The 111312-nt window shown below is 70.9% G+C and carries 108 protein-coding genes and 1 tRNA gene (2 of these 109 cut by a window edge); 69 read left to right on the forward strand and 40 right to left on the reverse strand.

Annotated elements, in window-relative coordinates:
* The 8 genes from cobT to ABLE88_RS11815 form a co-directional block, all read right to left on the reverse strand.
* Positions 1-624: the 5' portion of a nicotinate-nucleotide--dimethylbenzimidazole phosphoribosyltransferase gene (gene cobT / locus ABLE88_RS11780; protein ID WP_348831878.1), read on the reverse strand. Its footprint begins 408 nt before the window's first position; only the first 624 of its 1032 coding nucleotides appear in the window; the start codon lies at positions 622-624; its stop codon lies beyond the left edge, outside the window.
* Positions 625-765: 141 nt separating this feature from the next.
* Positions 766-1662, reverse strand: coding sequence for an alpha/beta fold hydrolase (locus tag ABLE88_RS11785; protein ID WP_348831879.1), 897 nt, complete (start codon positions 1660-1662; stop codon positions 766-768).
* 171 nt (positions 1663-1833) lie between these two features.
* Positions 1834-2625: an alpha/beta fold hydrolase gene (locus tag ABLE88_RS11790; RefSeq protein WP_348831880.1), complete on the reverse strand. Its 792-nt coding sequence runs from the start codon at positions 2623-2625 to the stop codon at positions 1834-1836.
* Between the two features lie 34 nt (positions 2626-2659).
* Complete coding sequence (locus tag ABLE88_RS11795; RefSeq protein ID WP_348831881.1) at positions 2660-3127, reverse strand: cupin domain-containing protein; 468 nt, start codon at positions 3125-3127, stop codon at positions 2660-2662.
* A gap of 33 nt (positions 3128-3160) precedes the next feature.
* On the reverse strand, positions 3161-4249 hold the full coding sequence (locus ABLE88_RS11800) for an MBL fold metallo-hydrolase (RefSeq protein ID WP_348831882.1): 1089 nt from the start codon (positions 4247-4249) through the stop codon (positions 3161-3163).
* Positions 4246-4761: a (2Fe-2S)-binding protein gene (locus tag ABLE88_RS11805; RefSeq protein WP_348831883.1), complete on the reverse strand. Its 516-nt coding sequence runs from the start codon at positions 4759-4761 to the stop codon at positions 4246-4248. Before ABLE88_RS11805 ends, ABLE88_RS11800 begins: the two co-directional genes overlap by 4 nt.
* Positions 4749-5576, reverse strand: a complete 828-nt coding sequence (locus ABLE88_RS11810) for an FAD binding domain-containing protein (RefSeq protein WP_348831884.1) — start codon at positions 5574-5576, stop codon at positions 4749-4751. Before ABLE88_RS11810 ends, ABLE88_RS11805 begins: the two co-directional genes overlap by 13 nt.
* The gene (locus ABLE88_RS11815; RefSeq protein WP_348831885.1) at positions 5573-8611 is read right to left on the reverse strand and encodes a xanthine dehydrogenase family protein molybdopterin-binding subunit; all 3039 of its coding nucleotides are present in this window, start codon (positions 8609-8611) and stop codon (positions 5573-5575) included. Before ABLE88_RS11815 ends, ABLE88_RS11810 begins: the two co-directional genes overlap by 4 nt.
* Before the next feature lie 138 nt (positions 8612-8749).
* Here ABLE88_RS11815 and ABLE88_RS11820 point away from each other — a divergent pair, with 138 nt between their 5' ends.
* The 10 genes from ABLE88_RS11820 to ABLE88_RS11865 all read left to right on the forward strand — a co-directional run bounded on the left by ABLE88_RS11820 (position 8750) and on the right by ABLE88_RS11865 (position 18055).
* Positions 8750-9235: a GNAT family N-acetyltransferase gene (locus ABLE88_RS11820; protein ID WP_348831886.1), complete on the forward strand. Its 486-nt coding sequence runs from the start codon at positions 8750-8752 to the stop codon at positions 9233-9235.
* A gap of 3 nt (positions 9236-9238) precedes the next feature.
* The gene (locus tag ABLE88_RS11825) at positions 9239-9703 is read left to right on the forward strand and encodes an Rrf2 family transcriptional regulator (RefSeq protein ID WP_348831887.1); all 465 of its coding nucleotides are present in this window, start codon (positions 9239-9241) and stop codon (positions 9701-9703) included.
* Positions 9704-9854: 151 nt separating this feature from the next.
* A complete protein-coding gene (locus ABLE88_RS11830; protein WP_348831888.1) occupies positions 9855-10376 on the forward strand; it encodes an Rrf2 family transcriptional regulator in 522 nt (173 codons plus the stop codon).
* Positions 10377-10532: 156 nt separating this feature from the next.
* On the forward strand, positions 10533-11609 hold the full coding sequence (locus ABLE88_RS11835; protein WP_348831889.1) for an ABC transporter substrate-binding protein: 1077 nt from the start codon (positions 10533-10535) through the stop codon (positions 11607-11609).
* A gap of 29 nt (positions 11610-11638) precedes the next feature.
* Positions 11639-12469 (forward strand): ABC transporter ATP-binding protein, encoded by an 831-nt coding sequence (locus ABLE88_RS11840; RefSeq protein WP_348831890.1) that lies wholly within the window; start codon positions 11639-11641, stop codon positions 12467-12469.
* On the forward strand, positions 12466-13233 hold the full coding sequence (locus ABLE88_RS11845; RefSeq protein WP_348831891.1) for an ABC transporter permease: 768 nt from the start codon (positions 12466-12468) through the stop codon (positions 13231-13233). Before ABLE88_RS11840 ends, ABLE88_RS11845 begins: the two co-directional genes overlap by 4 nt.
* A gap of 98 nt (positions 13234-13331) precedes the next feature.
* Entirely contained in the window at positions 13332-14813 is a 1482-nt protein-coding gene (locus tag ABLE88_RS11850) for a UbiD family decarboxylase (protein ID WP_348831892.1), read from the forward strand.
* A gap of 220 nt (positions 14814-15033) precedes the next feature.
* On the forward strand, positions 15034-15642 hold the full coding sequence (locus ABLE88_RS11855) for a UbiX family flavin prenyltransferase (protein ID WP_348831893.1): 609 nt from the start codon (positions 15034-15036) through the stop codon (positions 15640-15642).
* A 67-nt stretch (positions 15643-15709) separates the two neighbouring features.
* Complete coding sequence (locus ABLE88_RS11860; RefSeq protein WP_348831894.1) at positions 15710-17341, forward strand: benzoate-CoA ligase family protein; 1632 nt, start codon at positions 15710-15712, stop codon at positions 17339-17341.
* 183 nt (positions 17342-17524) lie between these two features.
* A complete protein-coding gene (locus ABLE88_RS11865; RefSeq protein WP_348831895.1) occupies positions 17525-18055 on the forward strand; it encodes a TIGR02444 family protein in 531 nt (176 codons plus the stop codon).
* Positions 18056-18086: 31 nt separating this feature from the next.
* Here the strand turns inward: ABLE88_RS11865 and ABLE88_RS11870 are convergent, their stop codons facing one another.
* From ABLE88_RS11870 to rlmN, 6 genes are all read right to left on the reverse strand, one after another.
* Entirely contained in the window at positions 18087-19028 is a 942-nt protein-coding gene (locus ABLE88_RS11870) for a prephenate/arogenate dehydrogenase family protein (protein WP_348831896.1), read from the reverse strand.
* Positions 19025-20158: a histidinol-phosphate transaminase gene (gene hisC / locus ABLE88_RS11875; protein ID WP_348831897.1), complete on the reverse strand. Its 1134-nt coding sequence runs from the start codon at positions 20156-20158 to the stop codon at positions 19025-19027. Before hisC ends, ABLE88_RS11870 begins: the two co-directional genes overlap by 4 nt.
* 29 nt (positions 20159-20187) lie before the next feature.
* The gene (locus ABLE88_RS11880; protein ID WP_348831898.1) at positions 20188-21042 is read right to left on the reverse strand and encodes a chorismate mutase; all 855 of its coding nucleotides are present in this window, start codon (positions 21040-21042) and stop codon (positions 20188-20190) included.
* A gap of 115 nt (positions 21043-21157) precedes the next feature.
* A complete protein-coding gene (locus ABLE88_RS11885; RefSeq protein ID WP_348831899.1) occupies positions 21158-21691 on the reverse strand; it encodes a hypothetical protein in 534 nt (177 codons plus the stop codon).
* Between the two features lie 9 nt (positions 21692-21700).
* A complete protein-coding gene (locus ABLE88_RS11890) occupies positions 21701-22084 on the reverse strand; it encodes a VOC family protein (protein ID WP_348831900.1) in 384 nt (127 codons plus the stop codon).
* A gap of 107 nt (positions 22085-22191) precedes the next feature.
* A complete protein-coding gene (gene rlmN, locus ABLE88_RS11895; protein ID WP_348831901.1) occupies positions 22192-23409 on the reverse strand; it encodes a dual-specificity RNA methyltransferase RlmN in 1218 nt (405 codons plus the stop codon).
* Positions 23410-23543: 134 nt separating this feature from the next.
* Here rlmN and ABLE88_RS11900 point away from each other — a divergent pair, with 134 nt between their 5' ends.
* A complete protein-coding gene (locus ABLE88_RS11900) occupies positions 23544-24905 on the forward strand; it encodes a flavin monoamine oxidase family protein (RefSeq protein ID WP_348831902.1) in 1362 nt (453 codons plus the stop codon).
* Between the two features lie 39 nt (positions 24906-24944).
* On the opposite strand, the gene ABLE88_RS11905 is transcribed toward ABLE88_RS11900, so the two are convergent.
* Both ABLE88_RS11905 and trxA read right to left on the reverse strand, forming a co-directional pair.
* On the reverse strand, positions 24945-25619 hold the full coding sequence (locus ABLE88_RS11905) for an LON peptidase substrate-binding domain-containing protein (protein ID WP_348831903.1): 675 nt from the start codon (positions 25617-25619) through the stop codon (positions 24945-24947).
* 23 nt (positions 25620-25642) lie between these two features.
* A complete protein-coding gene (trxA, locus tag ABLE88_RS11910; protein ID WP_348831904.1) occupies positions 25643-26569 on the reverse strand; it encodes a thioredoxin in 927 nt (308 codons plus the stop codon).
* 328 nt (positions 26570-26897) lie between these two features.
* Between trxA and ABLE88_RS11915 the strand changes: the two genes are divergently transcribed.
* From ABLE88_RS11915 to ABLE88_RS11960, 10 genes are all read left to right on the forward strand, one after another.
* On the forward strand, positions 26898-30350 hold the full coding sequence (locus ABLE88_RS11915; RefSeq protein WP_348831905.1) for a chromosome segregation SMC family protein: 3453 nt from the start codon (positions 26898-26900) through the stop codon (positions 30348-30350).
* Between the two features lie 158 nt (positions 30351-30508).
* Positions 30509-30925: an AtpZ/AtpI family protein gene (locus tag ABLE88_RS11920; protein WP_348832181.1), complete on the forward strand. Its 417-nt coding sequence runs from the start codon at positions 30509-30511 to the stop codon at positions 30923-30925.
* A 159-nt stretch (positions 30926-31084) separates the two neighbouring features.
* Complete coding sequence (locus ABLE88_RS11925) at positions 31085-31837, forward strand: F0F1 ATP synthase subunit A (protein WP_348831906.1); 753 nt, start codon at positions 31085-31087, stop codon at positions 31835-31837.
* Positions 31838-31916: 79 nt separating this feature from the next.
* Positions 31917-32144, forward strand: a complete 228-nt coding sequence (locus ABLE88_RS11930) for a F0F1 ATP synthase subunit C (RefSeq protein WP_121624215.1) — start codon at positions 31917-31919, stop codon at positions 32142-32144.
* A gap of 198 nt (positions 32145-32342) precedes the next feature.
* On the forward strand, positions 32343-32960 hold the full coding sequence (locus ABLE88_RS11935) for a F0F1 ATP synthase subunit B (RefSeq protein ID WP_348831907.1): 618 nt from the start codon (positions 32343-32345) through the stop codon (positions 32958-32960).
* Between the two features lie 11 nt (positions 32961-32971).
* Positions 32972-33463, forward strand: coding sequence for a F0F1 ATP synthase subunit B family protein (locus ABLE88_RS11940; RefSeq protein ID WP_348831908.1), 492 nt, complete (start codon positions 32972-32974; stop codon positions 33461-33463).
* Between the two features lie 118 nt (positions 33464-33581).
* Entirely contained in the window at positions 33582-34736 is a 1155-nt protein-coding gene (locus tag ABLE88_RS11945) for an SGNH/GDSL hydrolase family protein (protein WP_348831909.1), read from the forward strand.
* Positions 34737-34853: 117 nt separating this feature from the next.
* Positions 34854-35732 (forward strand): HpcH/HpaI aldolase/citrate lyase family protein, encoded by an 879-nt coding sequence (locus ABLE88_RS11950; RefSeq protein ID WP_348831910.1) that lies wholly within the window; start codon positions 34854-34856, stop codon positions 35730-35732.
* Positions 35733-35777: 45 nt separating this feature from the next.
* Positions 35778-36482: a DJ-1/PfpI family protein gene (locus ABLE88_RS11955; RefSeq protein ID WP_348831911.1), complete on the forward strand. Its 705-nt coding sequence runs from the start codon at positions 35778-35780 to the stop codon at positions 36480-36482.
* Positions 36479-36682: a DUF1737 domain-containing protein gene (locus tag ABLE88_RS11960; RefSeq protein WP_348831912.1), complete on the forward strand. Its 204-nt coding sequence runs from the start codon at positions 36479-36481 to the stop codon at positions 36680-36682. The genes ABLE88_RS11955 and ABLE88_RS11960 overlap by 4 nt, the downstream gene beginning before the upstream one ends.
* A gap of 32 nt (positions 36683-36714) precedes the next feature.
* Here the strand turns inward: ABLE88_RS11960 and ABLE88_RS11965 are convergent, their stop codons facing one another.
* Complete coding sequence (locus ABLE88_RS11965; protein ID WP_348831913.1) at positions 36715-37629, reverse strand: cation diffusion facilitator family transporter; 915 nt, start codon at positions 37627-37629, stop codon at positions 36715-36717.
* A 127-nt stretch (positions 37630-37756) separates the two neighbouring features.
* On the opposite strand from ABLE88_RS11965, the gene ABLE88_RS11970 reads away from it, so the two are divergent.
* Positions 37757-38806 (forward strand): MaoC family dehydratase, encoded by a 1050-nt coding sequence (locus ABLE88_RS11970; protein WP_348831914.1) that lies wholly within the window; start codon positions 37757-37759, stop codon positions 38804-38806.
* A 45-nt stretch (positions 38807-38851) separates the two neighbouring features.
* Here ABLE88_RS11970 and ABLE88_RS11975 read toward each other — a convergent pair whose 3' ends face one another.
* Positions 38852-40072, reverse strand: coding sequence for a CE1 family esterase (locus ABLE88_RS11975; RefSeq protein ID WP_348831915.1), 1221 nt, complete (start codon positions 40070-40072; stop codon positions 38852-38854).
* 211 nt (positions 40073-40283) lie between these two features.
* Between ABLE88_RS11975 and ABLE88_RS11980 the strand changes: the two genes are divergently transcribed.
* From ABLE88_RS11980 to ABLE88_RS12005, 6 genes are all read left to right on the forward strand, one after another.
* The gene (locus tag ABLE88_RS11980) at positions 40284-40964 is read left to right on the forward strand and encodes an OmpW/AlkL family protein (RefSeq protein ID WP_348831916.1); all 681 of its coding nucleotides are present in this window, start codon (positions 40284-40286) and stop codon (positions 40962-40964) included.
* A 249-nt stretch (positions 40965-41213) separates the two neighbouring features.
* A complete protein-coding gene (gene sdhC / locus ABLE88_RS11985) occupies positions 41214-41615 on the forward strand; it encodes a succinate dehydrogenase, cytochrome b556 subunit (protein ID WP_348831917.1) in 402 nt (133 codons plus the stop codon).
* A gap of 10 nt (positions 41616-41625) precedes the next feature.
* On the forward strand, positions 41626-42024 hold the full coding sequence (gene sdhD / locus ABLE88_RS11990; protein WP_348831918.1) for a succinate dehydrogenase, hydrophobic membrane anchor protein: 399 nt from the start codon (positions 41626-41628) through the stop codon (positions 42022-42024).
* A gap of 2 nt (positions 42025-42026) precedes the next feature.
* The gene (gene sdhA, locus ABLE88_RS11995) at positions 42027-43862 is read left to right on the forward strand and encodes a succinate dehydrogenase flavoprotein subunit (RefSeq protein ID WP_348831919.1); all 1836 of its coding nucleotides are present in this window, start codon (positions 42027-42029) and stop codon (positions 43860-43862) included.
* A gap of 85 nt (positions 43863-43947) precedes the next feature.
* Complete coding sequence (locus ABLE88_RS12000) at positions 43948-44733, forward strand: succinate dehydrogenase iron-sulfur subunit (protein ID WP_348831920.1); 786 nt, start codon at positions 43948-43950, stop codon at positions 44731-44733.
* A 181-nt stretch (positions 44734-44914) separates the two neighbouring features.
* Positions 44915-45187 (forward strand): hypothetical protein, encoded by a 273-nt coding sequence (locus ABLE88_RS12005; RefSeq protein ID WP_348831921.1) that lies wholly within the window; start codon positions 44915-44917, stop codon positions 45185-45187.
* Positions 45188-45202: 15 nt separating this feature from the next.
* On the opposite strand, the gene ABLE88_RS12010 is transcribed toward ABLE88_RS12005, so the two are convergent.
* Complete coding sequence (locus ABLE88_RS12010; RefSeq protein ID WP_348831922.1) at positions 45203-45616, reverse strand: hypothetical protein; 414 nt, start codon at positions 45614-45616, stop codon at positions 45203-45205.
* Between the two features lie 190 nt (positions 45617-45806).
* Here ABLE88_RS12010 and ABLE88_RS12015 point away from each other — a divergent pair, with 190 nt between their 5' ends.
* From ABLE88_RS12015 to ABLE88_RS12040, 6 genes are all read left to right on the forward strand, one after another.
* Positions 45807-47105, forward strand: coding sequence for a lipopolysaccharide biosynthesis protein (locus ABLE88_RS12015; protein ID WP_348831923.1), 1299 nt, complete (start codon positions 45807-45809; stop codon positions 47103-47105).
* Between the two features lie 188 nt (positions 47106-47293).
* The gene (locus ABLE88_RS12020) at positions 47294-49432 is read left to right on the forward strand and encodes an exopolysaccharide transport family protein (protein WP_348831924.1); all 2139 of its coding nucleotides are present in this window, start codon (positions 47294-47296) and stop codon (positions 49430-49432) included.
* Between the two features lie 335 nt (positions 49433-49767).
* Complete coding sequence (locus ABLE88_RS12025) at positions 49768-50655, forward strand: polysaccharide biosynthesis/export family protein (protein ID WP_348831925.1); 888 nt, start codon at positions 49768-49770, stop codon at positions 50653-50655.
* Positions 50656-50724: 69 nt separating this feature from the next.
* Positions 50725-51561: a WecB/TagA/CpsF family glycosyltransferase gene (locus ABLE88_RS12030; RefSeq protein WP_348831926.1), complete on the forward strand. Its 837-nt coding sequence runs from the start codon at positions 50725-50727 to the stop codon at positions 51559-51561.
* Positions 51558-52874: a hypothetical protein gene (locus ABLE88_RS12035; protein ID WP_348831927.1), complete on the forward strand. Its 1317-nt coding sequence runs from the start codon at positions 51558-51560 to the stop codon at positions 52872-52874. Before ABLE88_RS12030 ends, ABLE88_RS12035 begins: the two co-directional genes overlap by 4 nt.
* A gap of 40 nt (positions 52875-52914) precedes the next feature.
* Positions 52915-53757: an FkbM family methyltransferase gene (locus tag ABLE88_RS12040; protein WP_348831928.1), complete on the forward strand. Its 843-nt coding sequence runs from the start codon at positions 52915-52917 to the stop codon at positions 53755-53757.
* A 147-nt stretch (positions 53758-53904) separates the two neighbouring features.
* Here ABLE88_RS12040 and ABLE88_RS12045 read toward each other — a convergent pair whose 3' ends face one another.
* The 3 genes from ABLE88_RS12045 to ABLE88_RS12055 form a co-directional block, all read right to left on the reverse strand.
* A complete protein-coding gene (locus ABLE88_RS12045) occupies positions 53905-54711 on the reverse strand; it encodes an FkbM family methyltransferase (RefSeq protein ID WP_348831929.1) in 807 nt (268 codons plus the stop codon).
* A gap of 154 nt (positions 54712-54865) precedes the next feature.
* Complete coding sequence (locus ABLE88_RS12050) at positions 54866-55918, reverse strand: glycoside hydrolase family 18 protein (protein ID WP_348831930.1); 1053 nt, start codon at positions 55916-55918, stop codon at positions 54866-54868.
* Positions 55852-57264 (reverse strand): exopolysaccharide biosynthesis polyprenyl glycosylphosphotransferase, encoded by a 1413-nt coding sequence (locus ABLE88_RS12055; protein ID WP_348831931.1) that lies wholly within the window; start codon positions 57262-57264, stop codon positions 55852-55854. Before ABLE88_RS12055 ends, ABLE88_RS12050 begins: the two co-directional genes overlap by 67 nt.
* A 211-nt stretch (positions 57265-57475) precedes the next feature.
* Between ABLE88_RS12055 and fabD the strand changes: the two genes are divergently transcribed.
* The 8 genes from fabD to ABLE88_RS12095 all read left to right on the forward strand — a co-directional run bounded on the left by fabD (position 57476) and on the right by ABLE88_RS12095 (position 64684).
* Positions 57476-58456 carry an ACP S-malonyltransferase gene (gene fabD, locus ABLE88_RS12060; RefSeq protein ID WP_348831932.1) on the forward strand — a complete coding sequence of 327 codons (981 nt, stop codon included), beginning with the start codon at positions 57476-57478 and terminating at the stop codon, positions 58454-58456.
* A gap of 225 nt (positions 58457-58681) precedes the next feature.
* A complete protein-coding gene (fabG, locus tag ABLE88_RS12065) occupies positions 58682-59422 on the forward strand; it encodes a 3-oxoacyl-[acyl-carrier-protein] reductase (protein ID WP_348831933.1) in 741 nt (246 codons plus the stop codon).
* 430 nt (positions 59423-59852) lie between these two features.
* Positions 59853-60089 (forward strand): acyl carrier protein, encoded by a 237-nt coding sequence (locus ABLE88_RS12070; protein ID WP_013165911.1) that lies wholly within the window; start codon positions 59853-59855, stop codon positions 60087-60089.
* A 118-nt stretch (positions 60090-60207) separates the two neighbouring features.
* Entirely contained in the window at positions 60208-61470 is a 1263-nt protein-coding gene (gene fabF / locus ABLE88_RS12075; RefSeq protein WP_348831934.1) for a beta-ketoacyl-ACP synthase II, read from the forward strand.
* Between the two features lie 132 nt (positions 61471-61602).
* Positions 61603-62670 (forward strand): endolytic transglycosylase MltG, encoded by a 1068-nt coding sequence (mltG, locus tag ABLE88_RS12080; protein ID WP_348831935.1) that lies wholly within the window; start codon positions 61603-61605, stop codon positions 62668-62670.
* 61 nt (positions 62671-62731) lie between these two features.
* Entirely contained in the window at positions 62732-63649 is a 918-nt protein-coding gene (locus ABLE88_RS12085) for a YicC/YloC family endoribonuclease (RefSeq protein WP_348831936.1), read from the forward strand.
* An 11-nt stretch (positions 63650-63660) separates the two neighbouring features.
* Positions 63661-64335 carry a guanylate kinase gene (gmk, locus tag ABLE88_RS12090; protein WP_348831937.1) on the forward strand — a complete coding sequence of 225 codons (675 nt, stop codon included), beginning with the start codon at positions 63661-63663 and terminating at the stop codon, positions 64333-64335.
* Between the two features lie 49 nt (positions 64336-64384).
* A complete protein-coding gene (locus ABLE88_RS12095; RefSeq protein WP_348831938.1) occupies positions 64385-64684 on the forward strand; it encodes a hypothetical protein in 300 nt (99 codons plus the stop codon).
* 42 nt (positions 64685-64726) lie between these two features.
* On the opposite strand, the gene ABLE88_RS12100 is transcribed toward ABLE88_RS12095, so the two are convergent.
* The gene (locus ABLE88_RS12100; RefSeq protein ID WP_348831939.1) at positions 64727-65197 is read right to left on the reverse strand and encodes a cupin domain-containing protein; all 471 of its coding nucleotides are present in this window, start codon (positions 65195-65197) and stop codon (positions 64727-64729) included.
* Between the two features lie 218 nt (positions 65198-65415).
* Between ABLE88_RS12100 and ABLE88_RS12105 the strand changes: the two genes are divergently transcribed.
* Complete coding sequence (locus ABLE88_RS12105) at positions 65416-65859, forward strand: ion channel (RefSeq protein WP_348831940.1); 444 nt, start codon at positions 65416-65418, stop codon at positions 65857-65859.
* 17 nt (positions 65860-65876) lie between these two features.
* On the opposite strand, the gene guaB is transcribed toward ABLE88_RS12105, so the two are convergent.
* Positions 65877-67403 (reverse strand): IMP dehydrogenase, encoded by a 1527-nt coding sequence (gene guaB / locus ABLE88_RS12110; RefSeq protein ID WP_348831941.1) that lies wholly within the window; start codon positions 67401-67403, stop codon positions 65877-65879.
* A 207-nt stretch (positions 67404-67610) separates the two neighbouring features.
* On the reverse strand, positions 67611-68078 hold the full coding sequence (locus tag ABLE88_RS12115) for a L,D-transpeptidase (protein ID WP_348831942.1): 468 nt from the start codon (positions 68076-68078) through the stop codon (positions 67611-67613).
* Between the two features lie 173 nt (positions 68079-68251).
* Between ABLE88_RS12115 and ABLE88_RS12120 the strand changes: the two genes are divergently transcribed.
* The 9 genes from ABLE88_RS12120 (at position 68252) to mepA (ending at position 76595) form a co-directional block, all read left to right on the forward strand.
* Positions 68252-68821 (forward strand): NnrU family protein, encoded by a 570-nt coding sequence (locus tag ABLE88_RS12120; RefSeq protein ID WP_348831943.1) that lies wholly within the window; start codon positions 68252-68254, stop codon positions 68819-68821.
* A 93-nt stretch (positions 68822-68914) separates the two neighbouring features.
* Entirely contained in the window at positions 68915-69757 is an 843-nt protein-coding gene (gene panB / locus ABLE88_RS12125) for a 3-methyl-2-oxobutanoate hydroxymethyltransferase (protein ID WP_348831944.1), read from the forward strand.
* A 52-nt stretch (positions 69758-69809) separates the two neighbouring features.
* A complete protein-coding gene (locus tag ABLE88_RS12130) occupies positions 69810-70613 on the forward strand; it encodes a penicillin-binding transpeptidase domain-containing protein (RefSeq protein ID WP_348831945.1) in 804 nt (267 codons plus the stop codon).
* A gap of 171 nt (positions 70614-70784) precedes the next feature.
* Positions 70785-71930: a benzoate/H(+) symporter BenE family transporter gene (locus ABLE88_RS12135; protein WP_348832182.1), complete on the forward strand. Its 1146-nt coding sequence runs from the start codon at positions 70785-70787 to the stop codon at positions 71928-71930.
* A 102-nt stretch (positions 71931-72032) separates the two neighbouring features.
* On the forward strand, positions 72033-72728 hold the full coding sequence (locus tag ABLE88_RS12140) for a tetratricopeptide repeat protein (RefSeq protein ID WP_348831946.1): 696 nt from the start codon (positions 72033-72035) through the stop codon (positions 72726-72728).
* A gap of 11 nt (positions 72729-72739) precedes the next feature.
* Positions 72740-73009 (forward strand): hypothetical protein, encoded by a 270-nt coding sequence (locus tag ABLE88_RS12145; RefSeq protein WP_348831947.1) that lies wholly within the window; start codon positions 72740-72742, stop codon positions 73007-73009.
* 138 nt (positions 73010-73147) lie between these two features.
* The gene (gene der, locus ABLE88_RS12150; RefSeq protein ID WP_348831948.1) at positions 73148-74518 is read left to right on the forward strand and encodes a ribosome biogenesis GTPase Der; all 1371 of its coding nucleotides are present in this window, start codon (positions 73148-73150) and stop codon (positions 74516-74518) included.
* A 116-nt stretch (positions 74519-74634) separates the two neighbouring features.
* Entirely contained in the window at positions 74635-75681 is a 1047-nt protein-coding gene (locus ABLE88_RS12155; RefSeq protein WP_348831949.1) for a L,D-transpeptidase, read from the forward strand.
* Entirely contained in the window at positions 75681-76595 is a 915-nt protein-coding gene (gene mepA, locus ABLE88_RS12160; protein ID WP_348831950.1) for a penicillin-insensitive murein endopeptidase, read from the forward strand. Before ABLE88_RS12155 ends, mepA begins: the two co-directional genes overlap by 1 nt.
* Positions 76596-76614: 19 nt before the next feature.
* On the opposite strand, the gene ABLE88_RS12165 is transcribed toward mepA, so the two are convergent.
* Positions 76615-77406, reverse strand: a complete 792-nt coding sequence (locus ABLE88_RS12165) for an SDR family NAD(P)-dependent oxidoreductase (RefSeq protein ID WP_348831951.1) — start codon at positions 77404-77406, stop codon at positions 76615-76617.
* Between the two features lie 219 nt (positions 77407-77625).
* Between ABLE88_RS12165 and ABLE88_RS12170 the strand changes: the two genes are divergently transcribed.
* From ABLE88_RS12170 to ABLE88_RS12180, 3 genes are all read left to right on the forward strand, one after another.
* The gene (locus tag ABLE88_RS12170) at positions 77626-78591 is read left to right on the forward strand and encodes a polysaccharide deacetylase family protein (RefSeq protein WP_348831952.1); all 966 of its coding nucleotides are present in this window, start codon (positions 77626-77628) and stop codon (positions 78589-78591) included.
* Between the two features lie 149 nt (positions 78592-78740).
* Entirely contained in the window at positions 78741-79994 is a 1254-nt protein-coding gene (locus ABLE88_RS12175; protein ID WP_348831953.1) for an amidase, read from the forward strand.
* Between the two features lie 482 nt (positions 79995-80476).
* On the forward strand, positions 80477-80710 hold the full coding sequence (locus tag ABLE88_RS12180; protein WP_348831954.1) for a hypothetical protein: 234 nt from the start codon (positions 80477-80479) through the stop codon (positions 80708-80710).
* A gap of 47 nt (positions 80711-80757) precedes the next feature.
* On the opposite strand, the gene ABLE88_RS12185 is transcribed toward ABLE88_RS12180, so the two are convergent.
* Together ABLE88_RS12185 and ABLE88_RS12190 are read right to left on the reverse strand one after the other, a co-directional pair.
* A complete protein-coding gene (locus ABLE88_RS12185; RefSeq protein ID WP_348831955.1) occupies positions 80758-81471 on the reverse strand; it encodes a nitroreductase family protein in 714 nt (237 codons plus the stop codon).
* Positions 81472-81482: 11 nt separating this feature from the next.
* A complete protein-coding gene (locus ABLE88_RS12190) occupies positions 81483-83177 on the reverse strand; it encodes a SulP family inorganic anion transporter (RefSeq protein ID WP_348831956.1) in 1695 nt (564 codons plus the stop codon).
* A gap of 529 nt (positions 83178-83706) precedes the next feature.
* Here ABLE88_RS12190 and ABLE88_RS12195 point away from each other — a divergent pair.
* Positions 83707-84219: a cold-shock protein gene (locus ABLE88_RS12195; RefSeq protein WP_348831957.1), complete on the forward strand. Its 513-nt coding sequence runs from the start codon at positions 83707-83709 to the stop codon at positions 84217-84219.
* A gap of 233 nt (positions 84220-84452) precedes the next feature.
* A complete protein-coding gene (locus tag ABLE88_RS12200) occupies positions 84453-84647 on the forward strand; it encodes a hypothetical protein (protein ID WP_348831958.1) in 195 nt (64 codons plus the stop codon).
* Between the two features lie 379 nt (positions 84648-85026).
* Here ABLE88_RS12200 and yihA read toward each other — a convergent pair whose 3' ends face one another.
* Positions 85027-85626, reverse strand: a complete 600-nt coding sequence (gene yihA / locus ABLE88_RS12205) for a ribosome biogenesis GTP-binding protein YihA/YsxC (RefSeq protein ID WP_348832183.1) — start codon at positions 85624-85626, stop codon at positions 85027-85029.
* Positions 85627-85831: 205 nt separating this feature from the next.
* Positions 85832-88075 carry a transglycosylase domain-containing protein gene (locus tag ABLE88_RS12210; protein WP_348831959.1) on the reverse strand — a complete coding sequence of 748 codons (2244 nt, stop codon included), beginning with the start codon at positions 88073-88075 and terminating at the stop codon, positions 85832-85834.
* A gap of 275 nt (positions 88076-88350) precedes the next feature.
* Between ABLE88_RS12210 and ABLE88_RS12215 the strand changes: the two genes are divergently transcribed.
* Together ABLE88_RS12215 and ABLE88_RS12220 are read left to right on the forward strand one after the other, a co-directional pair.
* Positions 88351-88704 carry a DUF1428 domain-containing protein gene (locus ABLE88_RS12215; RefSeq protein WP_348831960.1) on the forward strand — a complete coding sequence of 118 codons (354 nt, stop codon included), beginning with the start codon at positions 88351-88353 and terminating at the stop codon, positions 88702-88704.
* Positions 88705-89370: 666 nt separating this feature from the next.
* A complete protein-coding gene (locus ABLE88_RS12220) occupies positions 89371-90399 on the forward strand; it encodes a DUF2778 domain-containing protein (RefSeq protein ID WP_348831961.1) in 1029 nt (342 codons plus the stop codon).
* Between the two features lie 9 nt (positions 90400-90408).
* On the opposite strand, the gene ABLE88_RS12225 is transcribed toward ABLE88_RS12220, so the two are convergent.
* Positions 90409-90660 (reverse strand): hypothetical protein, encoded by a 252-nt coding sequence (locus ABLE88_RS12225; protein ID WP_348831962.1) that lies wholly within the window; start codon positions 90658-90660, stop codon positions 90409-90411.
* 19 nt (positions 90661-90679) lie between these two features.
* Here ABLE88_RS12225 and ABLE88_RS12230 point away from each other — a divergent pair, with 19 nt between their 5' ends.
* The 4 genes from ABLE88_RS12230 (at position 90680) to ABLE88_RS12245 (ending at position 96135) form a co-directional block, all read left to right on the forward strand.
* On the forward strand, positions 90680-93499 hold the full coding sequence (locus ABLE88_RS12230; RefSeq protein WP_348831963.1) for a [protein-PII] uridylyltransferase: 2820 nt from the start codon (positions 90680-90682) through the stop codon (positions 93497-93499).
* A gap of 588 nt (positions 93500-94087) precedes the next feature.
* Positions 94088-95260, forward strand: a complete 1173-nt coding sequence (mnmA, locus tag ABLE88_RS12235) for a tRNA 2-thiouridine(34) synthase MnmA (protein WP_348831964.1) — start codon at positions 94088-94090, stop codon at positions 95258-95260.
* Positions 95261-95271: 11 nt separating this feature from the next.
* Positions 95272-95916 (forward strand): class I SAM-dependent methyltransferase, encoded by a 645-nt coding sequence (locus tag ABLE88_RS12240; RefSeq protein WP_348831965.1) that lies wholly within the window; start codon positions 95272-95274, stop codon positions 95914-95916.
* Between the two features lie 142 nt (positions 95917-96058).
* A tRNA-Met gene (locus ABLE88_RS12245) sits at positions 96059-96135 on the forward strand.
* Here the strand turns inward: ABLE88_RS12245 and ABLE88_RS23820 are convergent.
* Positions 96092-97108, reverse strand: a complete 1017-nt coding sequence (locus ABLE88_RS23820) for an alpha/beta fold hydrolase (RefSeq protein WP_510182893.1) — start codon at positions 97106-97108, stop codon at positions 96092-96094. The two genes, ABLE88_RS12245 and ABLE88_RS23820, sit on opposite strands and share 44 nt — an antisense overlap.
* A 377-nt stretch (positions 97109-97485) precedes the next feature.
* On the opposite strand from ABLE88_RS23820, the gene ABLE88_RS12255 reads away from it, so the two are divergent.
* Entirely contained in the window at positions 97486-97878 is a 393-nt protein-coding gene (locus ABLE88_RS12255) for a DUF983 domain-containing protein (RefSeq protein WP_348831967.1), read from the forward strand.
* Positions 97879-97882: 4 nt separating this feature from the next.
* Here the strand turns inward: ABLE88_RS12255 and ABLE88_RS12260 are convergent, their stop codons facing one another.
* Positions 97883-99256: an aminotransferase-like domain-containing protein gene (locus ABLE88_RS12260; RefSeq protein ID WP_348831968.1), complete on the reverse strand. Its 1374-nt coding sequence runs from the start codon at positions 99254-99256 to the stop codon at positions 97883-97885.
* 277 nt (positions 99257-99533) lie between these two features.
* Between ABLE88_RS12260 and ABLE88_RS12265 the strand changes: the two genes are divergently transcribed.
* Positions 99534-99941 (forward strand): DUF805 domain-containing protein, encoded by a 408-nt coding sequence (locus ABLE88_RS12265; protein ID WP_348831969.1) that lies wholly within the window; start codon positions 99534-99536, stop codon positions 99939-99941.
* 82 nt (positions 99942-100023) lie between these two features.
* On the opposite strand, the gene mmsB is transcribed toward ABLE88_RS12265, so the two are convergent.
* The 5 genes from mmsB to ABLE88_RS12290 all read right to left on the reverse strand — a co-directional run bounded on the left by mmsB (position 100024) and on the right by ABLE88_RS12290 (position 104410).
* On the reverse strand, positions 100024-100920 hold the full coding sequence (mmsB, locus tag ABLE88_RS12270) for a 3-hydroxyisobutyrate dehydrogenase (RefSeq protein WP_348831970.1): 897 nt from the start codon (positions 100918-100920) through the stop codon (positions 100024-100026).
* Between the two features lie 119 nt (positions 100921-101039).
* A complete protein-coding gene (locus ABLE88_RS12275) occupies positions 101040-102182 on the reverse strand; it encodes an isobutyryl-CoA dehydrogenase (protein ID WP_348831971.1) in 1143 nt (380 codons plus the stop codon).
* Positions 102183-102184: 2 nt separating this feature from the next.
* Complete coding sequence (locus ABLE88_RS12280; RefSeq protein ID WP_348831972.1) at positions 102185-102613, reverse strand: type II toxin-antitoxin system VapC family toxin; 429 nt, start codon at positions 102611-102613, stop codon at positions 102185-102187.
* The gene (locus ABLE88_RS12285) at positions 102610-102837 is read right to left on the reverse strand and encodes a FitA-like ribbon-helix-helix domain-containing protein (protein WP_348831973.1); all 228 of its coding nucleotides are present in this window, start codon (positions 102835-102837) and stop codon (positions 102610-102612) included. Before ABLE88_RS12285 ends, ABLE88_RS12280 begins: the two co-directional genes overlap by 4 nt.
* 76 nt (positions 102838-102913) lie before the next feature.
* Complete coding sequence (locus tag ABLE88_RS12290) at positions 102914-104410, reverse strand: CoA-acylating methylmalonate-semialdehyde dehydrogenase (RefSeq protein WP_348831974.1); 1497 nt, start codon at positions 104408-104410, stop codon at positions 102914-102916.
* A gap of 154 nt (positions 104411-104564) precedes the next feature.
* Here ABLE88_RS12290 and ABLE88_RS12295 point away from each other — a divergent pair, with 154 nt between their 5' ends.
* From ABLE88_RS12295 to ABLE88_RS12305, 3 genes are all read left to right on the forward strand, one after another.
* Positions 104565-105485 carry a LysR family transcriptional regulator gene (locus tag ABLE88_RS12295; RefSeq protein ID WP_348832184.1) on the forward strand — a complete coding sequence of 307 codons (921 nt, stop codon included), beginning with the start codon at positions 104565-104567 and terminating at the stop codon, positions 105483-105485.
* Between the two features lie 443 nt (positions 105486-105928).
* On the forward strand, positions 105929-106222 hold the full coding sequence (gene rpmB / locus ABLE88_RS12300) for a 50S ribosomal protein L28 (protein ID WP_348831975.1): 294 nt from the start codon (positions 105929-105931) through the stop codon (positions 106220-106222).
* A gap of 9 nt (positions 106223-106231) precedes the next feature.
* Positions 106232-106795: a queuosine precursor transporter gene (locus tag ABLE88_RS12305; protein ID WP_348831976.1), complete on the forward strand. Its 564-nt coding sequence runs from the start codon at positions 106232-106234 to the stop codon at positions 106793-106795.
* Between the two features lie 3 nt (positions 106796-106798).
* Here ABLE88_RS12305 and ABLE88_RS12310 read toward each other — a convergent pair whose 3' ends face one another.
* Both ABLE88_RS12310 and dapE read right to left on the reverse strand, forming a co-directional pair.
* Positions 106799-107560 (reverse strand): alpha/beta hydrolase, encoded by a 762-nt coding sequence (locus ABLE88_RS12310; protein ID WP_348831977.1) that lies wholly within the window; start codon positions 107558-107560, stop codon positions 106799-106801.
* A 22-nt stretch (positions 107561-107582) separates the two neighbouring features.
* Complete coding sequence (gene dapE / locus ABLE88_RS12315) at positions 107583-108758, reverse strand: succinyl-diaminopimelate desuccinylase (protein WP_348832185.1); 1176 nt, start codon at positions 108756-108758, stop codon at positions 107583-107585.
* Between the two features lie 256 nt (positions 108759-109014).
* Between dapE and ABLE88_RS12320 the strand changes: the two genes are divergently transcribed.
* On the forward strand, positions 109015-111312 hold the 5' portion of the coding sequence (locus ABLE88_RS12320) for a DUF3772 domain-containing protein (protein WP_348831978.1). The gene runs 309 nt beyond the window's last position; 2298 of the gene's 2607 nt are visible here — the first part of the coding sequence; the start codon lies at positions 109015-109017; the stop codon falls past the right edge of the window.

Consider the following 111312-nt stretch of genomic DNA (forward strand, 5'->3'; position numbering starts at 1 on the left):
GATCTTGCGCGCCATCACGGCTTCATCCGCGCCGGTGCCGGCGCCCACCCAGTCCTCGGCCGTGCCGCCATAAAGCCCGTGGCAGACGGCGGCGGCCACCGTGGTGTTGCCGATGCCCATCTCGCCGAGGCACAGGAGGTCCGCGCCGCCGGAGATGGCCTGCATGCCGAAGGCGATGGTGCCTGCGCAGGTGCGCTCGTCGAAGGCCGGACCGGTGACGATGTCGGGGGTGGGATGGTCCACCGCCAGCTCGAACACCCTGAGGCCGGCCTCGAAGCTGGCGCAGATCTGGTTCACCGCCGCCTTGCCGGCGGTGAAGGTGTCCATCATCTGCCGGGTCACGGTCGAGGGATAAGGCGAGACGCCGCGCTCGGCGACGCCGTGGGTGCCGGCGAACACCACCACCACGGGCCGCAGCACCTGCGGCATGGCCTTGCCCTGCCAGGCGGCGAGGTGGGCGGCGATCTCCTCCAGGCGTCCCAGCGCGCCGGGCGGCTTCACGAGCTGCCCCTGGCGCTCCCAGGCGGCGGCGCGCGCCGCCGCGTCCGGTCCCGGCATGGTGGCGACCAGCGCGCGGATGTCGTCGAAGGGCAGGCCGGTGGCGCTGGGCGATAGGGTGGACATGAACAAGCGGGCTCCGATGGCCCAGGGGTTCTAGAGCGGGATCGGGCCCTAGGGAACCGCCGTGTCGTTGCTCCGGCCGCTCGATCGCCCTCCCGCGCGCTGAAATGAAGGGCGGATCGGCGCTGCGGCCGATCGCGGCGCTCAGCCGATGATGCCCTTCTCCTTCAGGAAGCCGAGCATGATGGCGCGGGAGGTCTCCGGCTGCTCGATCTGCAGCAGGTGGCCGCCGCCGGCGACGGGGGCCCAGTCGAAGCCGTTCTCGGTGCCGAGCGCGCGGTTGGAGAAGGCGGTGGGCGGCGTGCCCTTCATGTCCGGGTCGGCGGCGATCAGCTTGGTGGGGCCGCGGAATTCCGACGCTATCGGCCACAGGTCCAAGGTGAGCGCCTGCAGATAGATCGCCGCCTCCAGCTCGCGCGGCAGGACGGTTTCAAAGCCGCCTTTGCCGTCGGGCTTGAGCGTGGCGTGCGCCATGTCGATGCGGGCTTCGTCCACCCAGCGCGCCTGGGCGCGGCCCTCGCGGAAGCTGGCGATGAGTTCGTCCACGCTGGCGTATTTTTCCTGCCGCTCCATGGCCCACTGCACCAGCTTCACCTCGAACTGGCGCATGGGCTCGAACAGCGGATGGCCCACCGGCGGCACGCTCGGCGGGTCGAACAGCACCAAGGCGTCCCACACCCAGCCCTCTTCCACCGCGTGCTTCATGGCGGCGCGGGAGGAGAAGGAGTGGAACACGCCCACCGTGGTCTTCTGGCCGTAGCGGCGCACGATCTCGGCGCGGATCTCGCCCACGTCGCGCGCGAGGCGCTGGTAGTGGTGCGCCGAGCGCCGGCCCACCGGGCTCTTGCCGTGGTTGCGCATGTCGTAGAGGAACACGTCGAAATCGGCGAGCAGCGGCTCGAAGAACACGCGGTAGCCGTCGATGGCGAAGCCGTTGCCGTGGGTGATGAGCAGCCGCACGCCTTGCGGGTTGCCGACGCGGCGGCCCACCACCTCGGCCCCGTCGCTCATAATGAGGGTGAACGGCTCTGCGGTCGTCATCGGGCGTGTCCTTCGGGATGCGTGAAGTGCGGTTCCGGCCGGGCGCGGCTCCCCTCCCCCTTGCGGGGAGGGGTGAGGGGGCGGGGGTCGCGCCCCCTTTGGAGGCGTCGCGGAACCCCCACCCCTGCCCCTCCCCACAAGGGGGAGGGGTTTTCCTACGAGTACTCCGGCTCAATGCCGCGCCAGATAGTCCTTCAGCGTGGCGATGAAGGCGGGCGGGTTCTCCGCCGGGGTGATGTGGCCGGCATCGGGGATGATCGCGTGCTCGGCGCCGGGGATCTTGGCCGCCGCCTCGGCGAGGATCTCGGGCGGGGCGCCCTTGTCGCGGGCGCCGCCGAGGATCAGCACCGGGATGCGGATCTCGTGGAGGCGCGGGCCGTAGGACAGCGTCTTCAGCGCCTCGCAGCAGCCCGCATGGCCCACCGTGGTGGCCTTGCGGATCATGGCGCGCACCTTGTCGAGCTCGGGCGGGTTCTTGGCCCGGGTCTCGGGCGTGAACCAGCGCTCGATGGAGGGCTCCACCACCCCTTCCATGCCGCCCTCGGCGGCGAGGTCGATGCGGTGCTGGAAATAGGCCGCATAGTCCGGCGGCGCGTCCGGGCGCGAGTCGCAGGCCACCAGCGTGATGAGCCGGTCCGGATGGTTCATGGCAAGGCCATAGCCCATCATGCCGCCGATGGAGAGCCCCACCCAGTGGGTCTTGGCGATGCCGAGCGCGTCCAGCAGGCCGATGGCGTCGGCCTCCAGCTCGGGGAAGGTGTAGGGCCCGGGCACCGCCGGGCTCTCCCCGTGGCCGCGCTGGTCGTAGCGCAGCACCCGGTAGCGGTCCTTCAGCTTCTCCGCCGCGTCGTCCCACAGATGCAGGTTGTTGGCGAGCGCATGGGAGAACGTCACCCACGGCGCGCCCTCGGGGCCGTCGATCTCCACGTTGAGCTCGGTCCCGTTCCTGGTCTTCACAAGCATGTCGGCATTCCGTCCTTGCGTTCCGCGCCGGCGATCAGCTCTTGTCGCCCACATAGGTGAGGTCGTCCGAGATCTTCAGCTCGATCAGCACGTTCTCCGGCGCGCTCTCGGGCGCGAGCATGGAGCGGTGGGCGATGCCCTTGGGGATGAAGAGCATGTCGCCCTCCTTCATGATGCGGGTGCCCATCTCGGTCTCCCACTTCAGCGACCCCTTCACGCAGAAGATGATCTCGTGGGCGTCGATGTTGCGGTGCCAGAAGCCCATGTCTTCCTTCGACCGCTTGGAGAGGTCCACCTTCACCTTGTCGGAGGTGTAGAGGCGCAGCGGCGTGCCGTCCGCCTTGTTGCGGTTGGAGGGCTGGAAGTGCTCGGAGAAGATGTTGAACATGCGGAAGATGTCCGCATTCTCCAAGACCCCCTCATTGGCGATCGGGCTGTCCTTGTGGGCGAGCACCACGTTCTTGCCGAAGATGGTGACGACCTCGCGCTTGATGTCGCTCATGAAATTTCCTCCTGAAAGGGCGTTGCCCGCCGGTCAGCGGTCGAGAAGGTGGAACCGGGTGATGCCGTCATTGCCGACGCGGCGCTCGGCCTCGCCCAGCACGACGAGATGATTGAGGTGGGCGATCGCCTCGCCCATGGCGAAGCCGAGCTGGTGGCCATCCAGCGGCCGCGAGAACATCGCGGCAAGGCAGTCGCCGGCCGAGGCCGTGCCGCCGTGGGCGCGGATCGCCTCGCGCACCGTATCGAGCCGGGCATGGTGGTGCTCGCGCAGCACGGCGATGCGCTCGTTCGGCCCCTGGAACGGGTCGCCGTGGGAGGGCAGCACCAGGAAGTCGGCGCCGACCCGCTCTTCCATGCGCTCCAGCGAGGCCATGAACTCGCCCAGCGGGTCGGCCTCCGGCTCCACCTGCCAGACGCTGACATTGGTGGTGATCTTCGGCAGCAGCTGGTCGCCGGAGATGTAGACCTTGCGCTTGGGGCAATAGAGGCCGGCGAGGTCCGGCGAGTGGCCGCCGCCGGTGAGCACGTGCCAGGCCTCGCCGCCGATGGTCAGCGTGCCGCGGTCGGCGATGCGGCAGGCGGCTTCCGGCAGCGCCACGCCGTCGGAATAGGGCAGCACCTCGGCGTCGAACTGCGCCACCTTCTCCGGCGCCGCGCCGTTGCGGGCATAGAAGCGCGAGCGCGAGGCGATGTCGTCGGTGAACGAGTCCTTCACCGCGAGGTTGGCGCACATCCATTCGAGCTGGGTCATGTGCGGGCGCACGTTCCATCGCTCGGAAATGTAGCGGCAATTGCCCGAATGGTCGGGGTGGAAGTGGGTGACGATGAGGCGCGTCACCGGCTTGCCGCCGAGCACCGTGCGCCACGCCTCCTCCAGCGCCTCCTGCACCCGCGGCTCGCCATAGCCGCAATCCACCTGCGTCCAGCCCTCGCCGTCGCGGATCAGCCAGACATTGACCTGCCTGAGGCCGCGAAACGGCACCGGCGTGTCGAAGCGGATGATGCCGTCCGCCACCTCGGTGATGCGCGCGAACGGCCGGTCGATCTCCGCGAAGGCGGGGGAGGCGTGGGTCTGGGCGCTGGTGTGGGCGCTCGTCGGCGCGATGGTCGGGGCACTCATGCGGCGGTCTCCGTGGCGTCGCCGCGCAGGGTGCGGGCGGCCTCCATCACCGCGGCGACGATGGGCGCGTAGCCCGTGCAGCGGCAGATGTGGCCGGACAGGGTATCGCGAACCTGATCCTCGGTGGGGGCGGGATTGCGCGCCAGGAAGTCGGTGAACGACATGAGGATGCCGGGGGTGCAGAAGCCGCACTGCAAGGCGTGGTGCTTGCGGAAGGCGGCCTGGAGCGTGTTGAGCGCGCCGTCGCCGGGGGCGAGTCCCTCCACCGTGCCCACGGAGCGGCCGTGGGCCTGGACCGCCAGCGTCAGGCAGGAGCGCGAGGCGGCGCCGTCCAGCAGCACCGTGCAGCAGCCGCACACGCCGTGCTCGCAGCCCACATGGGTGCCGGTGGCGCCCGCCACCTGGCGCAGGAAGTCGCTGAGCAGCATGCGCGGCTCCACATGGCCGCTGACCGGGCGGCCGTCGAGCTCGAACTGAACGAGCGTGCGCTCGCCTGAGCCTACGCGGAACATGACAGGGCCTCATCGATCACGGGGCGGGCGAGCCGGCGCACCAGATCGCGCCGATAGCGCGCGGTGGCGTGGATGTCCTCGAAGCCGCCCAGATCGGCGGCCAGCGCGTCGACGATGTCGTCGAGCCGGGAGAGGTCGGCGCGGGCGATGGTGCGCACCGCCGGCCGGTCGGCGACGCCGCCGACGGCGAGGTCGATGGCATCGGCCCGGGCGCGGGCGGCGAGCGAGACGATGGCGAAGTCGCCGTGGCGCCGCGCCACCTCGCGGAAGCCCGTGCCCTCGCCCTTGGCGCCGAGCGGGAAGCGCACCGCGACCACCAGTTCGTCGTTCTCGCGGGCGGTGGAGAGCAGGCCGCGCTGGAAGTCGGCCGCCTTGAGCGTGCGGGTGCCGCGCGTCGAGCGCAGCACCACCTCGCCGCCGAGCAGCGCCAGCGTGAGCGGCAGCTCGGAGCTCGGGTCGGCATGGGCGATGGAGCCGCACACCGTGCCCTTGTTGCGGGTCTGGAAATGGCCGACCCAGGGCAGCGCCTTGGCGAGCAGCGGCACCTCCTGCGCCAGATCGGGGCGCGAGAGCAGCGCGTTCTGCGTCACCGCCGCGCCCACCTCGATATGGGTCCGGGTGCGGGTGACGGCGGACAGCTCCGACACGCGGGAGATGTCGACGATGGCCTCGCAATCCACGAGGCGCAAATTGAGCATGGCGATGAGCGTCTGCCCGCCCGCCATCACGCGGGCCGCCTCCTTCCATTCGGAAAGGGCCGCGATCGCCTCGGCCACCGTCTCGGGGCGGATATAGGTGAAGGGACGGGGCTTCATCGCGGCTTCCGGAACAGGGAGGTGATGCGGCTCCACCAGGAAACCGAGGGGGCGCCGGAGGAGGCGCCGAGGCGCGAGGCGAAGCGCTCGAAGAACTGGCGGATGACGAGGTCGGAGGCGCCGTCGAGCAGGCGCCCGCCGATGGCGGCGGCGCGGCCGCCCACCGCCACCTCGTAGTCGTAGGAGATGCGCGTGCCGCCGTCGATCGCTTCGAGGCGCAGCATGCCGGCGCCGGAGGCGTCGCCCAGCGGGCCGGTGATGCCGCCCGACAGGCGCCCGGAACGCTCGGTCTCGAGGTCGGTGAGGCGCACCTCGGCGCGGAACCGGCCCTTCACCGGGCCGACGCCGAGCGAGACGTCGGCGCGGTAATGGTTCTCGCCCACCACGTCGAGCGCGTGGCAGCCGGGGATGGTGGCCTTGAGATTCTCCGGATCGAGCAGCGCGCGCCAGACCTCGGGAACCGGCGCGCCGATGGTGACCGCGCCCGAGCCGGTGAGCTCGCGCGCGCCCTCGCGCCGGGCGGCGGTGGCGCCGGCGGGCGCCGCCTTGGCTTGGCGCGGCGGGGTCTTCTCCGGCCCGGACAGGATGGCGTGAAGCCGCATGGGGGTGATCGGCAGGGGCACGTTCTCGATGCCGAGCGCGTCCGCCACCGCATTGGCGACGCACACCGGCGTCGACATGCAATTGCCCTCCGCGAGGCCCTTGGCGCCGAGCGCGGTGAACGGGCTCGGGCTCTCGATGTGCAGGATCTCGATCTCCGGCACCTCGGTCACGGTGGGGATGAGGTAGTCGGCGAGCGTGCCGGTGAGGAAGCCGCCCTTGTCGTCGTAGCGGAATTCCTCATAGAGCGCGGTCGCGAGGCCCTGCACGAAGGCGCCGCGGATCTGCCCCTCGGCGATCAGCGGGTTCAGCAGGCGCCCGGCATCGTGCATGGAGACATAGCGGTCGATCCTCACCTCGAAGGTGTCGGGATCGATCTCCACGCCGCACATGTCGAACACGAAGCCGTAAGCGAGCGAGGTGTTGATGCGGTCGTCGCCGGAGGGCGGCTCCAGCTCCGGCGGCGCCCAGGTGGCGGTCTCGCGCAGGCCCGGCGCCATGCCGTCGGGCAGCATCACCGGCGACCAGTGGGCGGTGCCGGCGACGCGGGCGAAGGCCAGGCCGTTGTCCGGATTGGTCTGCGAGCGGATCATTCCGTCGACGAACTCGATGTCGCCGGGCAGCACGTTGAGCTGCTTGGCGGCGATGCGCGCGAGCTTGTCGCGGATGGCGCCGGCGGCATGGTGCACCGCCACCGCCGTGCCCGGCGAGAAGCGGCAGGAATAGGTGCCGGCGGCGATGGACCACTGGTCCTTCACCGTGTCCATCTCGAGGTTCACCACCACCTCGTCCATCTTAAGGCCGAGCTGGTCGCACACGATCTGGGAGATGACGGTCTCGTGGCCCTGGCCCTGCACCGTGAGGTCGGCGGTGACCGAGACCGTGCCGAGCGGGTCGACATTCACCGTGGCGAGCGAGACCGCGCCGTTCTTGGGCCCGGCGCGCTCGCGCGCGCTCGCCGGGATCATGGTGGACAGGTAGCCCATATTGGACATGGAGGGCTCGACCACGGCGGCAAATCCGATGCCGTAGTGCCGGCCCTTGGCCCGCGCCGCGTCGCGCCGGCGCTTCAGCTCCTCGAGCCGGCCCGCGCCGGTGGCGATGTCGACGCAGCGCGGATAGTCGCCGGAATCGTAGAGCGCCCCCGCCGCCGCCCGATAGGGGAAGGCGCCGGACGGGACGAGATTCTTGCGGATCACGTCCAGCACGTCCATGCCGAGCGCGAGGGCGATGCGCTGCACCAGGCGCTCCAGGCCCAGATAGAGCTGCGGGCCGCCGAAGCCCCGGATGAGCCCGGCCGGGGCCTTGTTGGTCATCACCACGCGGTTGACCACATGCAGGTTCTGGACGTCGTAGGCGCCGGTGGTGGCGCCGTGCATGCGGTAGAGCGGGCCGGGCATGGGCGCGCGCAGGAAGGCGCCGTAATCCTCCATCTGGTCCATCCTCAAGGCGAGGATGCGACCGTCGCTCTTCACCGCCGCCTCGATGTGGGTGACGCGGTTCGGCCCGGAGCTGGCCGCGAGCAGGTGCTCGTAGCGGTCCTCCACCCACTTCACCGGCCGGCCGGTGACCCGGGCGGCGAGGCCCATCAGCACCACGAACGGGAACACCGAGAGCTTGATGCCGAACGAGCCGCCGGAATCCGCCGGGGTGCGCAGGCGCAATTTGGCGCCCGCCACCCGGAGCGCGCGCGCCATCACCGGATGGGCGCTGAACGGCCCCTGGAAATTGGCGAGCACGTCGTAGCTGCCGTCGGACGGGCGATGCTGCGCCACCACCACGAAGCATTCCATGGGCATGAAGGAATTGCGCGGATAATCGACGCGCAGCTTCACCACCTGGTCCGCCGCGGCGAAGGCGCCATCCGGGTCGCCATAGGTGAACTCGCGGCGCGAGACCTCGTTGGCGCCGCAGTCGGGATGGACCAGCGGCGCGCCGGCGGCGACCGCGTCCTCCGGATCGACGATGGCGGGCAGGGGCTCGTATTCGACCTCCACCAGCTCGCCCGCATCCTCGGCGATGTAGCGGTCCTCGGCCACCACGAGGGCCACCGGCTCGCCGACGAAGCGCACCCGCTCCACCGCCAGGGTCCATTGCGGGATCGGCTGCTTGAGCGCCACCAGGAACGGGTCGGACAGGGCCCGCACGTCCTCGCCGGTGAGGACGGCGCGCACCCCCGGATGGGCGAGCGCGCGGGCGGTGTCGATGCGGCGGATGACGCCGTGGGGAATGGGCGAGCGCACCACATGGGCGTGGAGCGTGCCGGCCGGGGCGGGCACGTCGTCGGCATAGCGCCCGCGCCCGCGCAGCAGCGCGTCGTCCTCCTTGCGCGGGACCGGCTTGCCGAGGGGGGAGGAGGATGGCCGGTCCCTCATATGCGGCGGCGAGCGGGACGGCAACTCGGCCTGCGCGCTGCGAATGGCTGGGGCGGACACGTCAAACCTCCGGAACATAGATTGAAAAGAGCGGGTACCATGGCGAAGGAGATTGTGTAAAGTAATTTCGTATCATAATACGAATATGGAGATGAACACGGGCTCGCAGTGGTCGCGCGAAAGGTTTATGGAGCGTTGATGATCGAAGCGAATCTGTTGCGCACGCTGGAGGAGAAAGTGGCGATCGAGGAGGCGCAGTTCGACGACCTGCCCGCCATCATCGCCATCGATTCCGACCTCACCGGCATCCAGAAGCCGGAAATCTGGTACGGCTATTACGCGCCGGTGATGACCGGCGCGCAGCGCACCTTCATGGTCGCGCGCCACGAGGGCGCGGTGGTCGGCTATGTGGTGGGCGAGGTGCGCGCCTGGGAGTTCGGCTCGCCGCCCTGCGGCTGGCTGTTCGCCATCGGGGTGCGCAAGGACGTGCGGCTTGCCGGCATCGGCACCTTGCTTTTCAATGCCTTGCAGGCGCGCTTCCGGCGCCTCGGCGTGCAGACCATGCGCACCATGCTGCACATCGACGACCATCTGCTGATCTCGTTCTTCCGCAGCCACGGCATGACCGCCGGGCCGTTCATCGAGCTTGAGATGGGCATCGCACCCGCGCCGAGCGACACCTGAGCCATGAAGCTGCACCAGGCGACCCGCTATGCCATCTGGTCCATCGTCGAGCTTGCCTCGCGCCCCGGCGAGCAGGTGGCGGCCAGCGAGCTCGCCGCCAAATACCGCATCTCGCAGCACCACCTCGCCAAGGTGCTGCGCCTGCTCTCGCGCGCCCGCATCGTCTCCTCCACCCGCGGGCCGGCCGGGGGCTGCACCTTCATCGGCAACGCCAACCGCCTGACGCTGCACGACATCATCTCCCTGTTCGAGGAAGACGCGCCGGCCGACGGCCAGGGCGCCGACACGCCGGTGGCAAGCGAGGTGGCGCGGGTGCTGGGCGAGATCGACCGCATCACCTCCGCCACTTTGCGCTCGGTGACCATCCAGACCATCATCAACAATGCCCGCCGCGCCGAGGCCCGGTCCCCGGTCCCGGCCGCCGCCGATGCCCCCCGCAAGGGCCGCGACCTTAGCGACGCCGGCTGACCGCTGCGTCGTCCTGCCGCAGAGTCGCGGCGAGGCCTACCTAAGCCACTGAAATTAATTACAAAACGGGATCACTGCGGCGCAGGCGTTTGGCTTGCCATTATATAAATCTAATAGATAGATTTACTTAATTTATGTTCAGGAGGGCGGCATGGCTGCGCTGCGGGAGACGGTGAGCGGACGGGACAGCGGGGCGGCCGCCGCCGCAGGCGACCTGAAGGCCCGGGCGGATGGCGGCGACCGCGCGCGCTCTGCCGCCTGCCTGGTGGCCGAACTCGCCCTCAGGTCCGGCGTGCGGGTGCCGCTGGCGGACATCGGCGCGCTCTACGGCCTCCCGCGGCTGGAGCTGGCGTGCATCGCCGCGGTGCTGGCGGATGCCGGCATCCTGCGTCCGGCGCCCGGCCCCGGGGGCGTCTGGGCGCTGTGCGCGAACCCGCGCCGGCTCTCGCTCGGCGACGTGATGCGCCTGTTCCCCGCGCCGGAGACAGCGGCGCCCGCCGGGCCCGAGACCGCCGTGGCGCTCGCGGTGGCGCAGCGGATCGCCGAGGCGCGCCGCCTCTCCGAGGCCGCGCTGGGAACGATCACGATCCAGTCGCTGCTCGCCCGACTTGAGGCCCACGGGTTCCGGGAGCCTCCGGAGGCCGACGCATCGCCCTGCGCCGCGCCCGGCTGATCCCCGCCGCCGGCCGCCGGCCGGCCCGCCGACGCGTTGAATTCAAATATGCGCATTTCGGCACTTGACCACCAAATTTGATGGTGAAAGCTTATCGCGCAATCGCGGGGACCACCCCGCATGGCGCGACAGACGCCGCACCGGGAGGAAAGCCTGATGCCCTCGCTCAGCTTCATTTCACGCCGCCAGTGTCTCAAGTCGATGGCCGCCGCGGGCGTCGGCGCCATCGCCGCGCCCGCCATCCTCACCCCCGCCGCCGCCCAGGGGCTGACCACCATCAAGGTGGGCCGCGCCGGCGGCGTGGTCTCCGACGCGGTGTTCTTCATCGCCGACGAGAAGGGCTATTTCAAAGACCAGGGCATCGCCATCGAGTTCGTCACCTTCGATGGCGGCCCCAAGGTCATCGCCCCGCTCGGCGCCGGCCAGCTGGACATCGGCGTCGGCGCCTCCTCGGCCGGCCTGTTCAACGCCGTCAAGCGCGGCATCAACATCAAGATTACCGCCGACAAGGGCTCCTCGCCCCCCGGCTACGCCTACATGCCGCTTTTGGTGCGCAAGGATCTGATCGACAGCGGCCAGGTGAAGTCCTACGCCGACCTCAAGGGCCTGAAGATCGCCGAGGCGGCGCCGGGCGGCTCGCCGGGCGCGACGCTCAACGCCGCGCTGCAGAAGGGCGGTCTCACCTACAAGGACGTGAACCACGTCTATATGGGCTATCCCCAGCACGTGCCGGCGCTCTCCAACAAGGCGATCGACGGCTGCATCCTGCCCGAGCCGGGCGCCACCATGGCGGTGGAGCGCGGCTATGCGGTGCGCTACTGGGACGACACGATCTACCCCAACCAGCAGATCGCCGTGCTGCTCTACGGCGACGACTTCATCACCAAGAAGGCCGATCTCGGCCGGCGCTTCATGATCGCCTACGTGAAGGCGGCGCACTTCTACAACGACGCGCTCAAGGGCGGCCGCTTCGCCGGCACCAACGGGCCGGAGGTGGTGCGCATTCTCGGCGAGGACATGAAGGTGGACGACAAGGGCATCTTCTCGCGCATCGTGCCCACCGGCATCAATCCCAATGGCGCCGTCAACGTCGCGAGCCTGAAGAAGGACGCCGCCTTCTATCGCGAGCAGGGCTTCCTCGACTTCGACCCGAACGTGGAAGCCGTGATCGACGGCTCGTTCGTGGACTACGCCCTAAAGCAGGTCGGCCCCTATACCGGCCAGCGCACCTGACCGCCGTGTCACGCACGGGAGGCGAGCTCATGCGCGCAGCCGAACTGCGGATCTCCATGTCGGTCGACATCGAGCCGCCGCCGCCGAAGATCCGTGTCGAGAAGCTGGTGAAGGCGTTCGGCGACTTCACCGCCATCGACGGTGTCAGCGTCGATATCGCGCCGGGCGAGTTCTTCGTCATCGTCGGGCCGAGCGGGTGCGGCAAGACCACGCTGCTGCGCATCCTCGCCGGGCTCGAGGCGCCGACCTCCGGCGCCTTCGCCGTCTCGCCCAACGATGCCGGGCGGCCGACCAATTCCATGGTGTTCCAGGGCGACAGCATCTTTCCCTGGATGAGCGTCTACGACAACGCCGCCTACGGCCTTGCCATGCGGCGGCGTCCCAAGGCGGAGATCGCCGAGCGGGTGCGCCCGCTGCTCGAGACCACCGGGCTGTGGCGCTTCCGCGACCGCTACCCGCACCAGCTCTCCGGCGGCATGCGCCAGCGCGTCTCGATCTGTCGCGCCTTCGCCAACGATCCCGACATCCTGCTCATGGACGAGCCGTTCTCGGCCCTCGACGAGCAGAACAAGATGCTGCTGCATCAGGAATTGCTGCGCATCTGGGACGAGACCAAGAAGACCGTGGTCTTCATCACCCACTCGGTGGACGAGGCGGTGACGCTCTCCGACCGCATCATGGTGATGACCGCCCATCCGGGGCGCGCCAAGGTGATCCTCGACAATCCCTTCGGCCGCCCACGCGACGTGGTGGCGCTGCGCGGCGACCCGGTCTACGGCGCGTTCGTGTTCCGGATCTGGGAATATCTGCGCGAGGAAGTGCGCGCGGCCAAGCTCCAGGAACAAGGGGGCGAAGAATGAACCGGGCCGCCGTCACCGATCGCCTGCTGGCATTGGGTTCGCCGCTGGCGCTGTTCCTGCTGTGGGAGATCGCGGCCAGGCTGGGCTGGATCGACACGCGCTTCTTCCCGGCGCCGTCCGACATCATGGAACGCATGTGGACGCTCACTTTGTCGGGCGAATTGTGGATCAATCTGAAGGCCAGCCTCTGGCGCCTGTTCGCGGGCTTCATCGTCGGTGGCATTCCGGCCCTGCTGCTCGGCATCGCCGCGGGGCTCTCGCGCCCGGTGCGCATCGCCATCGACCCCCTGGTGTCCGCCACATACCCGATCCCGAAGAGCGCCGTGTTCCCGCTCATCCTCCTGATCTTCGGCCTCGGCGAGGCGTCGAAGATCGTCATGGTGGCCATGGGCGTGTTCTACCCGGTGCTCATCAATGCCCAGGCAGGGGTCGCCAACATCGACCGCATCTACATGGACGTGGCCCAGAATTTCCGCGCCAGCCGGTGGCAGCTGTTCCGCACCGTGGCGGTGCCGGGGGCGCTGCCGCCGATCCTCGCGGGGGTCAAGCTCGGCCTCGGCATGGGCCTGATCCTGATCGCCATCGCCGAGATGATCGGCGCCGATTCCGGCATCGGCTTCATGATCTGGAACGCGTGGCAGATCCTGTCCGTCGAGACCATGTATGTCGGCCTCGTCGTCATCGCCGCCATCGGCTTCGCCTTGTCCCTCGCCACCGACGAACTGGAGAAGCTCCTGGTTCCCTGGAAGCGCGCACGGGGCTGACGTCACGTCCGCCTTCAGCACGCCAGGGGGATGCATGATGCCGGTTGCGCGCCGGCACCAATGAACCACAAACGCGCACCGTCCCAAGGAGTAGTGAGATGCAATTTGGTGATTTGCGGGGCTGGATCGATCATCTGCGCCAAGCCGGCGAGCTGAAGGAGATCGACAGCGAAGTCGACTGGGATTGCGAGCTCGGCACCATCACGCGCCGGGCGTTCGGCAACGGCGAGGGTCCCGCCCTGCTGTTCAAGAACATCAAGGACTACAAGAGCGGCCGCTGCACCCAGCTGTTCACCGGCGGCCTGTCGAAATATTCGCGTGTCGCCATGATGTTCGGCCTGCCGGCCGACGCGCCCATCACCGACCTCGTGAAGGCCGCCCGCAAGGCCTATGCGAGCCGCGTCCCCCCCGTCACGGTGGCGACCGGCCCGGTGAAGGAGAACATCCTCAAGGGCGACGACATCAACCTGTTCGAGTTCCCCGTGCCGCGCTGGCACCGCCTCGACGGCGGGCGCTACATCAACACCATGCAGGGCACGGTGACCGCCGATCCCGAGACCGGGCGCCTCAATGTCGGCATGTATCGCGGCATGATCGGCAAGAAGAACACCCTGCCGGTGCTCCTCTGGCGGCCGCAGAACTGGGGCCAGGACTTCGCCAAGTATAACGGCCAGGGCAAGGAGATGCCGGTGGCCTTCGTCTATGGCTGGGAGCCCTGCCTGCCGTTCTGCGCCTCCTCGCCGATCCCCCCGGACGTGTCGGAATACGACGTCATGGGCGCCATCCGCGGCGCGCCAGTGGAACTGGTGGACTGCGAGACCGTGCCGCTCAAGGTGCCGGCCAGCGCCGAGATCGTCATCGAGGGCTGGATCTCCAACGATCCCTCCACCTTCGAGATGGAAGGCCCGTTCGGCGAGTACACGGGCTATTTCGGCGGCGACCAGTGCTTGAAGCACACGGTGCGGGTGACCGCCATCACCCACCGCAACAACCCGATCTTCCGCGGTACCCTCGAAGGGACCATGCCGAAGATGCTCAACGAGAACTCCATCATGAGCTCGGTGCAGCGCGCCGCGCTCGCCTGGAACATCCTCGAGCGCTCCGGCGTGCCGGGCGTGACCGACGTGCATTGCCCGCCGGCCAATAACGGCACCACGCTCATCATCCAGCTGCGCCAGACCTATCGCGGCCAGGCCAAGCAGGCCGCCTGCGCCATCTGGGGCTCGAACGCCGCGCATCTGCGCTACAAGCACATCTGGGCGGTGGACGAGGACATCGACATCCACGACTACGGCGCGCTCGACTGGGCGTTCGCCTACCGGGTGAACGCGGCCGAGGATGACATCGTCTTCTTCCCCGGCACGTTCGGCTCGGCGCTCGATCCCTCGACCCGCCTGAAGTACCGCGACACCAACATGTACGGAACGGGCAAGTGGTGCCGCGTGCTGATCGACGCCACCATCAACCTCGATTTCGAGCCGGAGGCGAACTATCAGGGCGACCGCTACCCGCGCTCCGTGATGCCGGAGCCGCAGGACTGGGATCTGGTGAATCGCCGCTGGAGCGAATACGGGTTCTGACGACACCGGCCCGCGCCGCCCCGGCGGCGCGGGCTTCCTTCCGGCCGGGTTCGCCCGCCAACCTGTTGAAGAGAGACGGGTTCCCCGCTCATATTGGATCGCTCCGGCCATTCGATGGGAGCGGGACCGGCTCAGGGACCGGTCCCCGCGCCGTCCTGCGTGCGCGAGGGCGCCTTGGGGGCGCCGGCGACGTCGGGCGTTCCGACATGGGAGTTGAAGTATGAAGCGTCTCATCATCGCCATGTCGGGCGCCTCGGGCGCCATCTACGGCGTGCGCGCCCTGCAGGTGCTGCGCGCCATCCCGGACGTGGAGACCCACCTCGTGGTCTCGCCCTCCGCCCAGCGCACGCTGATGGAGGAGACCGACGTCACCTGGGACCAGCTCAAGGCGCTCGCCGACGTGGTCCACAACTACAAGGACATCGGCGCCTCCATCGCCTCCGGCTCGTTCCGCACCGAGGGCATGCTGGTGGCGCCGTGCTCGGTGAAGACGCTCTCGGCCATCGCCCACTGCCATTCCGGCGACCTCGTCGCCCGCGCCGCCGACGTGGTGCTGAAGGAGCGCCGCCGCCTCGTGCTCATGTTCCGCGAGACGCCGCTGCATGCCGGCCACATCGCCATCATGGACCAGGCGACGCGCAACGGCGCCATCATCATGCCGCCGGTGCCGGGCTTCTACCACCGGCCCAAGAGCATCGACGACATCATCAACCAGAGCGTCGGGCGCGCGCTCGATCTGTTCGGCTTCGATGCCGGCATCGTCAAGCGCTGGACCGAGGCCGACACCAGCCTCGATCTGTCCGCCCTCACCCCCACCGACCGCGACTGAGCGCCGCCGCGACGGCAAGGCTCGCCCCTGGACGAAGGCATCGGCACGGCGCCGATGGAGACACGAGATGCTCGACCACCCGACGGCGGCCGCCAAGGACCGCCTCTATTGCCCCGACTGGCGCGCGTTCCGCGACCCCGAGGTGCCCGACTGGCTCGACCCCATCGAGACGCTGATCGGCCGCCACCGCGCCGACCCGGTGCGCGCGGGCAAGACCGCGCTCGTCATCGACGGCGAGGCCATCTCCTACCGCGTCCTCGACGAGACGCTGCGCGTCACCGCCGGCGGCCTGCTCGACTGCGGCCTCGCGCCGGAGCAGCGGGTGCTCCTGTTCGGCACCGACAGCCTCGAATACGTGGCCGTGTGGCTCGGCGCCATCCATGCGGGGCTGGTGCCGGCGGTGGTGTCCGACCTCTACAAGGCCAAGGACCTGCTCTATTTCCTCATCGATACCGGGGCGCGGGCGCTGTTCATCGACGCCGAGCAGCTCGGCAAGCTGGAGGAGATCGCCGAGCGCCTGCCGACTTCGCTGGAGCGCATCCTGGTGCGCGGGCCGGCGGGCGACATCGCCGGCAAGGTCGGCGGGCGGGTGGTGGTCGAGTTCGCGGCGCTGGCGCAGGACAAGCCGTTCTCCGGCACCACCCGGCACGCCAACGACGTATGCTACATGTTCTATTCCGGCGGCACCACGGGGCCGGCCAAGGGCATCACCCATCTGACCCATGATTTCCTGGTGGTGCCAGAACGCCACGGGCCGTTCTGGGAATATTCGAGCGACGACGTGGTCTTCGCCTCGTCGAAGAAATACTTCACCCACGGTCTGTGGCCGGGCGTGCTGATTCCGCTCTATTACGGGGCGACGGCCGTGCTCACCCGCCAGCCGGCGCGGCCCGACGTGGTGCTCGACATCCTGGAGCGGGAGCGGGTCACCAAGCTCGTCACCGTGCCCACGGTGCTGCGCAACGTGCTCGATTTCATCGACGGCAAGGACGACTTCGTGCGGCCGCCGGCGCTCGATTTCGTCGCCAGCGCCTCGGAGAAGATCCCGCCGCATCTGTTCGAGGCGTTCCATGACCGCTTCGGCATCGAGATCCTCGATTCCATCGGCTCGTCGGAAGTGACCTACGAATGGATCGCCAACCGGCCGAAGGACTTCAAGCGCGGCAGCCTGGGCCGGCCGGTGTTCGGCTACGAGATCAAGCTCGTGGACGAGCACGGGCGCGAGATCACCGAGCCCAACGTGTCGGGCGAGGCGTGGATCAAGAGCAAGACCGCGTGCTTCTTCTACTGGCGCAAATATGCCAAGTCCCGCGAGACCTTCGTGGGCGAGTGGACGCGCAGCGGCGACAACCTCACGTTCGACGAAGATGGTTACTTCTGGTTTGCCGGCCGCGAGAACGACGTGTTCAAGGTCAGCGGGCTGTGGGTGTCGCCGCTGGAGATCGAGGCCGCGCTCATGCGCCATCCGGCGGTCAAGGAGGCGGCGGTGGTGTCGTTCGAGGACGCCGACGGCCTCGTGAAGCCGAAGGCCTTCGTGGTCCTGAAGGACGGGCAGGCGGCCTCGCCCGCCCTGGAGCAGGCGCTGCGCGATCAGGTGCGGCCGCTTGGCGGCTACAAGGTGCCCGCCGCCTTCGCTTATATCGAGGCGCTGCCACGCACCACCTTGCTCAAGGTCGACCGCAAGGTGCTGCGGGCGTAAGGCGGCCGTCCTCGCCTCAGTTCAAGCGCGGCGATGCGGGTTCAGGTGCCGAATCCCTGAGGCGCCGCGCAGGCGGCGCCGGGGATGCCCCGGCTCGTCCGGGGCATGACGGTGTCGCAACGCCCGCGCTATCTTGCAATGCGCTGTCTTGCGGCCGAGCGCCGGCAGGGGGAGACCATCGCGATGGACCAGAGCGGACCCGGATCGAGCGACCTCGCGCGCTTCGCGCTGAAGGTCTATGCGGGGGACGGCGTGCCGCCCGCCTGCCTGGTGCTGCAGGCGCGCGCCGGGGTGGACGTGAACCTGCTGCTGTTCGCCGCCTATGCCGGCGCCGCGCGCGGTGCCGCCGTGGACGCGACCGCGCTCGCCGCCGCCCAGGCGGCGGTCGGGGCCTGGCACATGGAGGTGGTGAAGGCCCTGCGCGCGGTGCGCCAGCGCCTCAAGGCCGGTCCACCCCCCGGCCCGACGCCGCTGACCGAGGCGCTGCGCGACAAGCTCAAGAAGGTGGAGATCGAATCCGAGCTGATCGAGCTCGACACGCTTTCCGCCTTCGCGTCGGGGCTTCCCGTGGCCGAAGGCGCGCCGCAGGCGCTCGCGGCGGCGGCCATGGCCGGCGTGGTGGCGCATGCCGCCGGCCGCGCCCCGGAGCCGGCCGAGGAAGCGGCCATCGGCCTCATCGCGCGGCAGGCGACGGCGGTGGCGGCGAAATCCTGAAGCCCTCCCGGCGCCTCGCGCGCCGCCGGCCTCAGCTCTCTTCGTGCTTCTGCTTTTCCACCGCGCGCCGGCCGAAATCGGGCGCCGGGGTCTCCTGGCCCTGCTCGATGATGGAGCGGCGGATCGCCCTCGTGCGGGTGAAGTGGTCGAACAGCGCGTCCCCGTCGCCATAGCGGATCGCCCGCTGCAACTGGGAGAGGTCCTCGGTGAAGCGGCCGAGCATCTCCAGCACCGCCTCGCGGTTGGCGAGGAACACGTCGCGCCACATGGTGGGGTCGGAGGCGGCGATGCGGGTGAAGTCGCGGAAGCCGCCGGCCGAAAATTTGATGACCTCGGAGGTCAGCGTCTCCTCGAGGTGCGCCGCCGTGCCGACGATGTTGTAGGCGATGAGGTGCGGCACGTGGGAGGTGATGGCGAGCACCAGGTCGTGGTGCTCGGCGCTCATCACCTCGACGTTCGCGCCCATGGCGCGCCACAGGAGGCCGATGCGCTCCACCGCCGCCGCATCCGCCCCTTTCGGCGGGGTGACGATGCACCAGCGGTTTTCGAACAGCGAGGCGAAGCCCGCGTCGGGCCCCGAGAATTCGGTGCCCGCCACCGGATGGGCGGGCACCAGATGGGCATGCGCCGGCACATGGAGCGCCATGGCGGCGAGCACCGCGCCCTTCACCGAGCCCACATCCGTGAGGATGGCGCCTTGCTTCAACGCCGGGCCGACCTCGGCCGCGACCGCGCCGGTCGCGCCCACCGGCACGCACAGGATGACGATGTCCGCCCCCTCCGCCGCCGCGCGCGCGCTTTCCGTCACGAAATCGGCGAAGCCGAGCTCGCGCACCCGCGCGCACACCGCTTCGTCCGCGTCCGCGACGGCGATGGTGCCGGCGAGATGCTTCTCGCGCGCCGCGCGGGCGATGGAGGTGCCGATCAGCCCGGCGCCGACGATGGCGAGGCGCTCCACCAGCGGCCGCGTCACGGCGCCTTGCCCGCCATGAAGTCGGCGAGCGCCGCCACCGCCAGGCGGTTCGCCTCCTCCGAGCCCACCGTCATGCGCAGGCTGTCCGGCAGGCCGTAGGCCGCCACCTGCCGCAGCACCAGGCCGCGCTTCAGGAGGAAGGCGTCCGCCTCCTTGGCCGTGCGGCCGGCTTCCTTCGGGAAGTGGATCAGCACGAAGTTCGCCACCGAGGGCGTGACCTTGAGCCCGAGCTTCTCGATCTCGGCGATGAGCCAGGGCAGCCAGGCTTCGTTGTGGGCCACCGACTTCTCCACATGGGCCGCGTCGGAGATGGCGGCGGCGCCCGCCAGCAGCGCCGGCGCGTTCATGTTGAACGGGCCGCGGATGCGGTTCATGGCGTCGATCACGTGCGCCGGCCCCACCGCCCAGCCGATGCGCAGCGCCGCGAGGCCGTGGATCTTGGAGAAGGTGCGCACCATCAGCACGTTGTCGGCGGAAAGCGCCAGCTCCAGGCCGGTCTCGTAGTCGTTGCGACGGACATATTCCGCATAGGCCGCGTCCAGCACCAGCAGCACATGGGGCGGCAGGCCGGCATGCAGGCGCCGCACCTCGTCGAACGGCAGATAGGTGCCGGTCGGGTTGTTGGGATTGGCGAGGAACACCACCTTGGTGCGCGGGCTCACGCAGGCGAGCATGGCGTCCACGTCGGCGGTGAAGTCGCGCTCCTTCGCCACCACCGGCGTGCCGCCGGCGGCCAAGGTGGCGATGCGGTAGACCAGGAAGCCGTGCTCGCAGAACACCACCTCGTCGCCGGGGCCGACATAAGCGTGGGCGACGAGGTTCAGGATCTCGTCGGAGCCGGCGCCGCAGATGATGCGCTCGGGGTCGAGCCCGTTGGCCTTGGCGATGGCCTCGCGCAGCACCCGCGCCGCGCCGTCGGGATAGTCCTCGAGCTTGCGGCCGGCCTCCAGGAAGGCGGCGACCGCCTTCGCGCTCGGGCCGAGCGGGGTCTCGTTGGAGGAGAGCTTGTAGACCTTCTCCACCCCCGGCGCATGGCTCTTGCCGGGCACATAGGCCTCGATGGCGAGCACGCCGGCGCGCGGCTCGGGTCGGGCGGGGGCAGGGGCGGAAGGCTCACGGACGGCGGACATCACACGAAACTCCGAAACCCGGGGCGCTCTCAGGCCCCGGTCTGGTCCAATCTGTAGACGGCGGCGTGGCTGCCCACGCTCACGGGCGCGGCCACCTCCGCCCCTGCCTCCCGCAGCGCCTCGGCCACCGCGGCGACAGCGCGGCCCTCGGGCAGGCTGACGAGCAGCGCCGCGCCTTCGCGCGAGGCGAGGTCGGCCACCACCACGGCCTCGGCATAGGACGGTATGGCACGGGCGGCGCGCGGGCTCCATCCCGACACATGGAGGGAATGGACGCAGACGTCGGTGACGGCGGCGTCGCGGATCGGGTGCGCCACCACGAACACCGGCAGGCCGGCGGGGTGGTCGGCCCGCTCCACGAACGGCAGGCGGGCGATGATCTTCGGCGCCTCCGGCGCCTCCAAAGCGCGCCACCAGGGCACGGTGGCGGCGGCGGGCGCGGCGACCAGCAGAGCAAGGTCGCCGCTGGAGGCCGCCACCGCGGCGATCGCCGCCTCGGCGCCCATGTGGGGCGTGAACGGCACGGTGAAGCCGAAATGGAAGCGCGCGCTGTCGCGCATCACCGGCTCGCCGCCGGAAATGTCGGCATGCACCTGATAGGGCGCCTGGACATAGGTGAAGGTGGCGATGATGACGCGCCAGATGCTCTCCACCGTGTCGAGCGGCAAGAGGCCGCCGTGGCGCTCCACCAGGCGGCGCATCATGTCCGCCTCGCGCGCCGGGCGGAAGGCGGAGCCGCCCTCGGCGCCGCCGGTGCGCTTCACCTTGACCAGGCGCTCGATGATCTCGCTGCGCTCCATGAGGAGGCGGTGCATCGCCTCGTCGATGCGGTCGATCTCGGCGCGCAGGTCCGACAGGCTCATGGGGGGTGCGGGCTGGTTCATGGGACGCTCGGGCGCGAAGGCTTAGCGGGAACGGCGCCCGGACGCAAAGGATAGTTGCGCCAAAGCGCGTCGTCCCGTCGTGCCGCCACCCGGCGGAATGCGTGGCGCGGGCGCCTCAGCGCGGGCCATCGCCGCCGGGCGGACGCGGCGGCGGCAGGGAATAAGGCGCGGCGGAGCCGGTCGCCCGCTGCGCCGCCGAGGGCAGGATCGGCTTGTAGAAGCCGGCGGAGGAGCCCGCCACCAGCCAATAAGCGAGCCCGGCCGCGAGCCCCGCCGCCACCACGTAGAACGGATCGCTCGTGACCAGGGCCGAGCCGTCGGACGGAGCGAAGAACTGGGCGCCGATCCAGGCCGAGACCACACCGTTGCCGGCGTGGAAGATCCAGGAGCGCACCGCGAACGCTTCGGAGAACAGGATGCCCACCGCCGCCACCAGCCACATGAGCGAGAGCAGCAGCACCAGCACCGTCACGGTGGTGATGATGGCGACCATGACGCCCATGGCCTGCGCGCCCGGATCGGCGGCGGTGAACAGCGTGCCGATGCGCCATTCGCCGATGAGGATCACGCAGGCGCCCGCCACCACCGCCGCGAGATAGCCGAGCGGCACCAGGAGAAAGCGCAGCAGCAGGCGGGCGAGGTCGTCCATGGCGTTCGCTCACTCCGGCGCGTGGCAGACGGCTTCCACATTGTGGCCGTCCGGATCGATGACGAAGGCGCCGTAATAGTGCGGATGGTAATGCGCCCGAAGCCCCGGCGCCCCGTTGTCGCGCCCGCCGGCGGCGAGCGCGGCCGCATGGAAGGCATCCACCGCGGCGCGGCTCGAGGCCTGGAAGGCCACATGCACCGGGCCGGAGAGCACCGGCTTGGCGCCGATCCAGAAGTCCGGCTTTTCGGCGCCGAAGCCGACGAAGGCGTTGGCGCCGGTCTCCTGCGCGCTCACCTCCATGACGATGCCGTAGCCGAGCGGGGCGAGGGCGGCGAGATAGAAGGCGCGCGAGCGCTCCACGTCCTGCACCGAGAGCCCGAGATGATCCAGCATGCACCCTCTCCTGCGCGGCGGCGCCCCCGCCGCGTGCACTTTCCTGAACTCGCAAGGCTGTTCACCGGGCAAACCGTCCCCATCTGCCTGGACCGCGCCCGAGATGTTTAGTCTTCCTGCGCCATCATGGCGCGCAGGGCCAGGCGCTCGCGGGCGGAGAGCTTCTCGCTCTCGCTCTTCAATTGCCCGCAGGCGGCGAGGATGTCGCGCCCCCGCGGCGTGCGCACCGGGCTCGCATAGCCGGCGCGGAAGACGATGTCCGAGAATCGCTCGATGGTCTCCCAGTCGGAGCACTCATACTGCGTGCCCGGCCAGGGGTTGAAGGGGATGAGGTTGATCTTGGCCGGCACGCCTTCGAGCAGCTTCACCAGCGCCCGTGCGTCGGCGGGGCTGTCGTTCACCCCCTTCAGCATCACGTATTCGAAGGTGATGCGCTTGGCGTTGGAGGCGGCCGGATAGGTGCGGCAGGCCTCCATCAATTCCCTGATGGGATACTTCTTGTTGATCGGCACCAGCACGTCCCGCAGATCGTCGCGCACCGCGTGCAGCGAGATGGCGAGCATGGGGCCGACCTCGGCGCCGAGCCGGCCGATCTCCGGCACCACGCCGGAGGTGGACACCGTGATGCGGCGCTTGCCGAGGCCGAGGCCGTCGCCGTCGGACAGGGTCTCGATCGCCTCCTTCACGCTGTCATAGGCGTAAAGCGGCTCGCCCATGCCCATGAAGACGATGTTGGTGACGAGCCGCTCGCCCTCGGTGGGCAGGCCCGGCCCCACCGCCCGGTCGCGGCCGGGATAGTCGCCGAGCCGGTCGCGCGCCACCATCACCTGCGCCACGATCTCGGCGGCGGTCAGGTTGCGCACCAGCCGCTGGGTGCCGGTGTGGCAGAACGAGCAATTGAGCGTGCACCCCACTTGGCTCGACACGCACAAGGTGCCGCGGTCGCTCTCGGGGATGTAGACCGTCTCGACGTCGTGCGGCTTCTCGCCCGGCAGATCGGCCGGGAAGCGCAGCAGCCACTTGCGGGTGCCGTCCTGCGACACCTGCTCCATCACGATCTCGGGACGGGCGAGCGTGTAGGCCGCTTCCAGCTGCGCGCGCAGGTGCTTGGAGACGTTGGTCATCTCCGAGAAGTCCAGGGCGCCGCGCAGATAGATCCAGTGCCAGAGCTGGTTGACGCGCATGCGCCGCTCGCGCTCGGCGACGCCGATGGCGGCGAGCGCGGCCGAAAGCTTCTCCCGGTCGAGCCCGACGAGGGAGGGCAGGGCAGCGCCGGCGGCCGGCGCCGCGCCGGCGTCGGGCAGGATGTCGAGAGCGAGGGTCATGGCGTCACACATAATGCCGATTGCGGCCGTTTTCCATAAGGACGCGGCGCGATCCGGCGCCCGGCCTCGCCCCCGGCGGCCGCCCGTGCTAGCGTCCGCGCCCGGAACACCGCAGCCCGAAGACCGCTCCGCTCTTGCGCCCGACCCGTTCTTTCACCCGCCGCGCTTTGCTCGCCGGCGCCGCAGGCCTCGCCGCCGCGCCGCTCGGCGCCGCGCGCGCGCTCGGCCAGACGCGGGCCGCCGGGGAGGCCGAGGTGATCATCGTCGGCGCCGGGGCGGCCGGCATTGCCGCCGCCCGCAAAGTGGCGGAGGCCGGCCATACCTACGCGCTGCTGGAGGCCTCGAACCGGGTCGGCGGGCGCGCGCTCACCGACACCCAGATCTTCGGCGTGCCGTTCGACATGGGCGCGAGCCGCATCCATCTGCCAGGCGGCAAGGCGCTGGCGGAGGCCGGCCGTGCGGCCGGGCTCGACGTCATCGCCGTGCCCGTGCCGGCGCGGCTCTATCTCGGCGGCAAGGAGGCGAGCGACGCGCAGTACGAGGACTTCGCCGCCACGGTGCGGCGGGCGGAGCGCGCCATCATCGCCGCCGGCGACGCCGGGCGCGACCAGCCGGCGTCCCGCGTGCTGCCCGATCTCGGCGCCTTCGGGCCGAGCGCCCATTTCGTCACCGGCCCCTTCGCCTGCGCCAAGGAGCTCGACGCGGTCTCCACCGTCGATTTCTCCCGCGCCGAGGAGCGCGAGGGCGAAATGGTGTGCCGCCAGGGGGTGGGGGCGATGGTGGCGCGGCTCGCCGCCCCGCTCGCCGTGCGGCTGGGGACGCAGGTGCGCACGGTCGACCTCTCCGGCCGCCAGGTCGCGGTGCAGACCAGCCGCGGCACCCTCACCGGCCGCGTGGTGATCCTCGCCGTGCCGCCGAGCGTGATCGCCTCCGGTCTGGTGCGCATCACGCCGGGCCTGGTCCCGCGCTACCGCATGGCGGTGGAGCGCATCACGCTTGGCGCGTTCGACCGCATCGCCTTCGAGCTGCCCGGCAACCCGCTGGACCTGAGGCCGGACGAGCGCCTGTTCTTCAAGGCGGCCAGCAGCCGCTCGTACGCGCTCGCCGCGCGCATCGGCGGCACCGACCTCTACGGCTTCGACGTCGGAGGCGCGCTCGCCTCAGCCCTCGCCGACGGCCCCGTCGAGGGCGCGCGCGCCTTCGTGCGCGAGACGCTGACCCACGAGTTCGGCGCCCAGGTAGCGGGCAAGCTCGGGCGCGTCAGCGCCACGCGCTGGACCAGGGAGCCGTTCGCCCTCGGCGCCTTCTCCTGCGCCCTGCCGGGCGCCGGCAACCTGCGCCGCGCCTTCACCGAGGTGGCGTCGGGCCGGCTCCTGTTCGCGGGCGAGCATGCGCATGAGAGCCTGTGGGGCACGCTCGCCGGCGCCTGGCAATCGGGCGAGCGCGCCGCCGCCCAGGCGGTGGCGATCCTCACCAACCCGCGGGCGGGTCAATAGCGGCAAGGCGCGCGCGGGCGGCTCGGTACCGCCGGGGCGCTACTGGAGCGAGCCCTCGCCGTCGCCGGGCGTGGTGCGGGCGAGCGTCATCTGGGTGATGGCGACCAGCATCTCGGCGCGCTCGCGCAGCGTGCGCGCCTCCAGCAGGGCCTGCTTCTCCCGCACCCCGTAGGGCGAGATGACGGAGAGCGTGTTCACCAGCATCTCGGTGCCGGCCTGGCGGATGCCGTCCCAGTCGGCGTCGAGCTTGTTGGCCTCCAGGAAGGCGGCGAGGGCGCCGAGCAGCGCCCCCCGGTCGACCTCGCCCTCGCCCGCGCTGGCGTCGAAATCGGCGGCGAAGGGGACGGTGTCCACCTTGAACTGGCGATAGGGGGTGAGCGCCTCGATCTCCTCCACCGCGGAAAAGCGGCTCACCCCGGTCAGGGTGATGAGGTAGCGCCCGTCCCCGGTCTCGGAGAATTGGGTGAGGCGGCCGAGGCAGCCCACCTTGTAGACCCCCGGGCCGTGCGGTCCGGGCGCCAGGCCGGGGTCCGGCTGGGCCATGGCGATGAGCCGGGCGCCGGAGAGCGCGTCGTCCACCATCGCGAGGTAGCGCGGCTCGAAGATGTTGAGCGGCAGTTCGGCGCGCGGCAGCAGCAGTGCTCCCGAGAGCGGGAACACCGGCACCACCGGCGGCACGTCCGCCGGCGACAGATAGCTCCGCTTCGCGGCCAAATGTTGCTCCTCTCGCGTCGCCCTCAGGCGAACAGGATTGCCGAAAGCTTCTTACGGCCGGAGACGGTGAGCGGATCGGTCGGCCCCCAGGCCTCGAACAGCTGGACCACCTGCTTGCGCGCGCCGTCCTCGTTCCAGGCGCGGTCGCGCTTGACGATGTCCAGCAGGTGGGCGAGCGCCTCCTCGCGCCGTCCCTTGGCGTTGAGCGCCAAAGCAAAATCGAAGCGCGCCTGATGGTCGGCCGGGTCGCGTTCCACCTGGGCGGCGAGACTGGCGAGGTCGCCCAGCGCCTGCGCCTGCACGGCGACGTCGAGCGCCGCGCCGGCGGCCGAGACCAAAGGATCGTTCTGCTTGTCGGCCGGCGCCATGGCGAGGGTCGCCTTGGCCTGCTCGAGGGCGCCCGCCTGGACCTGCGCCCGCACCAGGCCGGTCAGCGCCTTGAGGTTGCCCTCGTCCTCGGCCAGCACGGCGGCGAAGATCTCGGCCGCCGCGGCGACGTCGCCCTCGGCGAGCGCGGCCTCGCCGGAGGCGAGCACCTCTTCGAGCCCGGCGTCCGCCGGCCCGCCCAGGAGGCGCTCGATGAAGGCGTTCACCTGGCCTTCCGGCAGCGCGCCCATGAAGCCGTCCACCGGCTGGCCGTTGACGAAGGCGTAGACGGTGGGAATGGACTGGATGCCGAGCTTGCCGGGGATGGCCGGGTGCTCGTCGATGTTCATCTTGACCAGCTTGACCTTGCCCTTGGTGGCGCGGACCGCCTTCTCGATGATCGGGCCGAGGGTCTTGCAGGGGCCGCACCAGGGCGCCCAGAAATCCACCAGCACAGGGCGGCGCTTGGATTCCTCCATGACGTCGGCCATGAAGGTCTGGGTGGTGGTCTCGGTCACCGCCTCGTCGCCGGCAGGCCCGGTTTTTCCGGCGCCCGCTTGGGCGCCCGTCTGGTTGAACAGCATCGCCTCACCCCTCAAGAGCCTGACCTCGCGGCTCGCATCCGCCCCTTAGATGGGCATCGGGCACGCGGGTGCAATCGGGCCGATGCCGCTTCTAGCGCCTTCCCGGGGGCGGTGGAACCCGCAGCGTGCCGACCGCGGTCGGGCCAAGGGCGCAAAAGCCGGGGATGGTGCCCTCGTGCCTGTGGACGTGCGCCGCGTGCGCCTTGCCTGGCGCAGCCCAGCCGGGCAGGCTCGGTTTGACCACAACCGGAAAAGGCTGGCACACCGTCGGGCCAGAGCCAAGGAAGCGTTCTCACCGGATGACGTTCAACCGCCTGCGGCACGCCTGATGAAGTTCAACCGCCTGCGGCTCGTGGGCTTCAAGACCTTCGTCGAGCCGACCGACCTGATCATCGAGCCCGGCCTGACCGGCGTGGTGGGCCCGAACGGGTGCGGCAAGTCCAATCTCGTCGAGGCGCTGCGCTGGGTCATGGGCGAGAGCTCGCACAAGGCCATGCGCGCCCAGGACATGGACGACGTGATCTTCGCCGGCACCACCGGCCGGCCGGCGCGCAACGCCGCCGAGGTGGCGCTCCAGCTCGACAATTCCGACCGCACCGCCCCGGCCGGCTTCAACGAATGGGACCAGCTGGAGGTGGTGCGCCGCATCGAGCGCGGCTCCGGCTCGGCCTACCGCATCAACGGGCGCGACGTGCGCGCGCGCGACGTCAACCTGCTGTTCGCCGACGCCTCCACCGGCGCGCGCTCGCCGGCATTGGTGCGCCAGGGGCAGATCGGCGAGATCGTCGGCGCCAAGCCCAATGCGCGGCGCCGCATCCTGGAGGAGGCGGCGGGCGTCGCCGGCCTGCATGCCCGCCGCCACGAGGCGGAGATGCGACTGAAGGCCGCGGAGCAGAATCTGGTCCGGGTCGAGGACGTCATCACCCAGCTCGGGGCCCAGGTCGACAGCCTCAAGCGCCAGTCGCGCCAGACCGTGCGCTATAAGGGGCTCGCGGCGGAGATCCGCCAGTGCGAGGCGATCCTGCTGTGGCTGCGCTGGCGCGAGGTGACGGCGGCGCTGGCCGAGGCCGAGCGGGCGCTCGAGGCAAGCGTGCGCGACGGCGCCGAGACCACCCGCGTCCAGTCCGAGGCGGCGCGCCTCCAGGCGATCGCCGCCCACGCGCTGCCGCCGCTGCGCCAGGCCGAGGCGCAGGCCGCCGCCGCGCTCCAGCGCCTGACCATCGCCGGCGCCGAACTGGACAAGGAGGAGGCGCGCATCGCCGCCCGCCGGCAGGACCTGGAGCGGCGCATCGTCCAACTGGCCCAGGACCTGGAGCGCGAGAAGGCGCTCTCGGCCGACGCCTCCGGCGTGCTGGAGCGCCTCGCCGACGAGAGCGAGACGCTGCGCGCCGAGCAGGAGGAGTCCGCGGAAGCGGAGCTCGTCGCCCGCGAGCGGATGGAGGAGATCGCCGTCGCCCTCGCCGCCGCCGAGGCGGCGCTCGAGGAGAAGACCACGCTGTTCGCCGACCTCGGCGCGCGACGCACCGGCCTCGAGCAGTCCGTGCGCGAGCTGCGCGACCGGCTGGTGCGCAACGCCGCCGAGCGCGCCTCGGTCGAGGCCGAGGAGGCGCGCCACCGCCGCGAGGCCGGCACCGACGCGCTGGAGGCCGCCCGCGCCGACGCCGAGGCCGCCCGCGCGGCGCTGGCGGAGGCGGAAGAGGCCACCGCCGAAGCCGAGGCCGGGCACGCGGACGCGCGGCGCGCCGCGGAGGAGCTGCGCCCGGCGCTCGCCGGGGCCGAGGCGCGATTCGGCCGGCTGGAGACCGAGGCGCGCACGCTGTCCAAGCTGCTGACGTCCTCGGGCGACGGCTTCCCGCCGGTGGCGGACCTGCTCACGGTGGCCAAGGGCTACGAGATGGCGCTCGGCGCCGCGCTCGGCGACGATCTCGATCTGCCCGTGGACGCGGCCGCTCCGGCCCGCTGGTCCGGGGCCGCCCCCGACCCCTTCGACCCGCCGCTGCCGGCGGGCGCCGAACCCCTGTCCCGCCACGTCTCCGGCGCGCCGGCGCTGGCGCGCCGCCTGGCGCAGGTTGGCATCGTGCCGCGCGATCAGGGCCCGGGTCTCGCCCGCGGCTTGAAGAGCGGCCAGCGCCTCGTTTCGCGCGACGGCGACCTGTGGCGCTGGGACGGGGTGGTGGCCGCCGCCGACGCGCCCACCGCCGCCGCCCGCCGGCTCGCCGAGCGCAACCGCCTCGCCGACATCGAGGCGGAGGCCGAGGTGGCGCGCGCCGGGCTCGATGAATTGCGCGCCGCGGAATCCGGGCTTCGGGCGGCGCTCGCCGCCGCCGCCGCCCGCGAGGCCGCCGCCCGCGAGGCGCGCCGCGCCGCCCAGCGCGCCGCCGAGTCCGCGCGCGAGAGCCTCGCCGCCGCCGAGCGCAAGGCGGCCCAGCATCTCGCCCGCCTCTCGGCGCTCGGCGAGGCGCGCGCCCGCCTGGTCGCCGCCAAGGAGGAGGGGGAGGCGGACCTGGAGGAGGCGAGCGCCCAGCTCGCCGCGCTCGACGCGCCGCACCTCCTGGAGGCGGACCTCGCCCGCGCCCGCGCCGACGCCGGCGAGCGCCGCGCCGCCATGGCGGAAGCCAAGGCCGCCTTGGACGGGCTGAGCCGCGAGACCACGGCCCGGCGCCGGCGCCTGGAGACGCTGGCCGCCGAGGAGGCCTCCTGGCGCACCCGCGCCGGCGGCGCCGGCGAGCGGCTCGCCGCCATCGAGGCGCGCAGCGCCGAGGCCCAGGCGGAGCTGGCGGCGCTCGATGACGCGCCGGGCGAGATCATCCGCCAGCGCCGGGCGCTGCTGACCGCCACCGAGGAGGCGGAGGCCGCCCGCCGCGCCGCCGCCGACCGGCTGGCCGAGGGCGAGGCCGCGCTCGCCGCCGCGGACCGGGCGGCCCGCGAGGCGGTGGAGGCGCTCTCCGGCACCCGCGCCGAGGCGGCCCGCGCCGAGGCGCGCCTGGAGGCCGCGCGCCAGCGCCGCGACGACGTCGCGCGCGAGATCGCCGACGCGCTCGAAGGCCCGCCCGAGCTCGCCCGCGAGGCGGCGGGCCTTGAGCCCGAGGGGCCGCTGCCGGAGCCGCGCGCCGTCGAGGAGAAGCTGGAGCGCGCCAAGCGCGACCGCGAGCGGCTCGGCGCCGTGAATCTGCGTGCCGACGTGGAGCTGGAGGAGGCGGAGGGCCAGCATGGCGCCCTGGTCGCCGAGCGCGACGACCTCGTGGAAGCCATCAAGCGCCTGCGCGGCGCGATCCAGAGCCTCAACCGCGAGGCGCGCGAGCGCCTCCAGGCCTCGTTCGTGGTGGTGGACGCCCATTTCAAGAAGCTGTTCGACACTTTGTTCGGCGGCGGCGAGGCGCAATTGGTGCTCACCGAGGCGGAGGACCCGCTGGAGGCCGGCCTCGACATCATCGCCAAGCCGCCCGGCAAGAAGCCGCAGACGCTTTCGCTGCTCTCCGGCGGCGAGCAGGCGCTCACCGCCATGGCACTGATCTTCGCCGTGTTCCTGACCAACCCGGCGCCGATCTGCGTGCTGGACGAGGTGGACGCGCCGCTGGACGACGCCAACGTGGAGCGCTTCTGCAATCTCCTCGACGAGATGACGCGGCTCACCGACACGCGCTTCCTCACCATCACCCACAATCCGATCACCATGGCGCGCCAGAACCGCCTGTTCGGCGTCACCATGGCCGAGCGCGGGGTGTCGCGGCTGGTGTCCGTCGACCTCCAGAGCGCCGAGCGATTGCGGGAGGCGGGGTGACGTTGCGTCCCTGGACGTCGTCGCCACAATTTTATTTCGTTATTTCAATAAATTAGTTCATTCGGCACGCGCCTTGACACTCAATTTTGCCGCAACTATGTTGCGCCGCGGTTTCAAGGGGGAGGCTGCTGTCTGCCACCTGAGCCGGAGTGGGCGCCATGTCCGACCCGAGTGACGCTTCCCGCGGCCGATCGGCGAACGATCCGCATGGCGCGAAGGACGCTTCCGGAGCGGAAGGGGCGCCGGCTCCCAGGCCCAGTGACGGAGAGCTCGCGCGGCGTCTTCAGGATCTCGATTCCACCCTTGGAAAGGCGCGGGCCAAGACGGAGGCGCCCAAGGCCAAGAGCGGCCCTGACACCTCCTCCGGCTCCGGTGTCGCGCTGGCGTTCCGGCTCGGGGCCGAGTTCGTCTCCGGCGTGCTGGTGGGTTCGCTCATCGGCTACGGCATCGACCGTTTCCTCGCGATCTCGCCCTGGGGGCTGATCGTGTTCACGCTGGTGGGCTTCGCCGCCGGGGTGACGAACATGCTGCGCGCGGCGGAAGGCCGCAGCCGCGGCGGGGGCAAGGGCCTGTAAGAGACGGCGCCACGAGGTGCCCGCAGCGGGACCTCGGGGAGCTTTGCGGCCGGCGGCGCATCCGCCGGAAGGAATATAGCGCGGTGCACGGCCGCAACATCTGGCGGCGGGCGCCGCACACTGGCGGCCGGGGCCGCCGCGAGAAGGGGGCGTAGGCGGATGGTCGTCGATCCGATCCACCAGTTCGAGATCAAGCGCTACGTCGACCTGCTGAACATCAGCAGCGTCCAGTTCTCCTTCACCAACGCTGCCGTCTTCATGTTCGGCATCGTCGCCATCATCTTCTTCTTCCTCACCTTCGCGACGCGCGGGCGCACCCTGGTGCCGGGCCGGGCGCAGTCGGCGGCGGAGATGAGCTACGAGTTCATCGCCAAGATGGTGCGGGACTCGGCCGGCAACGAGGGCATGGTGTTCTTCCCCCTCGTGTTCTCGCTGTTCATGTTCGTCCTGGTGGCGAACCTCGTGGGGCTGATCCCCTACACCTTCACGGTCACCGCCCACCTCATCGTCACCGCCGCGCTCGCGCTGCTGGTGATCGGCACCGTGATCGTCTACGGCTTCATGAAGCACGGCGCCCACTTCATGAACCTGTTCGTGCCGTCGGGCGTGCCGGCCTTCCTGCTGCCGTTCCTGGTGGTGATCGAGGTGGTGTCCTTCCTCTCCCGCCCCATCAGCCTGTCGCTGCGTCTGTTCGCCAACATGCTGGCGGGCCACATCGCGCTCAAGGTGTTCGCGTTCTTCGTGGTGGGCCTGGCCTCCGCCGGCGTGGTCGGCTGGTTCGGCGCCACCTTGCCCTTCTTCATGATCGTGGCGCTCACCGCGCTCGAGCTCCTGGTGGCGGTGCTGCAGGCCTACGTGTTCGCGGTGCTCACCTCCATCTACCTCAACGACGCCATCCATCCCGGCCACTGACGGGCCGGGGACGGGAGCGGCCGTCGCGGCCGAGAGTTCGGGCTTCAACGTTCAACGACGGTTTCTCAAGGAGAGTAAAATGGATCCTGCAGTCGGAAAGTACATCGGTGCCGGCCTCGCCTCTCTCGGCATGGGTCTTGCCGCCATCGGCGTGGGCAACATCTTCGGCAACTTCCTCGCCGGCGCCCTGCGCAACCCTTCGGCCGCCGACGGCCAGTTCGCCCGCGCCTTCATCGGCGCGGCGCTCGCGGAAGGCCTCGGCATCTTCGCCCTGGTCGTCGCCCTCGTGCTGCTGTTCGTGGCCTGATCTGGCCACGGGGCGGGGGCCCTGCTCCCGCGCACGGTTGCGGTCCGCAAGCTGCGGACCGCGCGCTGCGGACCTGGGTGGCGGACCGCCGGCGGGGAGGCCTTTTCTCCCGCCGCGCCTGCCACCCGACGATCTTCTGGATGCGATCCCGTCCCCCTGGGCGGGGTCGGAACATCATTTGAGGCAGGCGGGCGTGCCATGACCAAGACCTCCATGACGCATACATGGACGCGGAGCGTTGCGCTTGCGGGCGTGATCGCGGGCCTATGGACCTCCCCGCTGCTCGCCGCCGAGGGCGGCCATGGCGGCCAGCCCCACTTCCCGCCCTTCGACGCCACCACCTTCGCCTCGCAGCTGCTGTGGCTCGGGCTCTCCTTCGGCCTGCTCTATTATTTGATGAGCAAGGTCGCGCTGCCGCGCATCGGCCGCATCCTCGAGGAGCGGCACGACCGCATCGCCGACGATCTGGAGGAGGCCTCCAAGCACCGCGCCGAGAGCGAGGCCGCCCAGCTGGCCTACGAGAAGGCGCTGAGCGAGGCCCGCGCCAAGGCCAATTCGATCGCCGCCGACACCCGCAACCGGCTCGCCGCCGACGCGGACGCGAACCGCAAGTCGCTGGAGGCGGACCTCTCCGCCAAGCTGTCCGCCGCCGAGGCGCGCATCTCCGCCACCAAGGCGGAGGCCATGACCCATGTGCGCGGCATCGCGGTCGACGCGGCCCATGCCATCGTCTCCACCCTGATCGGCACCGCGCCCGCCGCGCCGGCCGTCGAGCAGGCCGTGGACGGCGTCCTCTCCAAGCGCGACGCGGCCTGAGGATCGACAACATGAACGAGATGGCTCTCGCCGAAGTCTGGGTCGCGGTCGCCTTCGCGGTGTTCGTGGGCATCGTGCTCTATGCCGGCGCCCACCGCTCCATCGCCGCCGCGCTCGACAAGCGCGGCGCGCGCATCGCCGCCGAGCTCGAGGAGGCGCGCCGCCTCAAGGAGGAGGCGCAGAAGCTGGTCGCCGAGTTCAAGCGCAAGCAGCGCGAGGCCGAGGCCGAGGCCGAATCGATCATCACCGGCGCCAAGGCGGAGGCCGAGCGCCTCGCCGCCGACGCCAAGGCCAAGATCGAGGACTTCATCTCCCGCCGCACCAGGATGGCGGAGGAGAAGATCGCCCAGGCCGAGCACCAGGCGATCGCCGACGTGAGGTCGATCGCCGCGGACACCGCCGCCAAGGCGGCCGAGGGGCTGCTGGCGGTCGGCGCCACCGGCGAGGTGGCCGGCAAGCTGATCTCGAATGCCATCTCCGAGGTCAAGTCGAAGCTCAACTGAGCCCGGCCGAGGCCGGCCCGCGGCCGGCCCGTCCGTGGGTCCCCTGCGCCGGCCGCAAGGACCTGTGATCGCCGCTTGCGTCTTGAAACCGCCGCGCGCCTGGGCCAATGCTTGGCCCATGCGGACCCTGCGCACCCCTCTTTCGTGCCTTTTCCCGCGCCTGTCCGGCGCGGTGCGGGTGCTCGCGCTCGCCGCGCTGGCGCTCGTCGGCATGGCGCCGTCCGCGCCGGCGGTCGCGCAGCAGGGCTGCTTCCTGTTCTTCTGCCCGCCCGGCGTGGTGCCCCAGGCGCCGCGCAACCGGCGGCCCTGGTTCGCGCCGGGTGACGCGTTCGCGCCGCAGCAGCCGGCGGAGCCGCCCAAGGCGGCGCCCAAGAAGCCGCCGGAACCGGAGGGCACGGTCTATTCGAGCGCCGATGCGGCGATCCAGGGCCGCAAGCAGCCGCAGAGCCAGTTCGTGCTGGTGATGGGCGATCGCATCGCCGGCCAACTGGCCCAGGGGCTCGCCGACGCCTATGTGGGCGAGCGTGCCCGGGTCGCGGTAATCGAGAGCATCGTCGAGGAGAGCGGCTATCTGCCGGTCCCCGCCGACTGGCCGCCGCGCTTCCCGCCGGCGGTGGCCGCGGCCCGCGCCAGCGTCGCCGTGCTCGCCATGGGCAATGACGACCTCCAGCCCCTCAAGGACGGCGAGGTTCTGGTGCAGCCGCTCACCGACCGCTGGATGGAGCTGTACGCCAAGCGCGTGGACGACGTGCTGAGCGCGCTGCGCGCCGTCGCGCCGCGCGCCATCGTCGTCGGCATCGCGCCGGTGCAGAGCACGCCGGTGTCGGACGACTACCGCCGGCTCAACGACATCCTGCGCTCGCGCGCCGCCCGCGCCGGCTTCCCGTTCGCCGACGTGTGGGACGGCTTCGTCGACGACGAGGGCAAGTTCACCGCCTTCGGGCCGGCGGTGGACGGCCAGCGCCGGCGCCTGAGGCTCAATGACGGCATCCGCTTCACCCGCGCCGGCGGGCGCAAGCTCGCTTTCTTCGTGCAGAAGGACCTCGACCGCATGCTGGCCGATCCGGCGAAGCCCTCCGCCGGCATGGCGGGCGGCCCGGTCGACCGGCCTTCGGCGCTGGCCGGCGCGCCCGCGCCCGCGCGCGGCACGCCCCCGGCGGTCCAGGTCTCGGCGCCGGCGCGGGCGCTGATGGAAGGGGTTCCCCCGCCGCCGGTGCGCGGGCGCGCCGACGACTTCTCCTGGCCGCCCCCCGCCGAAGCCGCGGCCCAGTAGGCCGGGACGCCTGCGCGTTCCCGGGCTGCTCCATTTTGCGCTGCGACATCTTTGCGAGCGGCTGGCCGCGCTCTAAGGTCGCGCTTTGATCCGCATCGCTCCGAGGGGCTTTCATCCATGTCGATCCGTCCGCGCCGCAGCGTCCTCTACATGCCCGGCTCCAACGCCCGCGCGCTGGAGAAGGCGCGCACCCTGCCGGCGGACGGCGTGATCCTGGACCTCGAGGACGCGGTCGCGCCCGACGCCAAGACGGAAGCGCGCGCGCGCGTCGCCGAGACGGTGAAGGCCGGCGGCTTCGGCCCGCGCGAGGTGGTGATCCGCATCAACGGCCTCGACACGCAATGGGGCGCCGACGACCTCGAGGCGGCCGCCGCGGCGGCGCCCGACGCCATCCTGGTGCCCAAGGTCGAGGCGGTGGAGCAATTGGTGACCGTGGGCCGGCGCCTCAACGCGCTGGGCGTTCCCGAGACCACGCGGGTCTGGGCCATGATCGAGACCCCGCTCGCCATCCTCGACATCAAGGCGATCGCCCAGAGCGCGCGCGACCCGCTCACCCGGCTCTCGGTGTTCGTGCTCGGCACCAACGACCTCGCCAAGGAGACCCGCGCCGCCTTGGTGCCGGGCCGCGCGCCCATGGTGGCGTGGCTCTCTTTGGTGGTGGCCGCCGCCCGCATGACCGGCATCGACGTGCTCGACGGGGTGTGGAACCAGTTCCAGGACCTCGACGGCTTCGACGCCGAATGCGCCCAGGGCGCTCAGTTCGGCATGGACGGCAAGACCCTGATCCACCCCTCGCAGATCGATCCCTGCAACGCCGCCTTCTCGCCGCCCGCCGCCGAAGTGGAGCGCGCGCGCGCCATCATCGCCGCGTTCGCGCTGCCGGAGAATGCCGGCAAGGGCGTCATCACCCTCGACGGGCGCATGGTGGAACTGCTCCATGCGGAGATGGCCAGGCGCACGGTCGCGCTCGCCGACGCCATCGCCGCCAGGGCCTGAAGCCGAGCGAGCAACCGACCAAGCGACTGCACCAAAGGACCGTCCATGCGCATCGTGATGCTCGCTTATCCCGGCATGACCCAGCTCGATCTGACCGCCCCCTTCGAGGTGTTCGCACGGCTGCCCGGGGCGCGCGTGGAGATCGCGGCCAAGAATGCGCCACGGCCGGTCGAGGATGCCGCGGGCCTCAAGATCGTGCCCACCATCGCCCCCGGAGACCTCGCCGGCTGCGACGTGCTGTTCGTGCCTGGCGGCCCCGGCCAGATCGACCTCATGGAGGACGAGGAGACGCTGGCTTTCCTGCGCCGCATGGCCGAGCGGGCGCGCTTCGTCACCTCGGTGTGCACCGGCTCGCTGGTGCTGGCGGCGGCGGGCCTTCTGACCGGCTATCGCGCCACCTGCCACTGGCTGTCTTTGCCCCAGCTCGCTTTGCTCGGCGCCATCCCGGTGGAAGAGCGGGTGGTGGTGGATCGCAACCGGGTCACCGGCGCCGGCGTCACCTCGGGCCTCGATTTCGCCTTGCGGCTGGCGGCCGAGGTCGTGGGCGAGGCGGAGGCGCGGCGCATCGGCCTCGCCATCGAGTACGAGCCGGCTTCCCCCTTCCCCGCCCGCGCCCAGGAGGACCCGCGCCTCGTGGCCGAGGTCCGTGCGCGCACTGCCGCCTTCCAGGAGCGCCGCGAGGCCCTGGCGCGGAAAGTGGGCCAGCGGAAAGCAGGCTGGCCGTTTCCAAAGGAGCCCCCCGCACCATGAAGCTCTACCGCTACCTCACCGGCCCGGACGACACCGCCTTCTGCAAGCGCGTCTCGGCGGCCCTCAACAAGGGCTGGCAGCTCTACGGTGCGCCCACGCTGACCTTCGATCCGCTCAAGGGCCGCGTCATCTGCGGCCAGGTGATCGTCAAGGAGGTGCCCGGCGAGTGGTCGGAGGAGGTCAATCTGTCCGACCACTGACCTGCGGGGGGAAGAGGGTCCGCGGGCGGGGCTCAGGCGTAGGCGGTCGGTCCGTCGGCCGGCCCGGCCGGCAGCAGCACCACCGCCACGTCCACCTCGTCGCCGGCGTCCATGAACTCCTTCTTCACCGCCTTGGTCAGGCGGCTCACCGCCTGGCGCGCCTGCTCGACGCTCCAGTCGTTCTCGAAGCCGAGGTGCAGCTCCACCATCATCTTGCCGCCGAGCTGGCGGGTGCGGATGTCGCCCAATTCGTCGAAGTCGTTGAAGTGGGAGGTGAGCACCCGCAGGATGCGCAACTGGCCCGCCTCGCCGATCGCCTGGTCCAGCAGCGAGCCGACCGAGTTCGAGAGCATGGCCCAGATGTTGTAGACCATGAAGCTGATGACCACGAACGACGCCAGCGGGTCGAGATAGGCGATCCACTCGATGGCGTGGAACGTCGAGGTGATCATGGTGCCTATGAACACCGACAGGCTGGCGGTGGCCGAGACCAGGTGCACGCGCGCCTGCGCCGCGAGCACCGGCGACTTGGTCTCGCGCGCGAGCCGCAGCGCCTTGCGGTTGAAATAGGCGTTGCCGGCGACCGCGAGCGCCGCCACCACCAGGCCGGCCCCGGCGCCCTCCACCGGCTGCGGATCGAGCACGAGCGCCACCGCCCGGGTGCTCGCGATGATGACCAGCACGGTCTGCAGCACCGCGATCATCATCTCGGCGAGGTTCTCGAGCTTGCCCAGCCCGTAGGCGAACCGGCCCGGATTGGCCCGGCTGGCGAGGCGCAGCACCAGCCAGCAGGCGGTGAGCGCGGTCAAATCGAACGAGGTGGCGAGCAGGTCGGTGAAGATGGCCGCCGAATTGGTGAAGCTCGCGGCCACCACGTAGAGCGAAAAGAGGACGATGGTGAAGATCATCGCCTGGAAGGACAGTTTCTGGCTCGCCGATCCTGACACCACGCACCCCCGACGCTCTCATGTGCACCCTGGTGTCAAAAGGCCCAGCCGTGCGCCGCCGTCAACCCCTGTTGCGCCGCACGCGGGGCCTCTGCCACATTGGCCGCCTGCACCGGGGGGCAAGAAGATGACCAAGACCAGTTCGGGCAATTTCTTCGAGGACTTCGCGGTCGGCCAGGTGATCCGCCACGCGACGCCGCGCACCATCACGGTGGGCGACGCCAGCCTCTACAGCGCGCTCTACGGCACGCGCTTCGCCGTGCAGTCGGCGGACAGCTTCGCGCAGTCCCTCGGCTACCCGCGCGCGCCCCTCGACGACCTGCTGGTGTTCCACATGGTGTTCGGCAAGACCGTGCCCGACATCTCGCTCAACGCGGTGGCGAACCTCGGCTATGCGGGCGGGCGCTTCCTTGCCCCGGTCTATCCCGGCGACACGCTGACCGCGGTCTCCGAGGTCATCGGCGTGCGCGAGAACTCCAACGCCCAGAGCGGCGTCGTTTATGTGCGCTCCACCGGCTTCAACCAGGACGGCACCGAGGTGCTCGATTATGTGCGCTGGGTGATGGTGCGCAAGAAGGACCCGTCCTTGCCCGCGCCCACGCCCGTGGTGCCGACCCTGCCGGCGGCGCTCGCCGCCGACGCGCTGGGCGACGCGGTGCCGGCGCTCGACGTCGCGGCCTGGCGCTTCGACCTCTCCGGCAGCCCGGCGCGCTTCGCCGACTATGAGGTGGGCGAGAAGATCGACCATGTGGACGGCATGACGGTGGAGGAGGCCGAGCACATGATCGCCACCCGCCTCTACCAGAACACCGCCAAAGTGCATTTCAACCAGTTCACCGAGGGCCAGGGCCGCTTCGGCAAGCGCCTGATCTATGGCGGCCACGTGATCTCGCTCGCCCGCGCTTTGTCCTTCAACGGCCTCGCCAACGCCTTCCATGTGGCGGCGATCAACGCCGGAAGGCATGTGGCGCCGCTGTTCGCCGGGCTGACGGTGCACGCCTGGAGCGAGATCCTCGACAAGGCCGCCATTCCCGGCCGCGACGACGTGGGCGCCCTCCGGGTGCGCACGGTCGCCACCAAGGACCGGCCCAGCGCCGACTTCCCCTACAAGACGGGCGACGAGTACGACCCGAGCGTGATCCTCGACCTCGATTATTGGGTGCTGATCCCGCACTGAGCGTGGGCCTGCCGCCGCCGGCGCCGGCACGGACCGGCGCCGCCGTCAGCGCGGGACGGCGCCCCGGCTGTCGCTGCCCGGTCCGGCCCCGTCCTGTGCGGTCCCGCTTTGGCTGCCCCCGCTCGCGGCGCTGGCGCGGTCGGGCGCGGGGCGCGGCAAGGGCGCGCCACCGGGCGCGCCATTGCCCGGCCGGGCCGAAGCCGCCGCGGCGGCCGGCTTCGCGGGCGGCCTGACCCCCGGCGCGGTTTCCGCCGGCCGGCCCTCCACCGGCAAAGAGAAGGCCGAGACGAAGCGCCAGATCTCCTCGCCGGCATCGATGTCGCGGTTGCGCAAGCCGAGGAAGGGCGTGGCGAGGTCGGGCTGGGTGTCCACCCGCGCCGGCGACTGGTGCCCGCCGCGCTCGACGCTCATCAGCGCCACCACTGCGCCGTCGCGGCAGGACGGCCAGCGCCGCTCCACCACCCGCGTGCCGTCGAACAGGTCGCGATCGGGCAGGGTGCGCTGCTCTTGGCCGGCGCAGCCGTCGAGCCGGGCATAGAGCGCCGCGCTGTCGGGGGCGGAGAGGGTGGCGCCCACCGGCGTCCAGAAGCCGTCATAGGCGATCACCGGGTCGGCCGTGCCGTGGATGAACAGGATCGGCACCGGCCGCGCGGGCCGGCACTCCTCGCGGTAATTGGCCGGGGCGGTGGACATGATCGCCACATAGGCCGCGAACAGGCCCGCCTGCTCGCAGGCCATCTTCTGCACCATGAAGCCGCCATTGGAGATGCCGGCGAGATAGAGGCGGGCCGGATCGGCGACCCCCTCCGCCACCAGCCGGCGCGCCAGGGCGATGAGGAAGGCCTCGTCGTCGCCCGGCCGCAGCATCAGCTTGAGGCGCATGGCGGCGGGGCGGCCGTCGTTCCACACCTTGCCCTCGCCCTGGGGATAGACCACGACGAAGCCGTTGGCCGCGGCGGCGGCATCGAAGCCGGCATAGGCGCGGAAGCTCTCCGGCGTCTGCATGGCGCCGTGCAATGCGATCAGCACCGGACGCGGGCCGGGCGGCTGATCGGCGCGCGCCTGCGGCGTCACGACCAGGTAGCGGCGCGCCTCGCCCACCACGTTCAGGCGATGCTCCTCCACCTCGTCCGCCACCGCAGCGCCGCCGAGGCCGAGCAGAAGGAGCAATGCGGGCCAGGCCCCGCCCCGGCCTCTTTGACGCAGGCTCTGCGCCCGGCCGGCGCGCTCCGGCGCCCCCGCGCGCTTTCCCAGCAAACGCCACATCACACGGAATCCTTAAACGTCATGAGGTTGGCGCCACCCGGAAAGGGCTGGAGCCATGCGACGGGAATGCGGCGCCCCTGCGGCGGTTCTGTTGCCACATCGCCACATCTCGGGCGGGACCGTGCGAAGTTTGATCTGGATCAAATTCTCGGAGGCCTCGCCAATGAAACAGTCCGCTCATTGAAAATTCACAAAATCGGGAGTCGGGCTAATGGCCAGATTCGGTGTGGGGATGGCGCTCGCCGCAGGCCTGATGGCCCTGACGGCGGGTGCGGCAGTTGCGGCGGACATGTCGACGCCGGTCTACAAGGCTCCGGTGCCGGAGCCGCAAAGCCCGTGGATGATCCGCGTGCGGGCGCTGTACGTGATGCCCGAGAGCGGCGGCTGGGTGAACGGCATCGCCAACTCGGACCTGTCCTATTCGGACTCGGTGGTACCCGAGCTGGACATCACCTATTTCTTCACGAAGAACTTCGCGGCCGAACTCATTCTCGGCGTCACGCCCCACGAGATCAACGGCGGCGGCGCGCTGGCCGGCCTGGGCCAGATCGGCAAGGTGTGGCTGCTGCCCCCGACCCTGACCCTGCAGTATCACTTCACCGAATTCGGTGCGTTCAAGCCCTATATCGGCGCCGGCATCAACTACACCGCCTTCTTCAGCCAGAGCACCTCGAACCCGGCGGTGACGCAGCTCGACGTGAACGACAGCTTCGGCTGGGCGCTGCAGGCGGGCTTCGACTGGATGATCGACAAGCACTGGGGCATCAACGTCGACGTGAAGAAGCTCTTCCTCGAGCCCGACTTCTCGGTCACCGTCGGCGGCACGCGCTACACCGGCACGGCCCAGCTCAACCCCTGGATCTTCGGCACCGGCGTCACCTACCGCTTCTGAGCGGGCCGACCCTTCCGATTTTTCTTTCCGCGCGGCGCCGGTGTCACCGGCGCCGCGTTTTTTGTTTGCGGCGCGCCTGCGTAAGCGGCAATGCAGCATCGGCGGTATGCGCCGCGACCCCGGTTGCAACGTATAGCCAATTGCCGACCCCCGGCGGTGGGCATAAACGGGCCCTGCGCGCGTTTGGAATCGTTGCGAACTGGTCACGATTGAGATACCTGATCGTCCAATTTCCGGAAGGAGGCCCACATGGCCGACAGCCCGCCTCGGGTCGAGCGTCCGCTCTCACCCCACCTGCAGATTTACCGGCCTCTTTTCACGATGATGATGTCGATTGTGCATCGCATCACCGGGGTGGGCCTCTATTTCGGCACGATTCTCCTGGTCTGGTGGCTGCTCGCCACCGCCGCCTCGCCTGGCGCCTACGACACTTTCGCCGGCCTCGCCGGATCGCCGATCGGCCTTCTCGTGCTGTTCGGCTTCACCTGGGCGCTGCTGCACCATGCGCTCGGCGGCGTGCGCCACTTCATCTGGGACTTCATCCACGGCTTCGGGCCGAGCGAGCGCGTGCTGCTCGCCAAGGCGACGCTGGCCGGCTCGGTGGTGCTCACCGTGCTGGTGTGGATCGTCGGCCTTGCGCTGAAGGGCTGAGGAGAGCGCCATGAGCAATTCCACCCACACCCCCATGCGCACTCCCCTCGGCCGGGTGCGCGGCCTCGGCTCCGCCCGCTCGGGCACCGAGCACTTCTTCGTCCAGCGCGTCACCGCGCTCGCCAACCTCATCCTCGCCATCGCCTTCGTGTGGATCGTCATCCGCCTCGCCGGGGCGAGCTATGCCGAGGCCCGCGCGGTGATCGGCCATCCGCTGGTGGCGGTGATCCTGCTCCTCATGCTGCTCTCGGTGTCGATCCACATGCGCATCGGCATGCAGGTGGTGATCGAGGACTACATCCACAAAGAGAGCACCAAGGTGCTTCTGATCATCGCCAACACCTTCTTCACGACGGTGGTCGCCCTCGCCGGCGCCTTCGCCATCATCAAGATCAGCGTGGGGGGCTGAGCATGGCCGACACGGCAACCAACGGCTCAGCCGCTCCCGCAGTGAACGGCGCCGCTTATCCCATCACCGACCATACCTACGACGTGCTGGTGGTCGGCGCCGGCGGCGCGGGCCTGCGCGCGGTGGTGGGCTGCTCGGAGGCGGGTCTGCGCACCGCCTGCATCACCAAGGTGTTCCCCACCCGCTCCCACACGGTGGCGGCCCAGGGCGGCGTCGCCGCCTCGCTCGCCAATATGGGCGAGGACAAGTGGGAATGGCACATGTACGACACCGTGAAGGGGTCGGACTGGCTGGGCGACCAGGACGCCATCGAATATCTCGTGCGCAACGCGCCGGCCGCGGTCTACGAGCTGGAGCACTGGGGCGTGCCGTTCTCGCGCACCGAGGACGGCAAGATCTACCAGCGCCCGTTCGGCGGCATGACCACCCATTTCGGCAAGGGCACCGCCCAGCGCACCTGCGCCGCCGCCGACCGCACCGGCCACGCCATGCTGCACACCCTCTACGGGGCGGCGCTGAAGCACACGGCCGAGTTCTTCATCGAGTATTTCGCCATCGACCTGATCATGGACGAGGACGGCCGCTGCCGCGGCGTCGTCGCCATCAAGATGGACGACGGCACCATCCACCGCTTCCGCGCCCACCTCACCGTGCTCGCCACCGGCGGCTACGGCCGCGCCTATTTCTCCGCCACCTCGGCCCATACCTGCACCGGCGACGGCGGCGGCATGGTGCTGCGCGCCGGCCTGCCGCTCCAGGACATGGAATTCGTGCAGTTCCACCCCACCGGCATCTACGGCTCGGGCTGCCTCATCACCGAGGGCGCCCGCGGCGAAGGCGGCTACCTGACCAATTCCGAGGGCGAGCGCTTCATGGAGCGCTATGCCCCCTCGGCCAAGGACCTTGCCTCCCGCGACGTGGTCTCCCGCTCCATCACCATGGAGATCCGGGAGGGGCGCGGCGTGGGCAAGAACAAGGACCACGCCTTCCTGCACCTCGACCATCTCGACCCCGCCATCCTCCACGAGCGCCTGCCCGGCATCTCGGAGAGCGCGAAGATCTTCGCCGGCGTGGACGTGACGCGCGAGCCGATCCCGGTGATTCCGACCGTGCACTACAACATGGGCGGCATCCCCACGAACTATCACGGCGAGGTGCTCGACAAGGCGAACGGCGACCCGGACAAGGTGGTGCCCGGCCTGATGGCCATCGGCGAGGCCGCCTGCGTCTCCGTGCACGGCGCCAACCGCCTCGGCTCCAACTCGCTGATCGACCTCGTGGTGTTCGGCCGCGCCGCCGGCCTGCGGGCTGCCGAGCTGGTGAAGCCCGGCGAGAAGCACCGGGAGCTGCCCCCCGACAGCGCAGACCTCGCCCTCGGCCGCCTCGACAAGTTCCGCACCGCCGCCGGTGGCACCCCCACCGCCGAGCTGCGCCTGTCCATGCAGAAGGTGATGCAGAACAACTGCGCCGTGTTCCGCACCGGCGAGGTGCTGCAGGAGGGGCGCACGCTCATCCACGACGTCTACAAGGGCGCGAGCGACATCGGCGTCACCGACCGCTCGCTGGTGTGGAACTCCGACCTCATCGAGACCCTGGAGTTCGACAATCTCATCGCCCAGGCGATCGTCACCATGGAGAGCGCGGCGAACCGCCAGGAAAGCCGCGGCGCCCATGCGCGCGAGGACTTCCCCGAGCGCGACGACCACAATTGGATGAAGCACACTTTGTCCTATTTCGACCCGCAGTCCGGCGCCGTGCGCCTCGACGACCGGCCGGTGCACACCTACACGCTGTCGAACGACATCCAGTACATCGAGCCGAAGAAGCGCGTGTACTGAGCGCTTGCCGACGCGGCCGCGCAGAGGGGCGCGGCCGTGGCCAATTCCCGCGGGCGGTTACCGCTCCAGCGATCCAGGACATGCCATGGTTGAGCTGACCCTTCCCAAGAACTCCCAGGTCACCGCCGGCAAAGCGTGGCCGAAGCCTGAGAGCGCCAAGACGCTCACCGAGTTCCGCATCTACCGCTGGAATCCGGACGACGGCAAGAATCCGCGCATGGACACGTACTACGTGGACCGCGAGGATTGCGGCCCCATGGTTCTGGACGGCCTGATCTACATCAAGAACAAGATCGACCCGACGCTGACCTTCCGCCGCTCCTGCCGCGAGGGCGTGTGCGGCTCGTGCGCCATGAACATCGGCGGCACCAACACGCTGGCCTGCACCAAGGGCATGGACGAGGTGCTGGTGAAGGGCGCGGTCACGATCTACCCGCTGCCGCATCTGCCGGTGGTGAAGGACCTGGTGCCGGACCTCACCAATTTCTACGCCCAGCACGCCTCCATCGAGCCCTGGCTGCAGACCGACACCGCCGCCCCCGAGAAGGAGTGGCGCCAGTCCAAGGACGACCGCGAGAAGCTCGACGGCCTCTATGAGTGCATCCTGTGCGCCTGCTGCTCCACCTCCTGCCCGAGCTATTGGTGGAACGGCGACCGCTATCTCGGCCCGGCGGCTTTGCTGCAGGCCACCCGCTGGCTGAAGGACAGCCGCGACGAGCGCACCGGCGAGCGGCTCGACTATCTGGAAGACCCCTTCCGGCTCTATCGCTGCCACACCATCATGAACTGCGCCCAGGCGTGCCCGAAGAGCCTCAACCCGGCCAAGGCGATCGCCGAGATCAAGAAGATGATGGTCGAGCGCCAGATCTGACCGGCGCCGGCCCACGCCGCGGGCGGTAGCGGGCGGAGGCCGATATCCGGACCTCGCCGGGGGGACGAGGGGCGGGGGCGCCGGTTGGGGCCTTCAGCTTTATTTCACCGGCCGCCGGTGATACTTTGCGGAAATGATGGTCCCCGCGGCGTGCTCGGGACCATCCTTCCGGATCAGGGCCATGCCGCAGTTTCGCGCTATCGTGTTCACCCTTGCCGCGCTGAGCGTCATCCCGCTGATCGCGCTCTACCCGTCTTACGCCTTCCAGGTGGTGGCCGGCATCGTCATCATCCTGTCGACGGCGAGCACGCTGGTGTTCTTCGGCTTCGCGCTGCGTGCCGCGTTCCTGGGCGTGAACGAGCGCCGGCGCGCGCAGCGCATGCAGGTGAACCAGATGACCCACGGCACCCTGCGCGAGGAGGCCCCGCCGGCCGTTCCTGCCCCGCCGCGCTGATCGGCGCCGGCGGCCTCAGGGCCGGCAGGTTACGCCGGGCCACGGCGCGTTCTTATACATCACCTTCAATTCGAACGACTTCAGGCCGGTCCACAGGTTGCTGTAGGGCTGCGGGCACAGCGCCAACAACGCCGACGTGGGATTGCCGCGCCAGGAATCGGGCGCGTGGATGGTGATCGAGAAGCGGCCGAGCGTGTATTCCGGCTCGTTCGCCCACCACATGGAGGGCAGGCGCTCCTTGAAATAGGCGCGCAGCGCGAGGCGCCCGTCAAACGGGAAGGGGTCGACCTCCGGATCCACCGATTGCTGGCCCGGCAGGTCGCTCTTGCCCTGGGCATCCACTTGGGCGCGGGCCTCGTGCGGCAGCAGCGCCGATGCGACCAGCGCCGGCAAGGCGAGCGCGATCCCTGCCGCGAGGGCGCGCCGCATGGCGGCGGCCGGTACGGGGGTGGCCGGCTTGACGCCGGCGCTTGCACCAGCCGGAGCGGCATGCTTGTTGCGCCAAGATCCGTCCCGCCCTTGAGGGGCAGGACCGTGCGCGCTCGCGCCCGTCGGGTTCCGCATCGCCTCACCTCCCTCCGCCCCGGCCTTCGGCCGGCGGCGCCTCGACGCGAACAGAATGAAGCTGCACCGGCCCGACACTCTATACGACATGGTTCGCGCCTACGGAGCGTATGTGGCGGCGCTGGTGGTGCGCGGCCTCGAACTCGTGGGCAAGCTCGGCCTCTACATGCTGGCGGCGCGGGTGCTCGGGGTCCACGAATCGGGCCTGTTCTTCCTGTGCATCACCTGGGTGCTGCTGATCTCCACCTTGACGCGGGCGGGCTTCGAGAAGGGCGTGATGCGGCACGTGGCGGCCGAGCTCGCCGTGCACAAGGGGCGCGAGGCGCGCCGCGCGCTGCTCGCCGGCACCTTCTGGGTCACGCTCGGCGGCGCGCTCGGCACGGCGGCGACCATCCTGCTCGCGGCGCCGCTCTCCACTTACATCTTCAACGAGCCGGACCTTGCCGCGCCGCTTGTCATCTCGGCGGCGGCGATTTTGCCGCAGACGCTGGCCATCTTCACCGGCCATGCCCTCACCGGACTCACCCGCGGCGTGCTGGGCCAGCTCGTGCAGAACGGGCTGTGGCCGGTGCTGACCCTCGCCGCGCTGGCGGCCGGCATCCGTTCGCTCGACGGCATCCTCTACGCCCTCGCCGCGGCGAACCTCGTCGCCGCTTTGACCGGCATTGCGCTGATCTGGCGCGACCGCGGCCGGCTCAAGGCCGACGCCCCCGCCGCGGCGGGGAGCCTTGAGCATCTGCCCGCGCTGTGGCGCACCGCGCTGCCCCTCGGCGTGGTGGAGGTGGTGCAGATCACGCTCAACTCCCTGCCGGTGCTGCTGCTGGCCGCCTTCGGCATGCCCTCGGAGGTGGGCGCCTTCAGCGTCGCCAACCGCATCTCCATGCTGATCTGGGTGGTGATCATCTCCATCGGCACCATCGCCGCGCCCAAGTTCGCCGCCCACCACCGGCAGGGCGAATGGGCCGAGCTGCGCGCGCTGAACCGCAAGGTGCGCCTGACGGTGGCCGCCTTCGGCGTGCCGGTGGTGGCGGCCATGATGATCTTTCCCGCCCCGCTGCTGTCGCTCATCGGACCCGGCTTCGAGATCGCCGCCACCGCGCTCGTCATCATGAGCGTCGGCCAATTGGTGAACTGCCTTTTGTCGTGCCAGGACATCATGCTCGCCATGACCGGGCACGGCGGCGTGCTGCGCTGGCTCAACGCCGCCCAGCTGGTCTCCTGCTGCGTGCTGTGCGCGGTGCTGATCCCGCCCTTCGGCATGACCGGCGCGGCGGTGGCCACCGCGATCTTCATCGCCCAGGGCGGCATCGGCACCACGCTCGCCGTGCGCCGGCTGATGCCGCAGGCGCTCTGAGCGGCGGCCGTCACCGGGCCTTGTTTTGCCCGAGTTCGCCTGTAACGCAAGCTGGCGCGCTTGGGGCCGGCGCCTTAACCCGACCTTAGGGGCGATTTCGCATTCTGCACCGGCGTGCCGCGACCGCGCGCCGGGCGTGGGCGGCGGATCGCGACCGCCGGCCGCAACCTTGGATCTGAAGGGCACGGATGAGCTTGACGATGGAGGCCGGGGCGGAAACGACGGGGGCGGTCCGCGACCAGGACGCCCACGCCGACGGCCTCATGCCGGAAAACCGGCCGCCCGCCTTCACCACCCGCGATTTCCTCATCGCCACCTTCTTCCACATCCGCATCGTGCTGATCGCGGCCATGGTGCCGCTGCTGCTGGCGCTCGCGGCCGCCTTCACGGCCAAGACCGAATACACCGCAAAAAGCCTGCTCATGGTGATCGTGAGCCGCGAGGTGACCAACGCGGGCAACGTGACCGACAGCGGCCCCGCCGTGCTCTCCATCGAAGGCCTGAAGCAGGTCGAATCGGAGGTGCAGATCCTCGAGAGCGCGGACGTGATCCGCGACACCATCTCCCAGATCGGCGCCGAGCGGCTGTTCCCGGCCGGCCCGCTCACCTTCCTCACCTCGCTGCTGAAGTCCGACGCCGACAAGATGGACCAGGCGATCGAGCGGTTCCGCAAGGTGCTGCGCACCTCCGTGGTCTCGGGATCGAACGTGATCGAGATCAGCGTCACCCTGCCCAACCGCGCGCTGGCGGTGGAGGCCACCGACACGCTGGTGCGCAACTATCTCGCCTACCGGCGCAAGATCTTCGAGAACCCCACCGCGCGCATCCTCCAGGTGGAGGTGGAGCGCTTCCGGGCCGATCTTTCCAGCGTCGACCGCGACATCGAGGCGCTCAAGAGCAAGGTCGGCATCATCGATTTCTCGCAGGACGCCATCCTCGCCGCCAACCAGGTGGACGCGCTGCTGCAGCGCCGCCGCCAGGTGGCCGAGCGCCAGGTGGCGGTGACCGCCCAGCTCGCCGAGGCGGAAAAGCAGATGAAGGCCCTGCCCGAGCAGGTGTTCGACTTCACCCAGAAGACCGACGCCTTGGGCAATGACGAGGACACCAACGTGCTCACCCGCCTGCTGGTGGAGCGCGACCGCATCAGGGCGCAATACGCGCCCGGCAGCCAGCTGCTGCGCGACATCGACCGGCAGATCGCCACCGTGCGCGGCAAGATGGACCGCCGCAACGAGAAGCCGTATTCCACCGACCGCGACGTGCGCAACCCGGCCCTCAGCTACGTGCAGAACATGATCCTGAGCCTCAAGGTGGAGCAGGATGCCCTGGGGCGGCAGGCGGTGGAGCTGGAGCAGCAGCAGAAGATCGCCGAGGAGCGCCTCGCCACCCTGCGCGGGGCCGAGACGCGGCTCATCGAGCTCAACCGCCGGCGCGACACGCTCAGCGACGGTTACCGCGAATATCTGCGCCGGGCGGTGGCGGCCAACATCGAGGAGGCCGCCGCCAAGGTGCGCGAATCCAACGTGCGCGTGGTGCAGGAGGCGGACGGCGCGGTCACCAGCCGCAACCTCGCTTTGCCGCTGATCGCCGCAGGCCTGTTCGGCGGCCTGCTGTTCGGCGCGGCCGCCGGCGCCCTCGCCTCGGCGCTGCGCACCACCTTCATCATGCCGAGCGAGGCCGAGCGGGCGCTCCAACTGCCCGCGCTCGCCGAGTTCGGCGCCGCGGATGCCGGCGCCGCCGCGCTCGACGCCGCTCTCGGCGGCCTCGCGACCTTGCTGCTGGACACGCGGGTCGACGACAAGCCCCTGCAGGTGATCCATTTCCTTGCCCCGCAGCGGGGCGATGAGGCGCCCACCTTCTGCCGCCGCCTCGCCGAAGAGTTCGCCACCCATCGCGGTCTGCGCACGCTGATCGTCGACCTGTGCGCGCCGATACCCTATCCGGCGGGCGCGAGCTTCGAGATGAAAGGCGGGCTCGCGGTGACCCGCACCCCGGTGCCGCAGCTCTGGGCGGCGGCGGACGTGGAAAAGTCGCCTCTCCTCAACGTGCGTCTGCCGCTGGCGGATGGCGTGCGCCTGCGCGATGAATTGAAGCAGGCGTTCGAGTGCGTGATCGTCTGCTCGCCGGTCCAGGGCACCTTTGTCGTCACCGACCGGCTGAACCAGCTGGCCGACGGCAACATCCTGATGATCGGCGCCGAGAGCACCCGCAAGCCGGCGGCGATCCACATGCGCGCCAGCGTGCTGGAGAATGGCGGCACGCTGCTCGGCTTCGTGTTCTTCGGGCGGCGCTACTATCTGCCGGAATGGATCTACCGGCGTACCTGACGCATCGGCCCGCGGCGCGTCCCGCCCGCGCCCGCTGATCGGGCCGCGCGCGCCCGTTCCGCCGGCGCCCGCCCGGACCGGCCGCCGGGCGCAAGGCACCGCCGCCGCAGGGGGCCGCCAGCCCCGTTCCCACCAGCCTCCAAGCCCTCCGATACCGCCGGGACGCGGTGGCGCCGCCCGGCGCGCATTCACCATTCGCTGGCGCGCCTAACCCTCCATTAACCACGACCTTTTAGCGTCGGTTTACCAGGTTTTCCGATTCCCGTGCTCCCGCGCGCCGACCGGGCGAGGCGGCGCGGCGGCGGACCTGGCGCGTTTCGAGCCGGAGTTCGTTGATGCCCGTCCCACCCCGCGATGCGATCCGCGACGCGCACCGCCCACCGCTCAGGCGGTCGGCTGGCGCGGCGGTCGCGGCCGGGCAGGCGCGAGGTCGGCGTCGCCGGCGCGGCGGGCTCGCTCTGGTGCCGGCGCTGCTCGCGGCGCTCGGCGCCGCCCTCTCGGGGTGCACCACCTCCTCCAGCACCGACACCGGCACCGTGCCGTTCACCACCGGCCACGAGCTGCGCTTCACCGAGATCAATGTCGACCGTTTCAGGCCCTGGTCCAATGAGGTGCCGCACTATCGGCTTGGTCCCGGGGACAAAGTGAAGATCAAGTATTTCATCACCCGCGAGATGGACGAGGAGCTGACCGTCTCCCCGGACGGCACCATCGCGCCGCGTGCCGTCGGCCAGATGCGCGTTGAGGGGATGACGCTCGCCGGCCTCCAGGACGCGGTGCGCAAGGCCTCGCGCAAGGAACTCGCCGACCAGAAGGTGGTGGTCGGGCTGGAGGAGGCCGCCGCCGCGCGCATCTATGTGGGCGGCATGGTGTCCCATCCCGGCGCCTTCAAGCTCTCGGACATGGGAACCGGGGTGCTGCAGGGCATCCTGCTCGCCGGCGGCTTCACCGAGGAGGCGCGCACCGGCCAGGTGGCGCTCATTCGCCGCGGACCCCGGAACGAGCCCATGCTGCGGCTCATCAACGTGCGCGACCTCATCGAGACCGGCTTTGCCGACGACGTGCCGCTGGTGTCCGGCGACATCATCTACGTGCCGCGCAGCTCGATCGCCGAGGTCAATCTCTGGATCGACATGTTCATCAACAAGGTGGTGCCGTTCCAGCGCACCTTCAGCTATACGCTCGGCAGCTACTCCACCAACACCGGGAGCGTCATTCCCTGATGCCCGGTCGGCGCGCGAGCCATTCATCCGCGGAGCGCCCGCCAGCCGGGCGGCCAGCGAGGTCGGCCCATGGGCACTGAGACGGAAGCCGCGAGCAATGCCCCGCCGCAGATCCGGCGGGTTCCCTTCCTTGGCGTCGAGATCACCGCCCTCGACGTGCGCGAGGCCGCCGAGCGGATCGCCGCCCGGCCGCCCGGCGCCCCGTTCGCCTATGTGGTGACGCCCAACGCCGCCCATTTCACCCGCCTCGGCGAATTGAAGGACGCGCGCTTCGCCGACGCCTACGCCCACGCCTGGCTGCGGCTCCTGGACGGGGCCATCCCGCGCCGGCTCGCCAAATTGGTGTTCGGGCTCGACATCCCCCAGGCCGCCGGCAGCGACCTCGCCGCGCACCTGTTCGCCCATTGCGTCAGGCCCGGCGACACCTTGACCGTGATCGGCGGCAGCGAGGAGATGCGCCGCCGGCTGATCGACCGGTACCAGCTCGCCGCGGTGAACCTGCACATCCCCTCCATGGGCTTCATCAACCGGCCCGAGGAGGTGGAGGCCTGCGTCGACTATGTGGTCGCCCATCCCGCGCGCTACGTGTTCTTCGTGGTGGGCGCGCCGTCGTCCGAGTATCTCGCGCGCATGGTGGACGCGCGCGGCGGCGCGGTGGGCACCGGCATGTGTGTCGGCAGCGCGCTCAATTTCGTCACCGGCATCGTCGAGCGCGCGCCCGCCTTCTACCGCGAGCACGGGCTCGAATGGCTGCACCGGCTCTGGCTCAACCCGACCGGGCACGCGCGGCGGGTGTTCGTGGATTCGATGCCGGTGCTGTGGATGGTGGCGAAGGCGCGGCTCGACCCCGGCGCCTACGGCATGGGCGGCCCGGCGCGGGGCGATGGCGCCGGCGGCCCCTCGTGAGCGGGGCCGTCACCCTCAAGCCGCGCCGGCGCGTCGTGATGCCCCTGCGCCGCAGCGTCGGCGCGCCGGTGCCGCGCCAGAGCGGCGACCTGCTGCCGCGGCTGTTCGGCTGGACCGTGCTGGTCTCGACCCTGCCGCTGTTCGCGCAGACCTTCTATTACCTCAACGAGTTGCCGCCGCCCTATCTGCTCTCGAAGGCGTGGCCGATCATCACCCTGCCGCTCACGCTCTACGCCGTGACCCGCATGCACCTGCCGGCCAAGCACGGCTATTTGGTGCTGTTCGCCTATACCATCGGCTTCACGCCGCTGATCTCCATGGTGCAGCTCGGCAACGGCTTCCTCGACGCCATCACCACCACCGTGAAAGTATGGCCGTTCACCTATTATTTCGGCCTCTCCGCCCTGCTCTACTGGCTCGCCCCGCCGGACGAGCGGCTGCGCCGGGCCTGCCTCGCGCTCGGGCTTGCCACCTTCGTCCTGATGGTTCTGCTGTGGTTCACCATCCCAGCCCGCTGGTACACCAGCGATCCGGCGGAAGGAAAGCTGCTGCTCTACGAGAACGAGCGCGGCTATCGCATCTACATGCCGCTGTTCTTCGGCTTCCTGGCGATGTTCTATCTGGTGCGGCGCTTCATGCGCAGCCCGAGCCTGTGGCCGGCGCTGGGGCTTGTATTGGCGTTCGTGCTGCTGCTCTCCATCTACAAGCAGCGCACCTCCATCGCGGCGGCGCTGCTGGTGTGCGGCCTCGGCGCGATGGCGAGCCTGCCGCGGGTGCCGCGCCGCCTGGTGCTCGGCCTGGGGCTGCTGGTGCTGCCGGTGGCGGTGGCGGTGCTGTTCTGGAAGCTCGGCGCCGACGGCGGCGAGGCGTTCGGCTCCTCGCTCTCGGTGCGCAACACCTCGTTCGCGCTCGCCACCGGCTTCCTCGGCGACGAGGCGTGGCGCTGGATCCTCGGGGTGGGCGCAACCACGCGCTTCGGCGCCGTCACCCTTGCGGACATCTTCGGCAACAACCAATTCTACATCGCCGACCTGGGCTGGGTCGGCGTGGTGTTCGAATACGGGCTGGTGGGCGCGGCGCTGATCGCGGCGGTCTATGTCTGGAGCTATGTCGTCACGCTGCGGGCCGCCGCGCGCACACGCACGCCGTTCTCGGAGGCCCTGTCCGACTACGTGCTGTTCATGATCATCTCGTCCTCGGTGTATTCCCTCGTCTTCACGCCGGGCGAGCTCGGGGTCATCATGGCGATCGCCGTCTATCTCGACCACGCAAGGGAGCGGCGCCTGCCGGTTCCCCGGGGCCGCGCGCCCTGACCCATCCATTTTTCCGACGCGAGCGACTACGGGGGCTGCCATGCTGAGACGGGTGCAGAAGCTGTTGAATGAGCCGGGTTTCCGGGAGGCCCCGCTGACGGTGCTCGCCCGCGCCGCGAAGCTCGCCGTCGCCGTGCCGACCGGCACGCTCGCGCCGTTCGATCTGGTCCCCGGCGGGCCGAAGGTGCAGGTGCCGGCGGACTTCCGCTACACCACCCTGTCCACCTTCCTCTTGCGCGACGCCATGGAGCCGGAGCTGCACACGATCCAGAAGTTCGTCGGCCCCGGCGACGTGTTCGTGGACGTGGGCGCCAATATCGGCCTGTTCACCGTGAAGGTGGCGGCGAAGGCGGCCAAGGTGATCGCCGTGGAGCCCGGCGAGGCGGCGCGCGCGCAGCTCGTGGGCAACATCGCCCTCAACGGCTTCACCAACGTCACCGTGGTGCCCAAGGCGCTGGCGGACAAGGAAGGCAGCGCGGCGCTGCACCACAATCCCCTGGGCGACGACCCGCAGGCCTTCTCGCTCATCAGCGACGGCAGCGACGCGGGCAGCGAGCAGGTGGAGATGACCACGCTCGACGCGGTGGTGCGCGAGGCCGGGGTCGACCGGGTGGACTGCATCAAGATCGACGTGGAGGGCGCCGAGGGCATGGTGATCGCCGGCGGCCAGCACACGCTCGCCACCTACCATCCGACCGTGATCTTCGAGATGAACTGCCCGACCCTGTTCAAGGCCGGTGGCGATCCCGCGGCGGCGTGGAATGCGCTCCAGGCGCTCGGCTACACCTTCCACAAGGTCAGTCACGACGGCACGCTGACCGCGCTCGCTTCGCGCCCGACCGACTTCTGCAACATCGTCGCGCGTCATCCCTCGCGCCCCTGAGCCTCGCGCCGCCGCCGGAACGCGATCCAGCCATAGGCAACCGCGCCGCGGTCCCCTATGGCCGGCGAATCGCCCTCAAACCCATCCAACAGAGCCGGAGTTCCGCCCCATGAAAACGCTCCGGCGACGCCCGCGGGAGACCCGGCTCTAGGCGTCGAGGGCCTCGAGGCGGGCGATCACCTGGGGCCGGCCGGCGAAGATGAAGTTGTTGACATAGGCGCGCCCCGGCAGCACCCGCGTGCCCTCCGCATTGAGGGCGTCGCGCGCCTGGTGACGCGCCACGTCGAACCGCCCGATCGGCACGATCGCGCGGCCGTCGCGGAAGAAGCCGCGCATGCCCATGGGCTCCAGCAGGGCCCGCAGCGAGGCCACGGCGCCCGAACGGTGGCGCTCCTCCGCCTCCACCAGGAGGGTCGGCCGGCTCGATCTCAGGATCCCCGTGGCGCCGCCGAGCACCTTCAGTTCGTGGCCTTCCACGTCCACCTTGATGAAGGCGACGTCGCCGGAGACCGTGTCGTCGAGGCGGGTCAGCTTCACCTCCACGTCCTCCAGCGGGACCCCGGCCTCGGCGAGGTTGCGCTCGATGGTGGCGAGCGGCGAGAGGCCTTCGGGAATGTGGAGCGTCGCCGTGCCCGGGGCATTGCTCGCGGCGCTCCCGACGATCCTGAGGGTGCCGCGCGCGAGGGCGCCGGAAAACCGCCGGCGCAGCACCTCGACCATGTGGGGGTTGGGCTCGAACGCCGTCACCGTGACGCCGTTGCGCAGCAGCCAATAGGTGAACAGGCCCCGGTTGGCGCCGACGTCGCAGGCCGTGTCCCCGGGCGCGACGAACAGCGGCAGGAGGTTGACATCGCTGTTCGGATTGCGCGCCGCCAGCCGGTCGAACACCAGGCAGGAATAGGCGAACATCTGGGGGATGCGGGCCTCGGCCGTGGCTCTCAGCTTGCTCAGCACGTGGGTTCTCGCGCGATTGGCGTGGTGCTGGCCGTTCCACGGCTCCGGCGGGCAGGAATGTGGTGAAGCCGATGAGGTCCGCCGCCGCGCATCACTCCGGCCAAGGGCGCGACACGGCGCCATTCTGGCTTGTCCGGCAGCGCCTTGCAACGTGTCAGGGGACAGGGGCCGCGCAGTCCCTCAACTCCAGCGTCACGCACACCGCCACGGCGAGCGCGCGGAAGTCGGGATTGTCCGGCCCGGTCGGCCCCGGAGGGGTCTCCAGCAGCGCGTAAAGCATGGCGCCGGCGCGCGGGTCGCGCATCACGCCCGCCAGCGTGCGGGCGGTGAAATCGAGGGTGAAGCGCGGCCCGCCGGTGGTGCCCGGCATCACCTGGATGCCCAGCGCCAAGGGTCCCTTCCAGTGGACGCGATAGGCGCGGAACGCCTGCTCCGGCCTGAAGGCCGGGCCGGCGTCGTAGGACATGATGGAGACGAGGTCGAGCGCCTCGGACACCGGCGGCCGCAGCAGCACGAGGCTCACCCCCGCATAGGGCCCCTGCGGGGCGGCGGTCGCGAAGGCGCCCTCGCCATAGGCGCCGACGCTCCAGCCGGCGGCGCTCACCACGAAGGGCCGCGGCAAAGCGCGCCGGATGTCCTCGACGATCTTCCGCGTCAAGGCGTCGCTCGGGCAGGCGACGCGCCCGTCGCGCCCGCGGGCGCAGGCCGGGTTGTGGGTCTCGAAGTCGATGTCGACGCCGTCGGCGCCGAGGTCCTTCACCAGGCGGGCGAGCGCGTCGGCGTCGAAGCCGTCCCAGGCGGGGTAGTTCCAGCCGCCCACCGAGACCAGCACCTTGATCTGCGGCGCCCGCGCCTTGAGGCGGGCGATGGCCGCCTTCAGGACGGCGCCGGAATAGGGGTATTGCAGCCCGGTGCCGGCGAGGTCGAGGCCGCCTTTATAGGTGAGGTCCGGCCTGGCGAAGGCGAGGGCGAGGTGGGTGATGTAGGGCGGCAGGCGGGCGATGGTGGTCGCCGCGGGGTCGTCCGTGCGCACCTCGTACCAGCTGGCGTGATAGGCGAGGAAAGGCCGGCCCTCGGCGTGGGCGCCGCCGGGACCGGCGAGGAGGGCAAGGGCTGCGACGGCGAAAGCGCGGCTTGCCGTCAGAACACGTTGGAGCCCGACATGCCCTTGGTGATGGTCAGGATCATGATCCTGATGTCGAACCATATGGACCAGTTCTCGATGTAGAAGAGGTCGAGCTCCACCCCGCGCTCGGCCTTCTCGACGGTGTGGATGCCGCCGCGCATGCCGTTGATCTGCGCCCAGCCGGTGATTCCGGGCTTCATGCGGTAGCGCGCCACATATTGGCGGATCGCCTCGTAGCGCAGGTTCGAGGTCACTTCCATGTTGGGCACGTGCGGGCGCGGCCCCACCACCGACATCTCGCCCTTCAGCACGTTCAGCAGCTGCGGCAGCTCGTCGATGGAGGTGGAGCGCAGGAAGGCGCCCACCTTGGTGATGCGCGGATCGTTGCGCAGGGTGCCCTTGGAGCCGTCGTCGGCCGGGTCCACCTGCATGGTCCGCAGCTTGTAGCACTGGAAGACCTTGTTGTTCAGGCCGAGACGCGGCTGGCGGAACAGGATCGGTCCCGGGCTGTCGAGCTTGATGGCGATGGCGGCGCCTAGCAGGATCGGCGAGACCAGGATGAGGCCGAGGGTGGCCACCGCATAGTCCTCGACCCACTTCAGCAGCCCGAGCGAGCCCTTCAGCGGCTGCTGCTGCACCTGCAGCGCCGGCTCGCCCGCGAGCACCGTGAGGTTGGCGTAGTTCAGCATGAACTCGTCGGGATCGAGCTCGACGATCACGTCGGCGGCGATGCGGTACATCTGCTCGGCGATGGCGTTGATGGCCTTGGGGTCGCGCCAGGACTTGCAGATCACCACGATGTCGATGGTCGATCCCTTGGCGTATTCGAGCAGCGCCTGCAGATCCCCCATCACCGGCGGCATGTCGGGCGGGGGCGCGCTCTCCGCCGGGCGCCCCGGCTGGTCGTCGAAGATGCCCACGAAGGCGAGCAGGCCGCCGACGGCGTGTTCCTCCTGATAGCGGCGCACCAGCGCGTAGGCCCGCTCGCGGTCGCCCACCAGCACCACGTCGCGCTGCAGCACCTGGTGGCGCCGGACCAGGGAGATGCCGATCCGCACCAGGACCAGGCGGCCGAAGATCAGGCACACCGCCGTGGCCGCGCCCCAGCTGAGCAGCGCCCTCAGATTGGTGTCCGCATTGGGGATGATCGCATAATAGGCGACCGCGACGATGGCGCCGGCCGGGACTCCTGCCACCACCAGGTGGCCGATCTGGCGCAGCGGCCGCACATAGTGCTCGACCCGGTAGGCGCGGCCGATCTGCAGGATCTGGATGAAGACGAACGCCCCGAGCACCCACAGGATGGCCATCTGGCTCCAGGACAGAAATTCCCAGCGCAGATGGACGATCACCGCAGCGAGGGCCGCCATGACGATGTCGCACAGGACCACCAAACGATTAACCAGGCCGTGAGTCCAACGGGTCATCGTCGCCAATCCCGGAATCGGAAGATCGAGTCGCGCAGCCGATCCGGCTCGGTTCTGCTGAAGAAGCGCCCTCCAGTCAAGTTCGCACGGGGCGCGACCGGGAAACGCCGCCGCCCGCCGCCCGCATCGGCCGCTCCGGCCGCGCCGCCTTGACTCGCCCACAATCCAGGTGTCTCTGCCCTCCCCAATTTTCACTCTGGAGGGACGACCCATGTCGAGCGGGTCCCGCACAGCCTCGCACACCGCCTTCATCTTTCCCGGCCAGGGCAGCCAGGCCGTGGGCATGGGCAAGGCGCTCGCCGACGCCTTTCCCGCCGCCAAGGCGGTGTTCGAGGAGGTGGACGCCGCGCTCGGCGAGCATCTCACCCGCATCATGTGGGACGGCCCGGCCGAGACGCTGACGCTGACCGCCAACGCCCAGCCGGCGCTGCTCGCCGTCTCCCTCGCCGCCCTGCGCGCGCTCGAGACCGAGGCCGGGATCGACCTCGCCCGCGACGCCGCCTTTGTGGCCGGCCACTCGCTCGGCGAGTATTCCGCGCTCGCCGCCGCCGGCGCGCTCACCGTCACCGAGGCGGCGCGGCTGCTGCGCATCCGCGGCCGCGCCATGCAGGACGCGGTCTCCCCGGGCGAGGGCGCCATGGCGGCGCTGCTCGGGCTCGACTACGAGCAGGCGGTGGCGGTCGCCGCCGAGGCGGCCCAGGACGGGGTCTGCGAGGCCGCCAACGACAATGCCCCCGGCCAGGTGGTGGTGTCCGGAGACCGCGCGGCGGTGGAGCGCGCCATGGTCATCGCCAAGGAGAAGGGCGCCATGAAGGCGGTGCTGCTGCCGGTGTCCGCCCCCTTCCACTGCCGCCTCATGGGACCGGCGGCGGAGGCCATGGAGGTGGCTTTGTCCGGCTCCACCATCATGACGCCGCGGGTGCCGCTGATCGCCAACGTGCGCGCCTCCCCGGTCTCCGACCCGGCGGAGATCCAGCGCCTGCTGGTGGAGCAGGTGACCGGAACCGTGCGCTGGCGCGAGAGCGTGATCTACATGGCCGGCGCCGGCGTCAATGCGGTGGTGGAGGTGGGCGCGGGCAAGGTGCTGTGCGGCCTCGTCAAGCGCATCGACAAGGCGATCGCCGCGAGCGCGGTCGGCACGCCCGAGGACGTCGCCGCCTTCGTCGCCGCCCGCAAGGCCTCGGCGGCCTGACGTTTGATGGCGTCTGCCGCTTGCGGGCGAGGGGCGGGAAGGGCAGAACCTTTTCCCGGGTGAAAGAGGCTTGCGCACATTCGCCCTCGGGGCGCCGCGGACGTGCCGCGCGTTCCCGGTCCGGCCCTTGCCCTAAGCGGGATGGGGAAGCGGCCGTCCTGCTCCCGCCGCCGCAAGGCACCAACCGGCCTTGACGCCGACTGACACAGAGGACTGGGGGAATTGATGTTCGATCTCACCGGCAAGACCGCGCTCGTCACCGGCGCCACGGGCGGCATCGGCGGCGCGATCGCCAAGGCGCTCCACGCCCAGGGCGCCACCGTCGCCGTCTCCGGCACCCGTCGCGAGGCGCTGGAGGCGCTCGCCGCCGAACTGTCCGGCCGCGTCCACGTGCTGCCCTGCAATCTCGGCGACCCCGAGGACGTGGAGAAGCTGGTGCCCGCCGCCGAGGAGGCGCTGGGCGGCCACGTCGACATCCTCGTCAACAATGCCGGCATCACCCGCGACAACATCTTCATGCGCCTCTCCGACGAGGCGTGGGACCAGGTGCTCGCCGTGAACCTCACCGCCGCCTTCCGCCTGTCGCGCGCGGCGGTGCGCACCATGATGCGGCGCCGTTCGGGCCGCATCATCTCCATCACCTCCATCGTCGGCGTCACCGGCAATGCCGGGCAGGGCAACTATGCCGCCGCCAAGGCCGGCATGATCGGCATGTCGAAGTCGCTGGCGCAGGAGGTCGCCTCGCGTGGGGTGACCGTGAACTGCGTCGCCCCCGGCTTCATCGCCACGCCGATGACCGACGCGCTCAACGACAAGCAGCGCGAGAGCATCCTGAAGGCGGTGCCCGCCGCCAAGCTCGGCACGCCGCAGGACATCGCCGCGGCCTGCGTCTACCTCGCCTCCGACGAGGCGGCCTACGTCACCGGCCAGACGCTGCACGTGAACGGCGGCATGGCGATGATCTGAGCGCCGGCCGCGATCGGCGCCGGCGCGCCGCGGGCCGGGCCGGCGCGTTGCTGGCAAAGACGCCGGGAGTATGATAACGAGCGCCGAGGCCTCCGGTCCGATCGCTCCCTGGAGCGGGCGGAGCAGGGGGCCGCACGACAAGAACGAGCCGGGCCGCGCACCCCGGGACGGGCCGCTGGCGGCGGTCCGCTCCGGCCGGAAGCGGCAGAGGCTCTGGTCCAGGCCCAATCTGGCCCGGTCCGTTTTGGCTGGGGAGCCGTCGGAGCCTTTCGCCATGTGGCGCCCGGCCAACGGGCGCCGTTTCCCGAACACCGCCCGCCCGGATCCGGGCCGGCGACGCGAGGGGGCTGGGCATGGCGGAAAAAAGGCATTATGCCCTCCTTCAGCCGCCGAACGGCACCGGGATATCCGAACAACGAGGGTTGCATCGATGAGTGACATCGCCGAGCGGGTGAAGAAGATTGTCGCTGAACACCTGGGCGTGGAGCCCGAGAAGGTCACGGAGAACGCGTCCTTCATCGACGATCTCGGCGCCGACAGCCTCGACACCGTGGAACTCGTGATGGCCTTCGAGGAGGCCTTCAACTGCGAGATCCCGGACGATGCGGCCGAGACCATCCTGACGGTGGGCGACGCGATCAAGTTCCTGGAAAAGAACGCGGCTTGATCCTTCCTGCCGCACAGTCAACGGTCGCGCGGCGCCTGGCGCCCGCGGCCGTTGTCGCACCAGGCCGCGGCGGCGCCGCACTGCGCCGCCGCGCGGCCGGCCATCTGGAGTCCTGAAGATGAGACGTGTTGTCGTCACCGGCCTCGGCATGGTGACGCCGCTCGGCTGCGGCGTCGAGCCGACCTGGCGGCGGCTTCTCGCCGGCGAGACCGGCGTGAAGAAGATCGAGCACATCGACGCCTCGGACCTCGCCTGCAAGATCGCGGCGACCATTCCGCGCGGCGACGGGGCCGACGGCACCTACAATCCCGACCAGTGGATGGAGCCGAAGGAGCAGCGCAAGGTGGACGAGTTCATCGTCTACGGAATGTGCGCGGCGAGGCTCGCCTTGGACGACGCCGACTGGCACCCGTCCGCCTATGAGGACCAGATCTCCACCGGGGTCCTGATCGGCTCGGGCATCGGCGGCATCAACGGCATCGCCGAAGCCTCCCTGACGCTCAAGGAGCGCGGCCCGCGCCGCATCTCGCCTTTCTTCATTCCGGGACGGCTCATCAATCTCGCCGGCGGCTACGTCTCCATCGCCCACGGGCTGAAGGGGCCGAACCATGCCGTGGTCACCGCATGCTCCACCGGCGCCCACGCCATCGGCGACGCCGGCCGCCTGATCGCGCTCGGCGACGCGGACGTGATGGTGGCGGGCGGCACCGAATCCCCGGTGGACCGCCTGTCGATCTCGGGCTTTGCCGCCTGCAAGGCGCTCGCCACCGCCTATAACGACGCCCCCGACCGCGCCTCCCGCCCCTGGGACAAGGACCGCGACGGCTTCGTCATGGGCGAGGGCGCGGGCGTGGTGGTGCTCGAGGAGCTGGAGCACGCCAAGGCGCGCGGCGCGAAGATCTATGCCGAGCTCGTCGGCTATGGCCTGTCGGGCGACGCGTTCCACATCACCGCCCCGACGCCGGACGGCGACGGCGCCTTCCGCTGCATGTCGGCGGCGCTGAAGCGGGCCGGCATCACCGCCGGCGACCTCGACTACATCAACGCCCACGGCACCTCGACCATGGCGGACGAGATCGAGCTGCATGCCGTGGAGCGCCTGCTCGGCAACGCCGCGGGCAAGGTCGCCATGTCGTCCACCAAGTCGTCCACCGGCCATCTGCTCGGCGCGGCGGGCGCGGTGGAGGCGATCTTCTCCATCCTGGCGATCCGCGACCAGGTGGCGCCGGCGACCCTCAATCTCGACAATCCGGCGGTCGAGACCCCCATCGATCTGGTGCCGCTGAAGCCCAAGCCGCGGCAGATCGACACCGTGCTCTCCAATTCCTTCGGGTTTGGCGGCACCAACGCCTCGATCGTGTTCCGGCGCTACGCCGCCTGAGCGGCGCGGGGCCACGTCCCCGCCCCGCCCAACCGCCGCCCGAATGGGCCGATAACAAGCGCACGAGGCCGGTTGCGAAATCGGCAGCGATGCCCCAGAACGGGCGCCGACCACATCGAGGGAGACCCGAGGATGGCCAAGCCCCAGAAGGGATCGCACCTGCCGTCGAGGAGCGCCAGACACCCCGCCGTGGCCATCGGCTCGGGCATCTTCACCTTCCTGGTGCTGATCTGCGTCGGCGGCCTCTTCGCCGCCCGCTACGGCGAACGCGAGTTCAACGACCCCGGTCCGCTCGCGCAGGAGAAGGCGGTGGTGATCCCGCGCGGCGCCGGCATCCGCGACATGGCGGACGCGCTGGAGAAGGCCGGGGTGATCGACAATTGGTTCACCTTCATCGCCGGGCTCAAGCTGACCAAGCCCAATGCCAACATGCAGGCCGGCGAATACCTGTTCAAACCGGGCCAGTCGATGGCGAGCGTGATCGACACCATCGCCTCCGGCCGCGTGATCCAGCACGCCATCACCATCCCCGAGGGCCTCACCAGCCAGCAGGTGGTCGCCCGCCTCATGGAGAGCGACCTGCTTTCCGGCAGCCCCGCCGTGCCGCGCGAAGGCACGCTGCTGCCGGAGACCTACAAGTTCGCGCGCGGCACCTCCCGCGACACGCTCCTGAAGGAGATGGCCGAGGAGCAGAAGAAGGTGGTGCGTCTCGCCTGGGAGCGGCGCGCACCGGGCCTGCCGCTGCGCAGCCCGCAGGACATGGTCACCCTCGCCTCCATCGTCGAGAAGGAGACCGGGCTCGCCGCCGAGCGGCCCAAGGTCGCGGCGGTGTTCGTCAATCGGCTGAACAAGAGGATGCGGCTCCAGTCGGACCCGACCATCGTCTACGGCATCGTCGGCGGGCGCGGCGCGCTGGGGCGCTCGATCACCCGCACCGACATCACCACGCCAACCGCCTACAACACCTACGCCATCGACGGCCTGCCGCCGGGACCGATCTGCAATCCCGGCAAGGACGCGATCCTGGCGGTGGCGAACCCGCCGAAGACCACCGACCTGTTCTTCGTCGCCAACGGCACGGGCGGCCACGCCTTCGCCGAGACGCTCGCCGACCACAACAGGAACGTCGCCCGCTGGCGCGCCATCGAGGCGGGCGGCCGTCCGGGCGCGCCCTCGGGCGCACCCGCCGCCGCCAACTGAAGGACGCGCCAGCGGTCTTGCCGCCCGGCGCGCGGACATCCGTTATGATTTTAGCCTCGCAATGAGCCAAGCCCCGTCGGCCGCCGGCCCCGCGCCCCTCGCCAGCATGACCGCCTTCGCCCGCGCCGCCGGCGCCGCCGGACCCTGGCGCCTCGCCTGGGAGGTGCGCTCGGTCAACGGCAAGGGCCTCGACGTGCGCCTGCGCCTGCCGCCCGGCTTCGACCTCATCGAGGCCGAGGTGCGCGCCCTGGCCGGGCGCCATCTGACCCGCGGCTCGCTCAACGCCACGCTCACCGCCGCCCGCGAGGGGGAGGCCGTGAGCGTGAGCGTGAACCAGGCCGCCCTCGAGGCGCTGCTGACCGCCGCCAGAGCGACCGCCCACAAATTCTCCGTGCCCGCGCCCGGCCTCGATGCGCTCCTCACCGTGAAGGGCATCGTCGAGGTCAGCGAGGCGAAGGAGAGCGAGGCGGAGATGCGCGCGCTCGCCGCCACGGCGCTCGCCGCCTTCGAGGAGGCGCTCACCGCCCTGTGCGCCATGCGCGCGCGGGAGGGCGAGGCGCTGCGCGCGGTGCTCGCCGGCCGCCTCGACGCCATCGCCGCTTTGGTCGCGGCCGCCGAGGTTCTGCCCGAGCGCAGCCTGGAGGCGGTCAAGGCGCGCCTCGCCGAGCAGGTGCGCGCGCTGCTGGAGGCCGCGCCCGCGCTCGATTCGGACCGGCTCAGCCAGGAGGCGATCCTGATCGCCACCCGCGCCGACGTGCGCGAGGAGCTCGACCGGCTCGCCGCCCACCTCGCCCAGGCGCGCCACCTGCTCGCCGAGGGCGGGCCGGTGGGCCGCAAGCTCGATTTCCTGGCGCAGGAGTTCAACCGCGAGGCCAACACGCTGTGCTCGAAGTCGAACTCGGTCCAGCTGACGCAGATCGGGCTTGACCTGAAGCTGCTGGTGGACCAGTTCCGCGAGCAGATCCAGAACGTCGAGTGAGCCGCCCGCCCATGTCCTCGTCCGCCCCCTCGCCCTCGCTTGCGCCGCACGGACGGGCGGGCCTTGCCCGGCGCGGGCTGATGCTGGTGCTGTCCTCCCCTTCCGGCGCGGGCAAGACCACGCTGTCGCGCCGGCTGCTGGAGAGCGACGCGCACATCACCATGTCGGTCTCGGTCACCACCCGGCCGCCGCGCCCCGGCGAGGTGGAGGGCAGGGACTATTTCTTCGTCGATGCCGCGCATTTCGAGGCCATGCGCGAGGCCGGCGACCTCCTGGAGCACGCCACCGTGTTCGGCAATTTCTACGGCACCCCCCGCGCGCCGGTGGAAGAGGCGCTCGGCGCCGGCCGCGACGTGCTGTTCGATATTGACTGGCAGGGCACCCAGCAGCTCGACGAGAGCGCGGGCGAGGACCTCGTGAAGGTGTTCATCCTGCCGCCGTCGGCCCAGGACCTGGAGAAGCGCCTGCGCACCCGCGCCCAGGACAGTGACGCGGTGGTGCGGCACCGCATGGAGCAGGCCTCCGAGGAAATCCGCCACTACAGCGAGTATGACTACATCATCATCAACGACGATGTGGCGGAGAGCCTCCACAAGCTCACCGCCATCCTGGAGGCGGAGCGGCTGAAGCGGCGCCGGCTCACCGGCCTCACCGAATTCGTGAAGGGCCTGCACGCGGCGCTGTGAGCCGCGGGGGCGTCTCACGGCCGCCTGATTTGCGTGGCAGCCTTTCTTCATGAACAGGTTTCTATCCCTCTTCGGCGGCATCGCCGGCCTCGCGGTCGCCGCGGCGGTCGCGGCGCTGCTGTTTGTGCTGCTCGGCGGCCTGCTGATCGCCGGCGGCGTCATCCTGGCTGCGCTGATGGTGGGCGGCGGCATCTATGCGCTCGTCACCGGCCGCGCCCCCGGTTTGCGCCGCGGCGGCTTCGGCGGCGTGCGGGTGTACGAGTTCCGCACCGGCCGGCCCGGCAGCGACGCGCCCCGTCCGGGCGAGATGATCGACGTCACCCCGCCCAAGGAGCCCCGCAAGGGCTGAGCACAGGCCGGGGCAGGCGCGGCCATCGGACCGACGCGCGCTCTAGGGCTGGATGTAGGGATTGGTCGCCCGGTTTCCCTTGCCGTCGACCCAGGAATCGCCCGGCGCCTCGCCCCCGCGCCGGCACACCCGGTCGTGATCGGGATAGGTGATGGTGTCCGCCGGCGCGCGGGTTCCCACCACCAGCAGGCGCACATCGGCGTCGCTGCGATTGACGAGACGGTGGCCCACCGGCTCGCCGGCCTTGAAGGTGGCGGCGTCGCCGGCCCGCAGCAGGGTCTCGCTTTCGCCCTCGTCCAGCGTGACCGCCCCATCCAGCACATAGACCAATTCATCCTCGGCGCTGTGCCAGTGCTTGAACGACGTGCGCGAGCCCGGCGCCAGCACATGGACGAAGGCGCCGAACTGGGTGAGGCCGCCGGCCTCGCTGATCCAGTGCGCCCGGCTCGGCCCGCACGGGTCGTCGGGACGGCTGTGCTCGATGATCATCCGTTCGGGCGTGATGACGGTCATGGCTGCGCTTTCCCTGGCCTGCCGGATCGGATGGTGCATTCTCAGGCCGGCCGACCATGCAACCCCGCGCGCACCGCCTCGGCAAGGCGGACGCGGACGGCCCGGGGGCGATTCCCGCCAGCGATGGAACACGGTAGGGTCCGGCGCGAGGGCGCGCCGCCGGCCGGCGAGGGCTCCCAGGTTACGGCGACGCCATAGCGGGCGGGGGAAAATCGGGTATGGATGCCGGCATTTACATGGTGGTACTGCCGACCGCGGGCCTCCTCGCGATGCTCACCGTGATCGTCCATGCGGTGATGCTCGCCGGCATCCGCCGGCGGCTGCTGCACCGCATCCGGGGCAAGTCCTACGCCGACCACGTGTTCCGCGAGGCACTGGTGATCAGCGCCACGGTGCTCAGCCTCAGCCTCGCCCATCTCGTGGAGATCGTTCTGTGGGCCGCGGCCTATGTGTGGCTCGGCGCCGTTCCGTCGGTGCCCGACGCCTTCTATTTCTCCATCTCCACCTACACCACGGTGGGGGCCGACGGGGTCTCCATCAATCCCCACTACCGCAGCCTCGCCGGGTTCGAATCCCTCATCGGGCCGATGATGGTGGCGTGGTCCACCGCGTTCCTGGTGGAGTTCGTCACCCGCATGCGCGGGCCGGACAAGATCCCCTGACGCGCGGCGCCGCCGCCTCACACCGAGGTCGGGTAGTTCGGGCTCTCGCGGGTGACGGTGACGTCGTGCACATGGCTCTCGCGCAGGCCGGCGGAGGAGATGCGCACGAACTCCGCCTTCTCGCGGAATTCCTTCAGCGTGCCGCCGCCCACATAGCCCATGGCGGCGCGCAGGCCGCCGGCGAGCTGGTGCAGCACCGCCGAGACCGGACCCTTATAGGCCACCTGGCCCTCGATGCCCTCGGGCACCAGCTTCAGGCTGTCGCGCACCTCCGCCTGGAAGTAGCGGTCGGCGGAGCCGCGCGCCATGGCGCCCACCGAGCCCATGCCGCGATAGGCCTTGTAGGAGCGGCCCTGATAGAGAAACACCTCGCCCGGGCTCTCGTCGGTGCCGGCCAGCAGCGAGCCCACCATGGCGGCCGAGGCGCCGGCCGCCAGGGCCTTGGCGAGGTCGCCGGAATATTTGATGCCGCCGTCGGCGATCACCGGCGTGCCGGTGGCCGCGGCCGCCTCCACCGCGTCCAGCACGGCGGTGAGCTGGGGCACGCCGACCCCGGCGACGATGCGGGTGGTGCAGATGGAGCCGGGGCCGATGCCCACCTTCACCGCGTCCGCGCCGGCGCCGATCAGCGCCTTGGCGCCGTCCACGGTGGCGATGTTGCCGGCCAGGATCTGGGTCCTGTTGGACAGGCGCTTGATGCGCTCCACCTGGTCGAGGACCTTGCGCGAATGGCCGTGGGCGGTGTCGACCACCACCAGGTCGACGCCGGCGTCGATCAGCCGCTCGGTGCGCTCGTAGCCGTCCTCGCCCACCGTGGTGGCGGCGGCGACCCGCAGGCGGCCCTGCTCGTCCTTGGCGGCGTCGGGATAGGCCACCGCCTTCTCGATGTCCTTCACCGTGATCAGGCCGACGCAGCGCTCGTCCGCATCCACCACCAGCAGCTTCTCGATGCGGAACTGGTGGAGCAGGCGCTTGGCCTCCTCCTGATTGACCTGGTTCTCGCGCACGGTGACGAGCCGGTCCTTGGTCATCAGCTCGGCCACCGGCTGGGAGGGATCGGTGGCGAAGCGCACGTCGCGGTTGGTGAGGATGCCCACGAGGCGGCCGGCGCGCCCGCCCGTGCCGCGCTCCACCACCGGGATGCCGGAGATGGAATAGTGCTTCATGAGCGTGAGGGCGTGCGCCAGGGTCTCGTCCGGATGGATGGTGACCGGGTTCACCACCATGCCGGATTCGTACTTCTTCACCTGCTTGACGTGCTCGGCCTGGACCTCGGGGGAGAGATTGCGGTGGATCACGCCGATGCCGCCCGCCTGCGCCATGGCGATGGCGAGGCGCGATTCGGTCACCGTGTCCATGGCGGCCGACAGGATCGGCAGATTGAGGGTGATCGACTTGGTGAGCTGGGTGGCGACGTTCACCTGCCCCGGCATCACTTCGGACGCGCCCGGCTTCAGCAGCACGTCGTCGAAGGTGAGCGCCTCGCGGAAGGTCGTGCGCGAGGGGAGGACGAGGCCGTTGCCGGATGGGGTGGGGGCGGACATTGCCAACTCCTGGTGGCGGAACACGAGCGCTCCGAGCGACGGGGGATCGGAACGGATCGCCGCATCGCGGCCCGCTTCGAGTTGGCAGTGGCCGATACCATGAGTGGGCGACGATTAGAAGACCCGCGGACGCCGATCCGCACGCCGGGCCGCCATGCGGCGGCCGCATGGCGCCGGGGCGGCCCCCCGGCCCACGGCCGATTTACCTCAGTAGGTGATGAGGATCACCGTATTGCCGGCGCCGTGGGACTGGACCAGGGAATAGAGCGTCGCCGCATTGGCCGGATGCAGGCGGATGCAGCCGTGGGAGGCGGGCGTGCCCAGCTGGTTGACGGCATAGCTGCCGTGAATCGCATACCCGCCGCGGAAGAAGATCGAATAGGGCATCGGCGAATTGTAGTATTTGCGCGAGAAATACGAACGGTACATGCGCTGCGGGCGGTACGATCCGGTGGGGGTGACATAACCGCGCCGCGCGGTGGAGACCGGCCAGGAATAAGAGGGGATGCCGTTCACCGTCACGGTCATGCGCTGCGATGACAGGTCGATGCGCGCCACCACCGAGGCCTCGGCGGCCGCCGCAAAGCCGCACAGGGCCAAGATGAGCCCGGCGAGACTGAACCGCCGAAGCGCTTGTGTCAGGCGTTCCCCCCAGTGTTCGGCCCAGCGTTTCATGCGCTCCCCCTTCCCCCCGGTAAGAAATACGGGCCGATTCGCGTCCGGCGCAACCTTCGCGTTTAAGCGGCGGCGCCGCGATCGCTGCGGGGGCTTCGCGCTTGACCTTTGCCGCGCTTGACTTCACCAGCGATTCGCGCGCTTTCGGGCGGAAGCGGAAGGAAGATCAATCCATGGTGATGATGCTGTTCGGTCTCGCCCTGTTCGTGGCCACCCATGTGGTGACGAGCCTAAGGGGCATCAGGGCGGACCTCATCGCCCGTTTGGGGGAGGGCGCCTATAAGGGGTTCTTCTCGCTGCTCGCCGCCGCGGGCGTGCTGCTCACCGCCTACGGCTACCAATTGTGGCGCGCCGCCGGGCCGGCCGTGGTGTGGGACCCGCCCCATGGCCTGCGCCACCTCGCCATGCTGCTGATGCTGCTGGCCTCGATCGCCGCGGTCGCGGCCTATGTGCCGAGCCACGTCCGCGCGGCGCTCAAGCACCCGCTGCTGGTGGCGGTGAAGACCTGGGCGCTGGCCCACCTGCTGGTGAACGGCGACATCGCCTCGATCGTGCTGTTCGGCGTCATCCTTGCCTGGGCGGTCTATGACCGCATCTCCCTGAAGAAGCGCGGCGGCCCGCTGCCGGTGGCGCCGAAAGGGTGGGGCGGGGACGCGATCGCGGTGGGCTTGGGGCTGGTGCTCTTCGCCGCTCTCGCCTACCTATTTCATCCATACGTGATCGGCGTGCCCGTGATGGGCTGAGCCGTCCGCCAGGAACACGCTGCCCAAGAAGATGCGCCCGAAGGCGCGCCGCCATGCCAGGGGGTTTCGAACCGCCCACGAACGAGGAAGCCCATGTCCAGCCAGGCCGAAGCCCGCCGCATCACGGCGCCCCAAATCCAGGCCCGCAAGGGCGGCGATCCGATCGTCTCCCTGACCTCCTACCACGCCCATACGGCGCGCCTGCTCGACGATCACGTGGACGTGATCCTGGTGGGCGACAGCCTCGGCATGGTCATGCACGGGCTCGAGACCACGGTCCCGGTCACGGTCGAGATGATGATCGTGCACGGCCGCGCGGTGGTGCGCGGGACCAAGCGCGCACTGGTGGTGGTGGACCTGCCGTTCGGCAGCTACGAGGCGAGCCCCACCGAGGCGTTCCACACCGCCGCCCGGATCCTGAAGGAGACCGGCGCCGGCGCGGTGAAGCTCGAAGGCGGCCGCCGCATGGCCGAAACCGTGCGCTTCCTGGTGGATCGCGGCGTGCCGGTGATGGGCCATGTGGGCCTGACCCCCCAGGCCATCAACACGCTCGGCTCGTTCAAGGCGCGCGGCCGCGACGACGCCGAGGCCAACGTCATCCTGGACGACGCCCGCGCGGTCGCCGATGCCGGCGCCTTCTCCATCGTGCTGGAGGCGATCGCCGAGCCGCTCGCCCGCCGCATCACCGAGGAGGTGGCGCCGCCCACCATCGGCATCGGCGGCTCGCCCGCCTGCGACGGCCAGATCCTGGTGCTGGAGGACATGCTGGGCCTCGGCGAGCGGGTGCCGAAATTCGTGAAGAAGTACGCCAATCTCGGCCCCGACATCGAGAAGGCGGTGGCGACCTACGCCCAGGAGGTGCGCGCGCGCGCCTTCCCGGGCCCCGAGCACGTCTACGGGCCGCGTTTGGTCCAGAAGCCCGCCAAGGCGTCCTGAGGTGGCCGCTTTGGTCCGGGGACGCCGCGGCGTCCCCGTTTTGGCGCGCGCATTGCTGCCGCCCGCCGCGCTGCTCGCTCTGCTGCTCGCCCTCGCGCCCGCCCCGGCGCGGGCGGCGGAGGAGTGCTTCCTGGTCACCGATCTCGAGACCGGCCGCGTGCTGGCCAAGCAGGGCCTGTGCGCGACCTGGCACACGCCCGCCTCCACCTTCAAGATCCCGCTCGCGCTCATGGGGTTCGATGCCGGCCTGCTGAAGAGCGGCACGCAGCCCGTGCTCACTCCGCCGGCCGGTGCCGACACCGCCCGCGAGGCCACGCGCGGGCCGCAGACGCCGCAAAGCTGGATGCGCAATTCGGTGGTCTGGTATTCCCAGGTGCTCACCCGCGAGCTCGGGCCGGAGCGCATCAAGGCCTATCTGGAGGCGTTCGCCTACGGCACGCAGAACACCTCCGGCACGCCGGGGCGCGCGGAGTCCATCGCCCATTTCTGGCTCTCCTCGTCGCTGCGCATCTCGCCGCGCGAGCAGGTCGACTTCCTGCGCCGGATGCTGAAGGGCGAGCTCAAGGTGTCCGAGCGCGCGGTGAGCGAGACCATGGCGCTGCTGGCGCAGGACGAGCAGCCGGCCGGCTGGCTGCTGTTCGGCAAGACCGGCACCGGCCATTCGCCCCTGCCGGACGGCATGCCCGACCCGCACCGGCCGATCGGCTGGTTCGTCGGTTTCGCCCAGAAGAACGGCCGCACGGCGGTGTTCGCGCGTTTCATCTCGCTCGACCGGACGAGCGAGGAGAGCCTCGGCCTGGTGGCGCGGCGCCAGGCGGTCGGCGCCCTCGCCCCGGTGCTCGCGGCGCAGCCTTAGGACCCACGCCGATCCGCCCGGACCGCGCGCCGCCCGGACATCGCCTTCTGCCGAACCCCAGGACTTGCCGACGCCCGCAGGAAACGCCCCGAAACAAGAAAAAAGAAGGAGACGGCCGTGAGCGAAGACGCCGTCGTGCGGCCCAAGGCCGAACCGCCTCTCACCACCCGCATGCCGATCTCGGTGCCGCTATCGGCGCTGGTCGCGGCGCTGGTCGGCGCGGGCGGCACCCTCGCGGTGCTGCTCTCGGCGGCCAAGACGCTCGGCGCCAGCGAAGCCGAGACCTCCTCCATGGTCTGCGGCATCTTTCTCGGCGTGGCGGCCACCAGCGCCTTCCTGTCGATCCGCTACCGGATGCCCATCGTTACCGCCTGGTCGACGCCGGGCGCCGCGCTCCTCGCCGGCTTCGCCCAGGGCGTCACCATGTCCCAGGCGGTGGCGGTCTTCCTGTTCGTCGCCGCGCTGACGCTGCTGTGCGCGGCGCTGCGGCCGCTCACGAACCTGGTGGCGCGCCTGCCCTCCGGCATCGCCGCCGGCCTGCTCGCCGGCGTGCTGCTGCGCTTCGTCGCCGGCATTGCCGAACAGGCGGTGGTGAGCCCGCTGCTGGTGCTGCCGCTGGTGGTGCTGTTCCTGGCGCTGCGCCCGTTCGCGCCGCAGCTGGCGGTGCTGGCGGCGCTGGCGGCGGGCTTCGCCCTCGCGGTGCTGCTCGGCGCGCCGCTGCCGCCGCTCGCCGAGCTTTCCTTCTCCCGCCTGGTGCTGATCCCGCCGGAATTTGATCTCGGGGTGCTGGCGAGCGTGGGCCTGCCCCTGTTCCTCGTCACCATGGCGTCGCAGAACCTTTCGGGCGTTGCGGTGCTCAAGGCCTACGGCTACGTGCCGCCGACCCGCGCGATCCTCGGCGCGACCGGCATCGCCTCGCTCCTGTCGGCGCCGTTCGGCTCCCTCACCACCAATCTTTCCGCCATCGTCGCGGCGATCTGCTCCGGGCCCGACGCCGATCCCGACCCGGCGACGCGCTGGCGCACCGGGCCGTTCTACGCCTTCTTCTACCTGTTGCTGGCGCTGGCCGGCGCCTCGATGGTGGCGGTGTTCGCGGCCCTGCCGCCGGCGCTGATCGCCACGGTGGCCGGTCTCGCTTTGCTGTCGCCGCTCACCGGCGCGCTGACCGCCGCCATGCTGGAGGACAAATACCGCCTCGCGGCGGTCGCCACCTTCGCCACCACCGCGTCCGGCGCCTCCGCTTTCGGGCTCGGCGCGCCGGTGTTCGGGCTCGCCGCGGGCCTCGCCGTGGCCGGATTTGCCCGCCTGCGCACTTGACCCTGCGCGGGTTTGCCACGATTGAGCCGCACGGATACGTTACCCGCCCTTTTGGCGCCCCTCAGTGCGGGCGCGCCTGCGCCAGAGAGCCGCGAACCGCCGATGACCGACATATTTCACGAGATCGAGGAAGACCTCCGGCGCGAGCGCATGCGCAAGCTGTGGGACCGCTTCGGCAGCTACCTGATCGCGCTGGCGCTGCTCGTCGTCGCCGGCACCGCCGGCTGGAGCGGCTGGAAATACTGGCGCGAGCAGCAGGCCTTCAAGGCGAGCGCCGCGTTCGAGGCCGCCTCCGAGCTCGCCGCCGCCGGCAAGTACCAGGATGCGGAAGCCGCCTTCCAGGCGCTGGCCAAGGACGGCCCGGCGGGCTATGCGGCGCTCGCCGCCTTCCGCTCCGCCGCGGTGGCCGCGCAGGTGGACAAGGCCAAGGGCGTCGCCGCCTTCGACGCGCTCGCCGCCGACGCCGCGCTTCCGGCCGCGCTGCGCGAGGTGGCGCGGGTGCGTGCCGGCCTGATGCTGGTGGATGCGGGCACGCTCGAGGAGGTGCGTCAGCGGGTCGGCGCGCTCGCCGCCGGCACCGGCCCGATGCGCAATTCCGCCCGCGAGACGCTCGCCCTCGCCGAGCTGAAGGCCGGCAACGCGGCGGCCGCCAACAAGCTCGCCACCGAGATCACCGAGGACGCCGAGGCCACCGGCGGGGAGCGCTCGCGCGCCGAGCTCATCCGCCGCCTGACCGCCGCGGCGGTTCCGCCCCCGGCCGCGCCGGCCGCGCCCGCGGCGAGCCCGGCGACCCAGTGATGGAGTGCTCCATGGTGAAAGCGCGCCTGCGCCTCGTGCGCCTCGCCCTCGCCGCCGGCCTCGCGCTGACGGCCGCCGGCTGCGAGTCGATGGAGAAGTTCAACCCCTTCGTGGAGAAGGAACGCCCGCTTCCGGGCGCGCGCCAGAAGGTGTTCCCCGAGGGGGTGCCGGGCGTCGACTATTCCGCCGCGCCGTCCCAGCCGAGCAATTCCAACGCCGTGCTCGACCGCCTGCCGGACCCCTCGACCAAGCCGGGCCAGCCGGGCCAGCAGACCAACTGAGCGCGGCCGCGGCCGCCGGCGCGCGGTCGTGCTAGAGTTTCACCGCCCGGACCTCGTCCTCGGGGGCAGGAGCGTCCGCCCGGCCCCCGTCCGCCACCCGTTTCAGACCCCGCCCGCAAGGGGCAACGAGCCGCACCCATGTCCTTCACGCTCGCCATCGTGGGCCGGCCCAATGTGGGCAAGTCCACCCTGTTCAACCGCCTCGTGGGCCGCAAGCTCGCGCTGGTGGACGACCGGCCGGGCGTGACCCGCGACCGGCGCGAGGGCGAGGCGCGCCTCGGCGACCTCGCGTTCCGCATCGTCGACACGGCGGGCCTGGAGGAGGCCGACCCGGCGAGCCTGGAAGGGCGCATGCGCGCCCAGACCGAGGCCGCCATCGCCGATGCCGACGCCATCCTGTTCATGATCGACGCCAGGGCCGGCCTCACGCCCACCGACCGCGCCTTCGCCGCTTTGGTGCGGCGCGCCGGCAAGCCCACCATCCTGGTCGCCAACAAGAGCGAGGGGCGGGGCGGGGAGGCGGGCACCATGGAGGCGTTCGCCCTCGGCCTCGGCGATCCCGTGCCGTTCTCCGCCGAGCACGGCGAGGGCCTCTCCGAGCTCTACGACGCGCTGCGCGAGGCGCTGCCGAAGCAGACCGCCCTCGCCGAGGACGACGACGTCGAGGAGGAGGTGCCGGACCCGGACGAGAGCGGCCGCCCCAAGCGCCCCATCAAGGTGGCGGTGCTGGGCCGGCCCAATGCCGGAAAGTCGACGCTCATCAATCGCCTCGTGGGCGAGGACCGGCTGCTGACCGGCCCGGAGGCGGGCATCACCCGCGATTCCATCTCCGTCGACATGGAGCACAAGGGGGTCAAGTTCGAGCTGTTCGACACCGCGGGGCTGCGCAAGCGCGCGCGCATCGACGACAAGATCGAGAAGCTCTCCGCCGCCGACGGCCTGCGCGCCATGAAGTTCGCCGAGGTGGTGGTGCTGCTGATCGACGCCACCCGCCCGTTCGAGGAGCAGGACCTGCGCATCGCCGATCTGGTCGAGCGCGAGGGCCGGGCTCTGGTGATCGGCTACAACAAGACCGACCTGGTGCCGCGCGGCGGCCTCACGGCGAAGCTGCGCGAGCAGGCGGACCACCTGCTGCCGCAGGTCAAGGGGGTGCCCATCGTCGCGCTCTCGGGCCTCACCGGGCACGGGCTCGACAAGCTGTTGGAGGCGATCGTCACCGCCTATACGCGCTGGAACAAGCGCATCGCCACCAACCCGCTCAACCGCTTCCTGCAGGAGGTGACCGACGCGCACCCGCCGCCGGCGGTCTCCGGGCGCCGCGTGAAGCTGCGCTACATGACCCAGCCCAAGGCGCGCCCGCCCTCCTTCGTGCTGTTCTGCTCGCGCCCCGAGGCGCTGCCCGAGAGCTATCTGCGCTACCTGTCGAACGGCCTGCGCGAGGCCTTCGACCTGCCCGGCGTGCCGATCCGCATTACCTTGCGGGAGAAGGACAATCCCTACGCCAATTGAGTGCGGCGGCCGGCTCGGGTAATTTTGGCGCGCGGATTCGCCGCGCAGGGAGCCGCCGCCCGGATCGTCCGATGCGGGCGGGGCGGGCTCCGCCGGCGGGACGGTGCGGGGAACCCATGCCACGTGATGTCGACGCCGGCCGACGCCGGACCCTCAAGCTCGCCGGCCTGTTGGCCGCCGGCGCCGCGCTCGACGCGCTGTTCCCCGCCATCGCCGCCGACGATCCGGACCTCGCCGCCATCAAGGCGCTGAAGCCCGGCGAGTTCGTCTGGCATCCCGAGCGCGCGCCCGACGGCTTTGTCGCCGTGGTGGTGAACCTCTCGGACCAGATGGCCTATGTCTACCGCAACGGCGTGCGCATCGGCGTCACCACCGTCTCCACGGGCAAGGACGGCTACGGCACCCCGACGGGCGTGTTCACCATCCTCCAGAAGGACGTGGACCACCATTCCTCGCTCTATAACGACGCCTCCATGCCCTATACCGAGCGCCTCACCTGGTCCGGGGTGGCGCTGCATGCGGGCGGGCTGCCGGGCTATCCTTCCTCCCACGGCTGCGTGCACCTGCCGCTGGCCTTCGCCAAGCTGCTGTTCTCCATCACCCATCTCGGCACCACGGTGATCATCGCCGACAATCATTCGGCGCCGCAGGACGTGCTGCATCCCGGCCTCGTCATGAGCGAGAACCTGGAGCAGGAGCTGGCGGTGGCGGCCACCGGCGCGGGCGCGCCGCAGGACGGCCAGACGCCGCCGGGCGCGGCCGGCTCGGGGCCCGCCGCCGCCCCGGCACCGGAGCCGGTGAGCATCGTCGTCAGCGGCGCGGACAAGACCCTGATCGGTCTCAGAGGCGGCAAGCCGGCGGTGACCGGGCCGGTCGCGATCGCCGATCCGGCAACGCCGCTCGGCAACGTGGTCTACGTGCTGGCGGCGGCCGGCGCCGGCCAGCCGGCGCGTTGGAACGCGGTTTCGCTGGAGGGCGGCAGCGCCGCCGCCGGCGCGGCCCAGCGCACCTTGTCGCGCATCACCCTCGACGCCACGATCAACGCCCAGGTGGCCGCCCTCGTGATGCCCGGCGCCACCTTGTTCATCACCGACTTGCCGGCCCATCCGGACACCCGCTCGCAGCAGGACTTCGTGGTGCTGACCCACAAGGCGGCCTCCTGATGGCGCGGCGCGGCCGCGCGCCCGCCAGCGTGCCGGCGGTCCTGCTCGGCCTCGCCGTCCTGCTGGCGGCCGGCGCCGCCGCTGGCCAGAGCGCGCCGCCGGCGGCGCTCGTGGGCAAGCCGGCCAAGGAGCTGTTCGGCAAGGTGGACGGCCCGGCGCCGCTGGCGGCGCGCGCCATCGGCTTTTATTCCAAAGGCTGCCTCGCGGGCGGGATGGCCCTGCCGGTGAACGGCCCCAGCTGGCAGGCCATGCGCCTGTCGCGCAACCGCATTTGGGGCCATCCCGAACTGGTGGCCTTCGTCGAGCGTTTCGCCGGCCAGGTGCCGAAAGTGTCCGCCTGGCGCGGCATCCTGGTCGGCGACATGGCCCAGCCGCGCGGTGGTCCCATGCTCACCGGCCATGCCTCCCACCAGCTCGGCCTCGACGTGGACATCTGGCTCACCCCGAGCCCCGGGCACGAGCTCTCCCGCGAGGAGCGCGAGAAGCTCTCCGCCACCATGATGGTGCGCCAGGATCGGCGCGACATCGACCCCGCCAACTGGCGGCCGGACCATTGGAAGGTGATCCGCCTCGCCGCCACCGACCCGCAGGTGGAGCGGGTCCTGGTGAACGCCGCCATCAAGAAGGCGCTGTGCCGCGACGCCACCGGCAACCGCGCATGGCTCGCCAAGGTGCGCCCCTATTGGGGGCACGATTACCACATGCACGTGCGCATCGGCTGTCCCAAGGACAGCCCCGGCTGCCGGCCGCAGGACCCGATTCCCGGCGGGGAAGGCTGCGGCGCCGAGCTCGACTGGTGGTTCACCGACGCGGTGCTGCACCCCAAGCCGTCGAAGGAGCCTTCGAAGCCGAAGCCGCCTTTGACCCTCGCCGATCTGCCCGAGGCCTGCACCGGGGTGCTGCTGGCCAAATAGCCGCCGGCCCGCCGGCGGCTCAAGGCAGGCGTTCCCGCATCACCCGGTGGGAGATGCGCGCGGCAAGGGCGCGCGGGGCGAAGCGGGTGGCGAAGACCAGCAGCCGGTTGGACAGCCCAGTCACCTCCAGGCCCTTGCCCGCCATCATCGCCGCGATCCCGCGCGCCGCCACCGCCTCGGCGCTGGCCGCGGGCGCGTCGGCGAACAGCCGGGCCCGCGCCATGCCGGCGCGGTCGGCAAATCCCGTGGCGGTGGGGCCGGGGCAGAGCGCGGTGACGGTGACGCCGGTGCCCGCCAGTTCCTCGGCCAGCGCCAGCGAGAACGAGAGCACATAGGCCTTGCTGGCGCCGTAGACCGCGGCGAGCGGCAGCGGCGCGAAGGCGGCGGTGGAGGCGACGTTGAGGATCCGCCCCGCCCCGCGCGCCCGCATGGCCGGCAGCGCGGCGGCGGTGAGCACCGTGAGCGCGGTGACGTTGGTGGCGATCATGCCGGCGGCGGCCTCCGCCGGCAGGGTCGCGAACGCGCCGTAGCTGCCGAAGCCGGCATTGTTCACCAGCACGTCCGGCGCGCGCGCGGCGATCTCGGCGGCGAGCGCCCGGGTCTGCGCCGCGTCCGAGAGGTCGCAGGCGCGGGTGTCCACCGCGACGTCGGTGCGGCCGGCGATCTCGCGCGCGGCGGTCTCCAGGCGGCCGGCGTCGCGGGCGACCAGCACCAGGCGATGGCCGAGCGCGGCCAGGCGATGGGCGAGGGCGAGGCCGATGCCGGCATTGCCGCCGGTGACCACCGCCAGCGGCGGGGAAGAAGGGGTCATCGCGATCTCCCGTTGGGCCGATCCGATCGGCGCGGCGCCAGTCTCCTCCCGATCCGCGCGCCGCGCCACCGCGCCGCGCCACCGCGCCGCGCCACCGCGCCGCGCCCCTTGCGGCCAACTGGGCCCTTGCCTGCGGCGGCGCGCCGTGGTGAGTGCTGCCACGGCGTCGCCCGCGCTTGTGCGCCGCCGGCGCGCTGCTTCGGGGGAGGGAAGGTCGTCGTGGTTCAAGCCTTGCGCCTGCCGCTGGCATGCGCCCTCCTGCTCGCGGCCGTGGGCGCCGCCGGTGCGGGCGCCGCGCCGCCCGCCTGCTTCGCGCCCGGCGCGCTCGCCGCCCGGCCCGGCGAAGAGGTGGTGCAGCCGCGCCGGACGAACGTTCTGCTGCCGGCCCGCGCGCTGCCGCCGGTGGCGCCGGCGCCGGCCGGCCTCGCCGGCTCGATCCGCCGGGTGGACCTGCCGGCGGGGGTGAAGCTGGTCGCCCTCACCTTCGATCTGTGCGAGGCCGGCGGCGAGATTTCCGGCTATGACGGCGCGATCTTCGACTATCTGCGCCAGGAAAGCGTGCCGACCACCTTGTTCGTGGGTGGCAAGTGGATGATGACCCACCAGGAGCGGGCGATGCAGCTGATCGCCGATCCGCTGTTCGAGGTGGGCAACCATTCATGGTCGCACGCCAACCTCACGGTGCGCACCGGCACCGAGATGCAGCGGCAGGTGGACGACGCGGACATCGCCTATGCGGTGCGCCGGGAGGATGCCGCCGCGCAGGGCTGCGGCATTGCCGGCCCGGCGCGTACGGCGCTGTTCCGCTTTCCCTACGGCTCGTGCAGCGCCGAGGCGCTCGGCTACGTGAATCGCACCGGCCACCTCGCGATCCAGTGGGACGTGGATTCCGGCGACCCCGCCTTCATCGGCGCCAAGGGGATGGCCGAGGCCATGCTCGCCGCCATCCGCCCCGGCTCCATCGTGCTGATGCACGCCAACGGGCGCGGCCGGCACACGGCCCAGGCCATCCGGCTGCTGATCCCCGCCTTGAAGGCCAAGGGCTATCGCTTCGCCACCGTGTCGGAGCTGCTCGCGGCGGGCAAGCCGGTGATCGCGCCCACCTGCTATTCCCTGCGCCCGGGCGACACCAAGGTCTATGACGACGCGGCGCGGCAGGGGCGGCGCGTGCTCGCCGTCCAGTGACGGCGCCCCCTTTGACGGCAAGCTGAATCTCCGCTCTGCTGGGGCCCCGTTTCCGGCGCCGGGCCTGCTCCCGCCCGGCCCCGCTTGCCCGCCCCCTGACGGCCCGGCGCCCCGCCGACGGGCCCGCCTCATGACCGGACTGAGAACCCATGCTGAAGGCCCGCGAGATTGCCCTTGCCTTAGGCGCGGGTCGCACCACGCCGCGCGCGGTGCTGGAGACCTGCCTTGCCGCCATCGCCGCGCGCGACGCGGACGTGCGCGCCTTCTGCGCCCTCGATGTGGCGGCGGTCCGCGCCACGGCCGAGGGCGATTTCGCGGGCACCGCGCTCGCCGGCCTGCCGTTCGCGGTCAAGGACATCATCGACACGCGCGATCTGCCGACCGCTTATGGCAGCCCGATCTTCGCCGGCCATCGACCACGCGCCGATGCGCCCGTGGTGGGTCAGGCGCGGCGCGCCGGCGGCCTGCTGCTCGGCAAGACCGTGACCACGGAACTCGCCTTCCTGAAGCCGTCCGAGACGCGCAATCCGCGCCGGCTCACCCATTCGCCGGGCGGCTCCTCCTCCGGCTCGGCGGCGGCGGTGGCGGCGGGCATGGTGCCGTTCGCCATCGGCACCCAGACCGGCGGTTCGGTGATCCGCCCCGCCTCCTATTGCGGCGTCACCGGCTACAAGCCCACCTACCGGCTGCTGCCGGCGCTGGGCATGAAGACCTTCTCCTGGCACCTGGACACCATGGGCCTGTTCGGCGCCGGGGTGGAGGACGTGGCGTTTGTGGCGTCCGCGCTCACCGGGCGGGATCTCTCCATCGAGCGCTTCGGCACCGCCCCGCGCATCGGCGTGCTCGCCACCGCGCGCGACGGCGCGGCGAGCGCCGACGCCCATGGCGCGCTCTCAGCCGCGGCGCGGGCCGCCGCGGCGGCCGGCGCGCGCGTGGTCGCGCTCACCTTGCCGCCGGAGCTCGAGGCCGCGGACGCGGTGCACGGGACGATCCAGGATTTCGAGGCGGCCCTGGCGCTGATGGACGAGGTCACCCATCACCGGGACCTGCTCTCGGACGGGATCCGGACCCATCTGGAGCAGGCCGCCGCCATCACGCCCGAGGCCTATGACGAGGCGCGGCGCATCGGCAAGCGCGGGCGCCACGCGCTCGGCGACCTGTTCGGGCAGGTGGACGCGCTCCTCACCTTCTCCGCCCCCGGCACCGCGCCGGAGGGCTTCTCCTCCACCGGCTCTCCTATGTTCAACCGGCTGTGGACGCTGATGGGCTGCCCGACGGTCAACATCACCGGCCTGTCGGGTGCCGATGGATTGCCCATGGGGGTGCAACTGGTGGGCCGTTTCGGGCGCGACCAGGCCGCCTTGTCCGCTGCCGCGCTGGTGGAACGGGCCATTGCTGCGTGAAATAACGTATGCCAACTGGACAATTCGTGCGCTGCACGCTGAGCGGAAGACGAAATCACAGAGTTACTTGGCCCAGCGGAGCCTTTGCGGCGCAGCGAGAAGGAATGCGCTGCAGCACATTTCAGGTCTTTTCAGGGCGCCGCGCTTTGCTACGCTTTCTCGCGAGGTCGATCATGCGGGGAGACGCTGGTGACAGTGACGCAGGTCTTGACGCTCCTGAAGCTTGGCGCCGCCTTCGCCTTCATTGGCGCGGTGCTGCTGGGAATTGCGTAGCCGCGGCACGGCCGGCCTCCGCGCGGGACTCCTACAAGAATACTAAGGAAGGTCGGATCGACCTACGCGGCGCCGGGGAGGGCAACCTCCCCGGCGTTCGTGTCCCGGCGCCGGAGCAGCCTTGACCAAGGGCGCCGCGGCGGGCAGTTTGCCGGCCGATCGTGCGCAGGCGCGCTCCGGCGCGGCCGGTTTTGGTTCGGGAGAGGTTCATGGCGGGTTCGGGTTCGGGCGGCAGGCTCCTGACGGTGGCGAGCGCCGCCATCCTCGTCGCCACCGAGGCGCTCGCCACGGCGGTGGCCGCGGGCTGGGCGCTCGCCGGCCTGTTCCATTTGGGCGACATCGGCCAATACCTGCTCATGGCGCTGTTCTCGGCCGTGGCGCTCTATGTGTCCTGGATCTATCTGCGCCGCGCCTCGGCCACCGAGGCGGCGCTGGCGGAGTAGAGGCCGGCCGCAGTCCGATCCGCCGGTCCCCATTCCGGATCGCGCGCTCACGGCCGCCAGTGGGTCACCACGTCCGCCAGCGCCGGCTGCGGCCGGTCCGGCGGCGTCTCGGCCGGGCGGCCGATATGGACGAAGCCGGCCACCTGCTCGCCGTCGCCGACGCCGAGGAGCGCGGCCGCCGCCTTGTCCCGTCCCGGCCATTTCAGCAGCCACTGGGCGCCGAAGCCGAGGGCGGTGGCGGCCGAGATCAGGTTCATGGCGGCGGCACCCGCGGAGAGCACCTGGTTGAATACCGGGATCCGCGACGCCGGGTCGGGCCGGCTCACCACCACCACGGTCACCGGGGCGCGCAGCAGATAGTCGTGCCACATCTGGCGCTTGTCCGGCGCGAGCTGCGGGTTCTGCGCCAGATAGAGCGCATCGAGCCGCGCACCGGCCACGCGGCGCGCCTCGCCCTCGATGACGATGAAGCGCCAGGGCACGAGGCGGCCGTGGTCCGGCACCCGCGCGGCGACCGCGAGCATGCGCGCCAGCGCGCCGGGGCTCGGCCCGGGCGGCACCAGAGCGCGCAGCGGCAGCGAGCGCCGGGTCTCCAGCAGCGTCAGCATCTCGGCGCTCTGAGGCGCCGAGATGGGCGCCGGCGCCGGCGCATCGCCGGGGCGCGCCGGTGCGCCGTGATGGCCCGCGGCGCGGCCGCCGGGCGCGGAATCGGACGGCGCCGCTCCGGCCGGCGCCGCGGGGTGGGGCAGGTCTGAGGCCATGGCGCGCCTCGTCAGGCGGCGGCCTTGATGCGGGCCAGAGCAAGCGCCTGGTCGAGATCGGCGACGAGGTCGATGTGGGCGCCCGGCGCGCCGTGCACCATCTTGTCGAGCACCGTGCGCGGCTGGCCCTTGAGGCCGGCCACCACCAGCTCGGTGCCGCCGCCGGCGCACTGGCGCGCGAAATTGGACAGCGCGTTGACACCGGTGGCGTCCATCATCGGCACGTCGGTCATGTCGAGGATGAAGACGCGCGGCTTCTGGCCGATCTTGTCCAGCACTTCCGAGAAGCGGGCGGCGGCGCCGAAGAACAGCGGCCCGCTCACCTCGAAGATCTCCACCCCGGCCGGCAGGGCGCCGCGGGCGTCGTGCTCCTCGCCGGTGCCGAACTCGGCCTGGGCGACGGTCGCGGTCTCGGCCATGCGGTGCATGAACAGCACGGCGGCGAGCACCACGCCGGTGGCGATGGCGACCGTGAGGTCCACCGCCACCGTGAGGAGGAAGGTGGAGAGCAGCAGCACCCGGTCGCCCAGGGGCGCGGACATGAGGTGGCGGAAGCGGTCCACCTCGCTCATGTTCCAGGCCACCACCATGAGGATGGCGGCAAGGCTCGCCAGCGGGATGGAGGCGGCGAGCGGCGCCAGAGCGAGCATCACCGCCAGCACGAACACGGCGTGCAGCACCCCGGCCATGGGCGAGCGGGCGCCGGCGCGGATGTTGGTGGCGGTGCGGGCGATGGCGCCGGTGGCGGGCAGGCCGCCGAACAAGGCGGAGGCGGCGTTGGCCACGCCCTGGGCGACGAGCTCGGCGTTCGGCCGGTGGCGCCCGCCGGTCATGCCGTCCGCCACCACCGCCGAGAGCAGGCTCTCGACGCCGGCGAGGAAGGCGATGGTGACGGCGCTCGGCAGTAGCTCCCACATGCGGGCGAGGGACAGCGCGGGAAGGTGCGGCGCCGGAATGGAGCCGGATATGCCGCCGAAGCGCGAGCCGATGGTCTCCACCGGCAGGCCCATGAGCGGCACTATGAACGCCCCCGCCACCACCGCGATCAGGAAGCCGGGCACCTTGGGCGCCACCTTGCGCAGCACCAGGATGAGGGCGAGCGCGCCCACGGAGAGCGCCGTGGTGGCGAGCGACAGGCCGGGCGCGGCCTTGAACAGGGCGATCCACTTGTCCAGGAACTCGGCCGGCACCTGTTCCAGCGGCAGGCCGAGGAAGTCCTTCACCTGGCTGGAGAAGATGATGACGGCGATGCCGGCGGTGAAGCCCGTGACCACCGGCTCGGGAATGTAGCGCATGAAATTGCCGAGCTTGGTGAGCCCGGCCACCAGCAGCAGCGCCCCCGCCATGAGGGTGGCGATCAAAAGTCCGTCATAGCCGTGATGGGCGATGACGTTGAACACCACCACCACGAACGCGCCCGTGGGCCCGCCGATCTGGTAGCGGCTGCCGCCCAGCGCCGAGATCAGGAGGCCCGCCACCACCACAGTCACGAGGCCCTTGTCGGGCGAGGCGCCCGAGGCGATGGCGAGCGCCATGGCGAGCGGCAGGGCGACGATGGCGACCGTGAGGCCGGCGACGGCATCGGCGCGCAGGTCGGCAAATCGGTAGCCCTGGCTGAGGGTGGTGACGAGCTTGGGCACGAAGCCGTCGCGCCGATGCGGGCGCTGGGGCGGACGGACGGGCGCCGTATTGGCGGCAATAGTCATGGGCTGCCTCGTTACGCAGCGGTCTCGGAATATCGGGGCCGAGCGAAATGGGTGGGATGAGCCGGCAAACTTTCCTGGATAAGGTCGGCGCGGGGTGCGCCGAACATTCATGTACCAAAAGGAAGCGGAACTGTGTTAGTCTCCTTTTCGGCCGGCCGTGTGCACAGGCGCTTTGTTTGGGCGCGATGAACCGGCCGTGTCCATTAGGCTGCGAGGCAAGAAGCGGGTGGTGGGGTTTGAGCGTTACGCGAAGGCGTCGTCGAAGTCGCCGGAGAAGTGCAATCTAAACTGCACAATGGACGCATATTAATCCCGCAGTGGTGGATGGCCCTTAGCCAGGATTGGCGACTGATCTTCAACGGAAATACACATGAGCCGTAACCGAGACTTCCGCGAGCCGCGCCGCCGTGGCTTTGATGACGATTTTCAGCCGCCGCGGGATCGCGGATTTGGTGGGGACCGCGCCTTCGCTTCGCCCAGCAGCAGCTTCAGTGCACCGGCTCCGTCGGGTCCGCCGATCGACGCCACGGTGAAGTGGTTCAACCCGGAGAAGGGCTTCGGCTTCGTGGAGCTGTCCGACGGCTCCGGCGACGTGTTCCTGCATGCCCGCGCCCTCGAGGCGGCGGGCCAGGAGAGCGTGCCTCCCGGTTCCAAGCTCTCGGTCCGCGTGGGCCAGGGCCAGAAGGGCCGTCAGGTCACCGAGGTGCTCGAGGTGGACACCTCCACCGCCGAGGCGGCGCCCCCGCGCCGTAGCTTCGGCGCCGGCCCCGGCGGTCCCGGCGGTCCGCGCATGGGCGGCGGCGGTGGTCCGCGCGCCGCGACCGGGCCGACCGAGGAACGCGTCGGCACGGTGAAGTGGTACAATCCCGACAAGGGCTTCGGCTTCATCGCGGTGGAAGGCGGCGGCAAGGACGTGTTCGTCCACGTCACCGTGATCTCCCGGTCCGGCCTGACCGATCTCGCCGAAGGCCAGCGCGTGGTGGTGCAGGTGGGCCAGGGGCCGAAGGGCCCCGAGGCGCGCGGCATCGAGCTCGCCGACTGAACCATCCGCGGCGGATGCGCATGTCGGCCGGCTCGCACGGCGCGTCGGCCCCGTTCCGCATCCGGGGGATGGCTGCCGACCGGGGCGTTACGTCCTCTGGACGTGGCGTCTTCCGGGCGGCTCTTCGCGTTCGCGGCGACTTGAGCGCCGCGATCCCAATTCACCGAGAGGTCGGGGCGGGCGCGCCGAAGGCTGCGCCCGCCCCTGTCATTTTTGCAGGAGTTCAAGACCAGATGTCGCAACAGGCAGAGGCTGATCTGGCCGGCCTTCTCGATCGCCTGAAATCCGCGCAGCGCGACCTTCTCCTCACCGCGGCCAAGGGCTCGACGCTGCCGTCCGACGGCATGCTGCGCAAGATCTCGGAGCTGGAGGGCGTCATCGCCGCCACCGAGGCGCTGATGCAGGAAGAGCAGCAGGCGCGCCGCTGAGATCGGGCGCCGCGCTCGGGCGCCGGCGTCTTGGCCGGAGCGCGTTGGCGCGCGCCGTCTCGGCGCGCCGGCGTGAACGACGTCGCCTGAGCGACTTGCCCTGAGCGACTTGCCCTGAGCGACTTGCCCTGAGCAACTTGCCCCGGGCGCTTGGGACGGCGCGTTCCGGCGCCGCCGACCGTGCGCGCGGCGGCCACCTGCGCCGCGTCGCCCTCCCGGCTTGACCGGAGGGCCCCGGCGCTGCTTCCGCCCCGCTGCCGCCCGAACCGATGTTCCGGCTGAGCCGGGGCAAGACGGCGTGCGGCAGGCCGTCACCCATCGGCATCGGCCCGCCATCGTGCCTCGGCCTGCTCCGCCCGGCCAGGCCGCGCGCCCGGCGTCACCCCTGCTCGGCCATGAGGCGCGCCACCGCGCCGCGCAGCTCGGCGAGCCCCGCGCCGGTGTTGCTGGAGGTGGGATAGACCACGGGAAAGGCCGCCGGGCGCTTGCGGATCTGCGCCTCAACTCCCGCGATCACCTGCGGCAAGGCGGTCGGCTTCACCTGGTCCGCTTTGGTGAGCACGATGGCGTAGGACACCGCCGCCTTGTCGAGCAGGTCCAGGATTTCCTCGTCCACCGGCTTGATGCCGTGGCGCGCGTCGATCAGCACGAACACCCGCGCGAGGTTCACCCGCCCGCGCAGATAGGCGCGGATGGTGTGCGTCCAGGCCGCGACCTTGTCCTTGGGCGCCTTGGCGAAGCCGTAGCCCGGCATGTCGACCAGGGTCAGGTCCGGCCCGGCGCGGAAGAAGATCAGCTCCTGCGTGCGCCCCGGCGTCACCGAGGTGCGCGCCAGCGCCTTCCGGCCGGTGAGCGCGTTGACCAGCGAGGACTTGCCCACGTTCGAGCGGCCGGCGAGCGCGATCTCCAGGCCCTGCATGGGCGGCAGGGTCTCGATGGTGGGCGCCGCGCAGACGAAGTCCCATTCGGCGGCGAACATCAGCCGCCCCCGCTCGAGGAGCGCCGCCTCCGCTGCCGCGGTCCGCGCGGCGTCCGATGCGGCGCCGGCCGCGGGCGGGGTCGCGGCGGTGCCGGCAGCCGCCGGGTCGGGTCTCTTGTCGGTGCTCTTGGGACGCGTGGTCATGCCCCGCTTATTCCCGAGCGCAGGGGCCGGCGCAAGCGCCCTGCGCCGCCCGCACGGCGCGTCAGCGCCGCCCGCCGCCGAGAAAGGTCTCCACGAACCAGCGGTCGAGGGTCATGGGCTCCTGCGGCGCCGGGCGCTGCGGCATCTGCCCCACCACCGCGGGCGGGCGGTCGTCCGGCACGCCGTCGGGCGGCAGGAAGCTGCCGCCGGGCTGGCCGTAGCCGATGCCGCCGAAGCCGGCGGACCGCAGGCCCCCGGGCAGCTCCGCCACCGGCACGTTCTGGTGCGCCGTCTTCATGTAGCGGCTCCAGATCTCCACCGGGATGTTGGCGCCCGAGGCCTTCTTGGTGGGCGAGGAATCGTCGTTGCCGAGCCACACCGCGGTGACGTAGCGCGCCGTGTAGCCCACGAACCAGGCGTCCCGGTAATCCTGCGAGGTGCCGGTCTTGCCCGCCGCCTCCCAGCCGGGCAGATCGGCGCGCCGGGCGGTTCCGGTCGCCAGCGTCTGGATCAGCATGCGGTTCATCATCGCCGCATAGGCCGGATCGAGCACCCGGCCCGGCCCGGAGGTGTTGCGCCGGTAGAGCACCTTGCCGTCGGCGCCGCGCACCTCGTCGATCACATGGGGGATGACGCCGATGCCGCCGTTCGCGAACGGCACATAGGCGCCGGCGAGCTCCAGCACCGACACCTCCGACGTGCCGAGCGCGATCGAGGCGTTCGGCGCGAGGGTGGAGGTGATGCCGAGCCGGTGCGCGGTGTCCACCACCGCCTTCGGCCCCACCTCCAGGGCGAGGCGCACCGAGACCGTATTGAGCGACAGAGCGAGCGCGGTCTCGAGCGTCACCGGTCCGCGGTATTCATGGCTGGCATTCTCCGGCCGCCAGCCCTTGAGCTGGATCGGCGCGTCGTCGCGCACCGTGTCGGGGGTGAGGCCGCGCTCCAGAGCGGCGAGATAGATGAACGGCTTGAAGGCCGATCCCGGCTGGCGCTTGGCGGTCACCGCGCGGTTGAACTGGCTGTCCTCGTAGGAGCGTCCGCCCACCAGCGCCTTGACCGCGCCGTCGGTGTCGAGGCCGACGAGGGCGCCCTGGCCAACGCCGTATTTGCCGCCCGACTTCGCCAGCGCCTCCTCCAGCGCCCGCTCGGCGGCCTGCTGCAAAGCGGGCTCGATGGTGGTGCGCACGGTGACGTCGCCGGTGACATCGCCGGCGAACGATTCGAGCTGCTCCATCACATAATCGGCCACATAGCCGCTGGAGCCCGGGGCGGAGGGGCGGGCGAGCTGGGCCGGGCGGGCCAGCGCCGCCTGGGCCATGTCCTTGGTGATCATGCCCTGGTCGCGCATGGCGGCGAGCACCAAGGCGGCGCGCGCCTGCGCGCCCTTGAGGTTGCGCGTGGGCGCGAGGCGCGAGGGCGAGTTGACGAGCCCGGCCAGCATCGCCGCCTCGGCCAAGGTCACCTGGCGCGCCGACTTGGCGAAATAGCGCTGGGCGGCGGCCTCGACCCCATAGGCGCCGGCGCCGAAATAGACCCGGTTGAGATAGAGGTCGAGGATCTCGTCCTTGGAGAATTTCGCCTCCAGCCACAGCGCCAGCACCAGCTCCTGGATCTTGCGCGAGGCGGTGCGCTCCTGGGTCAGGAACAGGTTCTTGGCGAGCTGCTGGGTCAGCGTCGATCCGCCCTGGCGCAGCCGGCGCGAGGTGATGTTGGTGACGAGCGCGCGGGCGAGGCCTTCCGGGTCGAGGCCGAAATGGCTGTAGAATCGCTGGTCCTCGATGGCGACGAAGGCCTTGGGCAGGAATGGCGGCAACTGGCGGATCGGCACCGCGACCCCGCCCATGTCGCCGCGCGTCGCCAGGGTCTTGCCGTCGGCGCTAAGGATGGTGACCGTGGGCGGGCGCTTCGGCACCATCAAAGTGTGCATGGGCGGCAGCTTGGAGGCCTCGTAGGCGACGACGCCCGCCACCGCGATCAGCGCCCACAGCCCGAGCAGCGCGCCCCACTTGACCGCGCGCCACAGCAGCGGCGTGCGCCGGCGCCCGGCGCCCCGGCCGGGCCCGCGCTCGGCCCGGCGCTCCGCCGGCCGGAGCCGCTCCTGCTTCGGCCGCTCCTGCTTGGGTCGCTCCTCCTTGGTCGCGCGCTTCGGGCCCCGCGGCTCCACCTGCGCGATGCGTTCGGGCGGGCGCTCGGATGACCGCTTGGGCTTGACCGGGGCAGGGGCCGGGCGGTCGCGCGGATCGAGGCGGATGTCGAGCCCGCCGGGCTCGCCGCCGGCATGCCCGAGGACCGGCTCGCGCCGCATCCCGTCTCCGCGCCCGCCTTTCGCCATCGGCACCACCTCCACTGCGCCGCGCCCGGCCGCTTTGCGCCCTTGCACCACCCAAATGGGCGGAAAGTGAGATGCGGGCGCCGGCGTCCACCGCCGGCGCGGGTCGATCCCCCCGCGGCAGCTTGGCCCCGGCGCCCATAAAGGCGGGTTAAGCGCCGCCGCGGTTTTTCCGCCGCTTGTGTCGGCGCGGCGCCGGGCGCCGCGTCCTTGGGCGAGCGGCGAAGACGCCGCGCCGAAGGAGAAGCCTCATGTCGTACGTGGATGGATTCGTCGTTCCGGTACCCAAGGAGAAGCTCACCGTCTATCTCGGCTTCGCCCGCATGGCGGGGGAGATCTGGAAAGAGTATGGCGCCCTCGCCTTCGTCGAGTGCGTGGCCGAGGACGTGCCCTATGGCGAGCTCACCTCCTTCCCCCGCGCGGTAAAGGCCAAGGAGGACGAGACCGTGGTGCTCTCCTGGATCGTCTATGCCGACCGCGCCAGCCGCGACGCGGTGATGGCGAAGGTGATGGCGGACGAGCGCATCAAGGCCAGCATGGCCGACATGCCGGTCGACGGCCGCCGCATGATCTTCGGCGGCTTCGAGGCCAAGGTGGAGCTCTAGAACCCGTTCGGAAATTGCCGCAGGCGGATGCTGGTATCCCCCTTTGGTCCTTCTCGGCGCCATGGCCGGGCTTGTCCCGGCCCTCGACGCGGGTCGGCCGGGCCAGGTTGTCAGGCGGTGGAGCAGACGGTCCGGCGTGGATGCCCCGCACGAGGCCGGGCAGGACCGGGAAACCCAGCGCCGCCAATGCTCGAATTTTCAAACAGGCTCTTAGAACGGGTGCGGCCTCGGGAACCCGTCCGCCGGATCCCCCTGGTCCGCCTGTGGGTCGCCGGCCATTTTCTCGCCATCCCGCTCTGGTGCATGGCGTCTTAAGGATTTGCTCACCGCCGTGGGGCATGCTCGGCGGAGAGCGGCGGCTTGGCGCAGCGGCGGAACCGTCGTGCGCGCCGCGCCGCGCCAGCACTTCGGGGGCAAAAACCGCCCACCTTCCCGTGGCGTCGCCGCCTGCGGCGGGACGCCGGACTTGAGATCGGCGCCGGCTTCTCTATTGTCGTGCGGTGCCCCGGTGGCATCCCGCACTGCTTCGCGGGGTTGGCGCGAGGGTCGGCTCCGGACCGGGTCCGGTGCGGCTCACTTCGTGGGTTCGAAGCCGGCATGCCGGCTTCGGGCAAGGGCGGTCCGGCCCCGTCAGGGCTCGGCTTCCCGCTTCGAGTAGCGAGGACCATGACGGCCTACGACTTCGACTGGGACGACGAGTCCGGCTACGACCTCTACGATGAGCCCCATGAGGAGCCGCGGCGCCGCACGCCCGTGACCCTGCTGGCGGGGCTCGGTGTCGTCGTGGCGCTGGCCGGTGTCGTCGGCGGCAGCCTCTGGGTGGTCATGGGTCCGGGCGCGCATCCGGCCCCGCAGCTGGCCGGCCCCCCGGCCCCCGCAGCCCCGCCCCCGGTGGTGCTGCGCACCCATTCCGGCCCGCGTCCCGGCACTGACGGCGGCATTCCCTCCGCGGGCAGCCTGGTCCAGGGCGACAATTGGATGTTCGCGCCCGGCGTGGTGACCGGCGCGCGCGGCTTTGCCTCCTCCGCCGAGGCGCCGAGCACCAATGTGGTCACCAGCAACGCCATTCCCGCCCCGCTGCCGCCCGCCAATCCGGGCCGCCAGGCCAACGGCGTCGTGCCGCCCGGCGGCGTCGCCGCGCCGCTGCCGACCCCGAACCCGCTGTCGCGCGAGCGCGACACTTATGCCGACCTCGCCCACCGCGACGCCGACAAGGATCACCTGCCCTGGGAGAAGGTAGACGTTCCCCTGCCGAAGCCGGGCAGCGGCTACGCGCTCTATGACATCGTCGGCCAGACCGTGTATTTGCCCAGCGGCGAGCGCCTCGAGGCGCATTCCGGCTACGGCAAGATGTTCGACGACCCGCGCCACATCTCCAAGCGCATGGTCGGCCCGACCCCGCCCAACACCTACAATCTGGTGATGCGCGAATCGCTGTTCCACGGCGTCGAGGCGATCCGCATGAATCCCGTCGACCGGGACAAGATGTTCGGGCGCGACGGCATCCTCACCCACACCTATCTGCTGGGGCCGCGCGGCGATTCCAACGGCTGCGTCTCGTTCAAGGACTACGAGAAGTTCCTCGCCGCCTTCAAGCGGGGCGAGGTCAAGCAGATGATCGTGGTGGCCGAGCTCGCCAACCCGCCGCCGCCGGCCAACCCGCTTCTGGCCTGGCTCAGCGGCAGCAAGCGCTGACGCTGGCGCTCAGGCGACGGCGCCTTCGGCGCGGCTGAGGCGCACGTCCCCCTCCCGATCCACATCGCGCCATTCCTCGGTCTGCCGCAGGCGTCCGCCGGGCCGCGGAACGCGGCCGATCTGCGATCGGGGTGAAGACGCTGCAGGCGCATGAACCGCCTCGGCATGGGCGGTGTCCGAGGACCAGTCCAGCATTGCTGCAATGCAGCGCCAGGAGTCCTTAAAGGACCATCCGCCCGGCCTCTCGACGCCCTGCGCCATCTCGCGCATAACTCTTGCCATGACCGTTCAGCACAGCACCGCCCCCCGCACGCCGAGGGCGACCAGGACCATCGGCGAGCGTTTCGAGGGCAAGGCGCTGAAGGCCGAGATCCTCGACCTCGCCCGCGCCCATCAGGGCCGCGACCTGGAGCTGCGCCAGGCGGTGGTGGCGCGCCTCAAGCGGGCGCTCGCCGAGGGCCAGGCCGAGGCCGAGCGGCTGCTCATGGAGGAGGGCTGCGGGCGCTGCTGCGCCCAGCGCCTGTCGGCGCTCCAGGACGCCGTCATCCAGGCCGCCTTCGAGGTGGCGACCACGCTGCTCTATCCCATGGACAATCCCTCGCGCTCCGAGCGCATGGCGGTGGCGGCCGTGGGCGGCTACGGGCGCGGCATGCTGGCGCCGGGCTCGGACACCGACATCCTGTTCGTGCTGCCCTACAAGCAGACCGCCTGGGGCGAGAGCGTCGCCGAGGCCATGCTCTACATGCTGTGGGACCTGGGCCTGAAGGTGGGCCACGCCACCCGCTCGGTGGACGAGTGCCTGCGGCAGGCGCGCGCCGACATCACCATCCGCACCTCGATCCTCGAGGCGCGCTTCCTGGTGGGCGACCGCACCTTGTTCGACGACCTCGAGAAGCGCTTCGACAAGGAGGTGGTGGAGGGCACCGCCGCCGAATTCGTCGCCGCCAAGATGGCCGAGCGCGAGGAGCGCCTGCGCCGCGCCGGCCAGTCGCGCTACCTGGTCGAGCCCAACGTGAAGGACGGCAAAGGCGGCCTCAGGGACCTCCACACGCTGTTCTGGATCGCCAAATACGTCTACCGCGTGCGCGCCACCGGCCAGTTGGTGGCGAAGGGGGTGTTCACCCGCGAGGAGGCGCGGCTCTTCACGCGCTGCGAGGACTTCCTGTGGTCGGTGCGCTGCCACCTGCATTTCCTCACCGGCCGCGCCGAGGAGCGCCTGTCCTTCGACCTGCAGCGGGAGATGGCCGAGCGCCTCGGCTATACCGAGCATCCCGGCCAGCGGGACGTGGAACGCTTCATGAAGCACTATTTCCTGGTGGCCAAGGACGTGGGCGACCTCACCGCGATCCTCTCCGCCGCCTTGGAGGAGCGCCACGACAAGCCGGTCCCCGGCCTCAAGGGCATGGTGCAGCGTCTGTCCGGCCGTTCGCGCACGGTGGCGCTGAAGGAGAGCGCCGACTTCATGGTCGACCACGACCGCCTCAACGTGGCGGACGAGGACGCGTTCCGGCGCGACCCGGTGAACCTGATCCGCCTGTTCCACATCGCCGACAAGCGCGACCTCGCGCTGCATCCCGACGCCATGCGCCTCGCCGCCCGCTCGCTCGCCTTGATCGACGCCGAGCTGCGCGATGACCCGGAGGCCAACCGCCTGTTCCTGGAGGTGCTGTCCTCGCGCAACGCGCCGGAGACGGTGCTGCGGCGCATGAACGAGGCCGGCGTGCTCGGGCGCTTCGTGCCGGAGTTCGGCAAGGTGGTCGCCATGATGCAGTTCAACATGTATCACCACTACACGGTGGACGAGCACCTGCTGCGCTGCATCGGCATCCTGTCCGAGATCGAGCGCAAGTCCAATCCCGAGAACGGGCTCGCCAACGACCTGATGGCCACCGTGAAGAACCGCGCGCTGCTCTACGTGGCGCTGCTGCTGCACGACATCGCCAAGGGCCGCCCCGAGGACCATTCCATCGCCGGCGCCCGCATCGCGCGCCGCCTGTGCCCGCGCTTCGGCCTCTCGGCGGTGGAGACCGAGACGGTCGCCTGGCTGGTGGAGCAGCATCTCGTGATGTCCACCGTCGCCCAGTCGCGCGACCTCTCGGACCGCAAGACCATCGAGAACTTCGCCGCCGTGGTGCAGAATCTCGAGCGCATGAAGCTGCTCACCATCATCACCACGGCGGACATCCGCGCCGTGGGCCCCGGCACCTGGAACGGCTGGAAGGCGCAGCTGCTGCGCACGCTCTATTACGAGACCGAGCCGGTGCTCACCGGCGGCTTCTCCGAGGTCGACCGCGGCAAGCGCGTCGCCGCGGCGCAGGCCCAGTTCCGCCATGCGCTCGCCGACTGGCCCGACGAGAAGGTGGCGGCCTATGCAGCGCGCCATTATCCGCCCTATTGGCTGCGCGTGGACCTCGACACCAAGCTGATCCACGCCCGCTTCGTGGACGCGACCGAAGCGGCCGGCAAGAGCCTTGCGGTGCATTGCGAGCTCGACCGCACGCGCGGCATCACCACCTTGATGGTGCTGGCGCCCGACCATCCCAAGCTGCTTTCGGTGATCGCCGGGGCCTGCGCCTCGGCGGGGGCGAACATCGTCGACGCCCACATCTCCACCACCACCGACGGGCTCGCGCTCGACACCATCTCGATCCGCCGTGCCTTCGAACGCGACGAGGACGAGCAGCGCCGCGCCGACAAGGTGAAGGACGCGATCGAGAAGGCGCTCGCCGGCAGCGTGCGCCTGCCGGAGGTGATCGGCCGCAAGCTGCCCAGGGGCCGGCGCACCTTCTCGGTGGAGCCCGAGGTGACGGTGAACAATTCCTGGTCCAACCGGCACACCGTGGTGGAGGTCTCCGGCCTCGACCGGCCCGGCCTCCTGTTCGAGCTCACCACCACGCTCTCGCGGCTCAACCTCAACATCGCCTCGGCCCATGTCGCCACCTTCGGCGAGCGGGCGGTGGACGTGTTCTACGTCACCGACCTCATGGGGGCGAAGATCACCGGCGCGGCGCGCCAGTCGGCGATCCGCCGCGCTCTGGTGGCGGTGTTCGAGGGCGCCACCGACGAAGAGGACGCCCCGCGCCGCGCCGCGCGGGCGTGAGGCCGGGGCCGTCTGCGCCCGCGCGCCCGGACGCATGCCGTGTCAGCGGAATGCGCGCCGGGGCCCAGCGCCAGAGACCGCCGCAGGCGCTTCTGAATCTCGACGCCCCCAGGCATTGCCCGCTGCGCGGGAGTCCTGCGCTGGACCCCGGATCGGCGCTCCGGCTGCGCCGTCGCTGGTCCGGGGAACGGCGGCGGGCGCGCCGTCGCCTGACCGGCGAGGGGTTTCAAGGCTTCCCTTGCCCTCGCACAGACTGAACGTCACCACCCCGCGTCCCGGCCGACGGGAGCGCAGCGAAGCGGAGCGGGAGGAGAGCCGGGACCCAGCGCAAGAGTACGCCGAAGGCGGCTCGACCGATGCGGCGCTGCGAATAGGCTCTCTGCGCGGGAGTCTTGCGCTGGCCCCGGATCGGCGCTCCGGCTGCGCCGTCGTGTGTCCGGGGAACGGCGGCGGGCGCCGCGGCGCGGCCGGTGCGACACCGGAAGCCGCGTCCTGACACCGTCGTCGTGTCGGGCGAATTGCGCCGGCCCTCCCGTACCCTATATTGTGCCACGCGCTCTTGTGCGCTTCCCTGTCCCCACCCGGCCCATGCCCGTGACTGAGCTGCCCTTCCTCGACATCGACGGCGACCCCGCCTCAACCCGCGTGGTGGTGGCGATGTCGGGCGGCGTCGATTCCTCGGTGGTGGCGGCGCTGCTCGCCCAGGCCGGCTATGACGTGGTGGGGGTCACGCTCCAGCTCTACGACCATGGCGCCGCGGTCCACCGCGCCGGGGCCTGCTGCGCCGGGCAGGACATCTACGACGCCGGCGAGGTGGCGCGCCGGCTCGGCATCCCCCATTACGTGCTCGACTATGAGAGCCGCTTCAAGGAAGAGGTGATCGACCGCTTCGCCGCGAGCTATGCCTCGGGCGCGACGCCGATCCCCTGCGTCGACTGCAACCGCACGGTGAAGTTCCGCGACCTTCTGTCGACCGCCGGCGAGCTCGGCGCGACGGTGCTCGCCACCGGCCACTACGTGACCAGCCGGGCGCTGCCGGACGGCCGGCGCGCGCTGTTCCGCGCCGCCGAGGACGGGCGCGACCAGAGCTATTTCCTTTATGCCACCACCGCCGCGCAGCTGGCCCGGCTGCGCTTTCCGCTCGGCGGGCTCACCAAGCCGCAGGTGCGCGCGCTCGCGGCGCGCTTCGGCCTCGAGGTGGCGGACAAGCCCGACAGCCAGGACATCTGCTTCGTGCCCGGCGGCGACTATACCCAGGTGGTGGAGCGGCTGCGGCCGGAGGCGGCGGAGGCGGGCGACATCGTCCATCTCGACGGGCGCGTGCTCGGCCGCCATCGCGGCGTGATGCACTACACCATCGGCCAGAGGAAGGGCCTCGGCATCGCCACGCCGGAGCCGCTCTACGTGGTCGGCATCGATGCCGCTCTGCGGCAGGTGAAGGTGGGTCCGCGCGCGGCGCTCGCCGTGCGCACCATCCGCATCGCCGACGTGAACTGGCTCGGCGACGGGCGGTTCGAGGACGCCTGCGCCGAGGGCCGGGAGGTGCATGTGAAGGTGCGCTCAACCCGCCCGCCGACGCCGGGACGGCTGGCGCTTTACGGCGGCCTGCCGGTGGTGGAGCTGGCGGTAGGCGAAGAGGGCGTTGCCCCCGGGCAGGCTTGCGTGCTTTACGATCACGGTTCGGGCGCCGCCCGCCTGCTGGGCGGGGGCACAATCATGGGCGCGGAGCGCGGGGCGGGTTCGGTCGCCCGGGTGGCGTGAGGGGATTGGGGATGGCGGTCCAGTACGATCTCGAAGGCCAGAAGCGCGCTTATGCCAAATGGGCGCCGATCTACGACAAGGTCTATGTCAAGCTGCTGGCGGATGCCCAGCGCCGGGCGGCCCGCGCCGCCGCCGCCGCCGGCCCGCGGATTCTGGAGGTGGGCGTCGGCACCGGGCTGGTGCTGCCCTATTATCCCAAGGGAACGGACGTCACCGGCATCGACCTGTCGTTCGAGATGCTGCAGAAGGCGGTGGAGAAGAAGGTGCAGCGCGGGCTCGACCAGGTCGGCCTGCTGTGCGCCATGGACGCCTGCCGGCTCGGTTTCGCCGACTCAACCTTCGACGCCGTCACGGTGCCGTTCGTCATCACCCTGGTGCCGGACCCGGAGGGCGCGCTCGACGAGATGCGCCGGGTGCTGAAGCCGGGCGGGGAGATCGTCATCGCCTCCAAGCTCGGCGCCGACGAGGGCCCGGCCATGCACATCGAGCAGGCGCTGGCGCCGCTGGTGAAGCGGGTGGGCTGGAGCATCGCCTTCAAGGCCGGCCGCCTGACGGCCTGGGCCGCGCGCCACCCGGATATGGAGGTGGTGGAGACGAGCCCGGTGTTCCCGGTCGGCTTCTTCAAGCTGGTGCGCATCCGGCGCCGGCCGCTCTGACCGCGGCCGCTCTGACCGCGGCCGCGCGGCCCGGCGGGCGCCGTGCCGCGGGGCGGTGGGAATCCCTTGGCGTTCCTTGACAGCCAATCGCCCGCTCCCCTATATGCGGGCCTTCTCGCGCGGTGCCCTTGGCCTGCGCCGTGGCAGCGTAGCTCAGTTGGTGAGAGCGCCGGATTCATAACCCGGAGGTCGGCGGTTCAAGTCCGCCCGCTGCTACCATCTGCTTTTCCTGCCGAGGCCGGTCGTCCAGCAGCCCTTCGCCGGCGAGGAAGGCGCGCGTTTCCGCGCGCACCGCGTCGAGCCGCCCCACCAGCAGGTGCCCGCCGCTCTCGAGCACCATGAGCCGGGCGCCGGGAATGCGCGCCGCCGCCCAGCGGGCGGCCGGCAGCGTGTTGAAATGGTCGTCCTGCGCCGAGATCACCAGCGTCGGCGCGGCGATGCGCGCGAACGGCAGGTCGTGGGCCACATAGGCGCTGTCGATGCGGATGCCGGCGGCCCGCTCGCACAAGGGCGAGACGGCGGCGCAGGTCGCCAGGATGCGCGCGCGCTCGGCCGCGCCTGCCGCATCCAGCAGCCCCGGCGGCACGCCGACGAAGCGCACCACCAGAGACGGGGCGATCCCATTGAGCGCCCACCAGAAGAAGTCGCCGCCCGCCTCAACCACCCGGAACGCCAGCCGGCTGCCCCGGCTCGGGTCCACCGCCACCGGGCTTTCGGGCGCATGGAGCGCCGGCACCACGAGCACGAGCGCGGCGACCTTCGCGGGATGCCGCAAGGCGAACTCCACCGCCGAGCGCGCGCCCGCCGACAGGCCGAGCACGATGGCGCGGGTGACGCCGAGATGGTCGAGCAGCGCGGCATGGGCGTCCGCCTGCGCGGCCGCGCTCTCATCTTCGGGAACCGGCGTGCGCAGATAGCCGAAGCGCGACGGCGCGATGGTGCGCACGCTGTCGCCGACGAGGCCTTCGGCGATGGCGAGGCCCTGGTCGAAGCCGCCGCCGGCGCCATGGATGGAGAGCAAGGCCGGGCCTTCGCCCGCGACGGCATACTCGATCCGCCCGCTCGGCAGGTCCGCCACCGTGCTGCCCCGCGCGACCGCGGCGCGCGCCTTGGCGAGGGCGGCGCGGAAGCGCCGCGCCACCAAGATGGCGCCGGCCGCCGCCAGAGCGGCGATGAGCAGGGTGGGCAGCATCGCGGGTCCCGATGTGAGGGGCTCCGGCCTGGCGCCGGATGGCGCAGGAGCTCCGGTTGGAGGCGGCGCGTCACCCGCGGGCGGGAACCATCGCCGATGCGCCGCCTTAGCATCCCACCGTCGGCGGGTGCGCGCCAGCGCGCCGGTGCGGCCGGGGAGGACGGCCAGGGTCCCGCCCGACGATCTGTCGCAGACAATATGCCATACAATTATTGAAAGTGTATGTGTTCGCGACCATGTTGCTCATGCCGGGACGAAGAATGGGACATGGTCCGGGAACAGCCCGGTCGGTGCCGGGAACAGACGGAACATGCCGCGGCCGCGCGCGCTCGCCCGGCGGCGCCTTGGCCGGCCGTCGCGCCGGAGGAGAAGGTATCATGATGCAATCCGGACCCTGGCCGCCGCTCTCCCCCCTCCGCACCGGGATCCGCGGGCGCTGCCCCCGCTGCGGCCAGGGGCATCTGTTCCGGGGCTTCCTGACGCTCGCCCCGCGCTGCGAGGTGTGCGGCCTCGATTTCGCCTTCGCCGACCCGGCCGACGGCCCGGCCTTCTTCGTCATCACCTTCGGCTGCCTGCCCTCGACCCTGTTCGCCATCTGGCTGGAGGTGGCCTATTCCGCGCCCTATTGGGTGCACCTCGTCACCACCCTGCCGCTGCTGCTCGCGACCTGTATCCCGCCCTTGCGGCCGCTCAAGGGATGGCTGGTGGCGAGCCAGTATGTCCACAAGGCCGAGGAGGGCCGGCTGGTGACGCCGGACGCCGCCGAATGAGGCGCTACACCACGTCGTAGGCGGGTTCGGCCGGCGCGCCGAGCACCCGCACCAGCTGCGTCAGCGCCCGGGCGAGGCGCGCCCTGTCCGGCACGCTGCCGAGCGAGAGCCGGACCGCGTCCGGCACCGGCCCGCTCACATGGAAGGCGTCCGCCGGCGCGAGGCCGAGGCCGGCGCGCCGCGCCGCTTCCACCAGCCGCAGCCGGTCCCAGCGCTCCGGCAAGGGCAGCCAGACATGCAGCCCAAAAGGATGGGCCTGCGCCTCCGCCGGCAGGATGGCGCGCGCCACCTCCTGACGCGCCGCCGCCTCGCGCCGCACCCCGGCGAGCAGCGCCGCGGCGGAGCCGTCGCGGATCCAGGCGGTGACGAGCGCGGTCATCAGCGGCGCCGGCATCTGGTTGAGCGCGCGCAGCGCCCGCGCCATGCGCCCCGCGGCCTCGACCGAGGGCGCCACCAGGAACGCCGTGCGCAGGCCCGGCGACAGGGCCTTCGACAGGGTGGCGAGGTGATAGGCCGCCTCCGGCCGGAGCGCGGCGAGCGGCGGCGGCGCGTCGCCCGCGAGGCGCCAATAGGGGTCGTCCTCGATCACCGGCACGGCTTCGGCGCGCGCGGTGTCGGCCAGGGCGCGGCGGCGCGCCTCGGAGAGGGTCCGCGCGGTCGGGTTGGCGATGGTGGGGACGAGGTAGAACGCCTTCGGCCGGTGGCGGCGGCACGCCTGCGCCAACGCGTCCGGACACGGGCCGTCGGCGTCGGCGGCGACGCCCGCCAGGGTCAGGCCGAGCTGGCCCGCCGCATTGCGCAGGCCGGGATAGGTGAGCGCCTCGCACAGGATGGTGTCGCCGGGCCGGGCGAGGCTGGTGAGCAGCGCGGCAAGGCCCGCTTGGGCGCCGGGCGCGACCACGATCCGGTCCGGATCGAGCGCCCCGAAGCCGGGCGCGAGCCACGCCGCGGCGGCGGCCCGCTCCGCCAGCGCCCCCGGCCCGGCATGGTAGGACATCAGCATGTCGGCGCTGGCGCGGCGGATGACGCCGGAAAGGCCGTCGGCGAGCAGGTCGGCAAGCCGCAGGCCCGCCGGCGGGGGCGGGATGTTCATGGACAGGTCGACCGGCGCGGCGGTCCGCTCGCCGGCGGCGGAGACGAAGGAGCCGCGCCCGGTCACGCCGTCCAGCAGATGCCGGCGGTGCGCCTCGGCATAGGCCCGGGTGACGGTGCCGAGATCGACGCCGAGCCCCTTGGCGAGCGCCCGCTGGGGCGGCAGCCGGTCGCCGGGGCGCAGGACGCCCTGGGCGAGCGCGGCCTCGAGCGCGGCGACGATCTGCAGATAGGCCGGGCCGCCGGCCGGGTGGAGCGCCGGCATCCATGACGGGACATTGCGCATGTTCGCCCCCCGATTCGCGGTCTTCCTGCACGGGATGGGCGGAACACCCGCGCGCATTCGTTCATCCATACACTTCAGATATTGTATGTGGGCGTGACGCGCGGCGCCAGCGCAGACGCGGATCGCGCGGCGACGGATGCACGCCTCCCAAACAGCCCGATCCGGCTGAGGAGATGCTTCCATCGGCCCGGATCGCGCTCTAGCCTGACCCCCGCTTGGGGCGGGTGCCCCGGCCGCGCGGGCCCGTCCCGGCGGCGACCAGGACAAGGAGGGGGCGATGGGCTTTCAGGAGGCGGTCGGCAGCTGCTTGCGCAAGTATGCCACCTTCACGGGGCGGGCGCCGCGCAGCGAGTTCTGGTGGTTCTGGGTGTTCACCATCCTGGTCGAGATCGCCGCGGTGGTGGTGAGCGGGATGCTGCTGGGCGGATCGATCACCGAAGTGGGCTCGTCCTCCATGGGCGGCTGGTTCATCTTCGCGTCCGAGGGCTGGCTGCCCGGGCTCGTGCACCTGGCGCTGATCCTGCCGTCGCTCGCCGTCGCCGTGCGGCGCCTGCACGATGTGGGCCGCAGCGGCTGGTGGTTCCTCATCATCTTCGTGCCGTTGTTCGGCTTCCTCCTGCTGCTGTTCTGGTGGGTGCAGCCTTCCGAGCGCGAGGCGAACCGGTTCGGTCCCCCGCCCGTCTGAAGCCTCCTGCGCCCTGTGCCCCGGCCCGGCCGGGGGACAGGGTCCCGCATTTGCGATCGCCCGTCCGCGACGCCGGATCCGCTCAGGTGTCGTCGCGGTTGCGCACCCACTCGATGATGCCGGAGAAGTCCTTGCCCTCGTTCCCCTCGGCGGCAAACGCCGTGTAGAGGGCGGTGGCCGCCGCGCCGAGCGCGGTGGCGGCGCCCGCGGTCTCGGCCGCCTCCTGGGAGAGCTTCAGGTCCTTCAGCATCAGGGCGGCCGCGAAGCCGGGCACGTAGTCGCGGTTGGCGGGGCTGGTGGGCACCGGGCCGGGCACCGGGCAATAGGTGGTGAGCGACCAGCACTGGCCCGAGGAGGTGGAGGCGACGTCGAACAGCGCCTGGTGCGAGAGGCCGAGCTTCTCGCCCAGCACGAACGCCTCCGACACCGCGATCATCGAGATGCCGAGGATCATGTTGTTGCAGATCTTCGCCGCCTGGCCGGCGCCGGCGCCGCCGCAATGCACGATTCTCTTGCCCATGGCCTCCAGCAGGGGCTTCGCCGCGCCGAACGCTTCGTCCGTGCCGCCCACCATGAAGGTCAGCGTCGCCCCCTCCGCGCCGCCGACGCCGCCGGAGACCGGCGCGTCCACGCTCGGGTGGCCGGCCGCGTGCGCCGCCTCGTGGAAGGTGCGGGCGGAGGCGACGTCGATGGTGGAGCTGTCGATGAACAGGGCGCCCGGCTTGGCCGCGGCGAGCAGCCCGTCCGGCCCGGTGGTGGCGCCGACCACGTGCTTGCCGGAGGGCAGCATGGTGACCACCACGTCCGCCTGCGCCACCGCCTCCTTCGCGCCCGCCGCGACGGCGATGCCGCGCGCCTTGGCGCCCTCCACGGCGGCGGCGGAGAGGTCGAAGCCGATCACCTCGTGCCCCGCCTTGATGAGGTTCGACGCCATGGGGCCGCCCATGTTGCCGAGGCCGATGAATGCGATGGTGGCCATGATGGTTCCCTCCCTGCCGGATGCTCCCCTCTCCCACCGAACCCGGCTGTTGCCGGGTTCGGCCACAACCGGGATCGAAGTCGGCTCGAGCCGACCTCGAGGGGGAGAGGGGGATTTTTCTAGTTCCCCTGCGCGATCAGCGCGCGGGAGACGATGAGGCGCATGATCTCGTTGGTGCCTTCGAGGATCTGGTGGACCCTGAGGTCGCGCACGATCTTCTCGATGCCGTAGTCGGACAGGTAGCCGTAGCCGCCGTGCAATTGCAGCGCCTCGTTGGCCACCTCGAAGCCGCGGTCGGTGGCGACGCGCTTGGCCATGGCGCACAGCTGGGTGGCATCGGGCGCCTTGGCGTCGAGCGCGCTCGCGGCGCGCCACAGGAAGGTGCGCGCGGCCTCGAGCTCGATCGCCATGTCGGCGAGGCGGAACTGCAGCGCCTGGAACTCGTCGAGCCGCTTGCCGAAGGCCCGGCGCTCGCGCATGTAGGAGAGCGTCTTCTCCAGCGCCCCCTGCGCCCCGCCGAGCGAGCAGGCACCGATATTGAGCCGCCCGCCGTCCAGCCCGGCCATGGCGATCTTGAAGCCCTCGCCCTCTTCGCCGATGCGGTTTTCCACCGGCACGCGCAGGCCCTCGAAGATCACGGCGCGGGTGGGCTGCACGTTCCAGCCCATCTTCTTCTCGTTGGCGCCGAAGGAGAGGCCCGGCGTGCCCGCCTCGATCACCAAAGTGGAGATGCCCTTCGGCCCCTCGGCGCCGGTGCGCACCATCACCACGTAGATGTCGGTCTCGCCGGCGCCCGAGATGAACTGCTTCTGGCCGTCGACCACGTAGAAGTCGCCGTCGCGCACCGCCTTGGTCTTCAGCGCCGCCGCGTCCGAGCCGGCGGCCGGCTCGGTGAGGCAATAGGAGGCGAAATGCTCCATGCTCGCGAGGCGCGGCACCCATTTCCGGCGCTGGGCGTCGTCGCCGAAGCGGTCGATCATCCAGGTCGACATGTTGTGGATCGACAGATACGCCGAGGTGCCGGGGCAGGCGGTGGCGAGGGCCTCGAAGATGAGCGCCGCGTCGAGCCGCGACAGGCCCGAGCCGCCCACGTCCTCGCGCACATAGATGCCGCCCATGCCGAGCGCCGCGGCGGCGCGCAGGGCGGCCTTGGGAAAGTGTTTCTTCTCGTCCCATTCCACGGCGTAGGGCGCGAGCTGCTCATTGGCGAAATCGCGCGCCATGTCGCGGATGGCCATCTGGTCTTCGTTCAGCGTGAACATGGTCAGGGGCGCCAGTCGGACAAAGGGAGGATGAAGGAGGCGTAGGGCGATGAGGAGAATTTGCGGATGAGGCGGGCGTCGGCGGTGACGAGCGGGAGTTCGACGTGACGGGCGCCTTCCACATAGAGGCAGTCGTAAACGGGATGATGGACCGCGCACGCCAGGCGGAGCGCGCGACCCATCAAGTCCTCTGCCACGATGACGGTCGAGATATAGCCGGGCAGGACTTCGAGCGCGCCAACCCCGACATCCGGCGTGAGGTCTCCCCGGCGGACCTTCTTCCACAAGGCATTGGCAACCTCCCCAAAAAGAAGCTGCGGCGCTCGTATTTCCTTGGCGCCTTTCAGCAAGCGGAACGCGTCCTGCGCGTCGTCCTCTTTGACGAACCACTTCACCGCGATACTGGCGTCGACGACGACCGCTTCGCTCATTCAAGGCCTTCGCGGATTTCGTCCAGGGTCAGCTGCGGGGAGACCTTCAGCGTCTTGGAGTGAAAATACTCCGAAATCGCCACGCGCTCCTCCGGCGTGAACGGCCGGTTCTTTTCCAGCAGATTGCGGATCTCCTGCTCCAGCGAGATGCCGTTCCGCTTCGCCCGCTCCCGGTAGACGTTGAGGGTCTCGTCGGGAATGTTGCGCACCAGTATCTGGGCCATGGCCCGCTCCTGCCGAAGATTGTGCTATCAAAAATGATAGCACAATCTTGCGGATGGCTGAAGCGGCCCGCCGTCCTCAGCCCATGGTGGGGATGACGAAGTCCGCGCCGTCCTTGATGCCCGAGGGCCAGCGGGAGGTGACGGTTTTGGTCTTGGTGTAGAAGCGCACGCCGTCGGGGCCGTGCTGGTTCAGGTCGCCGAAGCCGGAGCGCTTCCAGCCGCCGAAGGTGTGGTAGGCGAGCGGCACCGGGATCGGCACGTTGATGCCCACCATGCCCACCTGAACCTTGGAGGCGAAGTCGCGGGCGGCATCGCCGTCGCGGGTGAAGATGGCGACGCCGTTGCCATATTCATGGTCGTTGGCGAGGCGCAGGGCCTCCTTGTAGTCGGGCGCGCGCACCACGGAGAGGACCGGTCCGAAGATCTCCTCCTTGTAGATGCGCATGTCGCTCGTCACATGGTCGAACAGGCAGCCGCCCATGTAGAAGCCGTTCTCATAGCCCTGGAGCTTGAAGCCGCGGCCGTCCACCACGAGCTTGGCGCCCTCCTTTATGCCCAGATCCACATAGCCCTTCACCCGGTCCACCGCCTCGCGGGTGACGAGGGGGCCGAAGTCGGCGGAGCCATCCGTGGAGGGGCCGATCTTCAGGCTCTCGACGCGCGGGACCAGCTTGTCCATGAGCGCTTCGGCGGCCTTCTCGCCCACCGGCACGGCCACCGAGATCGCCATGCAGCGCTCGCCGGCGGAGCCGTAGCCGGCGCCGATGAGGGCGTCCACCGCCTGGTCCATGTCCGCGTCGGGCATGATGACCATGTGGTTCTTGGCGCCGCCGAAGCCCTGCACGCGCTTTCCGTTCGCGGCGCCGCGGGCATAGATGTACTGGGCGATGGCGGACGAGCCGACGAAGCCCACCGCCTGGATGTCCGGGTCGTCGAGGATGGCGTCCACCGCCTCCTTGTCGCCGTTCACCACGTTGAGGATGCCGGGCGGCAGGCCCGCCTCCAGCATCAGTTCGGCGAGGTGCATGGGCACCCCGGGATCGCGCTCGGACGGCTTCAGGATGAAGGCGTTGCCGCAGGCGATGGCGGGGCCGAACTTCCACATGGGGATCATGGCGGGGAAGTTGAACGGCGTGATGCCGGCCACGACGCCGAGCGGCTGGCGCATGGAATAGATGTCGATGCCCGGCCCGGCGCCGTCGGTGTACTCGCCCTTCATGAGGTGCGGGATGCCGATGGCGAACTCGACCACCTCGAGGCCGCGCTGGATGTCGCCGCGGGCGTCGGGGACGGTCTTGCCGTGCTCGCGGGCGAGCAGCTCGGCGAGCTGGTCGTAGTCGCGGTGCACCAGCTCCAGGAACTTCATCAGCACACGGGCGCGGCGCTGCGGGTTGGTGGCGGCCCAGGCCGGCTGGGCGGCCTTGGCGTTGGCGACCGCGGCGGCCAGCTCGTCCTTGGAGGCGAGCGCCACGTGGGCGATCACCTCGCCGGTCATGGGCTGCCACACGTCCGCGTGGCGGCCCGACGTGCCGGGCACGTGCTTGCCGCCGATGAAATGGCCGATCTCGCGCATGATGCGATGTCCTTCCAGGGAAAAGCGTTTCCGGCTGCCGCGGCCTGCGGGCCTTGGGCGGCAGCGTTCTTGGCCGGCACAATGCCCTATCCTTTTGTGCACATCTACGGCAATTCTTGCACCTTCGCTGTGCATGAATCGAGGAGGCAACGTGGTGCGCGCGTCGGATTTCGATTGGTCGGACCTGCGCTTCTTCCTGGCGGTGGCGCGGGCCGGGCGGCTCACGGTGGCGGCCTCGCGGCTCGAGGTGGAGCACTCGACGGTGTCGCGGCGCATCGGCGCGCTGGAGGGCGCGCTCGGCGCCAAGCTGTTCGACCGCCTGCCGGGGGGCTACGCGCTCACCGCCGCCGGCGAGCGGCTGCTCACCTCGGCCGAGGCCATGGAGAGCATCGCGTTGGGCGCGCAGGCCCAGATCGCGGGGTCCGACCGGGGCGTGTCGGGCACGGTGCGGATCGGCGCCCCGGACGGCTTCGGCAGCTATTTTCTCGCCCCGCGCATCGGCGCGCTGGCGGCGCTCCATCCGGGTCTGGAACTCCAGCTCCTGCCCATGCCGCGCGTGTTCTCGCTCTCGAAGCGCGAGGCCGACATCGCCATCTCGGTGAGCCGGCCGAAGGAGGGGCGCGTGCATGCCCGCAAGCTCGCCGACTACGGCCTCAAGCTCTATGCCTCGCGCGCCTATCTCGACCGGCACGGGCCGATCGAGAGCCGCGCCGCGCTGGCGCACCACGACTTCATCGGCTATGTCGACGACCTCATCTACGACCCCAAGCTGAACTATGTGCCGCTGGTGGCCAAGGACATCCGCGTGCGGCTGAAGAGCTCCGGCGTCGCCGCCCAGCTCATGGCGACGCGGGCCGGGGCGGGCGTGTGCGTCCTGCACGCCTTCATCGCCGATCTCTACCGCGGCGACGGGCCGGACGACCTCGTCCCGGTGCTGCACGACGAGGTGGGCCTGACGCGCACCTTCTGGCTGCTCACCCACCCCGACACCCGGGAGCTCGCGCGCATCCGGGTGGCGGCGGACTTCATCGTCGAGGCGGCGCAGCGGGCGCGCGGCGCGCTGATGCCCGGCTGAGGCCGCAGACCGGCGCCAATTTTAGCGCCAGCACTGGTCGGACGGACCGCCGGCAACCTCGCACGGCGCAAGCTGCAGGCGCGCGCCATTGGCCGCGGTCGCGGCGCCGGGCGCGTCGATGCATTTGCCCGAGAGCTGGTTGACGATGAACCTGCCCTGCGCGCTCGCCTCGCCCGCGCAGAACAGCGTTGCCCATGGACAGGACGGCGGCGAGCAGCCCGCTTGCGATCGTCATGGGGGATCCCGACGGTGGTGTCGAGCTTGGGCTTAGCGCTGCACTCATAGCGGCGCGCCATGGGGGTGATAAGTCCCGCGCGCACCTTGACGCAGAACGCCTCTCCCCCTATACGAGCCGCTTCCCGACAAAGCGGGTGAGTGCCGAAGGGCCGATGCGGCCCCGACCGGCGTTCCCCGCGTGACAAGACTTAAGAAGGACTTTCGCCATGTCCCGGCGGTGCGACCTGACCGGCAAGGGGGTTCTGAGCGGCCACACGGTGAGCCACTCGAACCACAAGACCAAGCGCCGGTTCCTCCCGAACCTGTGCAACGTCACGCTGGAGAGCGAGACGCTGAAGCGCACCATCCGCCTCCGGGTGAGCGCCAACGCGCTCAAGAGCGTGGATCACCGCGGCGGCCTCGACGCCTTCCTCAGGAAGGCCCGCGACGAGGAACTGTCGCCCCGCGCCCTCGAATTCAAGCGCCTGATCGTCAAGGCCGTGGCCGCTCCGGCGGCCTGACGCGCTTCGATGGGCCCAAATTCCGAACCGCGGGCGTTCGCGCTCGCGGTTTTTGCCATGTGCGCCACGGTGCTCGCCGCCAACATATTGGTGCAGCACCCCTTCACGCCGTTCGGGCTTGAGGACTGGCTCACCTTCGGCGCCTTCACCTATCCCTTCACCTTCCTGGTGAACGATCTGTCCAACCGGCGCCTGGGCCTGAACAAGACCCGCCGGGTGATCTATGCCGGCTTCGCGCTGGCGGTGGCGCTGTCCGCGCTGCTCGCGACGCCGCGCATCGCGCTCGCCTCGGGCACCGCCTTCCTTGCCGCCCAGCTGCTCGACGCCACCGTGTTCGACCGTCTGCGTGCCCGCGCCTGGTGGCTGCCGCCGCTGGCCTCCGGGGTGGTCTCCTCGGCGCTCGACACGGCGCTCTTCTTTTCCCTCGCCTTCGCCGGCACCGATCTGCCCTGGACCAATTGGGCGGTGGTCGATTACGCCGTGAAGCTCGCCATGGTGGGCGTCTTCCTCGTTCCCTACCGCCTCATCATCGCCCGCATGCCGGCCTTCCCGGCCCGCGCGGCGCGGGCCTGATCCTTAAGCGAACTCCTCCAGCGCGGCGGTGAGGCGCTCGAGATCCTCCGGGCGCGAGAGGCGGTGGTCGCCGTCCTTGACCAGCGCGAACACCACGTCGTCCTCGGCGAGGCAGGAGACGAGGCGCATGGCGTGCGCCCATGGCACGTCCTCGTCCACGGCGCCCTGCTGGATCCGCACCGGGCAGCCCACCGCGAACGGGGCGCCCAGCAGCAGGTGGCGCCGGCCGTCCTCGATCAGCTCTTTGGTGATGACGTAGGGGTCCTCGCCATAGAGGCTGGGCTTCAGGAACCGCCCGGTGCGCTCGATCTGTTCGCGCACCGGCGGCGGGAAGCGGTCCCACATGAGGGCCTCGGTGAAATCCGGCGCCGGGGCGATGAGCACCAGCGCCTTGAGGCGCCCGTCGCCGCGCGCCGCCAGCGCGCGGGCGAGCAGCAGCGCCATCCACCCGCCCATGGAGGAGCCCACCAGGATCTGCGGGCCCGTGGTCGCGCGCTCGAACACCGCGAGCGTGTCCTCCAGCCATTGCGAGATCGTGCCGTCCTCGAACCGTCCGCTCGAGGCGCCGTGGCCGGAATAGTCGAAGCGCACATAGGCCGAGCCGCGCGCCGCCGCCCAGCGGGCGAGGTGCTCCGCCTTGGTGCCGGTCATGTCGGACTTGAAGCCGCCGAGCCACAGCACGCCGGGCGCCCGCCCCGGCACCGCGCGCACCGCGATGTCGCGTCCCGCCACCGCGATGCGGCTCGAAATCTCGTTCTCGATCATGGGACTGCTCTCGAAGGCCGGGTCAGGCGGAAAAATAGCGCGCGATGATGCGCTCATAGACGGCGGTGAGCGCCGCGATGTCGGCGAGCGGGCTCGCCTCGTCCACCTGATGCATGGTGCGGCCCACGAGGCCGAACTCGATCACCGGGCACAGGTCCTTGATGAAGCGCGCGTCCGACGAGCCGCCCGAGGTGGAGGCTTCCGGCACCCGCCCCGTCACCGCCTGGACCGCGTCGCGTACCAGGTCGACGAACGGGCCGGGCTCGGTGCGGAAGCTCTCGCTCGGCCCCGGCCGGAAGGCGAGATGGTGGGCAAGGCCGGTGGCGTCGAGCCGGCGGCGGATCTCGGCCTCGAGGCTCGCCAGGGTGAAATGGTCGTTGAAGCGCACATTGAAGCGCGCCTCCGCCTTCGCCGGGATGACGTTGAACACCGGATTGCCCACGTCCACCGAGATCACTTCGAGGTTCGAGGGCGGGAAGAAATCCGAGCCCCGGTCGAGCGGGTCGGCGGTGAGCGCGGCGAGGAGCGCCAGCAGGCGGGGGATGGGATTGTCCGCAAGGTGGGGATAGGCCACGTGCCCCTGCCGGCCCTCCACCGTGAGGATGCCGGAGAGCGAGCCGCGCCGGCCGATCTTGAAGGCGTCGCCCAGGGCCTCCGGGTTGGTGGGCTCGCCGAGGATGCAGGCGTCGACGCGCTCGCCGCGCGCCTTGAGCGCCTCGACCACCCGCACGGTGCCGTCGAGCGCCGGGCCTTCCTCGTCGCCGGTGAGGAGGAAGGAGAGCGAGCCCGTGGCCGGCCGGCCGTGGCGCAAAGCGGCGGCGATGGCGGCGGCCACCGCGCCCTTCATGTCCACCGCGCCGCGGCCATAAAGGAGTCCGTCCGCCACGTCGCCGGAAAACGGGCCGCGGGTCCATTCGCCGGGCTCCCCGGGCGGCACCACGTCCACATGGCCGGCGAAGCACAGGTTCGGCCCCGCCGCGCCGATACGGGCGTAGAGGTTGACGACGCGCGGGCCATGGTCGGAAAAGTCGAGCCGCTCAACGCGGTATCCCGCTGCTGATAGGATTGCCTCCACCAGCGCCAAGGCCTCCCCGGCGTCGGGCGTCACCGAGGGGGCGCGGATCAGCGCCTGGGCGAGCGCCACCGGATCGGTGGGGTCGAGCGGGAGAGCGGGCTTGACGCCGGAGCCGGGCAACATCAAGAGCATCCTCGTCCATCGGAGCCGGTTTTGCCGATCGGACGGCGTGCCGTCCGATCGGGACGGGCCGCGGCCACCTCCGGCCCTGGAAAGGGACCGAATTAGCGGCAAGCGGGCCTCGGACGCCAGCAAAATCAGACCGGGCTCCATTCGGACTCCGTGCGGGGTCCGCTTGGGGAGGGGCACGCGCTTTCGCGCCGCGTCGCCTTGAGGATGCCGCCTTCGCGCGACAGGAACTCCGCCCGGAGATCAGTTCATGCGCCTTCTGACGTCCGCGGCGGTGCTTGCCGCCGCCTTGTTCCTCGGTTTGTCCGTGTCGCCGCCCGGCGCCGGCGCGCAATCGGCCGCGCCGGCCCAGGGCCAGGCGCCGGCCGCGCCGCCGGCCCAGGCCGGCGGCGCCCCGGGCCACGGGGAGGGGCAGGGGCAAGCACAGGGGCAGGCGCAGGGCCAGCCGCCCGCCACCAGCGCCGCGCCCGCGCCGGCGGTGGCGAAGAAGCCCACCTTCCCGCCCGACGCGGCGGTGCTGGCGGCGCGCGAGAAGATGGAAGCCGGCCGCGCCGGCCTCGACAGCATCGAGGCTGCGCTCGCGGTCGAGGGCCTGCGCAACGCCGACCTCGACGATCTGCGCCGGCGGCTCGACCCGCTGCGGCGCGAGCTGCTGGCGCGGGCGGAGGAGATCGGCCCCCGCCTCGCCGCCGCCAAGGCGCGGCTCGAGGAGCTCGGCCCCAAGCCGGCCGAGGGCGCCGCGCCGGAGGACCCGGCCGCGAGCGTCGACCGCGAGCGGTTCCAGCGCCTGTCCGCCGAGCTCGACGCCGCGCTCAAGCAGAACCGGGCCCTGGTCGGCCGCGCCGACGAGATCGCCGAGCGCATCGCTGGCCGTCGCCGGGCGCTGTTCACCGGGCAATTGTTCGAACGTTCGGTCTCGGTGCTCGATCCGGCGCTGTGGACCGGGGCCTTCGCGGGCCTTGCGGGGGAATGGCGCGCGCTCGGCTTCCTCGCCACCGACTGGGGCGCCTTCGCGACCCAGCGCCAGGGACGGCTCGCGGTGGCCGGCATCGCGCTCGGCGCGTTCGCCATCGCCGTCCTGGTGGTGGCGTTCGGCCGCTTTGCGCGGGCGCGCCTGCGCACCCCGCCGCCGCCGGGGGGCGAGCGCTTCTCGCGCCTCAGGGCGGCGCGCGAGGCGATCAAGGTGTTCTGCCTCGAGGCCCTGGTGGCGCCGCTCGCCACCATTGCCGCGGTGGCATTCGCCAACGGCTTCGACGTGATCCCGCCGCGCGCCGAGGAACTGGTGCGCGGCCTCACCGTGGCGGTGTTCATCAAGGCCATCGGCACCGGCGTCGCCCGCGCGCTGCTTGCCCCCAACGAGCCGTGGCGGCGCCTGCCCGGGCTCAGCGACCGGGCCGCCGGCTTCGCCTTCCACTACTTCTCGTTCGCGGTGTGGACGCTCTCCATCGCCGCGTTCCTGAATGCGACGCACCGCGCATTGTTCGCGCCCGTGGGCCTCACCGTGGTGACCAGCGCGGTCATGGCGCTGCTGATCGGCGCCTTCATCGCGCGGTTCCTGATCAATCTCGGCAAGGCCGAGGCAGACGCGCCCGCCGACGGCGCCCCGGCGGACGCGGCCGGCGAGACCGTTGCCGGCGCGGCCCGGCTCGCCTGGGTGCGCTTCCTCGCCTGGCTCGTGGTGGCCTTCCTCATCGGCGCGCTGGTGGCGGGCTATGTGAGCTTCGCCGCCTTCATCGCCGCCCGCCTCGTGATCGCCACCGCCGTGCTCGGCGGGCTCTACGTGCTCTACGGCCTGATCGATGCCTTCTTCACCGAGGGCCTGGTCCCCGGCACCCGGCGCTCGCGCGCCATGTCCACCACCCTCGGCCTCAGGCCGGAGAGCCTGGAGCTCATCGGCATCCTCGTGGCGGGCCTGCTGAAGCTGCTGCTGTTCGTGGTGGCCGCGTTCCTGATCGCCGGCAGCTGGGGCACCTCCACCGCCGACGTGATGGACACGGTGGAGCGCGTCTCGTTCGGGGTGCGCATCGGCAATTCCACCATCACCTTGTGGAGCGTGCTCTCGGCGGTGGGGCTGCTGCTGGTGGGCCTGGTGCTGGCGCGCGGGCTGCAGCGCTGGGTGGCCAGCGCGATCCTGCCGCGCACAAGGCTCGAGCCCTCGCTCCAGTCCTCCATCGCCACCATCCTCGGCTATGTGGGCGTGATCATCGCCATCATGGTCGCGGTGGGCGAGCTCGGCATCAACCTCGAGAGCATCGCCATCGTCGCCGGCGCGCTCTCGGTGGGTATCGGCTTCGGCCTGCAATCCATCGTCTCGAACTTCGTCTCCGGCCTGATCCTGCTCGCCGAGCGGCCGATCCGGGTGGGCGACACCATCAACGTGAAGGGCGAGGAGGGCTATGTGCGGCGCATCTCCGTGCGCTCCACGGAGATCGAGACCTTCGAGCGCGCCACCGTCATCGTGCCCAACACCGACCTCATCACCGGCATGGTGAAGAACTGGACGCACTCCAACACCTCCGGCCGCATCATCGTCACCGTGACCGTGACC

The organism is Xanthobacter luteus (assembly GCF_040049235.1).
Taxonomy (GTDB): Bacteria; Pseudomonadota; Alphaproteobacteria; order Rhizobiales; family Xanthobacteraceae; genus Xanthobacter.

Coding starts and splice junctions, on each gene's coding strand:
- ABLE88_RS11785 (WP_348831879.1), bottom strand. CDS start 1,662: ATGACGACCGCAGAGCCGTTCACCCTCATTATGAGCGACGGGGCCGAG.
- ABLE88_RS11790 (WP_348831880.1), bottom strand. CDS start 2,625: ATGCTTGTGAAGACCAGGAACGGGACCGAGCTCAACGTGGAGATCGAC.
- ABLE88_RS11795 (WP_348831881.1), bottom strand. CDS start 3,127: ATGAGCGACATCAAGCGCGAGGTCGTCACCATCTTCGGCAAGAACGTG.
- ABLE88_RS11800 (WP_348831882.1), bottom strand. CDS start 4,249: ATGAGTGCCCCGACCATCGCGCCGACGAGCGCCCACACCAGCGCCCAG.
- ABLE88_RS11805 (WP_348831883.1), bottom strand. CDS start 4,761: ATGTTCCGCGTAGGCTCAGGCGAGCGCACGCTCGTTCAGTTCGAGCTC.
- ABLE88_RS11810 (WP_348831884.1), bottom strand. CDS start 5,576: ATGAAGCCCCGTCCCTTCACCTATATCCGCCCCGAGACGGTGGCCGAG.
- ABLE88_RS11820 (WP_348831886.1), top strand. CDS start 8,750: ATGATCGAAGCGAATCTGTTGCGCACGCTGGAGGAGAAAGTGGCGATC.
- ABLE88_RS11825 (WP_348831887.1), top strand. CDS start 9,239: ATGAAGCTGCACCAGGCGACCCGCTATGCCATCTGGTCCATCGTCGAG.
- ABLE88_RS11830 (WP_348831888.1), top strand. CDS start 9,855: ATGGCTGCGCTGCGGGAGACGGTGAGCGGACGGGACAGCGGGGCGGCC.
- ABLE88_RS11835 (WP_348831889.1), top strand. CDS start 10,533: ATGCCCTCGCTCAGCTTCATTTCACGCCGCCAGTGTCTCAAGTCGATG.
- ABLE88_RS11840 (WP_348831890.1), top strand. CDS start 11,639: ATGCGCGCAGCCGAACTGCGGATCTCCATGTCGGTCGACATCGAGCCG.
- ABLE88_RS11845 (WP_348831891.1), top strand. CDS start 12,466: ATGAACCGGGCCGCCGTCACCGATCGCCTGCTGGCATTGGGTTCGCCG.
- ABLE88_RS11850 (WP_348831892.1), top strand. CDS start 13,332: ATGCAATTTGGTGATTTGCGGGGCTGGATCGATCATCTGCGCCAAGCC.
- ABLE88_RS11855 (WP_348831893.1), top strand. CDS start 15,034: ATGAAGCGTCTCATCATCGCCATGTCGGGCGCCTCGGGCGCCATCTAC.
- ABLE88_RS11860 (WP_348831894.1), top strand. CDS start 15,710: ATGCTCGACCACCCGACGGCGGCCGCCAAGGACCGCCTCTATTGCCCC.
- ABLE88_RS11865 (WP_348831895.1), top strand. CDS start 17,525: ATGGACCAGAGCGGACCCGGATCGAGCGACCTCGCGCGCTTCGCGCTG.
- hisC (WP_348831897.1), bottom strand. CDS start 20,158: ATGTCCGCCGTCCGTGAGCCTTCCGCCCCTGCCCCCGCCCGACCCGAG.
- ABLE88_RS11880 (WP_348831898.1), bottom strand. CDS start 21,042: ATGAACCAGCCCGCACCCCCCATGAGCCTGTCGGACCTGCGCGCCGAG.
- ABLE88_RS11885 (WP_348831899.1), bottom strand. CDS start 21,691: ATGGACGACCTCGCCCGCCTGCTGCTGCGCTTTCTCCTGGTGCCGCTC.
- ABLE88_RS11890 (WP_348831900.1), bottom strand. CDS start 22,084: ATGCTGGATCATCTCGGGCTCTCGGTGCAGGACGTGGAGCGCTCGCGC.
- rlmN (WP_348831901.1), bottom strand. CDS start 23,409: ATGACCCTCGCTCTCGACATCCTGCCCGACGCCGGCGCGGCGCCGGCC.
- trxA (WP_348831904.1), bottom strand. CDS start 26,569: ATGCTGTTCAACCAGACGGGCGCCCAAGCGGGCGCCGGAAAAACCGGG.
- ABLE88_RS11915 (WP_348831905.1), top strand. CDS start 26,898: ATGAAGTTCAACCGCCTGCGGCTCGTGGGCTTCAAGACCTTCGTCGAG.
- ABLE88_RS11920 (WP_348832181.1), top strand. CDS start 30,509: ATGTCCGACCCGAGTGACGCTTCCCGCGGCCGATCGGCGAACGATCCG.
- ABLE88_RS11925 (WP_348831906.1), top strand. CDS start 31,085: ATGGTCGTCGATCCGATCCACCAGTTCGAGATCAAGCGCTACGTCGAC.
- ABLE88_RS11930 (WP_121624215.1), top strand. CDS start 31,917: ATGGATCCTGCAGTCGGAAAGTACATCGGTGCCGGCCTCGCCTCTCTC.
- ABLE88_RS11935 (WP_348831907.1), top strand. CDS start 32,343: ATGACCAAGACCTCCATGACGCATACATGGACGCGGAGCGTTGCGCTT.
- ABLE88_RS11940 (WP_348831908.1), top strand. CDS start 32,972: ATGAACGAGATGGCTCTCGCCGAAGTCTGGGTCGCGGTCGCCTTCGCG.
- ABLE88_RS11945 (WP_348831909.1), top strand. CDS start 33,582: ATGCGGACCCTGCGCACCCCTCTTTCGTGCCTTTTCCCGCGCCTGTCC.
- ABLE88_RS11950 (WP_348831910.1), top strand. CDS start 34,854: ATGTCGATCCGTCCGCGCCGCAGCGTCCTCTACATGCCCGGCTCCAAC.
- ABLE88_RS11955 (WP_348831911.1), top strand. CDS start 35,778: ATGCGCATCGTGATGCTCGCTTATCCCGGCATGACCCAGCTCGATCTG.
- ABLE88_RS11960 (WP_348831912.1), top strand. CDS start 36,479: ATGAAGCTCTACCGCTACCTCACCGGCCCGGACGACACCGCCTTCTGC.
- ABLE88_RS11970 (WP_348831914.1), top strand. CDS start 37,757: ATGACCAAGACCAGTTCGGGCAATTTCTTCGAGGACTTCGCGGTCGGC.
- ABLE88_RS11975 (WP_348831915.1), bottom strand. CDS start 40,072: ATGTGGCGTTTGCTGGGAAAGCGCGCGGGGGCGCCGGAGCGCGCCGGC.
- ABLE88_RS11980 (WP_348831916.1), top strand. CDS start 40,284: ATGGCCAGATTCGGTGTGGGGATGGCGCTCGCCGCAGGCCTGATGGCC.
- sdhC (WP_348831917.1), top strand. CDS start 41,214: ATGGCCGACAGCCCGCCTCGGGTCGAGCGTCCGCTCTCACCCCACCTG.
- sdhD (WP_348831918.1), top strand. CDS start 41,626: ATGAGCAATTCCACCCACACCCCCATGCGCACTCCCCTCGGCCGGGTG.
- sdhA (WP_348831919.1), top strand. CDS start 42,027: ATGGCCGACACGGCAACCAACGGCTCAGCCGCTCCCGCAGTGAACGGC.
- ABLE88_RS12000 (WP_348831920.1), top strand. CDS start 43,948: ATGGTTGAGCTGACCCTTCCCAAGAACTCCCAGGTCACCGCCGGCAAA.
- ABLE88_RS12005 (WP_348831921.1), top strand. CDS start 44,915: ATGCCGCAGTTTCGCGCTATCGTGTTCACCCTTGCCGCGCTGAGCGTC.
- ABLE88_RS12010 (WP_348831922.1), bottom strand. CDS start 45,616: ATGCGGCGCGCCCTCGCGGCAGGGATCGCGCTCGCCTTGCCGGCGCTG.
- ABLE88_RS12015 (WP_348831923.1), top strand. CDS start 45,807: ATGAAGCTGCACCGGCCCGACACTCTATACGACATGGTTCGCGCCTAC.
- ABLE88_RS12020 (WP_348831924.1), top strand. CDS start 47,294: ATGAGCTTGACGATGGAGGCCGGGGCGGAAACGACGGGGGCGGTCCGC.
- ABLE88_RS12025 (WP_348831925.1), top strand. CDS start 49,768: ATGCCCGTCCCACCCCGCGATGCGATCCGCGACGCGCACCGCCCACCG.
- ABLE88_RS12030 (WP_348831926.1), top strand. CDS start 50,725: ATGGGCACTGAGACGGAAGCCGCGAGCAATGCCCCGCCGCAGATCCGG.
- ABLE88_RS12040 (WP_348831928.1), top strand. CDS start 52,915: ATGCTGAGACGGGTGCAGAAGCTGTTGAATGAGCCGGGTTTCCGGGAG.
- ABLE88_RS12050 (WP_348831930.1), bottom strand. CDS start 55,918: ATGGTTCGACATCAGGATCATGATCCTGACCATCACCAAGGGCATGTC.
- ABLE88_RS12055 (WP_348831931.1), bottom strand. CDS start 57,264: ATGACCCGTTGGACTCACGGCCTGGTTAATCGTTTGGTGGTCCTGTGC.
- fabD (WP_348831932.1), top strand. CDS start 57,476: ATGTCGAGCGGGTCCCGCACAGCCTCGCACACCGCCTTCATCTTTCCC.
- fabG (WP_348831933.1), top strand. CDS start 58,682: ATGTTCGATCTCACCGGCAAGACCGCGCTCGTCACCGGCGCCACGGGC.
- ABLE88_RS12070 (WP_013165911.1), top strand. CDS start 59,853: ATGAGTGACATCGCCGAGCGGGTGAAGAAGATTGTCGCTGAACACCTG.
- fabF (WP_348831934.1), top strand. CDS start 60,208: ATGAGACGTGTTGTCGTCACCGGCCTCGGCATGGTGACGCCGCTCGGC.
- mltG (WP_348831935.1), top strand. CDS start 61,603: ATGGCCAAGCCCCAGAAGGGATCGCACCTGCCGTCGAGGAGCGCCAGA.
- ABLE88_RS12085 (WP_348831936.1), top strand. CDS start 62,732: ATGAGCCAAGCCCCGTCGGCCGCCGGCCCCGCGCCCCTCGCCAGCATG.
- gmk (WP_348831937.1), top strand. CDS start 63,661: ATGTCCTCGTCCGCCCCCTCGCCCTCGCTTGCGCCGCACGGACGGGCG.
- ABLE88_RS12095 (WP_348831938.1), top strand. CDS start 64,385: ATGAACAGGTTTCTATCCCTCTTCGGCGGCATCGCCGGCCTCGCGGTC.
- ABLE88_RS12100 (WP_348831939.1), bottom strand. CDS start 65,197: ATGACCGTCATCACGCCCGAACGGATGATCATCGAGCACAGCCGTCCC.
- ABLE88_RS12105 (WP_348831940.1), top strand. CDS start 65,416: ATGGATGCCGGCATTTACATGGTGGTACTGCCGACCGCGGGCCTCCTC.
- guaB (WP_348831941.1), bottom strand. CDS start 67,403: ATGTCCGCCCCCACCCCATCCGGCAACGGCCTCGTCCTCCCCTCGCGC.
- ABLE88_RS12115 (WP_348831942.1), bottom strand. CDS start 68,078: ATGAAACGCTGGGCCGAACACTGGGGGGAACGCCTGACACAAGCGCTT.
- ABLE88_RS12120 (WP_348831943.1), top strand. CDS start 68,252: ATGGTGATGATGCTGTTCGGTCTCGCCCTGTTCGTGGCCACCCATGTG.
- panB (WP_348831944.1), top strand. CDS start 68,915: ATGTCCAGCCAGGCCGAAGCCCGCCGCATCACGGCGCCCCAAATCCAG.
- ABLE88_RS12135 (WP_348832182.1), top strand. CDS start 70,785: ATGCCGATCTCGGTGCCGCTATCGGCGCTGGTCGCGGCGCTGGTCGGC.
- ABLE88_RS12140 (WP_348831946.1), top strand. CDS start 72,033: ATGACCGACATATTTCACGAGATCGAGGAAGACCTCCGGCGCGAGCGC.
- ABLE88_RS12145 (WP_348831947.1), top strand. CDS start 72,740: ATGGTGAAAGCGCGCCTGCGCCTCGTGCGCCTCGCCCTCGCCGCCGGC.
- der (WP_348831948.1), top strand. CDS start 73,148: ATGTCCTTCACGCTCGCCATCGTGGGCCGGCCCAATGTGGGCAAGTCC.
- ABLE88_RS12155 (WP_348831949.1), top strand. CDS start 74,635: ATGCCACGTGATGTCGACGCCGGCCGACGCCGGACCCTCAAGCTCGCC.
- mepA (WP_348831950.1), top strand. CDS start 75,681: ATGGCGCGGCGCGGCCGCGCGCCCGCCAGCGTGCCGGCGGTCCTGCTC.
- ABLE88_RS12165 (WP_348831951.1), bottom strand. CDS start 77,406: ATGACCCCTTCTTCCCCGCCGCTGGCGGTGGTCACCGGCGGCAATGCC.
- ABLE88_RS12175 (WP_348831953.1), top strand. CDS start 78,741: ATGCTGAAGGCCCGCGAGATTGCCCTTGCCTTAGGCGCGGGTCGCACC.
- ABLE88_RS12180 (WP_348831954.1), top strand. CDS start 80,477: ATGGCGGGTTCGGGTTCGGGCGGCAGGCTCCTGACGGTGGCGAGCGCC.
- ABLE88_RS12185 (WP_348831955.1), bottom strand. CDS start 81,471: ATGGCCTCAGACCTGCCCCACCCCGCGGCGCCGGCCGGAGCGGCGCCG.
- ABLE88_RS12190 (WP_348831956.1), bottom strand. CDS start 83,177: ATGACTATTGCCGCCAATACGGCGCCCGTCCGTCCGCCCCAGCGCCCG.
- ABLE88_RS12200 (WP_348831958.1), top strand. CDS start 84,453: ATGTCGCAACAGGCAGAGGCTGATCTGGCCGGCCTTCTCGATCGCCTG.
- yihA (WP_348832183.1), bottom strand. CDS start 85,626: ATGTTCGCCGCCGAATGGGACTTCGTCTGCGCGGCGCCCACCATCGAG.
- ABLE88_RS12210 (WP_348831959.1), bottom strand. CDS start 88,075: ATGCGGCGCGAGCCGGTCCTCGGGCATGCCGGCGGCGAGCCCGGCGGG.
- ABLE88_RS12215 (WP_348831960.1), top strand. CDS start 88,351: ATGTCGTACGTGGATGGATTCGTCGTTCCGGTACCCAAGGAGAAGCTC.
- ABLE88_RS12220 (WP_348831961.1), top strand. CDS start 89,371: ATGACGGCCTACGACTTCGACTGGGACGACGAGTCCGGCTACGACCTC.
- ABLE88_RS12225 (WP_348831962.1), bottom strand. CDS start 90,660: ATGGCGCAGGGCGTCGAGAGGCCGGGCGGATGGTCCTTTAAGGACTCC.
- ABLE88_RS12230 (WP_348831963.1), top strand. CDS start 90,680: ATGACCGTTCAGCACAGCACCGCCCCCCGCACGCCGAGGGCGACCAGG.
- mnmA (WP_348831964.1), top strand. CDS start 94,088: ATGCCCGTGACTGAGCTGCCCTTCCTCGACATCGACGGCGACCCCGCC.
- ABLE88_RS12240 (WP_348831965.1), top strand. CDS start 95,272: ATGGCGGTCCAGTACGATCTCGAAGGCCAGAAGCGCGCTTATGCCAAA.
- ABLE88_RS23820 (WP_510182893.1), bottom strand. CDS start 97,108: ATGCTGCCCACCCTGCTCATCGCCGCTCTGGCGGCGGCCGGCGCCATC.
- ABLE88_RS12255 (WP_348831967.1), top strand. CDS start 97,486: ATGATGCAATCCGGACCCTGGCCGCCGCTCTCCCCCCTCCGCACCGGG.
- ABLE88_RS12260 (WP_348831968.1), bottom strand. CDS start 99,256: ATGCGCAATGTCCCGTCATGGATGCCGGCGCTCCACCCGGCCGGCGGC.
- ABLE88_RS12265 (WP_348831969.1), top strand. CDS start 99,534: ATGGGCTTTCAGGAGGCGGTCGGCAGCTGCTTGCGCAAGTATGCCACC.
- mmsB (WP_348831970.1), bottom strand. CDS start 100,920: ATGGCCACCATCGCATTCATCGGCCTCGGCAACATGGGCGGCCCCATG.
- ABLE88_RS12275 (WP_348831971.1), bottom strand. CDS start 102,182: ATGTTCACGCTGAACGAAGACCAGATGGCCATCCGCGACATGGCGCGC.
- ABLE88_RS12280 (WP_348831972.1), bottom strand. CDS start 102,613: ATGAGCGAAGCGGTCGTCGTCGACGCCAGTATCGCGGTGAAGTGGTTC.
- ABLE88_RS12285 (WP_348831973.1), bottom strand. CDS start 102,837: ATGGCCCAGATACTGGTGCGCAACATTCCCGACGAGACCCTCAACGTC.
- ABLE88_RS12290 (WP_348831974.1), bottom strand. CDS start 104,410: ATGCGCGAGATCGGCCATTTCATCGGCGGCAAGCACGTGCCCGGCACG.
- rpmB (WP_348831975.1), top strand. CDS start 105,929: ATGTCCCGGCGGTGCGACCTGACCGGCAAGGGGGTTCTGAGCGGCCAC.
- ABLE88_RS12305 (WP_348831976.1), top strand. CDS start 106,232: ATGGGCCCAAATTCCGAACCGCGGGCGTTCGCGCTCGCGGTTTTTGCC.
- ABLE88_RS12310 (WP_348831977.1), bottom strand. CDS start 107,560: ATGATCGAGAACGAGATTTCGAGCCGCATCGCGGTGGCGGGACGCGAC.
- dapE (WP_348832185.1), bottom strand. CDS start 108,758: ATGTTGCCCGGCTCCGGCGTCAAGCCCGCTCTCCCGCTCGACCCCACC.